104 protein-coding genes and 4 tRNA genes (1 of these 108 only partly in view) are annotated in these 108,924 nt (G+C 59.6%); 45 read left to right on the forward strand and 63 right to left on the reverse strand.

The window, feature by feature from the left end:
• Nucleotides 1–351 carry the 5' portion of a hypothetical protein gene (locus KYK83_RS04675; protein WP_248284254.1) on the reverse strand. 18 nt of this gene lie to the left of the window's left edge, so only the first 351 of its 369 coding nucleotides appear in the window; the start codon lies at nt 349–351; its stop codon lies off the left edge, out of view.
• Between the two features lie 141 nt (nt 352–492).
• Between KYK83_RS04675 and efp the strand changes: the two genes are divergently transcribed.
• The 6 genes from efp to KYK83_RS04705 all read left to right on the forward strand — a co-directional run bounded on the left by efp (nt 493) and on the right by KYK83_RS04705 (nt 5,844).
• Nucleotides 493–1,056, forward strand: a complete 564-nt coding sequence (gene efp / locus KYK83_RS04680) for an elongation factor P (RefSeq protein ID WP_103023344.1) — start codon at nt 493–495, stop codon at nt 1,054–1,056.
• A gap of 120 nt (nt 1,057–1,176) precedes the next feature.
• Nucleotides 1,177–1,998 carry an inositol monophosphatase family protein gene (locus KYK83_RS04685; RefSeq protein ID WP_103023345.1) on the forward strand — a complete coding sequence of 274 codons (822 nt, stop codon included), beginning with the start codon at nt 1,177–1,179 and terminating at the stop codon, nt 1,996–1,998.
• 215 nt (nt 1,999–2,213) lie between these two features.
• Entirely contained in the window at nt 2,214–2,408 is a 195-nt protein-coding gene (locus KYK83_RS04690; protein WP_222827362.1) for a hypothetical protein, read from the forward strand.
• Between the two features lie 68 nt (nt 2,409–2,476).
• Nucleotides 2,477–2,561, forward strand: a tRNA-Leu gene (locus KYK83_RS04695).
• A gap of 47 nt (nt 2,562–2,608) precedes the next feature.
• Nucleotides 2,609–4,408, forward strand: coding sequence for an SLC13 family permease (locus tag KYK83_RS04700; protein WP_173829987.1), 1,800 nt, complete (start codon nt 2,609–2,611; stop codon nt 4,406–4,408).
• A gap of 104 nt (nt 4,409–4,512) precedes the next feature.
• A complete protein-coding gene (locus tag KYK83_RS04705) occupies nt 4,513–5,844 on the forward strand; it encodes an amidohydrolase (RefSeq protein WP_222827363.1) in 1,332 nt (443 codons plus the stop codon).
• A gap of 81 nt (nt 5,845–5,925) precedes the next feature.
• Here KYK83_RS04705 and KYK83_RS04710 read toward each other — a convergent pair whose 3' ends face one another.
• Both KYK83_RS04710 and KYK83_RS04715 read right to left on the reverse strand, forming a co-directional pair.
• Nucleotides 5,926–6,117 (reverse strand): hypothetical protein, encoded by a 192-nt coding sequence (locus tag KYK83_RS04710; RefSeq protein ID WP_369828415.1) that lies wholly within the window; start codon nt 6,115–6,117, stop codon nt 5,926–5,928.
• Between the two features lie 11 nt (nt 6,118–6,128).
• A complete protein-coding gene (locus KYK83_RS04715) occupies nt 6,129–7,727 on the reverse strand; it encodes an isocitrate lyase (RefSeq protein ID WP_346729417.1) in 1,599 nt (532 codons plus the stop codon).
• Nucleotides 7,728–7,875: 148 nt separating this feature from the next.
• On the opposite strand from KYK83_RS04715, the gene KYK83_RS04720 reads away from it, so the two are divergent.
• The 7 genes from KYK83_RS04720 to KYK83_RS04750 all read left to right on the forward strand — a co-directional run bounded on the left by KYK83_RS04720 (nt 7,876) and on the right by KYK83_RS04750 (nt 17,384).
• The gene (locus KYK83_RS04720; RefSeq protein WP_222827365.1) at nt 7,876–9,264 is read left to right on the forward strand and encodes a helix-turn-helix domain-containing protein; all 1,389 of its coding nucleotides are present in this window, start codon (nt 7,876–7,878) and stop codon (nt 9,262–9,264) included.
• 75 nt (nt 9,265–9,339) lie between these two features.
• Nucleotides 9,340–9,633: a hypothetical protein gene (locus KYK83_RS04725; protein WP_196846267.1), complete on the forward strand. Its 294-nt coding sequence runs from the start codon at nt 9,340–9,342 to the stop codon at nt 9,631–9,633.
• 118 nt (nt 9,634–9,751) lie between these two features.
• Complete coding sequence (locus KYK83_RS04730) at nt 9,752–11,137, forward strand: TIGR03013 family XrtA/PEP-CTERM system glycosyltransferase (RefSeq protein WP_222827366.1); 1,386 nt, start codon at nt 9,752–9,754, stop codon at nt 11,135–11,137.
• A complete protein-coding gene (prsK, locus tag KYK83_RS04735; RefSeq protein WP_222827367.1) occupies nt 11,134–13,239 on the forward strand; it encodes an XrtA/PEP-CTERM system histidine kinase PrsK in 2,106 nt (701 codons plus the stop codon). The genes KYK83_RS04730 and prsK overlap by 4 nt, the downstream gene beginning before the upstream one ends.
• Nucleotides 13,239–14,606 carry a PEP-CTERM-box response regulator transcription factor gene (gene prsR / locus KYK83_RS04740; RefSeq protein ID WP_222827447.1) on the forward strand — a complete coding sequence of 456 codons (1,368 nt, stop codon included), beginning with the start codon at nt 13,239–13,241 and terminating at the stop codon, nt 14,604–14,606. Before prsK ends, prsR begins: the two co-directional genes overlap by 1 nt.
• A gap of 100 nt (nt 14,607–14,706) precedes the next feature.
• Nucleotides 14,707–16,338: a tetratricopeptide repeat protein gene (locus tag KYK83_RS04745; protein WP_222827368.1), complete on the forward strand. Its 1,632-nt coding sequence runs from the start codon at nt 14,707–14,709 to the stop codon at nt 16,336–16,338.
• A gap of 41 nt (nt 16,339–16,379) precedes the next feature.
• Nucleotides 16,380–17,384 (forward strand): bile acid:sodium symporter family protein, encoded by a 1,005-nt coding sequence (locus KYK83_RS04750; protein WP_222827369.1) that lies wholly within the window; start codon nt 16,380–16,382, stop codon nt 17,382–17,384.
• Here KYK83_RS04750 and KYK83_RS04755 read toward each other — a convergent pair.
• Together KYK83_RS04755 and panB are read right to left on the reverse strand one after the other, a co-directional pair.
• The gene (locus KYK83_RS04755; protein ID WP_222827370.1) at nt 17,314–18,384 is read right to left on the reverse strand and encodes a DUF475 domain-containing protein; all 1,071 of its coding nucleotides are present in this window, start codon (nt 18,382–18,384) and stop codon (nt 17,314–17,316) included. The genes KYK83_RS04750 and KYK83_RS04755 overlap by 71 nt on opposite strands.
• Nucleotides 18,385–18,401: 17 nt before the next feature.
• Nucleotides 18,402–19,274, reverse strand: a complete 873-nt coding sequence (gene panB, locus KYK83_RS04760; RefSeq protein WP_222827371.1) for a 3-methyl-2-oxobutanoate hydroxymethyltransferase — start codon at nt 19,272–19,274, stop codon at nt 18,402–18,404.
• Nucleotides 19,275–19,402: 128 nt separating this feature from the next.
• Between panB and KYK83_RS04765 the strand changes: the two genes are divergently transcribed.
• Together KYK83_RS04765 and KYK83_RS04770 are read left to right on the forward strand one after the other, a co-directional pair.
• A complete protein-coding gene (locus KYK83_RS04765; protein ID WP_103023355.1) occupies nt 19,403–20,833 on the forward strand; it encodes a sodium-dependent transporter in 1,431 nt (476 codons plus the stop codon).
• A 103-nt stretch (nt 20,834–20,936) separates the two neighbouring features.
• Nucleotides 20,937–22,517: an amino acid permease gene (locus KYK83_RS04770; RefSeq protein ID WP_196846262.1), complete on the forward strand. Its 1,581-nt coding sequence runs from the start codon at nt 20,937–20,939 to the stop codon at nt 22,515–22,517.
• Between the two features lie 54 nt (nt 22,518–22,571).
• Here the strand turns inward: KYK83_RS04770 and KYK83_RS04775 are convergent, their stop codons facing one another.
• On the reverse strand, nt 22,572–23,057 hold the full coding sequence (locus KYK83_RS04775) for a pyridoxamine 5'-phosphate oxidase family protein (protein ID WP_196846261.1): 486 nt from the start codon (nt 23,055–23,057) through the stop codon (nt 22,572–22,574).
• Between the two features lie 144 nt (nt 23,058–23,201).
• On the opposite strand from KYK83_RS04775, the gene KYK83_RS04780 reads away from it, so the two are divergent.
• The 3 genes from KYK83_RS04780 to KYK83_RS04790 all read left to right on the forward strand — a co-directional run bounded on the left by KYK83_RS04780 (nt 23,202) and on the right by KYK83_RS04790 (nt 26,744).
• Nucleotides 23,202–24,446: a putative DNA modification/repair radical SAM protein gene (locus KYK83_RS04780; RefSeq protein ID WP_222827372.1), complete on the forward strand. Its 1,245-nt coding sequence runs from the start codon at nt 23,202–23,204 to the stop codon at nt 24,444–24,446.
• Nucleotides 24,443–25,888 (forward strand): UdgX family uracil-DNA binding protein, encoded by a 1,446-nt coding sequence (locus tag KYK83_RS04785; protein ID WP_248284255.1) that lies wholly within the window; start codon nt 24,443–24,445, stop codon nt 25,886–25,888. Before KYK83_RS04780 ends, KYK83_RS04785 begins: the two co-directional genes overlap by 4 nt.
• 127 nt (nt 25,889–26,015) lie before the next feature.
• Nucleotides 26,016–26,744: an extensin-like domain-containing protein gene (locus KYK83_RS04790; RefSeq protein WP_222827373.1), complete on the forward strand. Its 729-nt coding sequence runs from the start codon at nt 26,016–26,018 to the stop codon at nt 26,742–26,744.
• Between the two features lie 4 nt (nt 26,745–26,748).
• Here KYK83_RS04790 and phoB read toward each other — a convergent pair whose 3' ends face one another.
• The 11 genes from phoB to recJ all read right to left on the reverse strand — a co-directional run bounded on the left by phoB (nt 26,749) and on the right by recJ (nt 37,410).
• Complete coding sequence (gene phoB / locus KYK83_RS04795; RefSeq protein WP_103023483.1) at nt 26,749–27,435, reverse strand: phosphate regulon transcriptional regulator PhoB; 687 nt, start codon at nt 27,433–27,435, stop codon at nt 26,749–26,751.
• A 70-nt stretch (nt 27,436–27,505) separates the two neighbouring features.
• Nucleotides 27,506–28,177: a phosphate signaling complex protein PhoU gene (gene phoU / locus KYK83_RS04800; RefSeq protein WP_103023361.1), complete on the reverse strand. Its 672-nt coding sequence runs from the start codon at nt 28,175–28,177 to the stop codon at nt 27,506–27,508.
• Between the two features lie 13 nt (nt 28,178–28,190).
• Nucleotides 28,191–28,937, reverse strand: coding sequence for a phosphate ABC transporter ATP-binding protein PstB (gene pstB, locus KYK83_RS04805; RefSeq protein ID WP_221598073.1), 747 nt, complete (start codon nt 28,935–28,937; stop codon nt 28,191–28,193).
• Between the two features lie 38 nt (nt 28,938–28,975).
• Nucleotides 28,976–30,226 carry a phosphate ABC transporter permease PstA gene (pstA, locus tag KYK83_RS04810; RefSeq protein WP_103023363.1) on the reverse strand — a complete coding sequence of 417 codons (1,251 nt, stop codon included), beginning with the start codon at nt 30,224–30,226 and terminating at the stop codon, nt 28,976–28,978.
• Nucleotides 30,219–31,604 (reverse strand): phosphate ABC transporter permease subunit PstC, encoded by a 1,386-nt coding sequence (gene pstC / locus KYK83_RS04815; protein WP_222827374.1) that lies wholly within the window; start codon nt 31,602–31,604, stop codon nt 30,219–30,221. The genes pstA and pstC overlap by 8 nt, the downstream gene beginning before the upstream one ends.
• Nucleotides 31,605–31,619: 15 nt before the next feature.
• The gene (locus tag KYK83_RS04820; RefSeq protein WP_222827375.1) at nt 31,620–32,660 is read right to left on the reverse strand and encodes a substrate-binding domain-containing protein; all 1,041 of its coding nucleotides are present in this window, start codon (nt 32,658–32,660) and stop codon (nt 31,620–31,622) included.
• A 92-nt stretch (nt 32,661–32,752) separates the two neighbouring features.
• Nucleotides 32,753–34,057, reverse strand: a complete 1,305-nt coding sequence (locus tag KYK83_RS04825) for an OprO/OprP family phosphate-selective porin (protein WP_222827376.1) — start codon at nt 34,055–34,057, stop codon at nt 32,753–32,755.
• A gap of 122 nt (nt 34,058–34,179) precedes the next feature.
• Nucleotides 34,180–35,367 (reverse strand): sensor histidine kinase, encoded by a 1,188-nt coding sequence (locus KYK83_RS04830; protein ID WP_222827377.1) that lies wholly within the window; start codon nt 35,365–35,367, stop codon nt 34,180–34,182.
• Between the two features lie 65 nt (nt 35,368–35,432).
• Nucleotides 35,433–35,507 (reverse strand) — tRNA-Glu (locus KYK83_RS04835).
• Between the two features lie 46 nt (nt 35,508–35,553).
• A tRNA-Glu gene (locus tag KYK83_RS04840) sits at nt 35,554–35,628 on the reverse strand.
• A gap of 81 nt (nt 35,629–35,709) precedes the next feature.
• Entirely contained in the window at nt 35,710–37,410 is a 1,701-nt protein-coding gene (gene recJ, locus KYK83_RS04845; RefSeq protein WP_430299022.1) for a single-stranded-DNA-specific exonuclease RecJ, read from the reverse strand.
• A 160-nt stretch (nt 37,411–37,570) separates the two neighbouring features.
• Here recJ and KYK83_RS04850 point away from each other — a divergent pair, with 160 nt between their 5' ends.
• Nucleotides 37,571–38,056, forward strand: a complete 486-nt coding sequence (locus tag KYK83_RS04850; protein ID WP_222827379.1) for a flavodoxin family protein — start codon at nt 37,571–37,573, stop codon at nt 38,054–38,056.
• A gap of 25 nt (nt 38,057–38,081) precedes the next feature.
• On the forward strand, nt 38,082–38,879 hold the full coding sequence (locus KYK83_RS04855) for a hypothetical protein (protein WP_222827380.1): 798 nt from the start codon (nt 38,082–38,084) through the stop codon (nt 38,877–38,879).
• On the opposite strand, the gene KYK83_RS04860 is transcribed toward KYK83_RS04855, so the two are convergent.
• Nucleotides 38,876–39,844: an NAD(P)H-dependent flavin oxidoreductase gene (locus tag KYK83_RS04860; protein ID WP_196846250.1), complete on the reverse strand. Its 969-nt coding sequence runs from the start codon at nt 39,842–39,844 to the stop codon at nt 38,876–38,878. The two genes, KYK83_RS04855 and KYK83_RS04860, sit on opposite strands and share 4 nt — an antisense overlap.
• Before the next feature lie 80 nt (nt 39,845–39,924).
• A complete protein-coding gene (locus tag KYK83_RS04865; protein ID WP_222827381.1) occupies nt 39,925–40,974 on the reverse strand; it encodes an amidohydrolase family protein in 1,050 nt (349 codons plus the stop codon).
• 216 nt (nt 40,975–41,190) lie between these two features.
• Here KYK83_RS04865 and KYK83_RS04870 point away from each other — a divergent pair, with 216 nt between their 5' ends.
• On the forward strand, nt 41,191–43,005 hold the full coding sequence (locus tag KYK83_RS04870) for a sensor domain-containing diguanylate cyclase (protein WP_222827382.1): 1,815 nt from the start codon (nt 41,191–41,193) through the stop codon (nt 43,003–43,005).
• Here the strand turns inward: KYK83_RS04870 and leuA are convergent.
• On the reverse strand, nt 43,002–44,684 hold the full coding sequence (gene leuA, locus KYK83_RS04875) for a 2-isopropylmalate synthase (RefSeq protein WP_222827383.1): 1,683 nt from the start codon (nt 44,682–44,684) through the stop codon (nt 43,002–43,004). The genes KYK83_RS04870 and leuA overlap by 4 nt on opposite strands.
• Before the next feature lie 228 nt (nt 44,685–44,912).
• Between leuA and KYK83_RS04880 the strand changes: the two genes are divergently transcribed.
• Nucleotides 44,913–45,335 (forward strand): PaaI family thioesterase, encoded by a 423-nt coding sequence (locus KYK83_RS04880; RefSeq protein WP_103023375.1) that lies wholly within the window; start codon nt 44,913–44,915, stop codon nt 45,333–45,335.
• On the opposite strand, the gene KYK83_RS04885 is transcribed toward KYK83_RS04880, so the two are convergent.
• The 7 genes from KYK83_RS04885 to miaA all read right to left on the reverse strand — a co-directional run bounded on the left by KYK83_RS04885 (nt 45,332) and on the right by miaA (nt 52,006).
• A complete protein-coding gene (locus KYK83_RS04885) occupies nt 45,332–46,480 on the reverse strand; it encodes an alpha-hydroxy acid oxidase (protein WP_222827384.1) in 1,149 nt (382 codons plus the stop codon). The genes KYK83_RS04880 and KYK83_RS04885 overlap by 4 nt on opposite strands.
• 76 nt (nt 46,481–46,556) lie before the next feature.
• Entirely contained in the window at nt 46,557–47,213 is a 657-nt protein-coding gene (locus tag KYK83_RS04890; protein ID WP_221598499.1) for a YceI family protein, read from the reverse strand.
• A 109-nt stretch (nt 47,214–47,322) separates the two neighbouring features.
• A complete protein-coding gene (gene ilvC, locus KYK83_RS04895) occupies nt 47,323–48,357 on the reverse strand; it encodes a ketol-acid reductoisomerase (RefSeq protein ID WP_222827385.1) in 1,035 nt (344 codons plus the stop codon).
• A gap of 25 nt (nt 48,358–48,382) precedes the next feature.
• Nucleotides 48,383–48,898, reverse strand: coding sequence for an acetolactate synthase small subunit (ilvN, locus tag KYK83_RS04900; RefSeq protein WP_103023379.1), 516 nt, complete (start codon nt 48,896–48,898; stop codon nt 48,383–48,385).
• On the reverse strand, nt 48,895–49,194 hold the full coding sequence (locus tag KYK83_RS04905; protein WP_103023380.1) for a hypothetical protein: 300 nt from the start codon (nt 49,192–49,194) through the stop codon (nt 48,895–48,897). Before KYK83_RS04905 ends, ilvN begins: the two co-directional genes overlap by 4 nt.
• Nucleotides 49,194–50,945, reverse strand: coding sequence for a biosynthetic-type acetolactate synthase large subunit (gene ilvB / locus KYK83_RS04910; RefSeq protein WP_222827386.1), 1,752 nt, complete (start codon nt 50,943–50,945; stop codon nt 49,194–49,196). The genes KYK83_RS04905 and ilvB overlap by 1 nt, the downstream gene beginning before the upstream one ends.
• Nucleotides 50,946–51,061: 116 nt before the next feature.
• On the reverse strand, nt 51,062–52,006 hold the full coding sequence (gene miaA / locus KYK83_RS04915; protein WP_222827387.1) for a tRNA (adenosine(37)-N6)-dimethylallyltransferase MiaA: 945 nt from the start codon (nt 52,004–52,006) through the stop codon (nt 51,062–51,064).
• Between miaA and serB the strand changes: the two genes are divergently transcribed.
• Entirely contained in the window at nt 51,999–52,895 is an 897-nt protein-coding gene (gene serB, locus KYK83_RS04920) for a phosphoserine phosphatase SerB (RefSeq protein WP_346729420.1), read from the forward strand. The two genes, miaA and serB, sit on opposite strands and share 8 nt — an antisense overlap.
• A 67-nt stretch (nt 52,896–52,962) precedes the next feature.
• Nucleotides 52,963–53,796, forward strand: coding sequence for a Coq4 family protein (locus KYK83_RS04925; RefSeq protein ID WP_222827388.1), 834 nt, complete (start codon nt 52,963–52,965; stop codon nt 53,794–53,796).
• A gap of 39 nt (nt 53,797–53,835) precedes the next feature.
• Here KYK83_RS04925 and KYK83_RS04930 read toward each other — a convergent pair whose 3' ends face one another.
• From KYK83_RS04930 to KYK83_RS04945, 4 genes are read right to left on the reverse strand one after another with little or no spacing between them, the layout of a single operon-like run.
• Nucleotides 53,836–54,585 carry a DUF72 domain-containing protein gene (locus KYK83_RS04930; RefSeq protein ID WP_222827389.1) on the reverse strand — a complete coding sequence of 250 codons (750 nt, stop codon included), beginning with the start codon at nt 54,583–54,585 and terminating at the stop codon, nt 53,836–53,838.
• The gene (purL, locus tag KYK83_RS04935; RefSeq protein WP_222827390.1) at nt 54,570–56,816 is read right to left on the reverse strand and encodes a phosphoribosylformylglycinamidine synthase subunit PurL; all 2,247 of its coding nucleotides are present in this window, start codon (nt 56,814–56,816) and stop codon (nt 54,570–54,572) included. Before purL ends, KYK83_RS04930 begins: the two co-directional genes overlap by 16 nt.
• Before the next feature lie 10 nt (nt 56,817–56,826).
• Complete coding sequence (locus tag KYK83_RS04940; protein ID WP_222827391.1) at nt 56,827–57,507, reverse strand: hypothetical protein; 681 nt, start codon at nt 57,505–57,507, stop codon at nt 56,827–56,829.
• A gap of 4 nt (nt 57,508–57,511) precedes the next feature.
• Nucleotides 57,512–57,907 carry a DUF2177 family protein gene (locus KYK83_RS04945; RefSeq protein ID WP_222827392.1) on the reverse strand — a complete coding sequence of 132 codons (396 nt, stop codon included), beginning with the start codon at nt 57,905–57,907 and terminating at the stop codon, nt 57,512–57,514.
• A 64-nt stretch (nt 57,908–57,971) separates the two neighbouring features.
• Here KYK83_RS04945 and KYK83_RS04950 point away from each other — a divergent pair, with 64 nt between their 5' ends.
• The 5 genes from KYK83_RS04950 to queA all read left to right on the forward strand — a co-directional run bounded on the left by KYK83_RS04950 (nt 57,972) and on the right by queA (nt 61,542).
• Complete coding sequence (locus KYK83_RS04950) at nt 57,972–58,229, forward strand: exodeoxyribonuclease VII small subunit (RefSeq protein ID WP_103023388.1); 258 nt, start codon at nt 57,972–57,974, stop codon at nt 58,227–58,229.
• On the forward strand, nt 58,226–59,134 hold the full coding sequence (locus KYK83_RS04955) for a polyprenyl synthetase family protein (protein ID WP_248284256.1): 909 nt from the start codon (nt 58,226–58,228) through the stop codon (nt 59,132–59,134). Before KYK83_RS04950 ends, KYK83_RS04955 begins: the two co-directional genes overlap by 4 nt.
• On the forward strand, nt 59,131–59,643 hold the full coding sequence (coaD, locus tag KYK83_RS04960; RefSeq protein WP_103023389.1) for a pantetheine-phosphate adenylyltransferase: 513 nt from the start codon (nt 59,131–59,133) through the stop codon (nt 59,641–59,643). Before KYK83_RS04955 ends, coaD begins: the two co-directional genes overlap by 4 nt.
• Before the next feature lie 83 nt (nt 59,644–59,726).
• Entirely contained in the window at nt 59,727–60,476 is a 750-nt protein-coding gene (locus KYK83_RS04965; RefSeq protein ID WP_222827393.1) for a peptidylprolyl isomerase, read from the forward strand.
• Nucleotides 60,477–60,513: 37 nt separating this feature from the next.
• Nucleotides 60,514–61,542 carry a tRNA preQ1(34) S-adenosylmethionine ribosyltransferase-isomerase QueA gene (queA, locus tag KYK83_RS04970; protein WP_222827394.1) on the forward strand — a complete coding sequence of 343 codons (1,029 nt, stop codon included), beginning with the start codon at nt 60,514–60,516 and terminating at the stop codon, nt 61,540–61,542.
• Here queA and KYK83_RS04975 read toward each other — a convergent pair.
• On the reverse strand, nt 61,512–62,108 hold the full coding sequence (locus tag KYK83_RS04975; protein WP_222827395.1) for a TetR/AcrR family transcriptional regulator: 597 nt from the start codon (nt 62,106–62,108) through the stop codon (nt 61,512–61,514). The genes queA and KYK83_RS04975 overlap by 31 nt on opposite strands.
• A gap of 45 nt (nt 62,109–62,153) precedes the next feature.
• On the opposite strand from KYK83_RS04975, the gene KYK83_RS04980 reads away from it, so the two are divergent.
• The 6 genes from KYK83_RS04980 (at nt 62,154) to KYK83_RS05005 (ending at nt 68,230) form a co-directional block, all read left to right on the forward strand.
• Complete coding sequence (locus tag KYK83_RS04980) at nt 62,154–63,584, forward strand: 8'-apo-carotenoid 13,14-cleaving dioxygenase (protein ID WP_222827396.1); 1,431 nt, start codon at nt 62,154–62,156, stop codon at nt 63,582–63,584.
• 6 nt (nt 63,585–63,590) lie between these two features.
• Nucleotides 63,591–64,532 carry an ABC transporter ATP-binding protein gene (locus KYK83_RS04985; protein WP_222827397.1) on the forward strand — a complete coding sequence of 314 codons (942 nt, stop codon included), beginning with the start codon at nt 63,591–63,593 and terminating at the stop codon, nt 64,530–64,532.
• A complete protein-coding gene (locus KYK83_RS04990) occupies nt 64,529–65,293 on the forward strand; it encodes an ABC transporter permease (RefSeq protein ID WP_103023394.1) in 765 nt (254 codons plus the stop codon). Before KYK83_RS04985 ends, KYK83_RS04990 begins: the two co-directional genes overlap by 4 nt.
• A 155-nt stretch (nt 65,294–65,448) precedes the next feature.
• Nucleotides 65,449–66,309 carry a DUF481 domain-containing protein gene (locus KYK83_RS04995; RefSeq protein ID WP_248284257.1) on the forward strand — a complete coding sequence of 287 codons (861 nt, stop codon included), beginning with the start codon at nt 65,449–65,451 and terminating at the stop codon, nt 66,307–66,309.
• Between the two features lie 9 nt (nt 66,310–66,318).
• Nucleotides 66,319–67,443 (forward strand): tRNA guanosine(34) transglycosylase Tgt, encoded by a 1,125-nt coding sequence (gene tgt / locus KYK83_RS05000; protein WP_222827399.1) that lies wholly within the window; start codon nt 66,319–66,321, stop codon nt 67,441–67,443.
• A 25-nt stretch (nt 67,444–67,468) separates the two neighbouring features.
• Entirely contained in the window at nt 67,469–68,230 is a 762-nt protein-coding gene (locus KYK83_RS05005) for a M50 family metallopeptidase (protein WP_222827400.1), read from the forward strand.
• A gap of 4 nt (nt 68,231–68,234) precedes the next feature.
• On the opposite strand, the gene KYK83_RS05010 is transcribed toward KYK83_RS05005, so the two are convergent.
• Nucleotides 68,235–68,405, reverse strand: a complete 171-nt coding sequence (locus KYK83_RS05010; protein WP_173829991.1) for a hypothetical protein — start codon at nt 68,403–68,405, stop codon at nt 68,235–68,237.
• A gap of 120 nt (nt 68,406–68,525) precedes the next feature.
• Nucleotides 68,526–69,140, reverse strand: coding sequence for a 30S ribosomal protein S4 (gene rpsD / locus KYK83_RS05015; protein WP_103023398.1), 615 nt, complete (start codon nt 69,138–69,140; stop codon nt 68,526–68,528).
• A 206-nt stretch (nt 69,141–69,346) separates the two neighbouring features.
• Here rpsD and KYK83_RS05020 point away from each other — a divergent pair, with 206 nt between their 5' ends.
• Nucleotides 69,347–69,658, forward strand: coding sequence for a chorismate mutase (locus tag KYK83_RS05020; RefSeq protein ID WP_103023399.1), 312 nt, complete (start codon nt 69,347–69,349; stop codon nt 69,656–69,658).
• Here KYK83_RS05020 and KYK83_RS05025 read toward each other — a convergent pair.
• From KYK83_RS05025 to KYK83_RS05075, 11 genes are all read right to left on the reverse strand, one after another.
• The gene (locus KYK83_RS05025; protein ID WP_222827401.1) at nt 69,648–70,376 is read right to left on the reverse strand and encodes an RNA methyltransferase; all 729 of its coding nucleotides are present in this window, start codon (nt 70,374–70,376) and stop codon (nt 69,648–69,650) included. The genes KYK83_RS05020 and KYK83_RS05025 overlap by 11 nt on opposite strands.
• A complete protein-coding gene (gene nrdR, locus KYK83_RS05030; RefSeq protein ID WP_222827402.1) occupies nt 70,363–70,833 on the reverse strand; it encodes a transcriptional regulator NrdR in 471 nt (156 codons plus the stop codon). Before nrdR ends, KYK83_RS05025 begins: the two co-directional genes overlap by 14 nt.
• The gene (locus tag KYK83_RS05035; RefSeq protein WP_173829994.1) at nt 70,834–71,058 is read right to left on the reverse strand and encodes a hypothetical protein; all 225 of its coding nucleotides are present in this window, start codon (nt 71,056–71,058) and stop codon (nt 70,834–70,836) included.
• 11 nt (nt 71,059–71,069) lie between these two features.
• A complete protein-coding gene (gene glyA, locus KYK83_RS05040) occupies nt 71,070–72,347 on the reverse strand; it encodes a serine hydroxymethyltransferase (RefSeq protein WP_222827450.1) in 1,278 nt (425 codons plus the stop codon).
• Nucleotides 72,348–72,384: 37 nt separating this feature from the next.
• The gene (gene rpiB / locus KYK83_RS05045) at nt 72,385–72,822 is read right to left on the reverse strand and encodes a ribose 5-phosphate isomerase B (RefSeq protein ID WP_222827403.1); all 438 of its coding nucleotides are present in this window, start codon (nt 72,820–72,822) and stop codon (nt 72,385–72,387) included.
• 100 nt (nt 72,823–72,922) lie between these two features.
• The gene (locus tag KYK83_RS05050; protein WP_222827404.1) at nt 72,923–73,288 is read right to left on the reverse strand and encodes a response regulator; all 366 of its coding nucleotides are present in this window, start codon (nt 73,286–73,288) and stop codon (nt 72,923–72,925) included.
• Entirely contained in the window at nt 73,285–74,700 is a 1,416-nt protein-coding gene (locus tag KYK83_RS05055) for a sensor histidine kinase (RefSeq protein ID WP_222827405.1), read from the reverse strand. The genes KYK83_RS05050 and KYK83_RS05055 overlap by 4 nt, the downstream gene beginning before the upstream one ends.
• 166 nt (nt 74,701–74,866) lie before the next feature.
• Complete coding sequence (rpoD, locus tag KYK83_RS05060) at nt 74,867–76,888, reverse strand: RNA polymerase sigma factor RpoD (RefSeq protein WP_103023406.1); 2,022 nt, start codon at nt 76,886–76,888, stop codon at nt 74,867–74,869.
• Between the two features lie 52 nt (nt 76,889–76,940).
• Nucleotides 76,941–78,797, reverse strand: a complete 1,857-nt coding sequence (dnaG, locus tag KYK83_RS05065; RefSeq protein WP_222827406.1) for a DNA primase — start codon at nt 78,795–78,797, stop codon at nt 76,941–76,943.
• A 36-nt stretch (nt 78,798–78,833) separates the two neighbouring features.
• A complete protein-coding gene (locus tag KYK83_RS05070; RefSeq protein ID WP_222827407.1) occupies nt 78,834–79,526 on the reverse strand; it encodes a hypothetical protein in 693 nt (230 codons plus the stop codon).
• The gene (locus KYK83_RS05075) at nt 79,523–79,975 is read right to left on the reverse strand and encodes a GatB/YqeY domain-containing protein (RefSeq protein WP_222827408.1); all 453 of its coding nucleotides are present in this window, start codon (nt 79,973–79,975) and stop codon (nt 79,523–79,525) included. The genes KYK83_RS05070 and KYK83_RS05075 overlap by 4 nt, the downstream gene beginning before the upstream one ends.
• A gap of 149 nt (nt 79,976–80,124) precedes the next feature.
• Here KYK83_RS05075 and carA point away from each other — a divergent pair, with 149 nt between their 5' ends.
• The 3 genes from carA to greA all read left to right on the forward strand — a co-directional run bounded on the left by carA (nt 80,125) and on the right by greA (nt 85,301).
• A complete protein-coding gene (gene carA, locus KYK83_RS05080) occupies nt 80,125–81,303 on the forward strand; it encodes a glutamine-hydrolyzing carbamoyl-phosphate synthase small subunit (protein WP_222827409.1) in 1,179 nt (392 codons plus the stop codon).
• Nucleotides 81,304–81,397: 94 nt separating this feature from the next.
• Nucleotides 81,398–84,721, forward strand: coding sequence for a carbamoyl-phosphate synthase large subunit (gene carB / locus KYK83_RS05085; protein ID WP_222827410.1), 3,324 nt, complete (start codon nt 81,398–81,400; stop codon nt 84,719–84,721).
• 112 nt (nt 84,722–84,833) lie between these two features.
• Nucleotides 84,834–85,301, forward strand: coding sequence for a transcription elongation factor GreA (gene greA, locus KYK83_RS05090; RefSeq protein WP_103023412.1), 468 nt, complete (start codon nt 84,834–84,836; stop codon nt 85,299–85,301).
• Nucleotides 85,302–85,439: 138 nt separating this feature from the next.
• Here greA and KYK83_RS05095 read toward each other — a convergent pair whose 3' ends face one another.
• The 5 genes from KYK83_RS05095 to KYK83_RS05115 all read right to left on the reverse strand — a co-directional run bounded on the left by KYK83_RS05095 (nt 85,440) and on the right by KYK83_RS05115 (nt 87,645).
• On the reverse strand, nt 85,440–85,670 hold the full coding sequence (locus KYK83_RS05095) for a DUF4170 domain-containing protein (protein WP_103023413.1): 231 nt from the start codon (nt 85,668–85,670) through the stop codon (nt 85,440–85,442).
• Between the two features lie 112 nt (nt 85,671–85,782).
• Nucleotides 85,783–86,313, reverse strand: coding sequence for a hypothetical protein (locus KYK83_RS05100; protein ID WP_221598474.1), 531 nt, complete (start codon nt 86,311–86,313; stop codon nt 85,783–85,785).
• 48 nt (nt 86,314–86,361) lie between these two features.
• Complete coding sequence (locus KYK83_RS05105; RefSeq protein WP_222827411.1) at nt 86,362–86,685, reverse strand: hypothetical protein; 324 nt, start codon at nt 86,683–86,685, stop codon at nt 86,362–86,364.
• Entirely contained in the window at nt 86,682–87,113 is a 432-nt protein-coding gene (locus KYK83_RS05110) for a phage holin family protein (RefSeq protein WP_222827412.1), read from the reverse strand. The genes KYK83_RS05105 and KYK83_RS05110 overlap by 4 nt, the downstream gene beginning before the upstream one ends.
• 22 nt (nt 87,114–87,135) lie before the next feature.
• Nucleotides 87,136–87,645, reverse strand: a complete 510-nt coding sequence (locus tag KYK83_RS05115) for a hypothetical protein (RefSeq protein WP_103023488.1) — start codon at nt 87,643–87,645, stop codon at nt 87,136–87,138.
• Nucleotides 87,646–87,658: 13 nt separating this feature from the next.
• On the opposite strand from KYK83_RS05115, the gene KYK83_RS17530 reads away from it, so the two are divergent.
• The 4 genes from KYK83_RS17530 (at nt 87,659) to KYK83_RS05130 (ending at nt 91,512) form a co-directional block, all read left to right on the forward strand.
• A complete protein-coding gene (locus KYK83_RS17530; protein ID WP_346729418.1) occupies nt 87,659–87,877 on the forward strand; it encodes a hypothetical protein in 219 nt (72 codons plus the stop codon).
• Nucleotides 87,878–87,947: 70 nt separating this feature from the next.
• Nucleotides 87,948–89,237, forward strand: coding sequence for a phosphopyruvate hydratase (gene eno, locus KYK83_RS05120; protein ID WP_222827414.1), 1,290 nt, complete (start codon nt 87,948–87,950; stop codon nt 89,235–89,237).
• Nucleotides 89,238–89,371: 134 nt separating this feature from the next.
• The gene (locus KYK83_RS05125) at nt 89,372–90,421 is read left to right on the forward strand and encodes a phosphotransferase family protein (RefSeq protein WP_222827415.1); all 1,050 of its coding nucleotides are present in this window, start codon (nt 89,372–89,374) and stop codon (nt 90,419–90,421) included.
• Nucleotides 90,421–91,512: an Rv3169 family protein gene (locus tag KYK83_RS05130; RefSeq protein ID WP_222827416.1), complete on the forward strand. Its 1,092-nt coding sequence runs from the start codon at nt 90,421–90,423 to the stop codon at nt 91,510–91,512. The genes KYK83_RS05125 and KYK83_RS05130 overlap by 1 nt, the downstream gene beginning before the upstream one ends.
• Here the strand turns inward: KYK83_RS05130 and ribH are convergent.
• The 3 genes from ribH to KYK83_RS05145 form a co-directional block, all read right to left on the reverse strand.
• Nucleotides 91,509–91,931, reverse strand: coding sequence for a 6,7-dimethyl-8-ribityllumazine synthase (gene ribH / locus KYK83_RS05135; RefSeq protein WP_222827417.1), 423 nt, complete (start codon nt 91,929–91,931; stop codon nt 91,509–91,511). The genes KYK83_RS05130 and ribH overlap by 4 nt on opposite strands.
• Nucleotides 91,932–91,936: 5 nt before the next feature.
• Entirely contained in the window at nt 91,937–93,178 is a 1,242-nt protein-coding gene (gene ribB / locus KYK83_RS05140; RefSeq protein WP_222827418.1) for a 3,4-dihydroxy-2-butanone-4-phosphate synthase, read from the reverse strand.
• A gap of 106 nt (nt 93,179–93,284) precedes the next feature.
• A tRNA-Ser gene (locus KYK83_RS05145) sits at nt 93,285–93,353 on the reverse strand.
• 134 nt (nt 93,354–93,487) lie between these two features.
• Between KYK83_RS05145 and KYK83_RS05150 the strand changes: the two genes are divergently transcribed.
• Complete coding sequence (locus KYK83_RS05150; RefSeq protein WP_222827419.1) at nt 93,488–94,711, forward strand: tyrosine-type recombinase/integrase; 1,224 nt, start codon at nt 93,488–93,490, stop codon at nt 94,709–94,711.
• Nucleotides 94,712–94,817: 106 nt separating this feature from the next.
• Here KYK83_RS05150 and KYK83_RS05155 read toward each other — a convergent pair whose 3' ends face one another.
• Both KYK83_RS05155 and KYK83_RS05160 read right to left on the reverse strand, forming a co-directional pair.
• On the reverse strand, nt 94,818–97,109 hold the full coding sequence (locus tag KYK83_RS05155) for a putative bifunctional diguanylate cyclase/phosphodiesterase (RefSeq protein ID WP_222827420.1): 2,292 nt from the start codon (nt 97,107–97,109) through the stop codon (nt 94,818–94,820).
• Nucleotides 97,110–97,426: 317 nt separating this feature from the next.
• Nucleotides 97,427–97,858 carry a Ros/MucR family transcriptional regulator gene (locus KYK83_RS05160; RefSeq protein WP_222827421.1) on the reverse strand — a complete coding sequence of 144 codons (432 nt, stop codon included), beginning with the start codon at nt 97,856–97,858 and terminating at the stop codon, nt 97,427–97,429.
• 731 nt (nt 97,859–98,589) lie between these two features.
• Here KYK83_RS05160 and eruA point away from each other — a divergent pair.
• Nucleotides 98,590–102,690, forward strand: coding sequence for an NACHT domain-containing antiphage protein EruA (gene eruA, locus KYK83_RS05165; protein WP_488153865.1), 4,101 nt, complete (start codon nt 98,590–98,592; stop codon nt 102,688–102,690).
• Between the two features lie 195 nt (nt 102,691–102,885).
• Here eruA and KYK83_RS05170 read toward each other — a convergent pair whose 3' ends face one another.
• The 8 genes from KYK83_RS05170 to KYK83_RS05205 form a co-directional block, all read right to left on the reverse strand.
• Nucleotides 102,886–103,506 (reverse strand): class I SAM-dependent methyltransferase, encoded by a 621-nt coding sequence (locus KYK83_RS05170; protein WP_170004126.1) that lies wholly within the window; start codon nt 103,504–103,506, stop codon nt 102,886–102,888.
• Entirely contained in the window at nt 103,499–104,851 is a 1,353-nt protein-coding gene (locus KYK83_RS05175) for an MBL fold metallo-hydrolase (RefSeq protein ID WP_222827423.1), read from the reverse strand. The genes KYK83_RS05170 and KYK83_RS05175 overlap by 8 nt, the downstream gene beginning before the upstream one ends.
• Before the next feature lie 77 nt (nt 104,852–104,928).
• Nucleotides 104,929–105,558: a peroxiredoxin gene (locus KYK83_RS05180; protein ID WP_119083556.1), complete on the reverse strand. Its 630-nt coding sequence runs from the start codon at nt 105,556–105,558 to the stop codon at nt 104,929–104,931.
• A gap of 197 nt (nt 105,559–105,755) precedes the next feature.
• Nucleotides 105,756–105,878 carry a DUF2474 domain-containing protein gene (locus tag KYK83_RS05185; protein WP_119083557.1) on the reverse strand — a complete coding sequence of 41 codons (123 nt, stop codon included), beginning with the start codon at nt 105,876–105,878 and terminating at the stop codon, nt 105,756–105,758.
• Nucleotides 105,878–106,885, reverse strand: a complete 1,008-nt coding sequence (gene cydB, locus KYK83_RS05190; protein ID WP_170004123.1) for a cytochrome d ubiquinol oxidase subunit II — start codon at nt 106,883–106,885, stop codon at nt 105,878–105,880. The genes KYK83_RS05185 and cydB overlap by 1 nt, the downstream gene beginning before the upstream one ends.
• Nucleotides 106,875–108,329, reverse strand: coding sequence for a cytochrome ubiquinol oxidase subunit I (locus tag KYK83_RS05195; RefSeq protein ID WP_222827424.1), 1,455 nt, complete (start codon nt 108,327–108,329; stop codon nt 106,875–106,877). The genes cydB and KYK83_RS05195 overlap by 11 nt, the downstream gene beginning before the upstream one ends.
• 4 nt (nt 108,330–108,333) lie before the next feature.
• Entirely contained in the window at nt 108,334–108,489 is a 156-nt protein-coding gene (locus KYK83_RS17610) for a helix-turn-helix domain-containing protein (RefSeq protein ID WP_119083560.1), read from the reverse strand.
• Nucleotides 108,489–108,924: STAS domain-containing protein (locus tag KYK83_RS05205; protein WP_222827425.1), on the reverse strand; the 436-nt coding region annotated here is incomplete at its 5' end. The genes KYK83_RS17610 and KYK83_RS05205, both read right to left, overlap by 1 nt.

Below are 108,924 nucleotides of genomic sequence, written 5' to 3' on the forward strand. Positions count from 1 at the left end.
CGAACGATGGCAGCGCAGGCGCCCGAGTTTTCCATCGCTTCCGACCTCTTGAAGAATGCCAGAACCTAGCCGCATGAATTTCATGCCGCGCATGGGGCCCCGCGTGAAGGTCACTTGCTTGCCCTCCATGAGATAGGTCCCGGCACTGTTGCCCGAGCGATAGCTTGAGCCGCCAATGATGGTAAAGTCGCGGGCATCCTGTTCGAGCCAGGCCGAACCGGCGGCATCGCCCGGCAAGGCGCAGATATATTCGCCTTGGTCTAGCAGAGCCAAGCGGCCTTGCGCGGAAGCCGGTGCAGTCGTTGCAGTTGCAAGCGCGGCGAGCAGGATGAATCTGTTGGTCTGTTTCATGTCCGGTATCCGAATAACGATATAGCGATGTTCGCCCCGTTTTTCCACTCGCTTGCCCGCACGGGTTTGCTCGGCTAAGGCGCGCGGCATAGTTCCGCCGGTGGGCGGGCATGCTCTTTTATAAGTTGAAGGTAGCTTCCCATGAAGATCAGCGGCGTGGACATTCGTCCGGGCAATATCATCGAATACGAAGGCGGCATCTGGAAAGTCGCCAAGATCCAGCACACGCAGCCTGGCAAGGGTGGCGCCTACATGCAGGTCGAAATGAAGAACCTGCAGGATGGCCGCAAGACCAATGTGCGCTTCCGCAGCGCCGACACGGTCGAAAAAGTCCGCCTCGATACCAAGGACTACCAGTTCCTCTATGAAGATGGCGACATGCTGGTGTTCATGGATCAGGAAAGCTACGAACAGATCAACCTGCCGAGCGACCTGTTGGGCGATGCGCGCCCCTTCCTGCAGGACGGCATGCAGGTGAAGCTCGAACTGTGGGAAGAAAAGCCCATCTCGGTCGAGCTGCCGGCGCAGATCGAAGCCGAAATCGTCGAGGCCGACGCCGTGGTGAAGGGGCAGACCGCTTCGTCGAGCTACAAGCCCGCCGTGCTGGACAACGGTGTCCGCATCATGGTCCCGCCGCATATCGAAAGCGGAACGCGGATCATCGTCGACGTTTATGAACAGAGCTACGTCGGCAAAGCCGGATAGGCGATATTTCGCCGTCCAGTCCCTGAATACCGAGGGCACAAAGTTCGACCGAAGTTGAGATCGGGCAAACCGATCACGTAGCCGGTTCCACCAAAGTGCTGACCGAATAAGAGAGTTCCCATGGCCGTTTTATCGGGTGTCATCCGCGTAATGGAAAAGGCAGCGCGCAAGGCGGGTGGCCGCCTGCGACGCGACTTCGGAGAGGTCGAGCACCTCCAGGTCAGCCATAAGGGGCCGGCAGACTTCGTATCGAAGGCGGACCGGATCGCCGAACGCACGATCTACGACGAACTTCTCGCCGCACGGCCGGATTGGGGATTCGTGATGGAAGAAGCCGGTGTGATCGAAGGGGACGAAAACAAGCCCCGATGGATCGTCGATCCGCTCGACGGCACCAGCAACTTCCTGCATGGCATTCCGCATTTCGCTATCAGCATCGCCGTCCAGGAACCGAAGCTCGGCGGTGGAGGCTGGGGCGATGTCACGGCAGCGGTCGTCTACAACCCCGTCACCGACGAGACCTTCTGGGCCGAAAAGAGCCGCGGCGCCTGGCTGCACGATGGACGGTTACGGGTGTCTGCACGTCGCAGTCTTTCCGAAGCCCTGATCGCGACCGGCATCCCCTTTCAGGGCCATGGCAATTTCGGCGAATGGACCAAGATCTTCGGCGCGATCGGTCCTCAGGTTGCAGGTATCCGGCGCTACGGCGCGGCATCGCTTGACCTCGCATGGCTCGCGGCCGGCCGCTTCGACGGCTTCTGGGAAAGCGATCTCAACGATTGGGATACTGCCGCTGGTTGCCTTATCGTTCGTGAAGCAGGCGGCTTCGTTTCCGATTTTCGTGGTCGGTCGGAGCCCATACATGCGGCTCAGGTTCTCGCCGCCAATGACACATTGCATTCCAAGCTGCACAAGCTCCTCGTAAACGCTCTCAAGGCTTAGAATTACAGGGCGAGCGAGGCGGGGAACCAACCCTGCTAGGCAACGTCTCTTGAGTAACGAAACTCAATAGGTCGCGCATGTTGAAAGTGTTGGGTGTTGCCATGGTTTTTGCAGCGTGTCCCGCACCTGCAATGGCGCAACCTGCTGCCTCGGGAATGCCACCCGGGCCTGCGTTGCATCCACACGATTTCAACTTGGCCGACGTGGCATCAGCCGTGTCCCTAAAGCAAGTCAAAGTCACGCCGATGCAGCCCGTTCTGCCTCGCAATGTGGATCTACGCGATTTCAATCCGCCAGTGGTGCAAGTTGAGCTGGCAGACCGCGGGCCGGTACTTTCCGTCGGGGCAATCGGAGCCAGGTTCAAAGATGCCCCGCGGCTTGCCCACATCGCCATCGGTATGGATTTCTGATCAGCAATTGCAACGCGGCGCTTGAACAGGCTGCAACTGCAAGCTATCCGCCGCGCTCCCGACCCAGTGCCCCTGTGGCGGAATTGGTAGACGCGCTCGACTCAAAATCGAGTTTCTTCTGAAGTGCCGGTTCGAGTCCGGCCAGGGGTACCAAACTATTCCTTGCTACTAAGAGGATAGTTTGGAAGGCAGGTTATTGGATGATCGGGGTTCCTTCCTACCACGCAATTGCTGCAATGGCCGTGACGACCGCGATGTTCGTGGCGTTCGCGCGTGGCCGGATGTCGGTCGAGATCATCTCTTTGCTCACGATCGCGGTAATCGCGGTTGGACTGTATTTCTTTCCTCTACCTGACACGCAACCTATCGATGGTCTCGGCTTGGCATTTTCCGGCTTCGGCCATTACGCTCTGATTACCATCTGTGCGCTCATGATCATGGGCAGAGGGCTGGTTGTTACCGGCGCTCTCGAACCGGCCGCCAGATTTCTGGAGCGGCTGTTCAAGGTCAATCTACAGCTCGGCCTGCTGTTCTCGCTCGTAGTCACATTCCTGCTGTCGATGGGCATCAATAACACTCCTGTGCTTGTGCTCTTGATGCCGATCTTCGTTCACCTCGCCATGCGTGGTGCGATGGCTGCGTCGAAAACGCTCATCCCGCTCAATGCAGCATCGCTTATAGGCGGAATGGCGACGACGATCGGTACATCGACCAACATCCTGGTCGTATCAATCGCGGTGGATCTCGGCATGCCGGAAATGGGTGTCTTCCATTTCACCCCGATCGTGCTGATCGCCGCTGTGGTTGCGCTGCCATTCATATGGATTGTTATGCCTCGCATGCTGGGCGACAACCGTATCGAGACGGTTCATGCCCAGCGCTTGTTCGAAGCCAGACTTCGTGTGACTGAAAATTCCGTGCTCAATGGCCGCGAGCTATCCGAACTGAGTACTCGCTTGCCGGCGGGGATCGAGTTCCACGACGTTCCAGTGGGCCTGCTTCGCCCCCAGCACCGCCTCCGCATGACCGGTACGCACGAAGCGATCGAAGAAGCGATGGCAACCTTGCGCGGAGATGCTGCGCCAAGCTGGGTGATCGATCGTATCCGCCGCAGGTCGGATGAAACCGGGACCGACATCGCCGTGGGCGAAATGATCGTCACGGCGGATTCGCGGCTCATCGGTCGGACGCTTCCGAGCTCGGGTATTGCCGATCTCTATGGAGTCGCGGTCATCGGCACTCATCGCCCTGATCGTCTGGTGGGTGAGAAGGAGCAGTTCTCAGAAGGCGGCGATCTTCGTTTTGCCGAAGGGGACGTGCTGCTGGTTATGGGGCTGGCCGACGACATGCAGCATTTCGCGCGGTCGGACAGTCTGCTCCAGCTCGAGGGGATGCGAGAACTGCCGCGTCGTTCGAAGGCAGTGCTCGCCGCGGGCATAATGGGTGGGTCGATCACGCTGGCGTCGATCGGGCTAGTTCCAATTGCCATTGCATCGCTCGCAGGCGCGATACTCATGTTTGTTACCGGCTGCGTGAAGTTCGATCGGGTGGGGCGCGGGCTATCAGGTAGCGTAATCGTTCTAGTGGCGGCCAGTATTGCTTTGGGCAGGATCATTCTCGAGAGTGGTGCAGCCGACTGGATCGGCGGGGTCATGGCGGCGGGGCTCGATTACCTTTCCCCGGGCGCGGCGCTGGCCGCCATTATGCTGGCCATGACGTTCCTGACCAATTTTGCGTCGAATGCCACGGCGGCCACCGTGGGCACTCCAATAGCTTTTGCTATCGCCAGCAAGCTGGATCTTCCGCCCGAGCCCTTGGTGCTGGCTGTGCTGTTCGGGTGCAATTTGTGTTATGCGACGCCTATCGCTTATCAGACCAATATGTTGATCATGGCCGAGGGATCTTATGAATTCAGAGATTACGTGCGCACGGGAGTGCCGCTCGTCCTGATCATGGTTACCGTATTGTCGCTCGCGCTTGTCGTGACCTACGGCTTGTAGAGCGCCGCTTACCGTTCGTCTTCGGTAATGGTCACTGGACCGGATTCATTGGACTTCAGCCCGCGAAACGCTCGCGAGCAAATCGATTGGGGAGAATAAAGGGTATGTCGAAATCAATTTCCACCGGCCTTGCTGCAATTGCAGTGATGCTCGCTTCACCAGTGAGCGCAAACGATTTGAGAGCAGATCTTGAAGGCGACATGCCCGAACTGATGGAGCTTTACCGAGATCTTCACGCCAACCCGGAATTGAGCTTCGAAGAGCATGAAACAGCGGCCAAGCTGGCCAAGCGTATGCGCGCACTGGGTTTCGAGGTTACAGAGAACGTCGGGAAAACGGGTGTCGTATCGGTAATGAAGAACGGCGAAGGCCCGACAGTCCTCTTGCGCGCAGATATGGATGGTCTTCCCGTGGTCGAACAGACGGGTCTGCCGTTTGCTTCCAAAGTAACCGCTACTCCGGCAAGTGGAGTGACCACTGGGGTGATGCATGCTTGTGGGCATGACACGCACATGGCGGGTTTTATCGGCGCTGCGCAGCTTCTGGTGAAGCATAAGGACGAGTGGCAGGGTACTCTCGTCATGGTCTTGCAGCCAGCCGAAGAGATCGGACTTGGTGCGCTCGCGATGATCGAAGACGGCCTGTACACGCGCTTTCCGAAACCTGATTATGCGCTGGCATTCCACGATGCCGCAGCACCCGCCCCTGCCGGCACGATCGGTTATACTCCCGGTTACGCCCTGGCCAATGTCGATAGTGTCGACATTGACGTTAAGGGCGTCGGGGGGCACGGCGCCTATCCGCATACAACGAAGGATCCGATTGTGCTGGCCAGCGCGATTGTCATGAAGTTGCAGACTGTGGTCAGCCGTGACTCTTCGCCGCTGGATCCGGCCGTGATCACGGTCGGAAGCTTCCATTCGGGCGCGAAGCACAACATCATAAGTGACGAAGCCAAATTGCAACTGACCGTGCGCAGTTATTCCGATGAAAGCCGTCAGTTGTTGCTGGACGGCATCCGCCGGGTCGCGCGAGGGGAGGCTATTGCAGCCGGTTTGCCTGAGGAACTGATGCCGGAAGTGACCGTGGAAGATCCCTACACCCCCTCCACTTTCAACGATCCCGAGTTCACTGCCGAAGTTGCAAGCACGTTCAAACAAAGGTTCGGCGAAGACCGCGTGATGGAATGGCCCGCCGTCATGGGAGGCGAAGATTTCAGCCAGTTTCGGCGCGCTGCCCCGGAAGATGTCGATTCGATGATCTTCTGGATTAGCGGAACGACCCAGCCGATGCTCGATGCGCTGGAGAGCGAGGGAAAACCGCTTCCTTCCTTGCATTCGCCGTTCTGGGCCCCTGACGCTGAGAAAGTGATCGAAACGGGGGCCGAGGCCTTGGCCAGCGCCGCCATCGAACTGATGCCGCGCGCAGGCGCCTGATTTACCCAAAAGTGTGGCCGCCGGAGCGTTGGGGCGCTCCGACGGCCGTATTCTCCTCCCCAGGAGAAAGCGTGTCAGTCTTTAGCCGTCTGAAGGAACATAGGTCCCCAGCCGGTGATGCAGGGCGTTGATCTTCGCCAATTCTTCCCGGTCTTCAGTCTGGCGGGCGTAATGCGTCAGGGCAGTACGCAGAAGGCGAAAGTCTGCGGTGGAGAACAGCGCGCGGGCGCGGCCGGGCTCGGTCTTGGGAGTGTCGTCTGTCATGGTCGTCATCCTCTCTCTCCTTACGCTGCAGCGAACTGGTTCATTGTGTTGTCTTCGCCGCCAGCCTTGAGGGCTGCTTCACCGGCAAAGTACTCCTTGTGATCGTCCCCGATGTCAGAGCCGGCCATGTTCTGGTGTTTCACACAAGCGATGCCCTGGCGGATCTCCTCACGTTGCACGTTCTTGACGTAACCGAGCATGGCCTGTTCACCGAAGTATTCGCGAGCGAGGTTATCAGTGCTGAGAGCCGCTGTGTGATAGGTCGGCAGTGTGATGAGGTGGTGGAAAATACCCGCACGCTTCGCGGCATCTGCCTGGAAGGTGCGAATCTTCTCATCAGCTTCAGCCGCAAGCTCGGTGCCGTCGTAATCTACACTCATCAGTTTGGCGCGATCGAACGCCGAAACGTCCTTTCCTGCTTCTGCCCACGCATCGTAGACCTGCTGACGGAAGTTCAGTGTCCAATTGAAGCTGGGTGAATTGTTGTAAACCAGCTTGGCGTTAGGAACGACCTCGCGCACACGATCCACCATACCGGCAATCTGCTCGACATGCGGTTTTTCCGTTTCGATCCATAACAGGTCGGCCCCGTTCTGAAGCGCCGTGATGCAATCGAGCACGCAGCGATCCTCACCCGTGCCGGACCGGAATTGATACAGGTTCGAGGGCAGGCGTTTGGGCGCCAATAGCTTGCCGTCGCGGCTGATGAAGACCTGGCCATTGGTAATGCTTGCCGGATCGACCTCGTCGCAATCGAGAAAGCTGTTGTACTGATCGCCAATGTCGCCGGGTTCGGTCGAATAGGCGATTTGCTTAGTCAGGCCGGCGCCGAGGCTGTCCGTACGGGCGACAATGATGCCATCGGGAACTCCGAGTTCCAGAAATGCGTAGCGAATGGCGCGGATTTTCTGGAGGAAATCCTCGTGTGGCACAGTGACCTTGCCATCCTGATGGCCACACTGTTTTTCATCCGAAACCTGATTTTCGATCTGGAGAGCGCAGGCACCGGCCTCGATCATCTTCTTCGCAAGAAGGTAGGTTGCCTCGGCATTGCCGAAACCAGCGTCGATATCGGCGATGATCGGGACGATATGCGTCTGATGGTCGTCGATCGCTTTCAGAAGGCGATGGGTGTTGACCGCATCTCCTGCTTCCTTCGCCGCGTCGAGTTCGCGGAACAGACCGCCGAGTTCGCGTGCATCCGCCTGTTTCAAGAAGGTGTAGAGTTCTTCAATCAGCGCAGGGACGCTGGTCTTCTCGTGCATCGATTGATCTGGAAGCGGCCCGAATTCGCTACGCAGCGCGGCGACCATCCATCCGGAAAGGTAGAGGTAACGGCGTTTGGTGCTGCCGAAGTGCTTTTTGATCGAAATCATCTTCTGCTGAGCGATGAAGCCGTGCCACGTGCCGAGCGACTGCGTGTAGTTCGCAGGATCCCGATCATACGCATCCATGTCTTCGCGCATGATCCGCGCAGTGTAGCGCGCAATGTCGAGCCCGGTACGGAAACGGTTTTGAACGATCATGCGCGCAGCGCTTTGAGCATCGATCGCACCCCATGGCGCACCGTTTGCTGCAATGGTTTCGTTCATTTCATTGATCCGGGCCGAGTAGGTCACGGGAGTGCTCCTTGTCGCTATAGGCTTGATCGCCTTTCGATGCTTCTGACTGGCCATAGCGGCGAACGATAGGGAAATTTACAGAATAACTTGTCATATCGTCCCGTTGATCGCTAATCTGCATGTAAATATGTCAAGAAAGTTACAGATGGTTGAAGCAGCACTTTTCGCCGGTCCCGCCCTTCGTAGGCTTCGTAAGCGGGAAAGCCTGACCCAAGCCGCAGCCGCCGCGCGCCTGGGCATTTCCCCTAGTTACCTGAACTTGATCGAGCGCAACCAGCGCCCGATCAGCGCGCGCGTTATGGTGCAACTGGTCGAGCAATTCGACTTCGACCCAAGGTCACTTCGCGAAGATGAAGCTATTGGCGGAATAGAAGGACTGGCTCGGCGCCTTGCCGATGAACGTTTCGCCGATTTGGGAATAGACCGGGAAGAGGCGCATGAATTCCTCGCCTCGGCCCCTCAAGTCGCTGCCGCTTTTGCTCGCCTGTACGACAGCGCAGGACCGATCGGATCAGTAGCAAACGACCCTTTGGGAGCATCGCGACGCGAGGTGGAGCGGTGGCGCAATCATTTTGCAGATCTGGATACGGCGGCAGAGGAACTGGCGGATGAACTGCGCTTGTCGCGAGGGGATATCGGCGTAGCTCTCACCGAACGTTTACGCGAGCGCCATCAGCTTTCTGTCAGGATCCTCCCCCGCGATGTGATGCCCGACAGTCTCCGCCGCCTCGATCTCCACGCACGGCAGGTTCAGCTGTCGGAAATGCTGAGTATTCCTTCGCGTAATTTTCAGCTCGCTCTGCAAATCGCCAATCTTGAATTTGCCGATTTGGTCGACTCGGTTGCCAAGGGTGCCAAGTTTGAAGAGGAAACCGCGCGAGCGTTGTTCGCGCGCCATCTCAACGGGTACTTCGCCGCAGCTTTGCTGATGCCCTACAGTCGGTTCCTGCGCGCTTGCGAGGCGACCGGATATGATCTTACTCTTCTTGAAAGGCGCTTTGGCGTCAGCTTCGAACAGCTCGCCCATCGGCTGACCACACTTCAGCGGGTTGGGCAACGTGGCCTGCCGTTTTTCATGGTGCGGCTCGACCGGGCTGGACAGTTTTCCAAGACCTTTGCGGGAGCCAGTACTGCGCGCTTCATTGATTCTGCCGTAAGCTGCCCGCTGTGGCATGCGCACCGGGCTTTCAATCGTGCGGGCGAATTGCAAGTCCAGCTGGTGGCTCCCGACAATACCGGTGACCGGGATGGTGGCTGGCTGACCATGGCCCGAACGGTCGAGGGAAGCGGATCGCCCGGCGATGCACAGTTTGTCATTGCGATCGGGGTGGAAGCTGTATTGGCCGAAGACTTGGCGCAAGCTCGCGGAGTTCCGCTGCGGTCCGATAATGCACAGCCCATCGGCCCAGGTTGCGCTGCATGCCATCGCATCCGCTGCACTCAGCGCTCGCTTCCTCCCGTTGGGCGCAAGCTTATCTTCGATAGATCGAGGCGAGGTATCACACCCTTCGAACTTGAAGACGTTAACCAATAATCGGTCGCCTCGGCGGAACTCAGGCCCGAGAGGGCGCGTTTTCGGTGCATAGATAGATCTCAGGGAAATATGGCTATGACCGAAGAACGCATTACGGAAACCACCGATTCAGCCGGCAATACCCATACCACGCATACAGTTGTATCCGACGGTGCCAATCGCAGCGGCGGCACGAATTGGGCCATTATCCTGTTGGTGCTAGTCGTGGCGATCGTCGGCATTTTCTTCCTGTCGCAAATGAATAACGCCGAGGTCGCAAAGGACAATGCGATTGCCGGTGCTGCCGATCAGGTCGGTAACGCCGCTGGGCAAGTGGGGGAAGCTGCGCAAAATGCCGGAAATGCGGTTGAGGACGCGGTGGCCAACTGAAGCCATTTCAGTGTGCTTGAAAGTGTAACGCTTATTGCCAGTGTAAAATTTACCGACGGTTCACTCTATGTTTGCTAGTCAGGAATTCCGACACTAGCCAATTGCGAGCCGGCCCCGGATGATCCGCCTGTTCAAACACTACATTTCATACAATGTGGTGTTGCTATCAGTAATAGATCTGGTTCTGCTCTTCATAGCAGGCGAAGGTGCATGGCGGCTGCGCGTAACGCAGATATCTGTCGACGCCGGGCCGTTCGCAGAGCGCATTCCGGAACTGGTCGGCTTTGCCGGCGTGGTATGGCTGGCCATGATTGCGGTCGGAACCTACGGCCCGGAAGCGCTCCGCTCCATCCGCTTTGCCACTGCACGTTTGCTAGTCGCCGTCAGCCTTGGCGTGCTCGCGATCGCATTGATGAACTTCGTTCTGCCAGGGTCGGCACTTTGGCGCTCGGTCCTGTTGTATGCCATGGGCATCGCTATCCTGCTGCTCGTTGCCAATCGCATATTGGCTGGCCGCATGTTGGGTGCCGACGCTTTCCGTCGAACGATCCTCGTGCTGGGTTCGGGCAAGCGAGCGGAACGGCTGCTGCGCCTCTCGCAGAGGCAGGACAGCGGGTTTGCCGTTGGTGCATTCGTGGCAATGGGCGATAGCGCCAGCACGATCGAAACCGCGGTCCCGCGTGAATCCATATCCGATCTCGGAAAATTCATTCTTCGGGTCGGTGCGACCGAAGTAGTGCTCGCGCTGGAAGAGCGGCGCAATTCCCTGCCGCTCAAGGACTTGTTGCGGGTCAAGACCAACGGTGTCTACGTGAACGATTTCTCGAGCTTTCTCGAACGAGAACTGGGCCGCGTCGACCTGGACACGCTTAATCCAAGTTGGCTGATTTTCTCGGATGGATTCTCCGCTGGCCAGAGGCTTTCCAGCATTGGGAAGCGCTTTTTCGACATCGTCGTCAGCCTGATGATACTTACGATCGGCGTTCCCTTGATCGCTATCTTCTCCGTTCTGGTAAAACTTGAAACGAAGGGGCCTGCGTTTTTTCGGCAGACCCGTGTCGGTCTTTACGGCCAGAATTTCACACTCGTTAAATTGCGTTCGATGCGTACCGATGCCGAAGCGGCAGGGGCGAAGTGGGCCGAGAAGGATGATCCACGCATAACCCGCATCGGACGTCTCATCCGCAAGGTTCGCATCGATGAACTGCCGCAGGTATGGAGTGTGCTCAAAGGGGAGATGAGCTTCGTCGGGCCTCGCCCCGAAGTGCCCGCATTCGTAAGCGATCTCGAACGCGAGCTTCCCTATTACGCCGAACGACATGTTGTAAAACCTGGCATAACCGGGTGGGCGCAGATCAATTATCCTTACGGTGCAAGCATCGAAGATGCGCGGCATAAGCTTGAATACGATCTCTACTACGCCAAGAACTACACGCCTTTTCTCGATCTCCTCATCCTCTTGCAGACAGCTCGTGTAATCCTGTGGCCGGATGGCGCCAGATGACCACCTGGATCGCAAGTCTGGCCTATGTCGGATATACGGTAGGTGCGATCAGTTGCGCTCTCGCGGCGCTGTGGATTGGGAGCAGGGGCGATGCACGCCGAACTGATCGCACACCCGCTGTCGTGGCCTTGGCGTTGACTGCCAACTGGTGCTTTGCAGCAGCAAGCTTTGGACCAACTCGGCCGATCGTGGAATTGAGCGAGGTCGCGCGTAATCTGGCGTGGCTGTTCATGTTGTACCGGCTTTTCGCAAATGATGGCCGCGATGAAACGCTGCGATTGGTGCGCCCGACAGCAATCGCGCTCGTACTCGTCGAAATTTTCCAAATAGCTTTGCTCTTGATCGCTCGACAGAATATGCCCGGCACTGACCTTGTTGCGATCTTCGACACCGCGTCCTTGTTTCGCATTCTGGTTTGCGTTGGCGCGCTGGTATTGCTCCATAATCTCTATGTTGGCGCCGCAATATCCTCCCGGCAAATCCTGCGCTGGAATGTGGCGTCACTCGCGTGGTTTTGGGTTTTCGATCTCAACTATTTCACGATCGCTTATGTGACGGGCGCTGTGCCACTCGAACTGGATGCACTCCGCGGATTGGCCGCTGCAATTTGTGCAGTTCCCTTTGCGATGGGGTTCAATCGCAATGCATCCGGCTTGGAATTCCGACCATCACGGGCAGTCACCTTCCGGTTTCTCTCTCTCATGGTGATCGCTGCCTATCTGATCGTGATGGTCGCGCTTGCACGATCTTTCGATATTTTTACGGGCGATCTCGCCCGTATGACGCAAGTGGGGCTCATTATAGCAGCCGGCGCACTCGCACTGATCTGGCTGCCGTCTGCCCGGCTGCGTGGATGGTTGAGAGTGACCGCGGTCAAGCATCTATTCAAGCATCGGTACGATTATCGCACAGAGTGGATCAGGTTCACGCATACGATTGGTGCGACCGGCGTCGATAATTCGACACTGCAAGAGCGTTTGATCAAGGCTCTTGCAGACATCACCGATAGTCAAGCCGGCATTCTGCTCACCCCGGATGATGACGGTACACTACAACTTGCCGCGAACTGGCAATGGTCCGAGATAAAGGTGCCGGCAAAGGCTGCTCCTGCCGAGCTTGGTGAACTTCTCGAACGAAATGAGCTGATTGTCGCGCTGGATGAGCTGCGCGAAAATGTCGACCATTGTGGCGAACAGGTTCTGATACCGGAGTGGTTGCGCGAGGATAGGCAAGCTTGGGCAATCGTCCCACTGCTCCATTTCGATCGCCTCGTTGGACTCGCGATATTGTCCCGACCATTGGTAGAGCGAAAGCTCGACTGGGAGGATTTCGATCTGCTCAAGGTCGTGGGCCGGCAGCTTGCCAGCTATCTTGCCGAACAATCCGGTCAGGCTGCATTGCTGGAGGCAGGGAGGTTCGACGAATTCAACCGACGCATTGCTTTCGTCATGCACGACATCAAGAATTTATCGAGCCAGATGTCGCTGCTTTTGCGAAACGCCGAAAAACACGCCGAAAATCCTGAATTCCGAAAAGATATGCTCGTCACCTTGCGGAGCAGTGCGGACAAACTCAATGCGTTGCTCGCCAGGTTGGGGAAATACACCCGACCCGAAACCGGCGCGAGCGAGGTTCTCGAACTTTACAAAACTGTAGAGCGGCTCGCCGATCAATTCGGGCAGATCCATCCCGTAACAGTACTTCGGTCGGAAACCGCTAGGGTCGAAGGTAATTCGAAGGCTCTGGAGCAGGCTCTCAACCACCTGATCCAGAATGCGATCGAGGCCAGTGATACCGATGCCCCGATCATGCTGGCTGCATACTCCGATGGAATCGCGGGCTTGATCCTTATTGCAGACAACGGTCACGGTATGTCGCCAAATTTTCTCCGCAGCGGCCTTTTCAAGCCGTTCGTTTCGTCAAAAGCCGGGGGCTTCGGAATTGGTGCCTTCGAAGCACGCGAACTTGTTCGTGCCATGGGAGGCCGATTGGATGTGGAATCCCGCGAGGGCCTAGGCACGCGCTTTACAATAAGTCTGCCGCTTCTTTCTGCGGCGAAATTATTGGATCGCGCCGATGTTCGCGAACGCGAGGTGGCATGATGGCGCAGTCCAAGCCCAAACTTCTGATCGTCGAGGACGATGAAGGACTTCAGGCCCAACTCAAATGGGCATACGAAGATTTCGATGTTGTCATTGTCGGTACGCGCGAAGCGGCGATCGACGCGCTGAGGACGGAAGAGCCAGCAGTAGTGACACTCGATCTCGGGTTGCCGCCGGATGCAGACGGCACAAGCGAGGGCTTTGCCGTCCTCGAGGCGATCATGGCGTTGAAGCCGGACACTAAAGTCATCGTTGCGTCGGGGCATGGGGCGCGGGAAAGCGCTCTGCGCGCTGTCGATCGAGGGGCTTATGACTTCTATCAGAAGCCCGTAGACATCGACACGCTGGGGCTGATCGTCCAGCGCGCATACCGCTTGTATCAGCTTGAGACCGAGAACCGGCTGCTGGCTCAACAGGTTGGGCAAGACCGGACGGTACTGGGGGCTATGGTTACGGCAGCCCCGGAGATGGCCAAAGTCGCACGAACGATTGAGCGGGTCGCACCCACCAATGTGTCGGTCATGCTCCTTGGCGCCAGTGGTACGGGCAAGGAGCTTCTGGCGAGAGGCGTGCATGATTGCAGCGAGCGCAGACGTGGTGCGTTCGTCGCAATCAATTGCGCCGCCATCCCGGAAACCCTTTTGGAAAGCGAGCTGTTCGGTCATGAAAAGGGCGCGTTCACCGGGGCAGTCAAGACCACTGAAGGCAAGATCGAGCTTGCTCACGGTGGCACGCTGTTCCTCGACGAGGTCGGCGATATCCCGCTACCTCTTCAGGTGAAGTTGTTGAGGTTCCTGCAGGAGCGGAACATCGAGCGTCTTGGTAGTCGAAAAACGATCCCCGTCGATACGAGGATCGTGTGTGCCACCCACCAGAACCTTGAAGCCATGATTTCGGATGGAACATTCCGAGAAGACTTGTTCTACCGCCTTGCGGAGATGGTGATCAAGGTGCCTACGCTTGCAGAGCGGACGGGCGATGCCATCTTGCTGGCCAAATATTTCCTGGCCCGGTTTTCCGACGAGATGAACCTCAAGGTGAAGGGCTTTGCGCCGGATGCACTTGCGGCAATCGACAATTGGAGCTGGCCTGGAAACGTCCGCGAGCTCGAGAACCGCGTCAAGCGGGCGGTGATCATGGCCGATGCCAAATTGGTATCAGTCGAGGATCTGGATCTGGAACAGGCCGATGATGATGGCGCAGACATCACCCTCAATATCAAAGCCGCGCGCGAGCAGGCGGATCGTCGGCTGATCCGGCAAGCGCTCGCGCGGAGCGAGGGGAATATTTCGAACACGGCAAAGTTGCTCGGTATCAGCCGCCCGACACTGTACGACCTGCTCAAGCAGTATGACCTTCAGACTTAGCCTCAGGGCTTACTCACTGTTGGCCTTGACCTGTCTGGTGCTGGGAGCTTGCGGGCAACCGCAGGATACCCAGTCAGAGGTGGATAAAGCGCGGTTGGAATTGGCCAACGGCAACCCTGGCATCGCCAGAATTCACCTCGACCATGCGCTCGCTGCCGGTGTTCCCCGGCGAGAGCTTTCGCTCGACTTTGCTCAAGCTGCATTGGGGGAAGGAGACTTCGCGGGCGCGCGAAACTGGCTTGAAGGGGAGGATTTTCCAGCAGGGGCCGCCGCAGAGCGCCATTTGCTGCTGGGACGCATCGAGATGGCCGAGGGCAATCTAGCGGCGGCAGCGCGAGCATTCGACAGGTCTTTCGAGGCAGACCCGGCGAATGCTGAACTTTGGGTCGAAATCGGGCGGCTGCGCTATCGTCGCGGCGAGCAGGTGCAGGCTTCACAGGCGGTAGAGCGCGCATTGGAACTGGATCCCGAGAACGGCGGAGCGCTGCGATTTCGTGGCCAGCTGATCCGCGATGCCCAAGGTATGCGATCGGGCGTTCGCTTCCTGCGCGATGCCGTCGAGCGGCAGCCTGACGACGTTTCCTTGCGCGTTGAACTTGCGGCTACTCTGGGGGATGCGGGGGAGGCGGCAGAGGCGCTTCGAGTTCTGCGCGGGGGCGACGGCAGCGCGGTTGGTACAGCGCAGGGGCTGTTCGTCCAGGCAGTCATCGCGGCGCGGGGTGGAAATTTCCGATTGGCGCGCGACCTGCTGGGGCGGTCCAACCTTGTCGAAAGAAGGGTCCCGTCAGCGCAAATCCTATCGGCCATCATCGATTTGCAGGAGGAGAACTATGCGAGTGCGGTGAGGGCTCTGGATCGGATTTATGGTGGGGGGCAGGCGGATAACCGGCGGGTTCGGGATTTGCTGGCTTACGCGCTGTCGCGCAGTGGCGGGGAGCAGGAACTGGTTTCGCGGTTTGCGCAGACTGCTGCTGGGACTGGCGGATCTGCGTATCTGCGCACTCTGGTCGGGCGGGCTTACGAAGCGCTGGGCGACCGGGATACGGCAGCCGAATTCCTTGATCTGGCGGCGGTATCACAAGGCGGCATGGTGGTACTTCCTGCTGTAAATACAAATAGTTCGGACAACGGAGGCGGGGTCGAGACGCGCAATTTCGTACGGATGGCGATTGCTCGTGGAGACCCGGCGGCGGGTGTGGCGAAGGCGCGGGATTTCGCGCGCCGGTTTCCCGGTTCGGCCGATGCGTTTTCGATCCTGGGCGACGCGGAGCTGGCCTCGGCTAACCGGGCGGCTGCGCGCACGGCCTATGAGCGATCTGCCGAAATCAGACGCGGATGGGTGCTGATCATACGTTTGATCGGGGTACAGAACACCCCGGCAGATGCTCGGCGTATGATCGAGACATATGTGCAGGGTAACCCGATGAACGGTGAGGCCGCCGCCATGCTGGCCGATGCCCTGGCAGCGGAAGGGAAATGGGCGAGGGCGGTGCCGCTGCTGGATCATGCCATGCAATCCGGGATGGAGCGCGTGCCCTGGGTGCTGGCCGCGCGAAGTGTGGCCGCGCGGGAACTGGGCGATCAGGAAGGGGCACTGTCCTTCGCCGTGGCAGCGCACGAACTGCAGCCGATGAACCCCTATGCAATTTCCGCGCTCATCGCGGTTCTGCCCGAGAACGACCCGAAGCGTATTGAACTTGAAGCGAAGTTGAGGTCTGTGACAGCGATCTGAACCTCTCGACACCCGCCCCGCAGCGCGGCAGAGGGCGGTCCATGAGTTTCAGAACAGTCCTGTCGGACCCCATGCTGCGCATGCTGGTCACCGCCATAGCGCTCGCCGCCCTGCTGCCTGCGACAGGCGACGCCCGGGGAGTAGCCCAGGCTGTGGCGAATGCCGCGATCTTCGTCCTGTTTCTGCTGAACGGAATGCGGATAGCGCGCGGCGACATCGTGGCCGGTGTCGCCAACTGGCGGTTCCTGCTGCCCCTGATCCTGTGGGTCTTCGGCGCGATGGCGGTGATCGGACTGGCACTGTCGTCACTTGCGAGTGCCTGGCTCGCGCCGTCCGTGGCGCTGGGTTTTCTGTATCTGGGCGTGCTGCCGTCCACCGTCCAGTCAGCGACATCCTATAGCTCGCTGGCAGGGGGCAATGTCGCGCTGTCGGTGGTAGCCGCGGCGCTGCTCAACATCCTTGGCGTGTTCGTGACGGTCCCGGTGTTTCTGGCGCTGGGCGGGAGCGGCAGCGGGGATGTGGGAATGGGGGCTTTCGTGAAGATCATGCTGCTGCTGGTGCTGCCCTTCGCAATCGGGCAGTTACTGCAAAGCCGGACGGTCGCGTTCACCAACAGGCACAAGGGAAAGATCGTGTGGGTCGATCGCTTCGTGATTTCGGCAGCGATCTACGTGGCGTTTTCGGGTGCGGTAGAGCAGGGTATCTGGACGCGGGTCGATGCGCTCGACTGGCTGGGTATCGCAGGGCTGGTCGTAACGTTTCTGTTCGTCGCGAACATCGGGGCATGGCTGACGGGTAAGGCTCTTGGCCTCGCCCGCCCGGATCGCATTTCTTTCCTGTTTGCCGGCGCGCAGAAGAGCGCTGCAGTGGGCGCGCCGCTGGCCACCATCCTGTTTCCGGCCGACCAGGCGGGGTTCATCGTGGTGGCGCTGCTGCTCTATCACCTGTTCCAGCTGGTGGTGGCAGCGCCGATCGCTAGTCGGCTGGCGGCGTCATCGCATCTTCGGGATGGCGGCGATTGTGCCGCACCGACCACGCGAAGCTGAGGCCGATAAGAACGGCGCCCAGCAGACCGGTGATCGTTTCCGGAATATGGTAGCGGGCCGACAGCAGCATGATGATCCCGAGCACGATGATCGCCCAGAACGCGCCGTGTTCAAGGTAGCGATATTGGGCCAGCGTGCCGGTGCGCACCAGATGGATCGTCATCGAACGGACGAACATTGCCCCGACAGACAGGCCCAGAGCGATGATGATCATGTTGTTCGACAGCGCGAAGGCGCCGATCACCCCGTCGAAGCTGAAGCTGGCGTCGAGGACTTCCAGATAGAGGAAACCGCCCAGGCCTGATTTGACGATTTCGCCGGTAGCCTTCTTGGCCGCTTCGCGTTCCTCGATCAGGGCCGCGATGGCGTGCACGGCAATGAAGGTCACGAGGCCGAGGATGGCAGCGGTGAGGAAGGTAATGGCATCGGCCGGCGCGAGCATGGTCGAAACCGTGTAGACCAGCACGAGCACGAGCCCGATTTCGATCGCGGGAACATTGGAGAATTTGTTGATCGTTTTTTCGACCGCCGCGATCCAGTGCACTTCCTTGTCGTTGTCGAAGAAGAAGGTCATCCCCACCATCGCCAGGAAGGCGCCGCCGAAACCGGCAATGCCGATGTGCGCATCGGACACGATGCGTTCGTATTCGGCGGGATTGTTGAGGGACAGGGAAACCGCCTCGAGAGGTCCGACCTTTGCCGCGATGGCGACGATCGCAATGGGAAAGACGATGCGCATGCCGAAGACCGCGATCAGGATCCCGATGGTCAGGAAGCGCTGCTGCCAGACCGGATCCATATCGCGCAGCACGGTGGCGTTGACCACCGCATTATCGAAGCTGAGCGAAACTTCGAGGATCGACAGGACAAGGACGATCCACAGAATGCCGAGTGTGGCGGTGATCGACCCGGTGCTCGCCCAGCCATACCATCCAGCCAGCGCAAAGCAGACCGCGGTAAAGGCGAAGGAGAACGCGTAGTATTTGCGCATGGTTTCCATGAGAGATGCTCGGTTGGTCAGCCCTTGGGCTGATAGGTTTGATCGGAGGTCGGGAAACTGCGCGCACGCACTTCTTCGGCGTATTTCACCACCGTGCGTTCGATGACGCCGGCGATGTCTTCATACTTCTTCACGAAGCGGGGGACGCGATCGAACATGCCCAGCATGTCTTCGGTCACGAGGACCTGCCCATCGCATTGGGCGGAAGCGCCGATGCCGATGGTAGGACAGGAGACCGTCTCCGTCGCTTCTATCGCGATCGGTTCGAGCACGCCTTCCAGGACGATGGCGAAGGCCCCAGCCTTGTCGAGCGCCTGGGCATCGCCCACGATCTTGGTCGCTTCCGCATCGTCGCGGCCGCGCGCGCCGTAGCCACCGAGCACATTGACCGCCTGTGGGGTGAGGCCGACATGGCCCATGACGGGAATGCCCCGCTGATTGAGGAAGGCCACGGTTTCGGCCATCTGTTCGCCGCCTTCGAGTTTGACCGCGGCTGCGCCGGACTGCTTGAGCAGGAAAGTGGCGCTTTCGAACGCCTGCTGGGGCGACTGTTCGTACGAGCCGAACGGCATGTCGACCACGACAACGGAATGATAGCTGCCCCGCACGACGGCCGCGGCGTGATTGGCCATCATGTCGAGCGTGACGGGGATGGTGGTGGGCAGGCCATAGATGACCTGCGCCAGAGAATCGCCCACCAGCAGGATATCGCAATGCGCATCAAGCAGTTGCGCCTGGCGCGCGGTGTAGGCCGTGAGCATCACCAGCGGTTCGCGCGTTTCACCATCCGCCTTGTGCGCCCGGATCTTGGGCACGGTAAGCCGCTTCATCGGCTGCGGTGTGGGATTGGCACGGCTGGTGCTGGTATCGAGCTGGAAGGTTGTAGACATGGTCGCTCCAGTAGCAATCGCGTGGACGATGGCAAAGCGAAGCTTGGAATTCCACGGTATTCCGTGTCTAAGGGCGCAAATTTCATGCGCGCGGCAGCAATAGTCGCGATCCGGGAGGTGTAAAAACGATGGTCGCAACCACCACTTCGACAAGCGAAGGCTGGTCCTCGCGTTCGGCATTCATCCTCGCTGCGGTAGGGGCTGCAGTGGGGTTGGGGAACATCTGGCGTTTCCCCACGCTTGCCGGGGAAAGTGGCGGCGGCGCCTTCGTAATCTTCTATATCGCCTGCGTGTTCCTGCTGGGCCTGCCGCTGGTCCTGTCCGAAGTGTTCATCGGCAAGGCGGGACAGACGGACGCCGTGGGATCGATCCGGCGCGTGGCCGCACAGTCCAAGGCATCGCCAAGCTGGGCGATTTTCGGCGGCGTGGGCGCGCTGGCGGCATTTCTGATCGTTTCGTTCTATTCCGTGGTGGCGGGCTGGGTGCTCTATTACGCGGGCATCATGGGCGGCGATCTGGTGCAGGCCATTCTGGCCGGTGATCCCTTCAGAGGCGCGCTGGCCGGTGAAAGCCAGGATCAGATCCAGCAGCGGCTGAGCGACATGTTCGCCAGCCCCGGTTTGCTGCTGGGCGTCCACTTCGTCTTCATGGGACTGACGCTCTATATCGTCGCGCGCGGTGTGAGTTCGGGTATCGAGAAGGCGGCGACCTATCTGATGCCCATGTTCTTCGTGCTGCTGGTCGGGCTGGTGCTGTATGGCGCCATCGAAGGCGACATCGGCCAGGCCGCTGCGTTCCTGTTCACGCCGGACTGGTCGAAGCTGACCCCGCAGGTCATGAATTCCGCCCTTGGGCAGGCCCTGTTCTCGCTGTCGCTGGGGGTTGCCGGGCTGATAACCTACGGATCCTATATCAAGGAAGGCAGCGGCCTTGGCCCGACATCGGCCCTGATCGCGGTTGCCGATACCTGCGTGGCCCTGCTGGCCGGCCTGATGATCTTCCCGATCGTGTTCGCCGTGGGCCTCGATCCCGCAGCGGGGCCGACGCTGGTGTTCCAGACATTGCCTTTCGCATTCCAGACCATGCCAGGCGGCGCCCTGTTCGGCTTCCTGTTCTTCGTCCTCATCCTGGTGGCCGCAGTGACCAGTTCGATTTCGCTGCTGGAAGTGCCGACGGCCTGGGGCATCGGAGAGCGTGGCTGGAGCCGCCCGAAATCGGCGCTGATCTTCGGCGGCGGTGCCTTCCTGATGGGGATAGCCTGCCTGCTGGGTTACAATGTGTGGGCCGATGTGCGCCCGTTGGGCTTCTGGAGCCTGTTCGCGGATACCGATATTCTGGACACGGTCGATGGATTTACCGGCAAGGTGATGCTGCCGGTCGGCGCGCTGCTGACATCGATCTTCATCGGGTGGAAAGCGGACAAGAACCTGCTGCTGACCACGACGGGACTGTCCCCGCTGGCCTTCGGCATATGGCGTTTCCTGATCGCGTGGCTGTGCCCGCTGGCGGTCGCCATCATCCTTGCAACCGGCCTGTTTCCCTCAATTCTGGGTACTTGATACGAATTCGGCTTTTCGGGCGAGGAATTAGCATTTAATTGCCGTAGTCCGGCTGGCGGAGCAGGGTAGTCCTGCGGCGGGCCTGTGGGGGGCCATAGGCCGCATGATTTTCGACAGAGTAAAACCGCTCGACGCCATTCTGGCCGCAGCGGAGAAGAAGTCGCTGAGCCGGTCGCTTGGCTGGTTCCAGCTCACCCTGATGGGCATCGGTTGCGTTATCGGCACGGGCATTTTCGTGCTGACCGCCGTCGGGGCACAAAAGGCCGGGCCCGGCCTGATGATCGCCTTCGCCATAGCCGGCGGCGTCTGCATCGTGGCTGCGCTCTGCTATGCCGAAATTGCCGCGATGATACCGGTCGCCGGATCGGCCTATACCTACAGTTACGCCACCATAGGCGAATTCTTCGCCTGGACGGTGGGCTGGGCACTGATCATGGAATACGCCATCGCTGCATCGGCGGTGTCGGTAGGCTGGTCGGGATATTTCTCGGGGACCGTGCTGGGCGGACTGGGTATTCATCTGCCCGCCTGGTTGAGCGCAGGGCCGCTGGCCCTGGGCGGGGCCGCAGGCGGGTTCATCAACCTTCCTGCGCTGGTGATCGCGCTGCTGGTGACCGGCCTGCTGGTCATCGGCACGAGTGAAAGCGCCAAGGTCAATGCCGTCCTCGTCATCGTGAAGGTTACGGCGCTGACCGCGTTCGTGGCGATCACGCTGACGAGTTCGGAGTTCGAAGCGTCGCATTTCAACCCGTTTCTGCCGGCCGGGGTCTTCGGTGGTTGGGGAACCGGGGTGGGTGCAGTCGGTGCCGCGGCGACCATGTTCTTCGCCTATGTCGGTTTCGATGCGGTTTCGACCGCGGCGGAGGAAACCAAGAACCCGCAACGCAACGTGCCCATCGGGCTGGTCGGATCGCTGCTGTTCTGCACGATCTTCTACATCCTTGTCGCAGGGGGTGCGATCGGGACCATCGGCGGGCAGCCGATCATGGATGCGATGGGCATTCCGCTGGAAGCGGGATCGCCCGAACTGGCGCGCCAGTGCGCGATGCCGCAATATGCCGATGCGCTGGTCTGTTCGAACGAACCGCTGGCCCATGTGCTCAAGATGCTGGGCTTTTCCGGCTTCGGCAATGCGATCGGGCTGGCAGCCTTCCTCGCGCTGCCTTCGGTTATCCTGGTGCTGATTTTCGGCCAGACGCGCATCTTCTTCGTGATGAGCCGCGATGGGCTGCTGCCCGAACGGCTGAGCCGGGTGCACCCACGGTTCAAGACGCCGCATGTCGTGACCATCATCACCGGTCTTGCCGTGGCCATTGGGGCGGCATTCTTCCCGGTCGGTCAGCTGGCGGATATCTCGAACGCGGGAACGCTCTATGCCTTCCTGATGGTGGCAGTGGCCGTCATGGTGCTCCGCGTGAGGGATCCGGGGCGCAAGCGCCACTTCAAGGTGCCCATGGTGTGGGTCGTCGCGCCGCTGACGATCATCGGCTGCGTACTGCTGTTCTTCAACCTGCCGAGTGCCGCCATGCTGTTCCTGCCGGGATGGGGGATCATCGGCGTGGTGATCTATGTGCTCTATTCGCGCAGGCGCAGCCATCTGGGGCAGGGCATTGTCGAAGTGGTCGACGATGTTGCCGGAGACGAGACGATGGTGCCGATCGAGCCTGGCAGGAAGAACGACTGATACAAGAAGGGGCGCCCGGTGAGGCGCCCCTTTTCGATTCGAGAGACGGTCGGGTCAGATATCGACCGTATCGACGTGGCGTTTTTCCGCTTCGTCGTGGACCGTCATGCCCAATGCCATCTTCGCGGTATTCAGGAGGCCGATGTCGCCGTCCCAGATTTCCGCATCGCCCAGATCCATGCGCAGGAACAGGATATCGGGATCGGTCTTGCCGCCATCGTACCAGGCTTCGATGAAATTATTCCAGAACTGGTCGAACCGCTCCTGACTGGTTTCCTTCACCAGCGTGCCATTGAAGCGGGCGAACATGTCGTGGCCCTTTCCTTCGAAGGTCGCGGTGGCGGAACCGAGCTTCGCAAAGTCGCTCTTGGTGTGGGTGAAGAACCAGATCGAACTGTTAGCATCCTTGTCGAGCTGCGGGCTCATCGGCACCGCAGTGGAGCTGTCGTTCGTAAGCTGGAGGAACAGAAATGGGCTGTCTGCCAGCGACTTCCAGAACTTCTTCTTGAGGTCTTCCGGATTTCCTTCGGCGTGTTTCATCAATCGACTCCTCGTGAGATTTGTCTTCATGCAATGATCGACACGTCTGTTCGGTCCCGCGGGTGGATGCAGCGAAAACGGCAAGGGGGGCGAATTATATCAAACGATATTTGCAACGCAGCGTGTTGAACATATATAGAACAAATGGCCTCTGCCTCCACCCTTCAGAAGCTCGAAATTCTCGCGGATGCGGCGAAATACGATGCATCCTGCGCGTCTTCGGGAACGTCGAAACGCAATTCGGTTGGCGGGAAGGGGATCGGGTCGACGGAAGGGATGGGCATTTGTCACGCCTATGCGCCCGACGGCCGCTGCATCAGTCTGCTGAAAATCCTGCTGACCAATTACTGCGTGTTCGATTGCCACTACTGTATCAATCGCAAGAGTTCGAACGTCGCCCGCGCCCGGTTCACGCCGCAGGAAGTGGTGGATCTGACACTGGCGTTCTATCGGCGTAATTATATCGAGGGGCTGTTCCTTTCGTCAGGCATTGTCAAAAGCTCCAATCACACGATGGAGCAACTGGTCGAAGTGGCGCGCATCCTTCGCGAAGAACATGACTTTCGCGGTTATATCCATCTCAAGACCATCCCCGAAGCGGATGCGGAAATCGTGCATCAGGCCGGGCTGTATGCCGACCGCGTTTCGATCAATGTGGAACTGCCGACCGATAGCGGCTTGACCCGCCTCGCGCCGGACAAGAACTCCGGTCAGATCGAAGGGGCGATGGGGAAGGTGACCAGCGACATCGCCGAGCTTAAAGATGCGCGCAAGAAGTTCAAACATGCGCCACGTTATGCTCCGGCGGGGCAATCCACGCAGATGATCGTTGGCGCGGACACAGCGACGGACAGCGATATCGTTGGCAAGGCGAGCCGACTCTACGACAGTTTCAAACTGCGGCGTGTATATTACAGCGCGTTTTCTCCCATTCCCGATGCGAGTGCGGTTCTCCCGTTGAAGCGGCCGCCATTGATTCGCGAACACAGGCTATACCAATCGGACTGGTTGATGCGGTTTTACGGCTACAAGCCGGCCGAGGTGATGCAGGCGACAGAAGCGGATGGAAATCTGCCGCTGGACATCGACCCCAAGCTTGCCTGGGCGCTCAAGTTTCGGGAGCAGTTCCCCGTGGATGTAAATCGCGCCACGAAGGAGCAATTGCTGCGCGTGCCTGGCCTGGGCGTAAAAGCGGTTCACAAGATCCTTGCCAGTCGCAGGCACCGGACGTTGCGGCTTGACGATGTGGCGCGGCTTACGCTGTCCATCACCAAGGTTCGACCGTTCATCTGCACCGTGGATTGGCGTCCTTTATTGCTGACGGACCGGGCAGATCTGCGCACGATGCTCGCGCCCAAGACTGAACAGCTGGAGCTGTTTTCGGCATGACCATGCTCCCGGCCGCGCACGCAGACAGTTTCCATGTGGTGCATCTGCCGGCAGCGGATGATTTCGATTTCTGGCGCGATTGTGCACGAGCGCTGATCCAGGCTCAGGTTCCGCCCGATCGTATTTCCTGGATCGAACCGGGAGGGAGCGGCGACCTTTTCGCGCAAGGTGACCATGGTGTTCCTGCGCTGACTTCAGGTGCGCCGCCTGTACGTGCCAACCGGCGGTTCGTGAACCTGGCAAGAAATGCCGCGCTTCATTCCGATCCGGAGCGGTTCGCGCTGTTGTACCGGCTGTTATGGCGGTTGCAGGAAAATCCCGGGATGATGGAGGACAAGGCTGACGACGATGTCCGCAAGATCGAGGAGCTCGACAAGAATGTTCGGCGCGACAGTCACAAGATGCATGCATTTGTGCGGTTTCGCCTAGTCGAAGCGGATGAGGCAGAAGGCGGTGATCGATACGTCGCCTGGTTCGAGCCAGACCATCATATTCTGCGCGCCAATGCGGGTTTCTTCATGCGCAGGTTTGCCAATATGCGCTGGTCGATCCTTACGCCTCGCGGAAGCCTTCACTGGGACGGCGAAACCATGGCCGAGGGGCCGGCAGCAGAGCGCTCCGATGCTCCGCAAGGCGATCCCATGGAGGATTTATGGCGCACTTATTACGCGTCCATCTTCAATCCGGCGCGTCTCAAGATCGGCGCGATGCTGAAAGAAATGCCGAAGAAATACTGGAAGAACATGCCTGAAGCGGCGCTAATTCCCGAGCTCGTCGCAGGGGCCCAATCCCGTGAGGCGAAAATGGTCGAGAAGGGAGCGCTGGAATTCGACGAGCGGCCGGAGACTTTGGCCGCGATCGACAAGGCTATATCAGCCTGTCGCAAATGCCCGATCGGATTGCTGGATAATCACGCCGTCATGGGTGAAGGGCCGCAGGACGCTGCCTTGATGATCGTGGGCGAACAGCCGGGCGATCAGGAGGATATCAAAGGCCGACCCTTCGTCGGCCCAGCGGGACAATTGCTCGACGATCATCTGCGGACGGCGGGGATCGATCGAAGCGCGGCTTACGTCACCAACGCCGTAAAACATTTCAAATATGTTCAACGCGGAAAACGGCGCATTCACCAGAGCCCGGCGGCAAAGGAAATCGATACGTGTCGGTGGTGGATGGAAAGCGAAAGAGCGATCGTTCAACCGAAACTGGTGCTGGCGATGGGGGCCAGTGCAGCACGGGGCATGCTCGGTAAAACAGTCAGTATTTCCAACGCTCGGGGCGCACCGATCCAGCTAGAGGACGGCAGTGAGTTGTGGGTGACAGCGCACCCATCCTATCTGCTGCGTCTGGATGGGGCCGCCAGGGATGAACAGGTGCGCTTGTTCGACAACGACCTGCGGGCGGTGCGGCAACGTCTCGACGAAATCGCTCAGCGAGCGTGACCCGCATCCACCACGCTGGTTCTGCGTAAGCATAGATGGTTGAGGAACAATTTGCCGCGGCCACAGCTACTTAGAAACATAGGTAGCAGCCGAGTACCATCGGGAAGGGCAAAGTGTTGGAATATCGATGGTAAAGGCGCATCTTTCCAAACGCATCGGCAAGTTCACCGGTGACCGCCGGGTTCTGGTATTACTGATCTTGGCCGGCCTGCTGATAGCTGGCCGCGTGTGGCTAGCCGAACATCCCGAGCATGATCCCTGGGCGCCACTGGACTTACGCGATCCTGTGGGGTGGGCCACGGAAGCCAAGTTGCAATCCCTGCGTGAGGATGTGGCCGAATGCCGGGGCGTTCTCGACCGAAGCGATGTGGTCCATGAAATACTCGAGCCGGCGGGCGAAGGTGCTTGCAGGCGGGAAGACCGTACCGTCCTTACCGGGCTCCCGTTGTCGCCGAATAGTCCGCCTGTGACATGTTCGGCATCGATTGCGCTGCTGTTGTGGGAACGCGAGGCAGTGGCACCGCTAGCCGAAGAAATCTTCGGTTCGGAAATTCAGCGTATAGAGCATCTTGGAGCGTATTCCTGCCGCCGTCTCTACGGGCGTGATTCCGGTCCTTGGAGTGAACACGCGACTGCCAACGCGATAGATATCGCGGGGTTCGTCCTTGCGGATGGCACGCGGATCAGCGTGCTGAACGACTGGTCGGGAGAAGGCGATAAAGCCCAATTCCTGCGAAGGGTGCGCGATGATGCCTGCGACAGTTTTTCGACTGTCCTGTCACCCGATTACAACGCGGCCCATGCCGATCATTTCCATCTCGACATGAGCCCTCGCTGGCGCAGCGTCTGCCGATAGGTCGCTACGCTTCCAGCGAGTAACCTGCGCTGCGGACGGTACGAACCGGATCCTTTGCGCCTTCGATCTCGATCGCCTTGCGCAAACGGCGAATATGTACGTCGACCGTTCGCAGTTCGATTTCGCTTTCGGTACCCCACACGCCGTCGAGCAATTGCCCACGGCTGAAGACCCGCCCCGGGCTTTCCATGAAGAATTTCAGCAGCCGGTATTCGGTCGGTCCGAGTTGCAGCGTGCGGCCGCGGCGGGTGACCTTGTGCGCTACGGGATCGAGCAGGATATCGCCGACTTCGATGCTTTCCCCTGCCAGGGCAGGGCGGATGCGCCGCATGACAGCGGCAACCCGCGCGAGCAGCTCGCGTGGCGAAAAGGGTTTGGTGAGGTAATCGTCCGCGCCGGTATCGAGGCCGCGGATACGATCATCCTCTGCCTCGCGCGCGGTAAGCATGATGATCGGAACATGCGCGGTATCCTTGTCCCGTCGCAAGCGGCGACAGACTTCGATCCCGCTGGTACCTTCGATCATCCAGTCCAGGATAACCAGGTCTGGCACGTCTTCCGATGCGAGAAGCAGGGCTTCATCGCCATCCGACGTCGTGCGGACGTTGTAGCCTTCATTGGTGAAGCGATATTCGAGCAGTTCGGAGAGGGCCGGATCGTCCTCTACCAACAATAGTTTGGCCGCGTGCAAATCCTTGCCTTTCCGGGAGTTTTCTATCTCGGTCGGCATGGCTTTATGACCTTTGAACTACAGTTTTGTGTCAACTGTCCTCGTCGGGCGGATAGTTTCCGGTTGCGGCGAAATGCACCATTTCAGCAACATTCGTTGCATGATCGCCCACACGTTCGAGATTGCGCGCGATGAAGAGCATCTGCGCCGCGCTCGAGATCGTGGAAGGGTTTTCCACCATGTGACTGACGAGGTTGCGGAAAATCGAGTTGTAGAAAGCGTCGACCTTCTCATCCGTCGCGATGACTTCGCGGGCAAGTTCGGCATCGCGTGCGGCATAGGCGGTCAACACATCGTGAACCATTTCCGCGGCGACTTCGGCCATCGCGGGAAGCAGCGTGAGCGGTTCGAACTGCTTGCGGTTCGGGCCGATCTGCTTGCTCGCCTTGGCGATGTTCTTCGAATAATCGCCGATCCGTTCGACGACGCCGGCAATCTTGAGAGCGGCGATCACTTCGCGCAGATCGTCGGCCATTGGCGCGCGGAGGGCGATGATACGGACCGCGAGCTTGTCGATCTCGGTTTCGAGCGCGTCGATCTTCTTGTCGCCCTTGATGACCAGGTCGGCAAGTTCGTCGTCGCCCTTGACCAAGGCTTCGAGCGAACGCTCGACAGCCGCTTCGGCGAGCCCGCCCATTTCGGCGATAAGGCCGCGCAGCCGCGTAATATCTTCGTCGAAGGCCTTTACAGTGTGTTCTTGCATCGAATTCATGGCCTTATCCGTAGCGTCCAGTGATGTAATCCTGGGTGCGCTGTTCGTGCGGATTGGTAAATATGTCAGAAGTACGACCATATTCCACCATTTTTCCCAAGTGGAAGAAAGCGGTACGCTGACTGACACGTGCGGCTTGCTGCATGGAATGGGTAACGATCACGATGGCATAACGGCCATTGAGTTCGGCAATCAGTTCCTCGATCTTGGCAGTCGCGATCGGGTCGAGGGCCGAGCATGGTTCGTCCATCAGGATCACTTCCGGATCGACCGCGATAGCGCGGGCGATACAAAGACGCTGTTGTTGCCCCCCTGACAGGGCGGTGCCGCTATCCTGAAGGCGATCCTTCACCTCTTCCCAAAGGCCCGCGCGCCTGAGCGATTTCTCCACGATCGCATCGAGTTCGTCCTTGCCCTCGGCCAGACCGTGGATCTTCGGGCCGTAGGCGATGTTTTCGTAAATCGATTTGGGGAATGGATTGGGTTTCTGGAAAACCATGCCCACCCGTGCGCGCAATTGCACCACATCCATGCCGGAGCGGTATATGTCCCGGCCATCCAGTTCGATCTCGCCTTCGACGCGGGCCGAAGGGATCGTGTCGTTCATACGGTTGAGCGTGCGCAGGAAGGTCGACTTGCCGCAACCGGATGGACCGATGAATGCCGTCACATACTGGGTCGGGATATCGATCGAGACCTCGTCGATAGCCTTCTTGTCGCCATAGAAGACTGAAACCGCCTTGGCGCTCATCTTGGCTTCGGTCTTCTCGAGGTTGTCGTGGACTACGGTCACCAGGTTTTCTCGAATTTGTTACGCAGGTAGATGGCGAGCCCGTTCATGACGAGCAGGAACAACAATAGTACGATGATTGCCGCACTCGTGCGTTCCACGAAGCCGCGGTCGATTTCATCCGACCAGAGGAAAATCTGCATCGGCAATACGGTTGCCGGCGATGTGAATCCGTCGGGCGGGGTGGCGACGAAAGCGCGCATGCCGATCATTAGCAGCGGCGCCGTTTCGCCCAGAGCGCGGGCCATGCCGATAATGGTACCGGTAAGTATGCCGGGAAGGGCGAGCGGCAGGACATGGTGGAAGACAACCTGTACGGGCGATGCGCCGACAGCCAGCGCCCCGTCGCGAATGCTGGGCGGTACGGCCTTGATCGCGTTGCGTCCGGCGATGACGATAACGGGCATCGTCATCAATGCCAGCGTCATGCCGCCGATGATCGGCGCGGATCGCAGGTTCGGGAAAAGGGTCAGAAATACGGCGAGGCCAAGCAGACCGAAAATGATCGAGGGAACCGCAGCCAGATTGTTGATCGACAGTTCGATCACGTCCGTCCACCGGTTCTTGGGTGCATACTCTTCCAAGTAGAGCGCAGCGAGGACACCGATCGGGAAGGCCAGCGCAAGGGTGATGAGCATGGTCAGGATCGAGCCTTTCAGCGCGCCCCAGATGCCCACCTGCTGCGGGTTGGTGGCGTCCGAACGGGTCAGGAACCCGGCATCGAACCGTTTGGCGATCTGACCGCGTTCGGAAAGCTGCGCAGCCAGCGCCCGCATCTCAGGCGAACCTTCGCCCTGATAACCAGAAGCGAGGCTTGCAGATGCGGGGAGCCAGAAACTTGCCTGGGTCTGCAGAACGGAAGGATTGCCGATGATTTCGTCGGCAACATCGCGCCAAGCCTGACCGCCAAGCTGAGAAGCCGCTTCTTCGCCGAGGTTTTCCTGCGCGAAATACTGAACGACGTCGCGCAGCCCTTGCGCTTCGAGGGTCTGGATCGCGCCCGGTTGATCCATGGTTGCGGGATCTGCCGCGATGCCGGCCTGTGTGAAGTCGATCGGAACTTCGAGCTCGACGCGCTGGAAACCGCCGATACCGTTGAGCGTCATCGTCCCGAGCAGGAACAGCAACACGGCGACCGAGAACAGGATCGCGCCAAGGCCAAATGCCTTGAAGCGACGTTCCGCAGCGTAGCGTTTCTTCAGACGGGCTTCGAAAGCGGCCTGGCGCGTGGGATCGAGACGCTCAGTCATAAGCTTCGCGGTACCTCTTGACGACGCGGAGTGCGATAAAGTTGAGGCCCAAGGTGACCATGAACAGGACAAACCCCAGCGCAAAGGCGCTCAGAGTGGCGGGATGATCGAAACTTCCTTCGCCTGTAAGCATGGCCACGATCTGCACAGTGACCGTGGTCATCGATTCGAGCGGGTTGGCAGTGAGATTGGCGGCAGTCGACGCGGCCATCACCACGATCATCGTTTCACCGATCGCGCGGCTGACAGCGAGCATGATGCCGGCAACGATGCCGGGCAGGGCTGCGGGCACAAGGACGCGGCGGATGGTTTCGTTCGTCGTCGCCCCCATCGCGAGACTTCCGTCACGCATGGATTGGGGCACGGCGGCAATGCTGTCGTCAGCCATGGACGAAACGAAGGGAATGATCATCACGCCCATCACCAGGCCTGCGGCAAGCGCACTTTCGCTGGACGGGTTCGTCGCGCCTAGAGAGATGGCGATATTGCGGATGGCCGGAGCAATGGTCAGCGCAGCGAAATAACCGTAGACCACGGTCGGCACACCGGCGAGGATTTCAAGCGCAGGCTTGATCCATTTACGCAGGGCCGGGTCGGCATATTGCGTCAGATAGATCGCGCTCATCAGGCCGAGGGGGATGGCCACGATCATCGCGATGATCGCGCCGATGAACAACGTCCCCCAGAAGAGGGGCACCGCGCCGTAGCGGCTGCTGTCGGGGTTGGCGGCATTGGCCATGGGGTCTGGGCCCCAGTGCGTACCGAACAGAAAATCGATCGGCGAAACCATCCCGAAGAAGCGGATCGTTTCGAAGATCAGGCTGGCGAGAATGCCGAGCGTGGTGAGGATCGCGACCAACGAAGCGCCCAACAGGATCGCCATCACGATTCTCTCGACCTTCGAACGGGCCGCAAAATCGGGCTTGAGGCGCAGGAATGCCCAGACGCCCCCCAGGAATGCGATCAGCAGCGTTACGACGACGCCGATCAGATTGTAGTGGGACAAGGCAGCGCGAAACGGTTCGACCAGACCGGCGGCCTGCGGATTGAAGACGCCGGGTGCTGCACCGGTAGCCACGGCCCGCGCTTCGTTAAGGATCGTCTGGCGCTGGAACCCGAAGGAAGGAAGCTCCGCCGCTGCGGGGCTGGCGAGCACGGACTGGCTGACCAGACCGGGCGCGATCGCGCTCCACAAGGCAACGAATGCCAGGACCGGCAGAACCACCCACAGGGCGACATACCAGGCATGATAGTTCGGGAGGCTGGCAATCCGGCCATCGGCGCTGGACCGGCGGAAGGTCCACGCACGCGCACGGGCCGCCAGCCATCCGGCAAGCCCGAGCCCGAGGGCCAGGAGAAGCAGAATGGCGGGCGACATAAGTGTATTCAGACCTTACTTGAGCTGCGCGCCGTCGAGCGTGGTGAACTCTGTGGCTGCTTTCTGGTTGGCCGCCATAACGTCGTCAGGCGAGGCGACAAGACCAATCTTGGCCAGATCGCCATCCTTTGCCCACATCTTCGTCCACTCGGCGAGATATTGCTTCAGGCCAGGAATCGCATCGAGATGCGCTTTCTTGACGTAGACATACAGCGGGCGGGCGCCCGGATATTCGAAGCTCGAGATGTTTTCGTACGTCGGGGCTACGCCGTTCATGTGGAGGCCCTGAACCTTGTTCGAATTTTCTTCGAGGTAGCTGTAGCCGAATATCCCGACGGCATTGGGATTGCCTTCGATCTTTTGGACGATCAGGTTGTCCTGCTCGCCCTGATCGACATATGCGCCGTCCGAGCGGACTTCCGTGCAGAGCTGGCCGAAACGATCCTTGTCGGTTTCCTTCAGCGCTTCCATGTTCGGATCGGTTTCACAGCCTGCTTCCAGAACCAGTTCTTTCAGCGCGTCGCGTGTGCCTGAGGTGGAAGGCGGGCCGTACACCAGGATCGGCAGGTCCGGCAGCGAGGGATCCACATCGGACCAGGTCTTGGCGGTTTGCGGTTTGCCATAGGGCGACGCCGCCAGAGCTTCGTAAACGATTTTCGGTGTCAGGTTCATGGTGATGCCGTTCTTCGCCGAAGCGAAGGCGATGCCGTCGAGGCCCACCTGAACTTCGATGATGTCGGTCACGCCATTAGCCTGGCAACCTGCGAATTCGCTGGCTTTCATGCGACGCGAAGCATGTGTCATGTCTGGGGTGCTGGCCCCCAGACCGGCGCAGAAGAGCTTCATGCCACCACCAGTACCGGTCGCTTCGATAATCGGCGAACGGAAATCGGGGTGCGTACGAACGAAGGATTCCGACACCGCCTTGGCGAAGGGGAAGACCGTCGAAGAACCGACTGCACGAATGGAATCGCGCGAGCCGCCATCGGCGCCGCCACAGGCAGCAAGAGCAGCGGCGGATACGGCAGCGAAGATGAAAGATTTTGTCTTGGTCATGGGATGCCCTCGGGGATTGATAGCTAGCTGCGCCAAAGCGCTTCTATATTACATGGTTGCGACAGATATTTGACTTCAGCCGTGCCGCACGATCAGAAATCGACCTGGGCACGCACGCCGAGGACGTCGACATCGTAATTGCTGTCACCGTCGGCCGCGGGAATAGCGGCATCGGTGTAGTGGAGACGTCCGTAGTTCACGAGCAAAAGGGTGTAGGCCGTCGGCTTCCAGATCAGCGATGCGAAATATCCGGCCTGCTTGCCCCCAAGTATGCCGGCATCGTTCAGATCCAGGTGGTCGTAGCGAACGTTGAACTGGACCGAGCCGATCCCGCCTTTGCCCAGCGGCGTGTTGGGTTTGACGCGGTCGAATTTGCCTTTTTTGTAGGTGCGCGAATCCTTCGTCAGGAACACACCCGCTTCGACGGAACCGCCGAAGAATCCGGGATCGTTCGCAGTGCTGGTGACATCGACGAATTGCCAGTATCCCTCTGCGGCGGCATGAAAGCGTCCCCGGACCACTGCTGTCTCCACACCCAAACTAGTCTCGCTCTGTGCAGTGATCCTGCGCGTGTCGAGGAAGCGCTTTTCCGTAAAATGGACAAGCGGGCGCTGACGGTATCTGACTGTCGCGTCGGGCTGGCCAAGATCGTTATAATGAAACGATCCGCCGATATGCCATTGGGTCGCACCTGTCTTGGGCATGTAGACCGCACGGATATCGACGCCGCGGTTATCGTCGGCCGTATCTTCGATGTTGTCTGTGAAGAACCCGCCTTGAATGAGCAGGGCGTCCTTCGAATAGGTGGCCGAAACGCCAAGCTTGCGCCGCAGATCGAAGGCGTCGGTGAAGGCGGCGCGTTCGATAAACGAGGTGTGCAGGCTGCTGGTCAGTTCTTCGAGAGACTGGAAGCTGTTGTGTTGACCGACGATAATTTCCACCGGGCCGGTCGTGTAAGAAAGGTCGGCGTCGAAGACTTCGCCTATCTTGTTCACAAAGCCCAGTTCCACCTTATAGCCGAACCCGCCGGGGATATCCCCCGCTGCACCCAAACGCGCACGACGGACCTCGTGAGCGAAACCGTCATCCACGCCGGTCGATGCGGGGGCATCTATGAACCCGCCGTCCAGCATCAGCCGTCCATGCGGTTCGAAGCTCCAGCCGTTATCCTTGCTCTTGCCGGTAGGGGCCGGTGCGCCCTGCGTTTCATACGCCGCGTTCTGCGTCACCTTGATCTTCCCGACCGACAGCTTGGCCCGAGACTTCGTGATCGCAAGTTGAGGACGAGCCGCCGCGACCTTGACGGTCGAAACGGAAGTGTCTTGCGCGTAAGCCGGGCTCGCCAGGAATAGGGCGAACAAGCTAGCCGGCAATATCACTCGGTTGAGAACAGCCATTGGTGCAGCTCTTTTTCGGACGGAAGATTACGATCTAGCGACGCCCCTATGACCGGGAAATTACACTTCTGTGACACACGCCAATCGAAATGAGTGTCCACTGAAAACGCACGATCAATCGATCACTCGGCCGTGTCATCTTTCTCAAGCGGCAGAACTACCGTAACCCGCGTACCTTCGCCAAGCGTGCTGTCGATATCCAGGCGGCCGCGATGCCGTTCGACGATGTGCTTTACGATCGCGAGACCAAGCCCTGTTCCCCCGGACGCACGGCTGCGGCCGGGATCGGTGCGATAGAACCGCCGGGTAAGGTGAGGGATATGTTCTGCAGCGATGCCTTCTCCGCGATCAGTGACGGTCAAGCGGACCCGATTTTCGCCCTGTGGATGCAGGCGGACGGCTAGAGGCTTATCCGATGCGCCGTATTTGAATCCATTGTCGACGAGATTGCGGACAAGCTGTTCGAGCTGTTGCCGGTCGCCGCGGACCGGGAACGCTCCGGTCGATTCGAAATCGAGCAGACCCGATCGTTCGCCATTGGCTGCATCGCTGGCCGCACGTTCGGCCAGTTTCGATAGATCGAGCGTATCGCTGGGCAGGTCGTGCTTCTCAGCCTCGATTCGCGACAGGGACATAAGGTCGCTGACGAGATCCTGCAGACGCTTCGCTTCCCGCTGGATCGTGCCGAGAAACTTGTCTGCCATGTTCGGTTCGAGGCTTTCGACGTCTTCGCGCAATGTTTCGACGTAACCGATAATCGACGCCAATGGCGTCCGCAGTTCATGGCTGGCATTGGCGACGAAATCCGTGTGCGCCCGCGAAATATCCGCTTCGGCCGTCTTGTTCACGAACTCGATAACGGCCAGCCCACCGGGCAGGGTCTTGCGATTGATCCGCCAGATATCGGTACGGCGATTGAGGCCGCGGACAACTGCCCCGCCTTCGCTATCGCGTGCAAGCAATCGGATTGCTTCGGGCTGGCGCAGAGCCATTCGTACATCCTGCCCGACGATATGGCTGCCGAGCAGGGTGCGCGCCGAAAGGTTTGCAATGATGACCCGGTCTCGTTCGGTGATGACCACCGGCGTTTCGGAATGTTCGAAGAGGTCTGCCATATTGTCGCGCGTAAAGGCCGGGCCGGCAGGGGCAGCCTTTGCTTCGGGGGGGCGGGCAGCCACGAGATAGAGAGAACCAACCCATACCAGCAGGACGAGCCCGACGTAGATCAGATCTACGCCGAGAGTCGCGAGAATGATGCAGGCGACGAACGCCAGCACAAATCCTGACCAGGGGAAGCTCGGCTCGCTCATCGCGGTCGCGGCTTAGCGGGCCGCGACGATGTGCGCCACCTGCTTTGTTTCCAAGATTGTGGAAGTGGTGACCCGTACGGGAATCGAACCCGTGTTTCAGCCGTGAAAGGGCCGCGTCCTAACCGCTAGACGAACGGGCCACAGGAGTGGCGCTTTTCGCGGATTGCAGAAGCAATACCACCACCGTGGTGACCCGTACGGGAATCGAACCCGTGTTTCAGCCGTGAAAGGGCCGCGTCCTAACCGCTAGACGAACGGGCCACGCCCGCTTGGCGGGTCGGTGGCGTGGCGGGGCAATTAGGCGCGGGGGTGCGGGTCGTCAACCCTGGAATGCACGCAATATTATCGATCCGCCCAGGCAGCGTCTTCAAGGTGAAGCTCCGCCTGGGGACGGCTGCCCCAATCGTCGATCTTCACACGCCCGGCGAGCCACAGTTTGCGCCCCTGCGAAGCGTGGAGCAGAGCCTGGCCCATTTCGCTCTCTGCTGCACGGAAGGCGATTCCCTTGAAGCTCTTTCCATCATCGCCAGCAGCGATCAGCCGGACGTGATCGGTGCCGACAATGTCGCATTTGACCAGCCGCACCGGCCCTACGGCAATGCGCGGACCGGGCCAGCCCACCCCGTAAGGGCCGGCTTCTTCGAGTGAATTGACAAGTTCCGGTGTCAGGCCGCCGGGAGCCACCGAAAGATCGAGCGCCATTTCGCGGCTCGCCGTGGCCCGTGCAACCTGTCCTTCCAGAGTGGAATCGAGCCAGTCTGCAAATCGTTCGATCTGGTCGCTATCGACAGTCAAGCCCGCCGCCATGGCATGCCCTCCGCCTGCAACGAGCATCCCTTCGCTTCGTGCGCGGATGATCGCTGCACCCAGATCCACTCCGGTAATCGAGCGTCCCGACCCTTTGCCGGTTTGCCCGTCGAGAGCGATGACAAGCGATGGCTTGCCGGTCTTTTCCTTGATGCGACCAGCCACGATACCGATAACGCCCGGATGCCACCCATCGCCCGCAACAAGATGGACGGCACGATTGTGCTGGGCGGCTAGCTGTTCTTCGGCAGCTTCCTGAACAGCCGCCTCGATCGCGCGGCGTTCATCGTTCAGGGCTGAAAGTTGTGCAGCAATTTCCCGCGCCTCGTCGGGATCGCGCGTCGTCAGCAGCCGAACGCCCAATGTCGATTCGCCGACCCGTCCGCCAGCATTGATTCTTGGGCCAAGTGCGAAGCCGAGATCGGAGCAGGCCGGGGCGCGCTTGAGCCGACTGGCATCGATCAACGCGGCCATGCCGATGTTGTCGCGCTTCGCCATGACTTTCAGGCCTTGCGCCACGAACGCGCGATTGAGGCCGTGCAGAGCCGCTACGTCTGCCACAGTGCCCAGCGCCACCACATCCAGCAGCGCCAGCAGGTCTGGCTCCTTGCGATTTTCGAAGTAGCTGCGGTTCCGCAATGTCCGCACCACGGCAATGGCGAGCAGAAACGCGACACCGACCGCGGCCAGATGGCCATGCGATGCAGCCTCGTCTTCCTCATCGAGCCGGTTCGGATTGACCAGCGCAACCGTTTTGGGGAGGTCGGGAGAGCATTTGTGATGATCGACGACGATTACATCGATGCCTGCATCATGCGCCATGCCCAGCGCCTCATGCGCCATCGCGCCGCAATCGACGGTGACGATCAGGCTCGAACCTTCCTCGCCCAGTTTGACCAGCGCCTCGCCCGATGGGCCGTATCCTTCGAGCAGTCGATCGGGAATATAATAGCCGGCCTCCACGCCGAGATCGCGCAACAGCCGGATCAGCAGCGCGGAACTGGTCGCGCCATCGACATCGTAATCGCCGTAGATGGTGATCTTTTCGCCGGAGAGGACAGCCTGTGCGATCCGGTCCGCCGCGGTGTCCATATCGCGAAAAAGCGACGGGTCGGGCAGGAAGTTGCGTAATGTGGGGGTCAGGTGGCGGTCGATATCGTGCGGTGCGACCCCGCGCGACAACAGGAGCTGGCGCACGATATTATCGCCGAGCGAAGGGGCGTTGCCGAGTTCCATATTGCCGCCTCGCCAGCACCAGGCGCGCCCCGTGAGCGAAGTGGATACACCAAATACGTTGGAAAGGGCCTGTGATGGCATGGCGGGGCAATACTCTGTCGGCCGACGATGCGAAAGGTGCATGCATTGACAATCTACAGGCGCTGGCGATGCTGTGTGAATGTCTACCGGATCCCTCCTCATCGTCTGGCACAGCCGGACCGGCACCAGCGAACAACTGGCCAGAGCGGCTGCCGATGGTGCGGGCGAGGGGGGCGTGCTGCTGCGCGCAGAAGATTGCGCCCCTGCCGACCTGCTGTCTGCCGGCGGATATCTGTTTTGTTGTCCTGAAAATCTCGCCAGCATGAGCGGCATGATGAAAGAGATGTTCGACCGCTGCTATTATCCCGTTTTGGGGCAGATCGAGGGGCGACCCTATGCAACCATCATCGCCGCCGGGTCGGATGGCGAAGGGGCGCAGCGCCAGATCGACCGAATCGCAACCGGATGGCGGCTGAAACGTGCGACCGAGGCCTGGATCGTGAATACCGACGCGCAGGAGCCAGAGGAAATTCTGGCCGAAAAGACTGTTGCCCAAAGCGACATCGAGCAGGCGAGGCAAATGGGCGAAGCGATGGCGGAAGGCCTTGCCCAGGGTATTTTCTGACAATCTATCGAACGGGGATCGAGCGGTGAATGAAGCGTCCTACAACGAAGCGGGAAAATCAAGCCTGCCGGGTCTCCTGCTGTTGCTCGAACCGGGCGGTCTGCCCGATCATGATGCCCTGCACAGGATGATAGCGGATATACCGCGTGCCGATGTCAGCATTCCCCGCATATTGAATGCCTCGGGGATTGTGGAAGTCATTGTCGATGGCCTGACATTCGATATCCATGGCCTCGCATCGGATGCTCCGATTTCTCCTCCGCCCATCCAATATGCATTCGATTGTCGCGTTGAAGATCTGTCGGGTTGCGATGCGATGGGCCTTTATCCGGCGCCGCATCTGGCAGGCGGCGCAAATGCCTTGCTCGTCATCCGCACGCTGCTGAGTCTCGGCGTAAAGCTTGCGGAACGCATCGACGGGGTGCGCGCCGTGTGCTGGACGCCCGCCAGAACAGCGATTGCAGCATCGACGTTCATTGATGCGGTCAATGCTTGGCTGGCCGGCGGGCAAATTCCTGCGCCCGGTCTGTTCGGCCTTTACAGCGAAGCGGACGGTACGTGGAGAACCGACGGACTGGCATTCCTGTTCGGCAGGGAGCTCGTCATCGACAAAGATCTTTGCAATGACGAAGCCGCTGCCATGCGTATGGCAGCGAGCATCGCCCACGATCTGGCAGGCTACGGCGCCCCCGATGTTGCGGAAGACCGCTGGCTGGAGGATGGCTGCCTAATCCGACTTGAACCGGATGATCGGACGGCCACCATTGGCGTCCGACCAGCACTCGAATCTGCCGAACTGGCAAATGCGGCGCGCGCCCGTTAGCCGATCGTTTTCGCCAGTTCTGTCTTGGCCGCCTGATACTCGCGTTCAAGCCGGGAGACGGTTTCTTCGACCGGCGCACTTTTCGTGACCGTTCCGATGCCCTGACCCGAACCCCATATGTCTTTCCAGGCCTTGGCCTTGGTATTGCCGCCGCTGCCGAAGTTCATCTTGCTCGGATCGCTGACCGGAAGGTTTTCCGGATCGAGACCCGCGCCTTCGATGCTCGAGCGCAGATAGTTTCCATGCACACCGGTAAACAGGTTCGTATAAACGATGCCGTCGGCACGCCCTTCCACGATCGCCTGCTTGTAGCGTTCGTCGGCATTGGCTTCGGTGGCAGCGATCCAGGGCGATCCGATATAAGCGAAATTCGCGCCCAGCGCCTGGGCCGCCAGGATCGAGCGCCCATGCGCGATCGAGCCAGACAGGGCCACCAGCCCGTCGAACCATTCGCGGATTTCCTGCATCAGCGCGAACGGGCTGAGGACACCTGCATGGCCGCCTGCGCCCGCTGCCACGGGGATGAGGCCGCTGGCACCCTTTTCGATAGCCTTGCGCGCAAACCGGTCGTTGATGACGTCGTGCATGGAAATGCCGCCCCAGCCTTTGACGGCACTGAACACCTCTTCGCGCGCGCCGAGCGAGGTGATGACCAAGGGCACCTGCCACTTGGCGCAAGTCGCCATGTCCGCTTCGAGCCGGTCGTTCGACTTGTGCACGATCTGGTTCACGGCATAGGGCGCCGCCGGACGATCGGGATTGTCGCGATTATGTGCGGCCAGTTCTTCGGTGATCTGATGCAGCCATTCGTCGACCTGGGTTTGCGGGCGGGCATTGAGCGCGGGGAAAGACCCGATGATCCCCGCCTTGCACTGCGCGATGACCAACTCCGGACCCGATACGATGAAGAGCGGCGAGCCGATGACCGGCAGGCGCAGCTTGTCGAAGGGGGCGGGTAGGGTCATGGCGGTAGGTCCTCTCTCGTGTGATCGAGGAGGGGTTATGGCGGCTTCGTCCCGTTGTCGAGGGTGACGTTACGTAAACGTCAAGCGGCGGGAAGGATGTGCTCGATGTCGTAAATGCGCGCGGCATTGCCAGCAAACAACGCACGCTTTTCCTCGGTGCTGTAGCCTTGAGCAAGCCGTTTGAATGCATTCCACAACACCGGATAACTCGCGCCCCACCGGTCGACGGGATAATTCGATTCGAACATCGCCCGGTCTGTACCGAAAGCTTCGATGCAGGTCTCGATATAGGGCTGCCACATTTTGGCGAGTTTTTCTGACCCATGGCCCGCTGCAGGTCCGTCTTCGGGCATGCCGCAAAACGCCATGGCAAGACCGCCCAGTTTTACCGCGACATTCGGGCATTCGCCGATCGCGTTAACCGATGCGCGCCACGTATCGAAGCGTTCGTCCAGCTTGCCGCGATAGCTGGCAATGTTGAGCGGCGTACCGCAATGGTCGAGAACGATCTGCTGATCGGGAAACGCTCTTGCGAGCTCCAGCACATCGCCGAGCTGCGGCTCGAGCAGCCAGGCGTCGAAAGTCAATCCGTGTTCGGCATAAGCGGCAAAGCCGGCGCGAAAGGCATCCGATCCGTAAAGACCTTCCGGAGCGTGAAACGGAGGTCCGAGGACCTCTGCATCGGCATCCCAGGCGCCTGCATGGCGGATCCCCTTGAACCTCCCGTTGCCGGCTGCAACCAGCGCTTCGATCACCGGATTGACTGCTTCGCCCAGTGTAAGGTCGGCATGGCCGATGATTGCGGCACAAGGCCGGTAATCGCCGTAGAGCCCGCTCGCGCCCTGTGCCGCCACGCCGTTCACGAATTCGACCTCGCCCACGGGTTTCATCGCGTCGCCGCGATTTGCGTCGTAAAAGGCACCGCATTCCATGAACACGGTGCCGATGATGTTCTGGCCGCTATGCGTGTCCGAATGCAGTTCGTCGAAGGTGTAGTAAGCTGCCCCGGCAATGGCATCGATGAAATCGTGTCGCGGTTCGGGGAAGGCCGGGATCAGGGGCCGCAAATCCCATAAATGGTGATGCGGATCGATGATCGGCAGATCGGGTTCAAGAATGTCTTCGGTCATCGTCAGCCTCTTCCCTTTTCTTCTTTGCAGCGATGTAAACCTGAAGTGGCACGGCCCTGACAAGCGAAATTGGCGGATCCGTCCATTTGGTTCGCCCATTGGTTCGACGCCGTGGTGAGGATCGCGGCCGACTACGTGATCTCACCAATATGCTTTCCTTCGCGCGATTAACTGCCGGACTGTACCCAGACGCTCATGGCGATTGCGGATCGAACTATGCGCGCCGCGATGCGTATCGTGGCCTACGGAACACTCTTTCTTGCCGTTACCTGCTGCACGATCTTCTGGACCCGCTTCACGGGTGGCCTGGCGTTCGTGTGGCTGGGAACGGCAATCGCCTCGGCGCTGTTCCTGGCCCTGCCGCGCGCCCAGCACTTCAGGGCCGCTGCCTTTCTGATTATGATGAGCACAGCTGCGACCAGCCTGTTCGGGTTCGGACCTGTCTGGGCCTTTCCTCTGGCGCTGATCAATGTGTTCGAAGCCTGGTTCATTGCCTGGCTGCTCGTGCGGATCCGGCCTGAACGCGACTATATCGAAAGCGAGCGCGGGATCGTATGGCTCGGCTTGCTGGCAGGTGTTGTGGGCCCGTTCGCGGCGGCCATTCCCGGTGGGCTGCTGGTCACGCAGATCGTGGGCGGAAGCGCACAATTTCACGCTTTCTCATGGCTGGTGGGTCATGGCCTCGGCACCCTGCTGGTAATGCCGCTTGCCCTGCTGCTGACGTCATACCGTGAACCCCTGGTCATGCGGGTCAGAGAAGTCGGGAAGGTGTTCTCCTTCTCCGCCGTCGTCATATTGACCTTGGCAATTTCAGCCTGTGCGCTTCTCCAGTCGACATTGCCGTCGCTGTTTTTGCCGATCGTACCGCTGGTACTGGCAAGCTACCACTTCGGCCGCTTCGGTGCATCGATCACCGTCCTGATCATAACGGCATTTTCGGCCGTGACGGTCGGGCTGGATGTCGGTGTCTTTGCCGAACTCCACCTCGCATTGTGGCAGAAAGTCCTGTTCGTTCAATTCTACCTCAGCGTGCTCCTGCTGATATCGTTTCCCCTGGCCGTGGCGCTCAAGCAGCGACAGCGGTTCATGCAGGAACTGGTCAACCGGGAAGCAATGCAACGGTTGATTGCCGACCATTCCGACGATGCTCTCCTCCATCTGGATGAAAGCGGAACGATCCGCTTCGCATCGCCGGCCTCGACGCGGCTGAGCGGGCACGACGCGGTCGAAGGTCGGCATCTCGCGGCGTTCTTCGGTACGTTCGACCGCAAAATTGTCGTCGATGCGCTCGCGTTGGCCGCCAGATGGCCAGGCCAGACCGAGATCATTGAACGCTCGGTCGAGCGGGGTGGACAGACACGCTGGCTCGAAGCGAAATTGCGGGCCATCGAACCTGCAAGGAAGCAGGCCCCGACCTTTGTCGTGACCATTCGCGACGTCACCGAGCGCAAGCTCGCTGAAATCCAGATATCACGGGAAGCGCGAACCGATGTGCTGACAGGCCTGCCCAATCGCCGGGCTCTTCTCGGCGTGCTTGAAGAGCAGCTCGAATTTGCCGACGAAAGGCCGTTCGGGTTTGCCCTGATCGACCTCGACCACTTCAAGGCGATCAACGATTCCCATGGACATGCGGTGGGAGACAAAGTGCTGCAGCAGGTCGCAGGGATCATGCGTGACAGTGCGAGCGACGATTGCTTTTTTGCTCGCATAGGCGGCGAAGAATTCGGGCTGGTCGCCGTCGGCTCGGCTGTTGATAACATGGCCATCATTTGCGAGCGCGTGCGCCTTGCCATTCTGCGCAACGTGATGACCGACAATGACGGCGGACATTTCAACGTCACTGCCAGCATAGGAATCGCGCGGATATCAGAACGGTGCAGTTCGTCGATGGCCATGCAGGCGGCCGACGGCCCGCTCTATTCGGCAAAGGCTGCCGGCCGCAATCGTCTGCGCTTTGCCCAGCACATGGGGCATTTCGTGCCAACGGGCACGAACGACATGCCCGCATCGCCTCTGCGCGCTATCCGCTAGGTCGGCAAAACCGCCGAATTGGCCGCGCTGAGCACGGCTCGAACACTGGCCGTTGCGATGTCCTCGTCGATCCCGCAGCCCCAGATCGTAAATCCCTCGGCAGTTCGGCATTCCAGATAGGCCGCCGCACGGCTGTCGCGCCCGGTCGTCAGCGCGTGCTCGGTATAATCGACGACTTCCAGGCTCAGTCCGAAAGCGTCCTCGATCGTGCTCACCACCGATGAAATAAGCCCGTTGCCGCGGCCCGATACCGTCTGTTCTTGTCCTTCCACAGCGATCGTGCCTGTGAAGAGGCGGGTTCCGTCGCTTGCCCGACGCTCTTCGTATTCGACCAGCTGGAAATGCTTGGGGCGGGTCTGGACATGGTAGGCCGTCCTGAAGGCCTCCCAGATGTCGGCGGCATTGAGTTCGCGCCCCAGACGGTCCGCCATGCGTTGCACATGCGGGCTGAAATCGGCCTGCATCTTCTTGGGCAGCTTGAGACCCTGATCCTGTTCCAGGACCCAGGCAAACCCGCCTTTGCCGGATTGCGAATTTACGCGGATCACGGCTTCGTAGCTGCGGCCCAGATCGGCGGGATCGATCGGCAGGTATGGTACGCGCCAATGCGGATCGTTTTGCGTTTCGAGCGCTGAGAACCCTTTCTTGATGGCGTCCTGATGACTGCCGGAAAAAGCGGTATAGACCAGTTCCCCGCCATAGGGATGGCGCTGATGGACGGGCAGTTCGTTGCAATACTCGACGGTCTCGATAACGCCGTCGATGTCTGAAAAGTCGAGCTTGGGATCGACGCCCTGCGTGTACATGTTCAGCGCCATTGTCACGAGGCAGCAATTGCCGGTGCGTTCTCCGTTACCGAACAGGCAACCTTCGACCCTGTCTGCGCCTGCCATCAGTGCCAGTTCGGCTGCCGCGACGCCGGTGCCGCGATCGTTATGCGTGTGAAGAGAGATCACCGCACTTTCGCGATTGGGCAGGTTGCGGATGAAATATTCGACCTGGTCGGCATAGATATTGGGGGTGGCCGCTTCGACCGTTGCAGGCAGGTTGAGGATGATGGGATGGTCCGGCGTCGGGGCCAGTACATCCATAACCGCTTCACAAACCTCGAGACTGAAATCGAGTTCGGCAGTCGAAAAAGTTTCCGGACTATACTGAAAATGCCAGTCCGTATTCGGTTGCCGACCTGCCTCGTCGCGCATCACTTTTGCGCCTTCAACCGCGATGTCCCGCACCTGATCGCGGGTCATGTTGAACACCACTTCGCGCCAAGCGGGGCTGACAGCATTGTACAGGTGGACAATCGCCGCCCGCGCGCCGGTCAGACTGGCAAAGCTGGTTCGGATCAGATCCTCCCGGCTTTGCGTCAGTACCTGGACCATCACGTCGTCGGGGATCCGGCCCGACTTCACGAGTCCGGAAATGAAATCGAACTCGGTCGCACCTGCGCTGGGGAACCCGACTTCGATTTCCTTCACGCCCACGTCGACGAGCAGATCGAAAAAGCGGGTTTTCTTGTGCGCGTCCATGGGGTCAACGATGGCCTGATTACCGTCGCGCAGATCGGTCGACAGCCACCGTGGCGGGGCCGTTATGGTGCGCGTCGGCCATTGCCGGTCGGTCAGAGGGACCTGCGGAAAAGGCGAATATTTGGTGCTCGGGTCGCGGAGCATGGACATCTGGAAAATCTCGGATCTTGCGGAAACTTGCGGGTGAAACTTCGTCCCTTGGGCGCTCAGCGCACCCGGGCAGGCACGCAAGCTGTCACGCCCAAGGGCGTGTAAGTCGCAGAATAAGGCCGAGTGCGCCGTTCATGCGCATCGCTATGCGAAAGGATGTATGGGTTGTAAAGAAAAACAGTCTTGGGCATCCCGAGAAATTATATTTCTCATCCACAAGGACAGACAATGGCCGAAGCGCATTCGCTATATGAAACGATGGGGCTGGTGCGCATCGTCGAAACCGATCCTGAAGGGCGGGCAACTCTCGAATACGAAGCGAAGCGGGAGCAATGCCATTCAGGCGGTGTAGTGCAGGGCGGCTTCATCAGCGGGTGGATCGATGCGGCCATGGCGCATGCCGCTATCGCGAAGAACGGGCCGGGGATCGTCCCGATGACGCTCGAACTCAAGGTCAGCTTCTTCGCGCCGACGCGGCCCGGGCTGGTCATTGCCGAGGCCTGGGTCGAGCGCCACGGCAAGCGCACAAGTTTCTACGAAGGGCATTTGAAGCAAGCGGATGGGACCGTGTTGGCCAAGGCTACCAGCACGATCCTTCTGGCGGATATGACCCGCGTGGTAGCGGCATCGAAGAAAGCGACGGAAGGTTAGCGCCAGCGCAGCCTGTCCGGCGTCAGTTGCGCGAGCGACGTGACGCCCATCAGCCGCATCCCCCGCTCGATCTCTTCCTTGAGGATGTTCACCGCACGCTCCACACCAGCCTGACCCGCGGCTGCCAAGGCGTAGAGATAGAGTCGCCCGCCAGATGCTGCGGTTGCGCCAGCAGCCACGCTTTTGAGAACGTGCGTCCCACGCCGGACCCCGCCATCGAGAATGATCTCGATCTCGCCGCCGACCGCGTCGACGATTTCGCGAAGCTGGTCGAACGGCGCGCGACTGCCGTCGAGCTGCCGACCGCCGTGATTGGAAATTATGATCGCATCGGCGCCGATTTCAACCGCCCGCCGCGCGTCGGCAACGCTCATGATACCCTTGAGCGCGAAAGGGCCGCCCCAATCCTGCCGGATGCGCGCGGCGGTATCCCAGTCCATGTTCGTATCGAGCATGGTGTTGAAATAATCCTGGATGCTGACCGGCCTGCCCGTACCCTCCTGCACATAACGGTCGAGATTGGGCAGGCGGAATTTCGGACCGAAGACGTAATCCATCGTCCAGCGCGGGCGCGTGGCGTAACTCCACAGTGCGCTCGGGGTGAAACGAGGCGGCGTGGTGAACCCTGATCGCAGGCACCGCTCGCGTTTGCCGGACACGATCGTATCGACGGTCAGCGCCAGCGCATCGAACTTCGCCGCCTGGCACCGTTCGATCATGCTGGCGTTCAGCCCCTTGTCCTTGTGCACGTAGAGCTGGAACAGCTTGGGCCCGCCCGTCAGCGCTGCAATCTCCTCGATCGAGTGAGTGGCAAGGCTGGATATGCCGAACCACACGCCGAATTTCTCCGCAGCCAATGCGACCGCGCGTTCTCCATCGCGGTGAAACGCGCGCTGCAGCGCGGTTGGGCTCAGCATGAGGGGAAGGGTACTCCTGCGCCCCATGATCGTGCAGGAGGTGTCGATTTCGCCCACGCCCGCCAGCACATCGGGCACCAGATCGACATCGTCGAAGGCGCTGGTGTTGCGCGCCTTGGTGATTTCATCGTCGGCCGCACCGTCGATATAATCGAACACCGGCCAGGGCAGACGCCGCTCGGCAAGCGCCCTGAAATCGCCGATATTATGACAATCGCGAAGCTTCATGACGACCGCTCGGCCCGGCTAGTGTGGCAGGCAAGCGGGCGCGTCCATGACCCGGTGCCATGGACGCGCCTGTCTTTCATTGTTTTTCGAACGCGGCGCTGATCGTTAGTTCGACCTCGTCCGATACCATCGGCACGAAGGTCGACAGGCCGAACTCGCTGCGGTTGATCGTCGTGGTCCCCTCGAAGCCGATCGTTTCCTTCTTGCTCATGGGGTTGGCGCCTGCGCCGGTGAATTCGGCAGCGATCGTGACGGGCCGCGTGACGCCGTTCATGGTCAGGTCGCCCACGATGGTGGCGCCCGTTTCGCCCGAGCGGGTGACCGATGTCGAAACGAAGCGCGCGGCATCGGGGTTGGGGCCGAAGAAATCGGGTTCGCCGCCGTCCTTGCCCGCTCTGAGCAGGTGGTCCTTGAGGCCGGCGGATGCGACGGTCACGTCCGCGATCGGGATGGTCACGTCGAGGCTGGCGGCTTCAGGGTTCGCCGGGTCCAGCTGCAGCGTCCCCTCGATGTCGCCGAACAGGCCGAAATAGTCGTTGAAGCCGAAGTGGTTGAGCCGCCAGCTTACCAGCGTGTGTCCGGGATCGGTCGCATAGGTGCCGGCCGTGACGCGCGAGACATCGACCTGGCCGGGGATGGCGGGGGCATCGTCGGCAAAACCCGGGGCCGCCAGAACGAGAGCAAGTCCGCCGGCAAGCGGCAATGCGTGGCGCAGTTTGATGGGGAAAGTCATTGATGCAGTCTCCTGTTGCAGATCCGGGCCGGAGTGTGCGCATCGCGTGGGAAGGGCGCAAGAAGGCACACGGGGGTAACCCCGCAGCGTCCCGCTTGCGCCCGATCCGTCAGTTCTTGTCCTTATCGACCAGCTTGTTCGCCCCGATCCACGGCATCATGGCGCGAAGCTGCGCCCCGGTCTGCTCGATCGGATGTGCTTCGGCGGCCTTGCGGCTTGCCTTGAGTTCGGGCTGGCCGGCCTGATTGTCGAGGACGAAATCCTTCACGAACCGGCCCGACTGGATATCCTTCAGCACCCGCTTCATCTCGGCCTTGGTCTCGTCCGTGATGATGCGCGGGCCGGTCTTGATGTCGCCGTATTCGGCCGTGTTGCTGATCGAATAGCGCATGTTGGCGATGCCGCCTTCGTACAGCAGATCGACGATCAGCTTGGTTTCGTGCAGGCATTCGAAATAGGCCATCTCGGGCGCATATCCCGCTTCCACCAGCGTTTCGAAACCCGCCTGGATCAGATGCGTGATACCGCCGCACAATACGGCCTGCTCACCGAACAGATCGGTCTCGCATTCTTCCTTAAAGTCGGTTTCGATGATGCCCGAACGCCCGCCGCCCACGGCACTGGCATAGGACAGGGCGAGCTGCTTGGCATAACCCTGGCCGCCCGACTGCTCGCTTTCCTGGTGCACCGCGATCAGGCAGGGCACGCCGCCGCCCTTGATGTATTCGCCGCGCACGGTGTGACCCGGGCCCTTGGGCGCGATCATGATCACGTCGACGTCGGCCGGAGGATCGATCAGGCCGAAATGGATGTTGAGCCCGTGGGCGAAGGCCAGCGCGCTGCCCGGCTTCATCTTGCCTGCAACCTCGTTGGCGTAGATCGCGGCCTGATGCTCGTCCGGGGCAAGGATCATCAGCACATCGGCCCATTCGGCGGCCTCGGATACCGTCTTCACCGTGAATCCTGCGCTCATCGCCTTTTTCACCGTCGCCGATCCTTCGCGCAGCGCGATGACGACTTCGCCGACACCGCTGTCACGCAGGTTCTGCGCATGGGCATGCCCCTGGCTGCCATAGCCCACAATGGCGACCTTCTTGTCCTTGATCAGGTTCGTGTCGCAATCGGTATCGTAATAAACTTGCATTGGATTCCTCTTGAAAACTTTGGCGTCAGTCCTGTGCGGGACCGCGCATCATGCCCACGATCCCAGAACGACCGACCTCGACGAGGCCGAGTTCGCGCATGAGAGCGATGAAGCTGTTGATCTTGTCGGGCGAACCCGTGAGTTCGAAGACGAAGCTGCTGGTCGTGGTATCGACCACATTGGCGCGGAACAGTTCGGCAATGCGCAGCGCTTCCACCCGGTTGTCGCCTTTCCCCGCCACCTTCACCAGCGCCAGTTCGCGTTCCACATGGGCGCCGCTTTCCGTCAGGTCGATCACCTTGTGCACCGGCACCAGCCGTTCGAGCTGGGCGCGGATCTGGTCGATCACCGGCTCGGGACCGTTGGTGACGATGGTGATCCGGCTGATCGCGTGGTCTTCCGAAATATCGGCCACGGTCAGGCTGTCGATATTGTACCCGCGCGCGGTGAACATGCCCGTGATCTTGGCCAGGATACCCGGCTCATTGTCGACGATGACATTGAGAACGTGCCGCTCGGCGGCTTGCATGGCGATCTTCATTGTTCGCGATCCTGCCACAGGGGTTCGAACATGCGCCCTTCGCCGTCGTAGTCGCGCAGGAAATCGCGGCCGCGCCGCACGGCTTCGAAATTATCCGTCTGGCGGCTGAGGTCGAGCGTGTCGGGCAGCAGGACCCAGGCTTCGTCGTCCTGTTTTTCCGCGACTTCCATGCCCAGGAAACGCTGGCCGTTATCCTCGATCCAGTTCAGCAACCGGTCGGCATCGTCACGGGTGAACCACACGCGCCGTTCTGCGCGATCCGCAAACTGCGGCGGTATTTTCTGCTGCATTCCCATCAGACCAGCGCCTTCGCTTCATCATCCATGGTGCCGCCCACTTCGTCTCCGTAAAGCAGCATTTCGGTGTGCGCCGCCCCGCTGGGGATCATCGGGAAACAGTTGGCTTCCTTGGCCACCTGACAATCGACCATCACCGGGCCATCATGCGCCAGCATGGCTTCGATGCCGGCATCCAGCTGGCTTTTATCCTCGATGCGGATGCCCTTCCAGCCATAGGCTTCCGCCAGTTTCACGAAATCGGGCAGGCTGTCGGAATAGCTGTTGGAATAGCGGCTCTCGTAGGTGAGCTCCTGCCATTGGCGGACCATGCCCATGTACTCGTTGTTGAGGATGAAGATCTTCACCGGCAGGCGATACTGGCTGGCCGTGCCCAGCTCCTGGATGTTCATCTGGATGCTGGCTTCACCGGCGATATCGATCACCAGGCTGTCGGGATTGCCCAGTTGCGCGCCGATCGCTGCGGGCAGCCCATAACCCATCGTGCCCAGACCTCCGCTGGTCAGCCACCTGTTCGGCTGCATGAAATGGAAATACTGTGCCGCCCACATCTGGTGCTGGCCCACTTCGGTGGTGATGATCGGATCGCGGTCCTTCGTCAGCGCGAACAGGCGCTCGATGCTCTTCTGCGGCATGATCTGGTCGCTTCCGCGCTCCGGATACGCCAGGCAGTCGCGCGCTTTCCAGCCCAGGATGCGCGCCTTCCATTCGGACAGGTCGCGGGGTTTGCGATTGCCCCAGGCTTCCACGATCTGTTCGAGCACATGGGCGCAGTCGCCGATGATGCCGAGATCGACGGGGACGATCTTGTTGATGCTCGCGCGGTCGATATCGATGTGAACCTTCTTCGCTTCGGGCGCGAAGGCATCCAGCCGTCCGGTCACGCGGTCGTCGAAGCGGGCCCCGATCGCAATGATCAGGTCGGCCCGGTTCATGGTCATGTTGGCTTCGTATGTGCCGTGCATGCCCAGCATGCCCAGCCAGTCCGGATGGTCGGCGGGGAACGCGCCCAGTCCCATCAGCGTGCTGGTAACCGGCGCGCCCGTCATGTCCTGCAGCTTGCGCAGCAACTGGGTCGCGCGCGGGCCGGCATTGATCACGCCGCCGCCGGTATAGAATACCGGGCGCTCTGCCCCGGCCAGCATCTCGACCGCTTCCGCGATCTCATCGGCGGCGCCCACCATGCGGGGCTGATAGCGGTGCGAGGGAAGGGGGCTTTCATCCTGACCGTCCCAGTTCGCCAAGGCGATCTGCACGTCTTTCGGAATATCGACGACCACGGGGCCGGGGCGGCCGGATGTGGCGATGCGGAACGCTTCCTCGATGGTCGCGCCCAGCCGCTCGGGGTCTTTCACGAGGTAATTGTGCTTGGTGCAATGCCGCGTCAGGCCGATTGTGTCCGCTTCCTGAAAGGCATCGGTCCCGATCAGCGCCGTGGGCACCTGTCCGGTGATCACTACCATGGGGATCGAATCCATATAGGCATCGGCGATACCGGTGACGGCATTGGTCGCGCCCGGCCCGCTGGTTACCAGCACCACCCCAGGCTTGCCGGTGGAACGGGCATATCCTTCCGCAGCATGCGCGGCGCCCGCTTCGTGACGTACCAGAATATGCCGAATGCCGTCGTCCGCGAATAGCTCGTCGTAGATCGGCAGCACCGCGCCGCCGGGGTATCCGAAAACGAATTCCACACCTTGCCGCTTGAGACATTCGATCAGGATTGCTGCGCCGCTGCGCTCGATACTCACGTCAACCTCCGACCCGTTCGGGTCTTCATAAGATACAAATCGGCCCGACGCTGGGGTCTGAAGCGCCGGGCCGACAACGCCTCAGATAGGCGGGCCGTATTTCACGGTCAACCGCCTTATTGAAATAAAGAAACAAAAAAATCGTGGTCGGCGATAGTTTTGTTATCCGCCCTCGGCCACGACTGGGGCAGCTGATTGCGGAACCATGTATATTGGCGCTTGGCATACTGGCGCGTGGCAAGCTGGCCAGCGGCGATAGCTTCAGCGCGCGATAGATCTCCTTCAAGCAATGCCTTGATCTCCGGAACGCCGATGGCCCGCATGACGGGCAGGGCAGGGTCGAGATCGCGCGCCAGCAGTGCCTCCACTTCCGCCAGCGCCCCCTTGTCGAGCATGCGTTCGAACCGCAGGTCGCAGCGGGCATTCAGCCATTCGCGCTCCGGCAGCAACACCAATGGGTGAAGCGCGATGTCGTTGGCGATCCCTCCAGACTGGCGGTCCTGCCAGTAGATCATCGGATGGCCGGTGGATCGCACCACCTCCAGCGCGCGGGCCATCCGCTGGCTGTCGCGCGGGCCAAGACGTCCGGCGGCCTCCGGGTCCTCCTCGACCAGGCGGGCGCGCAGGTCCTCGGTCGAAAGTTCGCGCACCGCCTCTCGCACATGCGGATCGATCGCGGGGATCGGGGATATGCCATCCAGCAATGTGCGCATGTACAGCCCGGTCCCGCCGCACAGGATCGGCACGCTGCCGGCGGCGTGCGCGTCCTCTATCGCGGTTTTGGCGGCATCGGCCCAGTTGGCGGCAGAGCAGGGCTCAGCACCGTCCCATGTTCCGAACAGCCGATGTTCGATCCCGCCCATCTCGTCGTCGTTCGGTCGCGCCGACAGAATGTGCAGGTCGCGATAGACCTGCTGGCTGTCGGCATTGATTATGACGCCATGGCGTCCCTCGCGGCCAAGGCGCTGTGCCAGCTTCACCGCGAGATCGCTCTTGCCGCTGGCGGTCGGCCCTGCGATGAGCGCGACCGGTTTCAAATCGGGAGAAATATTGGTGCTCATTGCCCGGCTGATAGCAGACATGGACGGCGTGGAAACACGCCTCGACGCGGCAATGAAAGCCTGCGCAGCGGCGGATATGCCGGTGGCCATGGCGGGCATGCTCGATTTCTGCAGCGACGTGCTCCAGCTTTCGCTCCCGCATGGCGACGGCAGGCAGCTGGCGGAAATCCTGACCGAATATTTCGGCGATTGCGATCTGCTCATCTCCGATCACGAAATCGAAGTGCCACGCCTCTTCGTATCCGACATGGATTCCACCATGATCGGGCAGGAATGTATCGATGAACTCGCAGACTTCGCCGGGCTGAAGGACAAGGTGGCCGCGATCACCGAACGGGCGATGCAGGGCGAACTCGATTTCGGCAGCGCTCTCAAGGAACGCGTCGGCTTGCTCGGAGGGCTGGAAGAAAGCGCGATCCACCGCTGTCTGACCGAACGCATCCGGCCGGTCGATGGCGCGCGCACGCTGGTCGCCACGCTACGCAGCAAGGGGTGCCGCACCGTTCTGGTCACCGGCGGCTTCCATCATTTCGCCGATCCCATCGCCGAAGATCTCGGTTTCGAACGGGTCGTGGGCAATCGTCTCGGTGTCGCGGGGGGCAAGCTGACCGGTCTGCTTGCAGGGCCCGTCAGCGATGCGTCGACCAAACTCGCAACGCTGGAAGAAGAACGCGCACAATTGGGCGAAGGCGCGCGGGTTCTGGCTACGGGCGATGGCGCCAACGACATTCCCATGATCGAGGCTGCGGATTACGGCATCGCCTATCGCGCCAAGCCCAGGGCCCGCGATGCGGCCAATGGACGGATCAACAGTGTACACCTCACCGCTATACTCCGGCTGTTCGGTATTCCGGAAAGCGAGTGGGTGGAGGATTTCGCTGCCGGCTAGCCGGTACGCGCCTTCCCCAGCAAAGGGGCTAGTTTCTTTTAAGGACCGATCGGCTATAACCGGCGGCATGACCGGAACGTCTCCCGCCGCAATCGATCTGGAAACTGCCTTTGACGGCACGCCCTTGCGCCATCCGACTCGCCCTCGGTCCCGCTATCGCCCGCTGGCAGCAGTGCGGCATTTTCGCGAGCTGCTGAAGGACAAGGAGAACACGGCGGAAGTCTTCAGGATTTACGATGCGCTGCCTTCCAGGCAGTTTGTCCCGCGTGTGCGCGCGCTGACGCTCAGCCCGCATGGCGATGCTCTACGGCGCAGCGAACCGTTTCTGCCTCCCATCCTCGACGATCACGATGCCCTGCGTAAAACTCCGGCCGGTTCGGTCGCGCGTGCCTATTGCGATTTCATGGAAAGCGAAGGTCTCTCGGCCGCCGGTCTCGTCGCGGAATTCGAAAAGGCGGGGCGGCCGGTCTATGACGATCTGGTCCAGTGGTTCGGTTTCCGCCAGCGCGACACCCACGATCTCATGCACGTTCTGACCGGCTACGGCCGCGATGCGCTCGGCGAGCAATGCGTGCTGCTGTTCACCCACGGCCAGAGCCCGAGCCAGGGCCATCTTCTGCTGGGCTATGCAGGCTCGTTGCATCTCAAGAAACTCGTGAAGAGCCGGGCGCCGGTAATGAAGGCCGTTCGCCAGGCTCATCGCACCGGCAAGGCCTGCCCGCCGCTTGTCGAACGTTCGATCCGGGAACTGCTGGTCAAGAATCTCGAGCAGGCAAGGGCCGAACTCCGCATCCCGGAACCGCATTGGTATCGCGAATGCCACCGCATCTGGCGCGAAGAAGGCATCGATCCCTACGATCTGCTCGCCCAGAAACAGGAACCGGAGCTCGTTTCTGCCTGATCGGCAGGCCATCACTCTGTATGGGCGGTTGTTCGGCCCTCAGATCATACGTTTGATCAGCATGCGTGCCGCTGTCGGATTGCGCACTTTCGCGCCGGCGATGAAGAACACATAGGCATCGCGCCCGCCCTTGGACCACCCGCGCGCCTTGTCGGCCCACGCGTCCAGAGCCTTGTCATCATAACCGGTTTCCACTGATTCTTCAGTGCGTTGCAGCCGGGCATAGGAAAAATCCGCCGTCGCCTCGTCGATGCAAGGATATTCATCGCTATCGGCAAAAACCACCGCCATGTTCCGCGTGCGCGCAAGCTCGAAGAATGTTGGATCTGCGAAACTTTCATGCCGAATTTCAAGGGCATGACGCAGCGCAACGCCATCTTGGCTATCGGGAATTAGGTCCAGAAACCGGGCGAAATCGTCTCGCTCGAAATGCTTGGTCGGCGCGAATTGCCACAGGATCGGTCCCAGCTTGTCGCCCAGTTCGGTAAACCCCTGATTGAGAAACTTCTCAATCGAATCAGCGCCTTCTGCCAGAACCTTGCGCGCAGTCGAATAGCGGGAGGCCTTGACGGTGAACTGGAAACCTTCCGGTACGGCCTCGCCCCATTTGCGCCAGCTGGCCGGCTTCTGCCGGCCATAGAAGGTGGCATTTATCTCGATCGCAGTAAGATGCTGCGCGGCGTATTCCAACTCCCGCCGCTGGACCAGCCCGTCGGGATAGAAGACGCCGCGCCAGGGCTCGTACGTCCAGCCCCCTATGCCGATGCGGACCGTCAGCCTTCCATCCACTCTGTAAAGAACGAGGTATGGGCCGCCTTCAGTTCGGCGATCGTCTTGCCAAACAGCGTATCGCCGCCCGTCTTCCCGATCCGCCTGAACCCGATCGACGCCGTGTCCTCGTTCTCCGTTCCCTTGGCGAGCGCTTCATTCAGCGCCTGCGTATCCGGCACGGTAACGATGTAGCGGCCCTGATCTTCGCCGAACCACCACTGCGCCTGCGTATAATCGCGGTGCCATTCGACGTCGGCACCGATCCCGCCAGCCATGGCCATTTCCGCCAGAGCGACGGCAAGGCCGCCGTCGGAAATATCGTGCACCGCGCTGACGAGGCCATCTGCGATCAGCTGGAGGATGATCTTGCCGGCGTTCTTCTCGACCGTGAGGTCGGTCGGCGGTGTGCGCCCTTCGTCGCGTCGGTGGATTTCGCTGAGCCAGAGCGACTTGCCCAGATGCGAACGCTCCGGATCGGGCGTTGCCCAATGTTCTGCGCGGATGAGATAGATGGCTTCGCCTTCGGCCTTGAAGGGCATGGTCATCATCTTGTCGTAGTCGTCGATCAGGCCGACCCCACCGATAGCGGGCGTGGGCAGGATGGCGCTACCGCCACCGGTCGCCTTGCTTTCGTTATACAGGCTGACGTTGCCGGACACGATCGGGAAATCGAGTACGCGGCAGGCGCGGCCCATACCTTCGAGGGCATGGACGAACTGGCTCATGATTTCCGGGCGCTGCGGGTTGCCGAAGTTGAGGCAGTTCGTCACCGCCAATGGACGTGCCCCGACCGCGCAGAGGTTGCGATAGGCTTCCGCAATCGCCTGTTTACCGCCTTCATAGGGATCGGCGAAGACATAGCGCGGCGTGCAGTCGGTGCTGATGGCCAGCGCCTTTTTCGTGCCGTGGACCCGCACCACGCCCGCATCGCCGCCGGTCTGCAGCGTGTCCGCGCCAACCTGGCTGTCGTACTGTTCGGAAATCCACCGGCGCGACGAGAGGTTGGGCGATGCGAGCAGCTTGATCAGATCGCCCCCGACATCGTCGGTGTCGGGCCGCTCGGTCATCGGCTTGATGCCGGCCCAATCCGTGTATTCGTCCTTCGAGATATAGGGACGGTCGTATTCCGGCGCATCCGCGGCGAGGGGGCCAAGCGGGATATCGCATACGACTTCGCCGCCGAATTCGAGCACCATGTGCCGTGTATCGGTCACTTCCCCGATGACGGCGAAATCCAGTTCCCACTTCTTGAAGATGGCCGCAGCCATTTCTTCCTTGCCGGGCTTCAGCACCATGAGCATGCGCTCCTGGCTTTCGCTCAGCATCATCTCATAGGGCGTCATGCCCTCTTCGCGGCAAGGAACCATGTCCATGTCGAGCCGGATGCCGGCCTTTCCATTGGTCGCCATCTCCACGCTGGACGAGGTCAGACCCGCGGCGCCCATGTCCTGAATGGCAACGATGGCGTCGGTGGCCATCAGCTCCAGGCAGGCTTCGATCAGCAGCTTCTCGGTGAAGGGATCGCCGACCTGCACGGTCGGGCGCTTGGCCTCCGCGTCCTCTTCGAAATCGGCGGAAGCCATGGTCGCGCCGTGAATGCCGTCACGCCCGGTCTTGGAGCCGACATAGACGATCGGATTGCCCACGCCGGTCGCTGCGCTGTAGAAAATCTTGTCCGCATCGGCGACGCCCACCGTCATCGCATTGACGAGGATATTGCCGTCATAGGCCGGGTGGAAGTTGGTTTCGCCGGCAACGGTCGGAACACCGACGCAATTGCCGTACCCGCCGATCCCCGAAACCACGCCCTTCACGAGGTGCTTCATCTTGGGGTGATCGGGACGCCCGAAGCGCAATGCGTTGGCATTCGCCACCGGGCGAGCGCCCATGGTGAACACGTCGCGCAATATGCCGCCGACACCGGTCGCCGCGCCCTGATAGGGTTCGATGTAACTGGGGTGGTTGTGGCTTTCCATCTTGAAGATGGCGGCCTGCCCGTCGCCGATATCGATCACGCCGGCATTTTCGCCCGGGCCGCAGATAACCCAAGGAGCCTCGGTCGGCAGCTTCTTCAGATGCAGCCGGCTGCTCTTGTAGGAACAATGTTCCGACCACATGACCGAGAAGATGCCCAGTTCCACGAGATTGGGCTCCCGGCCCAGGGCGTTCAGAACGCGTTCGTATTCTTCGGAGCTGAGGCCGTGCTGTTCGACGACTTCGGGGGTGATCGCGGATTCGACATTTGCCATGCGCGCGCGCTTAGCGCCGCACGCCCGACACTGCCAGTCCCACGAGACTTTTATGCCATCTTGTCGACTGCACCCAGAAGGCGAGGGTGGTCAGAATGCCGAAGGATAGCAGGGCGGTCACATATATCCCTGTGCCTGCTTCCTGCGGCTGCGGGCCGAACCAATTGATCGCCTGGAATACCAGCATCGTCCCCAGCAAAATGAGCGGCGGGACCACTGGGCCTTTCGTGCGCCTGATATAAAAGCAGAAGGCGGCCAGCGTTATCCCGATCTCCAGCGGCATCTCGATCCAGGGCGAATTCCACAGCCCCAGCCCGAATTTCTCTTCCCCGCCCGCAAGGGTAAGATCCGGCCCGTGCGCGAGCAGATCGAGCAGCCAGTGGCTCAATACCACGATGGCTCCCCATGTCGCGGCGATGGCGTTTCGCGAGACGAGCCAGATCACGATTGCGAAGCCCAACGCCCATGCCGCAGTGCCGGAAAGGCTGTGGGTGTACGGCATGTGATAGAGATCGAGCGGGTTCATCGCTGTCATTCCGGGCACGATCCGCAGTTTCTCGATCCCGACGATCGCGAAGGTGAAGAACGCCCAGTCGACCAGCTGCGCTGCGATGAACAGCGTGCCCAGCTTGGGCGCTTCTTCCGTTATGCCGCGAGCGAGGAAGGCGGGGGCGAAGTGACCGATGAACATCGGCTCAGCCGAACCTGTCGGCGGCGAAAGTAGCCGCACCGGCCGCCACGGCAGTCGCAAATGCGCCCCAGCAGATGTCGACCAATGTGACGATTGTCGACCAGTTGCGCATGGTCGCCTGGTTCGTCAGGTCGTAGGTTGCATAACAGATCGCGCCGAGCAGTGCGCCGTTGAGGGCAGCTGCCCCTGTGCCGCCTGCCAATCCCGGACGGACGGCAAACCACACGATCGCGCAGATATAGGCACAGTAGAAAAGCAGCGCGGGGACCATGCGGAAGGTTTCCGCCAGCAGACCGCCAAGCTGGGGGCGGTAGAAGTTGGGGCCGGCCCAACCCAGCCACGCCGCGTCGAGGATCCCGAAAACCAAAGCAGCTGTGACGGCGGCGACAATCCACGTCATATTCGCTCCCCCTCTTTTCGCCTTACTTGACCGCGCGCAGGTGGGCCGTCAATGCTTCCCGCCGATGGCAGAGGAACAGTTACAGATTTCGGATTTGAATTTCGAGCAGGCTCTACGCGAGCTCGAAAGCGTCGTGCGACGGCTCGAGAGCGGTGACGTGCCGCTCGACGAGAGCATCGACCTGTACGAACGCGGCGAGCAATTGCGCAAGGCGTGCCAGTCGCGACTCGATTCGGCGCAGGCGCGGATCGAAAAGATCGTCGCCGGAGCCGATGGGAAGCCTACCGGGACCGAGCCTTTCGATGCGGATGGCGGTGCATGAGTGTGATGACGACCATGCCTCCTCGTCTGGGCGAGGCGTTCGAGCGGGTACAGAGCGACATAGACAGCGCCTTCGATGCGTTTCTTCCCGTTCCCGACGATAGCCGGGCCCGTCTGGTCGAAGCGATGCGCTATGCCGCGATCGGCGCGGGCAAGCGCATGCGACCCCTGCTGCTAGTCGCGACTTCGGAACTCTTCGGCGTAAACCGCAATGCTGCAATCAACGCAGGGTGCGCGGTGGAGGCGATCCACGCCTATTCGCTTATCCATGACGATCTTCCCTGCATGGACGACGATGCCATGCGGCACGGAAAACCTTCGGTGCACAAGGCGTTCGACGATGCAACGGCAGTCCTTGCAGGCGATTGCCTGCACGCGCTGGCCTTCGACATCCTGACGCAGCTCGACACCAGTGCGGATCCGTTCGTCCGCTCGGAACTCGTCGCCACCCTGGCCCGGGCCAGCGGCCACGATGGCATGGCTGGTGGGCAAATGATGGATATCGTCTCTCAGGAAGAGAATTACGATCTTCGCCAGATCACCAGGCTGCAACAACTCAAGACGGGGGCATTGCTTGCAGCCAGCGTCGAAATGGGCGCAGTGCTCGGCCGTGTGCCGCCCGAAGGGCGCGCGCATCTTCGTGCCTATGCCCGCGATATCGGCCTCGCCTTCCAGATCGCGGACGATCTGCTGGACGTGGAAGGTGACGAAGCGAAAGCCGGCAAGGCGCTGCGCAAGGATGAAGAGCAGGGCAAGCAGACCTTCGTGACGCTGATGGGTGTTGAACAGGCCCGCGCGCAGGCGACGATGCTGGTCGAACAGGCGGGTCGGCACCTCTCAAGCTACGGCGAAGACGCCCGGCTTCTTGTCGAACTCGCCGACTTCGTCGTGAAAAGAGATCATTGATGGCCAAACGTATCGGCATTTATCCCGGAACATTCGACCCCATCACGCTGGGGCACATGGACATCATCGAACGGGGCGCCAAGCTGGTCGACGAACTGATCATCGGGGTGACGACCAATATCGCTAAATCGCCCATGTTCGACGACGACGAGCGTATCGCCATGGTCGAACGCGAAGTTGCCGAAATCGCCTGCGACACCATTCGCGTGGTCGGGTTCAACTCGCTGTTGATGGACTTTGCCGAACAGATGAATGCAGGGATTGTCGTTCGCGGAATTCGCGGGGTGACGGACTTCGAATACGAATATCAGCTCACCGGCATGAACCGCCAGCTCAACGACCGGATCGAAACGGTCTTTCTCATGGCCGATGTCGAACTGCAGCCGATTGCCAGCAGGCTGGTGAAGGAAATCGCCTTTTACGGCGGCCCGATCGAAAAGTTCGTCACCCCTGCGGTACGGGCCGATGTGGAAGCGCGGGTCCAGAAGATGGGGCCGCGCGGCGGCTGACGGATGATTTCCACCTATTCATTGAACGGACAGACGCCTCGCGCTAGTGGGTCGGCAATCCATGACATTGCTACGGAATGACGATGCTCAAGACTTCGCTAGCCATTGCTGCCGCGCTGACAATCGGTGCCGCGCCTCTAGCCGCACAGGTGGCGGAAGATCCTGCTCCGACCGAAAGTGAAGCGACTGCCCCTGCAGCTACGACTCCTGACGGTGATGCAGTGGACGCTGCGGCTTCGACCGAAGCTGAGGACACGCGGACATTCTCGCCTGTCAACTTCAACGTCAATGAAGATCTCGAGAACATTCTTCTGCTGGATCTGTCGAACGGCCAGCGGGTTGCCATCCGCCTCAAGCCTGACTGGGCGCCCCACCACGTGGAGCGTATCAAGACCCTCACCCGGCAGGGCTTCTACGACGGGGTGATCTTCCACCGCGTCATCGATGGATTCATGGCACAGACGGGCGATCCGACCGGTACGGGTACCGGTGGTTCGCAGCTTCCCGACATCGCCGAGGAATTCAACCGCATGCCCCATGTGCGCGGCACGGTTTCGATGGCTCGCGCGGCGAGTGAAGACAGTGCGAACAGTCAGTTCTTCATCGTCTTTTATCCGCGCCTGAACCTCGACAACAATTACACCAATTTCGGGCGGGTCATTTCCAACATGGCTGCGGTGGATGCGATCCAGCGCGGCGAACCGCCTGCCAATCCCACCCGCGTGCTTCAGGCGTCGATCGCAGCCGACAACAAGCCGGTCCCGGCGATGCCGGCGCCGCAGGTGCAGCAGGATATTTCGATCGACGATCTGAACGCGCCGATCGGCAACTGACTTTTCATTGCGCTGACCCCGCACTAGGGGCGGCGCAATGAAAGTTGATCTCTTCGATTTCGAACTGCCGGTAGAACGCATCGCGCTTCGCCCGGCGCGGCCGCGTGATGCTGCGCGCATGCTGATCGTGCGCGAAAGCGGCCCGTTCGAAGATCGCGGCGTGCGGGACCTGCCTCAGATGCTGCGGGCTGGCGATGTTCTCGTTTTCAACGATACGCGCGTTATTCCCGCACAACTCGAAGGTCGGCGTGGCGAGGCTAAAATCGGCGCCACGCTGCACAAGCGCATCGACCTTCGTCGCTGGCAGGCCTTCGTCCGGAATGCCAAGCGGCTCAGGCCGGGCGATGTTGCCGAATTTGGTGGCGGCGTCACCGCCGTGGCTGAAGAGCGTCTGGCCGATGGAAGCTTCGTGCTGTTCTTCGAAGGGGAGGAGCCGGTCGAGGTCCTGCTCGAACGTGCCGGGCGGATGCCCCTGCCTCCCTATATCGCAGGAAAGCGCGACACGGACGAACAGGATCGCCTGGATTACCAGACCATGTTCGCGGCAGAGGATGGCGCGGTAGCTGCCCCGACTGCGGCGCTTCATTTCACGCCGGAACTGATTGCCGCTCTGGATGCAGCCGGCATCGGGCGCGAAACGCTGACTCTTCACGTCGGGGCAGGCACGTTCCTGCCGGTCAAGGCCGATGATACCGCCGACCACGCGATGCATTCCGAATGGGGTAGGGTGGACCGCGACGTTGCAGACCGCCTGAATGCCGCGCGAAAGGCAGGCGGGCGATTGATCGCGGTCGGGACCACCAGCTTGCGGCTATTGGAAAGCGCAACCAGGGACGATGGCATGATCGGCGAATTTTCGGATGATACCGACATCTTCATCACCCCCGGTTACCAGTTCCGGGCAGTCGATGGATTGATGACCAACTTCCATCTTCCAAAATCGACCCTCGTCATGCTCGTCAGTGCGCTGATGGGACGCGAACGGATGCTGTCGGCCTATCGGTACGCGATCGAAAACGAATATCGGTTCTACAGCTACGGCGATTCCTCGCTCTTGCTGCCCTGATCGGGGAACAGGCTTTTCGTATCGAGCATCCGGTCGATAAGCGCGTCGTCGACGGGAATTCGACCGTCCAGCATGAGCATGGCGATCCCGTGAGCGATTGACCACGCCTGTAAGGCAAGCGTCTCGGCCCGCTCGGAGTTGCTGGCGAGCGCCCGCGTATTGGCGATCAGCAAGGTACGTGCCTCGTCTACGGGTTCCTCCTTGTCGACCGGTTTGCCCTGCGTGAACATCAGCCTGAAAAGTACGGGGTGGGCGAGGGCGAAGCGGACATAGGCCCGGCCCGTTTCGGCAAAACCGGCAGCACCTCCGCCGGCCTTTTGGGCGGCGGCGGCCTGTTCGCTGCCGAGCATTTTCAACCCTTCCCGGGCAAGCGCCTGGTCCAGAGCCTGTTTGTCGGGAAAATGCCGGTAGACGGCCGTCGGCGAAACCCCCACCTTGCGAGACAATTCGCGCAGCGAAGGCGCCTTTCCGTCGGGACCTTCGAGAGCCCGCAGACCTTCGAGGACAAGCGCCTCGCGCAGATTGCCGTGATGATAGGCTTCACTCGAAGTTGACACTGTTACCATAGACCCTATGTTTACACCGTTCACTTTAACCAATGTGAGTCGGTCATGGCAAGCGTCATAGAAAAAACAATCCGTAAAGCTGTCACTCCCGCCATTCAGGCCCTGGCGGGTGTCAACCGGAACAGGTTACCAGATGCCCGGACCAACCCGTTCCTGAACGGCGTCCACACCCCGCTGCGTGAAGAATTCACGCTGGACGATCTGCACGTCACGGGCAGCATTCCCACAGAACTCGACGGTCGCTACGTTCGGATCGGCCCCAATCCGTATGGCAAGGGAGATAAGGGGCATCACTGGTTCCTGGGCGATGGCATGGTTCACGGTGTGCGCCTGAAGAACGGCGACGCTATATGGTATCGCAACCGGTTTATCCGATCGCGCGATCTCGAAGGGAAGGGCGGGCCCAAGTCAGTCGATGGACCGCGTCGCGGCTTCGGGGATACGGTGAACACCAATGTTCTGGCAATCGGCGACAAGATCATGGCGCTTGTCGAAGCCAGCAGCTTCCCTGTCCAGCTCGATGACGATCTCGAGAGCGTCGCTTACTCGGATTTCGGTGGGGGTCTGACGGGATCATTCACCGCGCATCCCCATGAATGCTCGGCAACCGGCGAATTCCACGCAATCTGCTACGATGGCATGTCGGCCGATACCATCCGCCACGTCGTTCTGGCGCGGAATGGAACGGTCTTGCGGGAAACGGAGATTGCCGTCCGCCATGGCCCGTCGATCCACGACTGCGCGCTGACGGAGAATTTCGTGGTCGTGCTGGATCTGCCGGTCACCTTCTCGATGCCGGCGCTCATTTCAGGGCACAGGTTTCCCTACCGCTGGAACCGCGCTCACAAGGCCCGTGTCGGTCTCCTGCCGCGCGGCGGCACGGGCGATCAGATCGTGTGGCACGAAGTTGAGCCTTGCTACGCTTTTCACGTCGGCAACAGCTTCGAAGACGATAGGGGGCAGGTTGTAATCGACCTGTGCGCGTATGAAACCATCTTCGATGGGGACATGCCGGGACCGTATGGCAAGCCTCTCGGTCTCGAACGCTGGACAGTCGATGGCAAGGGCGGGCAGGTACAGCGCGATGTCCTGGACTCGTCGCCGCAGGAATTTCCCCGGCCGGACGAGCGTTTCTTCACCACCGACTATCGCTATCTCTGGAGCATGGGGCTGCCGGATGATGGCGACCTCGAGTTCGTCGCGCCCATGCCGCTTTATCGCCACGACCTCGTCACCGGGGAGCGTATCCAGCACGACTTCGGCGACGGCCGCATACCGGGGGAATTCGTGTTCGTGCCGCGCGATGCTGGCGCGCCCGAAGGTGACGGTTGGGTCATGGGATATGTCATCGATCGAAATCGCGGGACGAGCGCGCTGGAAATCCTCGATGCCCACAGCCTCGAGACAGTTGCGTCCGTACACATCCCGCATCTTATCCCGCCGGGCTTCCACGGGAATTGGATCGCAGCTAACTAGGGGTCTGTGGATCCGATTCTCGAACTCAATGGCCTGTCCAAGGTCTACCGCGGCGGGCTGAAGGCGCTCGACAATGTCGATCTCAGCGTACGGAAGGGCGAGATATTCGCGCTGCTCGGGCCCAACGGCGCGGGCAAGACCACGCTTATCGGTGCGGTCTGCGGTCTCGTCCGACCCAGTTCGGGTACAATCCACGCCTTCGGCCACGATCTGGCAACCGACTGGCGCAAGGCGCGCAGCCGCATAGGGCTGGTCCCGCAGGAACTGAGCACGGACATGTTCGAACCGGTCGAACATGCCGTCAGCTATTCACGCGGCCTGTTCGGTCTCGCACCCGACAGGCAGCGGATCGAAGAGATCTTGCGCAGCCTCAGCCTCTGGGAAAAGCGGGGCGAGCGGATCATGGCCCTGTCGGGCGGAATGAAGCGCCGCGTGCTCATCGCCAAGGCTCTCGCACACGAACCCGACCTCCTGTTCCTCGACGAACCCACCGCCGGCGTCGACGTGGAACTGCGCAAGGGCATGTGGGCGATCATAGATAAGATGCGCGCGCGTGGCACCACCATCATCCTGACCACGCATTACATCGAAGAGGCCGAGATGATGGCCGACCGCGTCGGTGTCATCAATCGCGGCAAGCTGCTCATGGTTGACGAGAAAGACGCCATGATGGCCCGTCTCGGCCGAACCGAGGCACATATTACGCTTGCACAACCCCTCGCCACACTGCCTCCGGAAATAGGCCGGTTCCCGGTCGAATTGGAAGCGGGCGGAACGGTGCTCCGCTACCGAGGGGGCGATGGGACAGGAAAGGGTAAGGCCGAAGTCGCCGAATTGACCAAGGCGCTCATCGGCGCGGGGATCGATTACGTTGGCATCGACACCCGTGAGAGCAGTCTCGAGGATATCTTCGTATCCCTGCTTGGCGAAGGCGAGGTACCGCAATGATTTCCTGGCGCTCAACCTGGTCGATATACACCCGGGAGCTTGTTCGCTTTCTTCGCACGGCATTCCAGTCGGTGCTGGCACCCGTTCTCACGACCTCGCTCTATTTCATCGTGTTCGGAGCGGCGATCGGCGGGCGTATGCCCGATCTGGATGGGGTGCAATATGGCGCATTCATCATCCCGGGACTGCTGATGCTCACCCTGCTGGGAGAGACCACCAGCAATTCAAGCTTCGGCATTTATATGCCTCGCTTTACCGGAACGATTTACGAATTGCTCAGCGCCCCTGTCGGCGTGACCGAAACGCTTATCGGGTTCGTAGGGGCGGCGATGACGAAAAGCCTTATCCTCGCGACGATCATATTGGTTACTGCCCGACTGTTCGTCGATTATTCGATCGCTTACCCGGTCTTGGCGGTATTCTACATCATGCTCGTCGCAGCCGCCTTCAGTCTCTTTGGGTTCATTCTTGGCATTTGGGCCGATAACTTCGAAAAACTCGGCATAATCCCGATGCTGTTCCTTACCCCGCTGACGTTTCTGGGAGGCACGTTCTATTCGATCGATATGCTGCCGAAGCCATGGGACACTATCGCTCTAGCCAATCCGATCGTTTATCTTGTCAGTGGATTGCGCTGGACATTCTATGGGACGAGCGACGTCAATATCTGGGTCAGCTTCGGTATCACCTTGGGCTTTCTCGCCCTGTGCGTTTCGGTGATCGCGTACATTTTCAAAACAGGTTGGCGGCTACGCGCCTGAATACGAACGCGCTTTGTCGATCAAGGGTGGCGAGCGCCGAAGAGCCGCGCTAGGCTTCTGGCATGTTTGTGAGAACCGCCTTATTTACGTTTGCGGCTAGCACAGCCGCATTTGCATCACCGGCAAATGCCGAGCTCCCCGAAGCTGCCCGTCAGATGATCGACACAGCACTGGCTAGTGGCGATAACACCAAGATTGCGACCGTACTGGACTTGGCCCGCAAGACATGGCCGGACGATGGGGAGGAAATCGCCGCGATCGAAGGCGCGTGGGGAAAAACTAAAGCCGAAAAAGCCGCTTTGGCCGCGAAGGAGAAGGAAGAGGCCATTCGGACTGCTGGTCTGCTCGACCGCTGGACAGGGCAAGGTGAATTGGGCGGATTCCATTCTACAGGGAATAGCGACACGACCGGCATTACCGCTGCGCTCCATCTCAAGCGACAGGGCATCGACTGGTCGCATCACTTGAGAGCGCGTTTCGATTATCAACGCCAGAATGGTATCACCAGTCGTGAGAAATACTTCGCGTCCTATGAGCCTCGGTGGGAATTCGATGAGGGCATCTTTGCTTATGGACTGGCACAGTATGATCGCGATGCCTTTCAAGGAATCGACGGCCGGTATGCTGTTTCCGGGGGATTGGGATATCAGGTGATCGACGGCAACAGTCTCAGCCTGTCGTTGAAGGCAGGACCGGCTTACCGCGTTACCGATTACACCGATGGGCGCGTCGAAAACCGCGTGGCCGGCCTCGCAGGCCTCGATTTCGACTGGCGGATTCTCGACCGGGTGACCCTGACGCAGGATGCAAATGCTGTCGCCGAGACCGGCGGGCAGGCGGTCGTCATCGTGGACAGTTCCAATACTACGCTCAATCTGGTCACCGGCCTCGATTTCAAGGCTACCGAAAAACTTCGGGCGAGGATGAGCTATGCGATTGATTATGACAGCAACCCTGCAGTAGGCGCTGTTTCGACCGACACGGTAACCCGTGCATCGATCGTTTACGACTTTTGAGATTTGACATTGACCAATCGTTTTACGTTTGCCGTTGAGGCGGTCGATGGTGCTGCGCGGACGGGTGCGATTTCCATGTACCGCGGCCAGATCCGTACGCCGGCTTTCATGCCGGTCGGCACCGCGGCAACCGTAAAGGCCATGAAGCCTGAAACGGTGCGCAAGACGGGCGCGGACATAATCCTTGGCAATACTTACCACCTGATGCTGCGCCCGGGAGCGGAGCGTGTGGCAAAGCTCGGCGGTCTTCACAAATTCACGAACTGGAACCGGCCGATCCTTACAGACAGCGGCGGTTATCAGGTTATGAGCCTGTCGGACCTGCGGAAGCTGACTGAGAAGGGCGTGGAATTCCGCAGCCACATCGATGGGTCGAAGCATATGCTGACGCCGGAACGCAGCATGGAAATCCAGCGGCTTCTGGGCAGCGACATCGTGATGGCTTTTGACGAATGCCCCCGCGCCGACCGTCCGCGCGACGAAATTGCCGCGAGCATGGAAATGAGCATGCGTTGGGCGCAGCGGAGTCGAGAGGGCTTCAACGCAGGCGGCGAACATGCAGAACGGTCTGCCTTGTTCGGTATTCAGCAAGGCGCGCTCGACGAAGATCTACGCAAGATCAGTGCGGATAAGCTGGCCGATATCGGCTTCGATGGATATGCCATTGGCGGTCTGGCCGTGGGCGAGGGGCAGGAGGCCATGTTCGCCACACTGGACTTTGCCCCAGCGCAGCTCCCACAGGATCGCCCTCGTTATCTCATGGGCGTGGGTAAGCCGGACGACCTGGTGGGTGCGGTTGAACGCGGTGTCGACATGTTCGACTGCGTGTTGCCAAGCCGATCCGGACGCAATGGACAAGCGTTTACCTGGAACGGCCCGATGAACCTTCGCAATGCGCGGTTCGCGGAAGATACCGATCCTTTGGATAATCGCTGCACTTGCGACACGTGTAACACCTACTCGCGCGCCTATCTCCACCACCTCGTGAAATCACAGGAAATTCTCGGTGCAATGCTGATGACCGAGCATAATATCGCTTTCTACCAGCAGTTGATGCAGGCAATGCGCGATGCGATTGGGGAGAGGAGATTTGCTACCTTTGCCAAGGATTTCCGCCGGGATTACTTGCGCTGAAGCGGGACTGGCCTAATTTGTAAAGATGGCCACGCCTCCTCAAACCCGCCCTACCTCTGCTCAATGGGGGCTTCCGTATGCGGATGGCGCGAGTGGTCCCGCCGTTAAACGCGAGCAGACGTATATCATCGCCTTTGCAGTCTTGACGATCGTTGCGTGGCAAACGGCTATCGGTACGTTGGCGCTCATGCCGTTTACGCTGCTTTCCACCTGGTGGCATGAGATGGCGCATGGTCTCATGGCGGCTGCACTTGGAGCTGAATTCGAGCGATTGGTCATCTTTGCGAACGGGTCGGGATTTGCAGAAAGCTCTGGCGACCTTGGGCGTATCGGCCAGGCCATCGTTGCTGCCTCCGGATTGCTCGGCCCCACCATCGCGGGCTGCGTCTTGATCATTGCTTCGCGCTCACCCCGTGCAACAAAGGTGATGTTGTTCGTCCTGGCGATTGCATTGATCGCGAGCACCCTGATTTGGGTCAGATCTATGGCCGGCTGGATCGTGCTGCCGCTCTTTGCAGCAGGTGCATTCTTGATTGCATCCAGAGCAACGAGGAAATGTCAGAGGATCACTATCGAGTTCCTTGGCGTGCAAGGAGCGGTCAGCGTTTACCAGGACATCGATTATCTGTTCAGTCCAGGCGCCGCAGTAGATGGACAAGTTACCCTATCCGATACGGGACGCATCGCGGAAGCGTTGATCTTTCCCTACTGGTTCTGGGGCGGGGCTATCACCATCGCAATTGCGGCAATGGTCTGGAAGTCCTTGCAGATTGCCGGCCGGACGTAGGTAGCTAGACCCGCTCTTTTTCGCGCATTTCCAGTATCGTCCCGCGATACGGGACGAACGTGCCGGCACTGTCCAAAAAGCCTGCACCAATAACATTCGCACGCGCCTGCGCATCGTTGAGGCTATCGTACCATTTGCCGCGACGATTGGGCGTGATGAAGCGGTATTGAGTCATAGTAAAAACTGAACCGCCAATCACCTTCCGCGTTCCTGCCAAGGCTTTGAAAATGCGGTGAATTGATACAAAAAAGGCGGCCCTGAGGCCGCCCTTTCCGTATATCGATGAACCAAAGGATCAGCGCGAGTAGAACTCGACGACCAGGTTCGGTTCCATGGTCACCGGATAGGGCACTTCATCAAGCTTCGGTACGCGAGTGAAAGTCACCTTGTCGTTACCATCGGGCGCGACATAATCGGGAATTTCACGCTCGGGAAGGCTCTGTGCTTCGATGACCAAAGCCATTTCCTTGGCTTTGCTGCCGAGGCTGACCACGTCGCCAACCTTCACACGCGCCGAAGCGATGTTGGTCTTCACGCCGTTGAGGTAGATGTGGCCGTGGCTAACGATCTGGCGGGCGGCGAAGATGGTCGGTGCGAACTTGGCGCGGTAAACGACCATGTCGAGGCGCTGTTCGAGCAGGCCGATCAGGTTCTGACCGGTGTCGCCCTTCATGGCCGACGCTTCCTTGTAGGTGCGCTTGAACTGCTTTTCCGTTACGTCGCCGTAGTAGCCCTTGAGCTTCTGCTTGGCGCGAAGCTGCAGACCGAAGTCGCTCATCTTGCTCTTGCGACGCTGGCCATGCTGGCCGGGGCCGTACGAACGCTTGTTGACCGGGGAATTCGGACGACCCCAGATGTTTTCACCCATCCGGCGGTCGAGTTTGTACTTGGCGCTTGTGCGCTTCGTCATAAATAGTTCCTTCAATTTGCTGGACCGCCCCAGTGGCGGCCATTTAACCCGGCATCACACCGTCAACCTCGAGGTTGACGCGGCTTCCGCTTCACCGGGGTGCAGAGCCAATTTGTGAAGGCGCGCTCGTAGCAAAATTGTGCAGCGCGTCAAGCAGCAAGATAGGCGCTCGACAAGTCGGTTCAAGCGCGGCACTGCGCAGCACCATGAAGGACGATTTCAAACTGCCGGAAGATTGCACCGACATGCGCGAGGTGCGAATTGGAGTGGACACGACTGACCGCGAACTGATGGAACTGCTCGATCGCCGGTTTGGTTACATGCGAGCTGCTGCACGGATCAAGACGGATCGCAATGTCGTTCGCGACGAAGGGCGTAAGGCCGAGGTGATCGAGAACGCCCGCGCTGATGCAGAAAACCGCGCGCTTCCGGCTGATGAGCTCGCGCGGATGTGGGACGATCTGGTCGAAACCTCCATTGCCTACGAAATGGAGGAATGGGACAGGATCAGGGCTTAGGTTCGCGTTGAAGTGACGACAGTACACCTCTCAGGGTACGGACTTCGAGGTGGTTCCAGGCAGGCTTCGTCAACACGCCACGTAATGTGCGCTGGGTAGCTTCGGCGCGGGCTTCCGGACGAAAATACCCTTTTGGCTCCAGCATGCTTTCCAAATGTGCGATCAGGCCATCAAGCTCTTCCTGTGGGGCAGGGGGCAAGAGCTCTTCCTGGGTCGGTTGTACCAAGGTTTCATGCTTGGACCATTCGTAGGCACACAGGATCACCGCCTGCGCGAGGTTGAGCGACCCGAACTCTGGATTGATCGGCACCGTCAAGATAGCACGCGCGAGCGCTACATCCTCGGTTTCCAGCCCGGACCGCTCTGGTCCGAACAGGATTGCACTGCGGCCTTGCGCGACGGCAATTTCCTGACTGGCTTGCTCGGGCGTGACGACAGGTTTCGTAACGCCCCGTTTGCGAACGGTGGTGGCGTAGACATGCGCGCAATCCGCCACCGCATCGGCAGTCGATCCAAAAACCCTTGCACCTTCCAGCACGATGTCCGCGCCCGACGCGGACGGACCAGCCGACGGGTTGGGCCAGCCATCGCGCGGCTCGACCAAGCGCATTTCCGTGAGGCCGAAGTTGAGCATGGCACGCGCGGCCTTGCCGATATTCTCGCCGAGTTGCGGGCGCACGAGGACGATGATCGGCTTTCTGGCGTCAGCCCCGTTCATTGGCTGCCGCTTCCTGCACGGTACTTGCGAATTCTTCAAAATCCCGGGCTTCGCTGAAATCGCGATAGACCGAGGCGAACCGGATATATGCGACGCTGTCCAGTCCGCGCAGTCCATCCATAACCATCTCGCCGATACGTTTGGATGGGATTTCTGGTTCGCCGGCAGTTTCGACCTGCCGCTGGATGCCGCTGACGAGCTGGTCGATCCGTTCTTGCGGAACATCGCGCTTGCGGCAGGCCAGCGAAATCGATTGTTCTAGCTTGCTGCGTTCGAAGGGCTGGCGACGGTCGCCGCTTTTGACCACCGTCACTTCGCGTAATTGCACGCGTTCGAAAGTGGTAAACCGCGCGCCGCAGCTGGAGCACTGGCGACGCCGCCGGATCGAGGTCGAATCCTCGGTCGGACGACTGTCCTTTACCTGGCTGTCGTCATGCGCACAAAATGGGCAACGCATTTACGGCCGGAGGCGTTTGTAGAGCATGAAGCCGGCGCCCGCGACCAGACCGAGGGGCCAAGTCACCACCGGCAATATACCCGCCGCGATCGCGCCGACTGCCGCGCCGGTCAGCACTGGTTTAGTCGACGGATGGTTCAGCCCCTGCTTCGCCATTCCCTTGATCTCTGCGCCGGCATCCGAAACAAGATCGTGGTCTTGATGCTGCGGTTCTTTGTTATCCATCATTCGTCTCCTTAGCGGCCGGGGTAGACGGGGAAGTCAGCGCAGAGTTCGGCAACCTTGCCACGCACCTGCTCTTCGACCTGCCCGTCGCCTTCCGGACCATTGCGCGAGAGCCCTTCGACTACCTGACAGATAAGAGCCCCAATCTGGCGGAACTCGTCGGGGCCAAATCCGCGCGTCGTGCCCGCCGGAGTGCCGAGGCGGATGCCGCTCGTAACAAAAGGGCTGCGCGTATCGTATGGAATGCCGTTCTTGTTGCAGGTCAGCCATGCTCGATCGAGGCCGGCTTCTGCAGATTTTCCGGTCACGTCCATGGCCGTTAGGTCAACGAGCATGGAGTGATTGTCCGTACCCCCGGAAACGACACGCAGGCCGTTGGCTTCGATCCCTTCGGCCAGGGCGCGGGCGTTCTCGACAACGCGCTTGGCATAGTCTTTGAAATCCGGACGCAGAGCTTCGCCGAACGCGACGGCCTTCGCCGCAACCACATGCATCAGCGGCCCACCCTGCATACCGGGGAAGACCGCCATGTTGAATGGCTTGGTCAGGTCGTCGTCATCCCAAAGGATCACGCCGGAGCGCGGACCACGCAAGCTCTTGTGAGTGGTTGTCGTGACGACATGGGCATGGGGGAAGGGGGAGGGATGCGCGCCGCCAGCGACCAGTCCGGAAATGTGGCTCATATCTACCATGAGATACGCGCCGACCTCGTCGGCCACCTTGCGGAAAGCCTTCCAGTCCCAGACGCGGGAATAGGCCGTTCCGCCTGCAATGATGAGCTTCGGCTTGTTGGCTTTGGCAATCGCCATAACCTCATCCATGTCGATCAGTTCATCGTCCTTCCGAACACCGTAGCTGACAGGATTGAACCACTTGCCGCTCATGTTGACCGGAGAACCATGGGTCAGGTGGCCGCCCGAATTTAGGTCGAGCCCCATGAACGTATCGCCAGGCTGGAGCAGCGCAAGAAATACCGCCTGGTTCATCTGGCTGCCTGAATTGGGCTGAACATTGGCGAAACCACAGCCGAACAGCTTCTTGGCGCGCTCGATGGCGAGTGTTTCGATTACATCGGCATAATCGCAGCCGCCGTAATAGCGCTTGCCGGGATAGCCTTCAGCATATTTGTTCGTGAATACTGATCCGGTTGCTTCGAGAACGGCGCTCGAGGCGATGTTTTCGGACGCTATAAGCTCGATCTTGTCCTGCTGACGCGCCAGTTCATTGCGGATTGCATCATGAATTTCTGGATCTGCCTCGGCAAGGGTGTCGTGCCAGAAACGATCCATAGGGTCGCGGTCGGTATTGGCGGGCTTGGTAGCCAAATCAGATCTCCGGTTTGGAAAGCTTGTCGACGCGGCGCTGGTGGCGACCGCCGGCGAATTCGGTTTCGAGAAATGCAGTAAGGCAAGCCTTTGCCATGTCGCTTCCGGTCAGGCGGGCGCCCATCGCAATACAGTTTGCGTCATTGTGTTCGCGTGAAAGTGCAGCCGAGAGTGGTTCCGAGACAAGCGCACAGCGAACCGATGGATTGCGATTGACGCTCATGGAAATACCAATGCCGGAGCCGCAGAGCGCCACGCCACGTTCCGCAGTGCCGTCAGCAAGCACATTAGCAAGCTTGTAGCCGTAGTCAGGGTAATCGACGCTATCGCCGGTGTCTGGCCCGAGATCCGCCACTTCGTGGCCCTGTTCGATCAACCATTCGCGCAATTCTGTCTTTAGGTCGATTGCAGCGTGGTCGGAGGCTATAGCTATACGCATGGGGGAGCACATAGGCATTGCCTTCGATTCGCGCGACCCCCTTGATCCCATTATCGATCGAGCGGATGCGTAGGGATTACTTTGGCATGCAACCGGAAACTTATCGGTCGCTGGCGCTTTCCAGACTTTCGATTGCCGCTCTTATTTGGACGATCGAATATGGCTTTGTGATCGTCACAGAATTCACAAGCTCCTTTGGGTGCTCTGCATCTCCGTACCCCGTTGCAAATGCGAAAGGGATGTCATCAGCCTTCAGCTCGTAAGCCAGCGGATAACTCTTTGAGCCATGCAGGTTCACATCGAGGATTGCATAATCGAACGTTTCGTTTGCTCGGCCCTCGCGCGCCTGCTCGATCGAACTGAAAACCGAAACCGTGGCGCCTTCCTCGATCAGCATGTCTTCCAGAGCGAATGCGATGATCGGCTCGTCTTCGAGCACCAGGATATGTTTCCCGTTCAAGCTCATACTTTGCCCTCAATCCGGCAATAGAGGCCGCTGGCTCGATATTCCAAGGTCGTGCGACTGTCCGGGCTTCCAAGACCTCGCTTGACCAGTCGTGATCCAAAACCGCTGGTTTGGGGCTCCACTACGACCGGTCCGTCATGTTCACTCCATTCGAATATGAGCAAGGTGCCATCTGTCTCAGTAGGTTGCGTCCGCCAAGTGATCTCGACGAAGCCGGCTGGCTCGCTCAACGCACCGTATTTCAAGGCGTTCGTGCATAGTTCGTGCACTACCATCGAAAGCGTAACCGCAGTTTGAGGAGCCAGAACAACTTTCGGTCCTGTGAGCGAGTATCGCGACGAATCTGAGCCTACGGTGGCTGCCAGCGATCCTATGACGATCGATTCCAGATCGGCAGCTTCCCAACTTCGCTCGGTCAGAAGATTATGCGCGCTCGCCAAAGCTGCGAGACGATTGGAGAATGCGTCTATTCCAGTCGAACCCGGCTCCGAGCGAAAAGACTGTTTTGCGAGTCCTTGGACGACCGCAAGGGTGTTCTTGACCCTGTGGTTGAGCTCATTGATCAAAATGCGCTGGTGTTCTTCAAAGGCCACTTCTTCTGTTACATCGTGGCCTTGAACCAGAATGCCTTCGAAGTCGTCTCCACCGTGGATCGGTTGGTAGATGAACTCGAGAAACCGGGCCTCAAGTTCTCCGTCCTTGCCCGAATTCAGGAGGATCCTTTCTTTCTTGCCGAAGTATGGTTCGTTCTTGTCGAGCACGTCGTCGAGCAACTGGATGAACCCCTGATCGACAACTTCCGGCAGCGCTTCCGGCACCGTTTTGCCAACCAGCTTGCGCTGACCGACAAGCTGACGATACGCAGCATTCGCCATTACAAATCGATGCTCACGTCCACTCAGCACCGCTACGAACCCTGGTGCTTGTTCGAGCAGGGAACGGAATCGATCCAGTTCCTTGCTGGCCCCCCGATAACGTTCCTCTACCGCTTCGGCGCGCCGGGCGACGCTGGCAGCGTCGCGCTCCGAGCCCGATTGCTCCAATCCCGTGATGCGAACCGTATGCTGGAGAATGTATTCGACATCGCCATTGTCGTCGAGAAAAGGCGTGTGAGTGGCGCTCCATATATGGGTGTCAAAGCCGCCTTGGGCGTTTGGAATATTATAAGGGATTCGAGCGATTTCGTCAGCTTCGCCGGTCTCGAGGACTCGATCGAAAGACGACTTCAACTGGCGATAACTTTCACCTTCGCTCGGGAAGGCTTCGAACATTCCCCGCTGCTTGATCTCATCCCATCGGCTTTCCGTGGCGCTCAGATAGGCTGCATTTGCCCACTGAATGACCAGAGATGCATCGAGAATAACATAAGGGTTGGGAGAGCGCGCAAGCACACTCTCGAAATCTAAGTTCATGCGTGCCCCGGAATAGCAGCTTTTCTAACTGGATCGGGAACCTGGATTTGGCTCACCTATCCAACTGAGTAAGGAAAAGCTTGGAAAGAAAGTCCGTTCCGGGGGACAGGCAGCGGATTCCGCTATGTGACATTTCGGTCACTCCGCTGCCTGACGCGGATATGTATTACTGGTCGAGGAAAGAGCGCATCTTTCTGCTCCGGCTGGGATGCTTGAGTTTGCGGAGCGCCTTGGCTTCAATCTGACGAATACGTTCACGCGTGACCGAGAATTGCTGGCCCACTTCCTCGAGCGTGTGGTCCGTATTCATACCGATCCCGAAGCGCATGCGCAGAACGCGCTCTTCACGCGGCGTAAGGCTGGCAAGAACGCGGGTGACCGTTTCCTTGAGGTTGGCCTGGATCGCCGCGTCGACCGGAATAATCGCGTTCTTGTCCTCGATGAAATCGCCGAGATGCGAATCTTCCTCGTCACCGATCGGTGTTTCGAGACTGATCGGCTCTTTCGCGATCTTCATGACCTTGCGCACCTTTTCAAGTGGCATGGAAAGCTTCTCGGCCATCTCTTCAGGTGTCGGCTCGCGTCCCTGATCGTGCAGGAACTGACGGCTGCAGCGGACCAGCTTGTTGATCGTCTCGATCATGTGGACCGGGATACGGATGGTCCGCGCCTGATCGGCAATCGAACGCGTGATTGCCTGGCGAATCCACCAGGTTGCGTAAGTGCTGAACTTGTATCCGCGGCGGTATTCGAACTTGTCGACCGCCTTCATCAGGCCGATGTTGCCTTCCTGGATAAGGTCGAGGAATTGCAGACCGCGATTGGTGTATTTCTTGGCAATCGAGATCACAAGGCGCAGGTTCGCCTCAACCATTTCCTTCTTGGCGATACGCGCCTCGCGCTCGCCTTTCTGGACCATGTTAACGATCCGGCGGAATTCCTCGAGTGCCATGCCAGTCTGGCCGGCAATGTCGGAAATCTCGGCGCGGATTCGCTCGACCGCATCGGCTTCCTTCTCGGCGAAGGCTGCCCATTTCTTGTCCTTCTTAGCGCGATCGGTGAGCCAGTTATCGTCCAGTTCATTGCCGATGTAGGCATCGAGAAAATCGATACGCTTCACTTTGTGGCGTTCGGCAAGGCGAAGCATCTGCCCACCCAAAGCGGTCAGGCGGCGATTGAAGGCGTAAAGATTATCGACCAGAAATTCGATCTTGGTCGCGTGGAACTGAACGCTCTCGACTTCAGCCGTAAGCTGCTCGGAAAGCGCCTCGTATTTCTTCTCCTTGGCAGGCGTGAACGCCTCGCCGCGGGCCATCACATCGACGCGTTCCTTCTGGAGCTTCTCGAACTTTCCGAACAGATCGGTGATCCGAGCAAAGCGCTCGATGGCGTCCGGCTTGAGCGCGGCTTCCATCTGAGCAAGGGACATGGTGTTGTCCTCTTCCTCGTCATCGTCGCTCTTGGACGAACCTTCTTCGCCATCTTCGTCGTCGGAATTGGAATCGTCGTCCTCATCCTCGTCATCATCACGGATGGTCGGACCGGCGGTCTCTTCGGAGATTTCACCGTCATCGTCATCGTCTTCGGCGTCGTCGTTCAGCTTGTCGGCCGGGGGTTCCTTCGACAGCATGGCATCGAGATCGAGAATCTCGCGTAGCTGCATTTCCTCGGCATTCAGGGCTTCCGACCATTGGATGATCGCGTGGAAGGTGATCGGAGACTGGCACAAGCCCATGATCATCATGTCGCGCCCGGCTTCGATCCGCTTGGCGATGGCGATTTCACCTTCACGGCTGAGCAGTTCGACCGCACCCATTTCGCGCAGATACATGCGCACCGGATCGTCCGTGCGTTCTCCGGTTGCGGTCTTTTTGGCAGCAGGCTTGGCCGCAGCCTTGCTGTCCTTTTTAGTGTCAGTCGTGATTTCCTCGACCTCGTCCGCTTCTTCAGCGGCAGCCTCGGCATCTTCGTCGCTTTCGACGATCTGCACACCCATGTCTGACAGAGCGGACTGGATGTCTTCGATCTGATCGGAGCTCATCTCACCCTGCGGCAAAGCGTCGTTGAGCTCGTCATAAGTGACGTAGCCCTTCTTCTTCGCCTTCGCGATGAGCTTCTTCACCGATGCCTCATTGAGGTCGATCAGGGGAGCATCGCCATCGTCCTTGGTCTTCGACTTGGTGGCCATAAGGTAATTCAGTCCAGTCTACTCTTGCCCGCGGGTCGCGTAACCGCGGGGATCATGAATCCGATTCGCCGTCTGCAGCTGCCTTCTTGCGACCGAAACGCTTCAACCGCTCGTTAAGGGCCAGTAATCGCTCACGCAATCGGGCCTGTTCGGCGATGGAGCCTTCCGGGTCACGTTCGAAACGCGCAGTGGCTGCGGAAAGCGCAGCCTCAAGCGCAGGTCTTTCGACCAGCAAAGACACGGCCTCGGCCAGATCCTCGCGCGCATCAACCGGGTCGGTGCCTTCATGAAGGAAGGCGAATGATGTTTTTTCCGGTGGGGCGGGAAGGCCTCGTTCCAGCGATATGGTCGATCGTGCGGACAAATCAAGCGTTTCGGCGGCTTCTACCAATGAATCGAGCGCGGGACCGACATTTTGATCACGTCTGGCCAGATCGGACAAGGCTTCCTCGTGTCGCAGTATCTGATCCGGGAACTTCACCAGGCCGGCAATCACAGCCCGGGTCAAGGCATCGCGGGCACCTCCGGTCATCGCTCGGGTAAGGCGATCGCGGGCATTCGGCGAAAGCGTTGGCGCGGGCTGTTTGAACTGCCCCTTCTTCCAGTCGCTGCGTTGACGAAATTCGCGCTGCGGGCGAGGTGGGAAGGCAAATGTAGAGAAGCGTTCGAGCAGTTCGCGCTTGTAGAGTGCACGAATGTCGGGGTGCTGGATGTTCTCAACGTGCTCAAGGAGGCGCGCCTTGAAGCCCGCCTTGTCTTCCGGTGAATTGAGCGGTGAAGCGGCTTTTTCGAAGTCCCAGAGGGTGTCGAGCAGACTGGAAGGCTGACCCAGAAGCTCCTCGAGCGCCGCGACGCCTTTCTCCCGTATCAGATCGTCGGGATCCAAACCGGCAGGCATGCGAACGATGGAAAGGGAGTGGGCGGGGCGAAGCATGGGAAGAGCCCGTGCCACTGCTCGCATGGCGGCGCGTTGTCCGGCATTATCCCCATCGAAACACAGGATCGGCTGCTCCACCTGTCGCCAGAGCAGTTCGATCTGGTTCTCGGTCAGTGCGGTGCCCAGCGGGGCAACCGCCTCCTGAATTCCTGCATTGGCTAACGCAATCGCATCCATATAACCCTCGACTACGATCAGGCGGCCGCTTTGGCGTGCGGCAGGCGCTGCGCGGTGAAGGTTGTAGAGCGTGCGACCCTTGTCGAAGAGCGGCGTGTCGGGACTGTTCAGATATTTCGGAGCATTCGGATTGGCTTCGCTGTCGAGAATGCGTCCCCCGAAGGCAATCACTCGTCCGCGCGTATCGTGAATCGGCAGCATCAAACGACCGCGAAACCGGTCGTAAGGTTCCTTGCCCTCGACGGTGATCCGCATTCCGGCCTCTATGAGCATAGGCTCGTCGAACCGGGCGAGAGCACTCTTTAGGGCCTGCCGATCTTCCGGGGCGTAACCGAATCCGAATTCCCGGATGATGGCATCTGTAAATCCTCGGCGTCCAAGATAGCTGCGCGCCTGCATCCCGTCGCTACCGCGCAACTTGTCTTCAAACCATTCTTGAGCGGCGCCGGTCACATCGTGGAGGCTGGCGCGCTTCTCCGCTTGCTGGGCTGCTCGGGGGTCGGGGGCGGGGACTTCCATCCCCGCTTCGGCCGCCAGCTCTTTCACTGCGTCCATGAAGGGCATGCCCCTCTGATCGGTCATCCAGCGAATGGCATCGCCATGCGCCTCGCAGCCAAAGCAGTGGTAGAAGCCCTTATCGTCATTGACGTAGAAGCTGGGCGTTTTCTCGTTGTGGAACGGGCAGCACGCCTTGAACTCACGCCCAGCCTTGGTCAGCCGAAGGGTACGACCGACCACTGCGGACAGCGTGGTCCGCATGCGCAATTCGTCAAGCCATTGGGGAGACAGGGCCATGAGGTCTCCGACCTTACCCGCGCCCTGCCCAGACCGCTAGCGCGGGCGGGCGCCCTCCACAGGCTTTTCTTCTGGCGGGAAGGGGCCGGTAGCAATGGCCTGATTGCCATCGACCTCAAGGAGATACGCTTCGGCGGGGCCTTGAGGTGGCGTAGTGGACTGCCACCAGAACGTCATTGTGCCGCCCGGTTTCCAACCTGAACCGCGCGATACTCGCCAGATCAGGCTGCCGCTATCGTTGGTAATCGAGATGGCGTCAGGATCGCCAAGCGTCGCTTCCGCTTCCGCAGTGGAATAACCGACCGATTGGTTGAACCCTGAAACTTTGCGGATCGTGCGGAACAAGGTCGGAGCGCTTTCCATCACCTCAGGACCGTCCGTTTCGGCCATCTGCGTCCCATCGTCTGCATCGGTAAGGGTCACGCTGTGCACGTATGTGTACACTGTCCCCTCAGGCATTCCGCCTAGTTTGCATTCAGCCGTATCGGCGGGGCACGCAACATAGCTGACGAGGCGACCGATCTCGCGATTACCTGCGCTAAGCACGGTGCGAACCTCAGGGCCTTGCGGGCCGACGATTTTCGCGCCGAGTGTGGACAGATCGAGATCGGCTCCGACGAGGGTGCGCGGTGCGGCAACGGTTGGTGTGGGGGTAGGCGCGGGCTCTGGTTCAGAAGACCCGCAGGCTGCCAGCATGCCAATCGATAGGAGGGCGAGGGCGTTCTTCATGAAAGTGCTTCCTTCACCAGACTGCTTGCCTTGCTCATGTCCAGCGTTGCGCCGTGACGGCTTTTGAGTTCTGCCATAACCCGGCCCATATCTTTCATGCCTTCGGCCGAAAGATCGGTTTTGATCTCGGCGATAGCAGCGCGGGTTTCTTCCTCGCTCATCTGCGTGGGGAGAAACTCTTCGATCACTGCGAGTTCGCTTTTCTCCTTGTCGGCGAGCTCCTGCCGTCCTCCGTCCTCATACATCTCGATCGATTCGCGACGCTGCTTGGCCATTTTCAGCAGGACGTCCGTGACGAGTTCGTCATCCTCGGGCTTCTTGTCGGCCGTACGCAATTCGATATCGCGATCCTTGATCTTTGCCCCGATCAGGCGGAGCGCAGCGGTGCGATCCTTGTCCTTTGCCTTCATGGCGGTGACGGTTTCGGCCTGGATATTTTCGCGCAGCATGGGAATTCCCGGTGTTTGGAGGTGGTTTCGGCCACTCATTTAGAACAGTGCACCGATATGCCAAGTGTTCCGCTTGACGGGAATCGTCCCGGTCCCTAGCGGCTGGGACTTAGCACACATCGCTGGAAACCTTTTTACCCGGAGCGCCCATGGCCCTGTCCGCATCTTCGCACGCGCAACCCAAAGGCGCGACCGGAGTCCTCGTCCTTGGCGACGGCACCGTAATCTGGGGCAAGGGCTTCGGCGCCAGCGGTCACGCAGTGGGCGAAGTCTGCTTCAACACCGCGATGACCGGGTATCAGGAAGTGATGACCGATCCTTCCTACGACAGCCAGATCGTGACGTTCACCTTCCCGCATATCGGCAATGTCGGCGCGAACGAGGAAGATCACGAGAGCCGTGGGCTGGGCGCGGTAGGGCTGGTGGTGCGGCAGGAGATCACGCCGCATTCAAGCTTCCGCGCGCAGAACGAGTTTGTGGAATGGTGCGTAACCCACGGAAAGATCGGGCTTTCCGGCGTCGATACGCGCGCTTTGACGCGGCGGATCCGGATGAGCGGGGCGCCGAATGCGGTTATCGCTCATAATCCGCACGGAGAATTCGACCTCAAAGCCTTGAAAAAGCAGGCGGAAGAGTGGGGCGGGCTGGAAGGGCTCGACCTTGTTCCGGGTGTGACGCGGGATGGGCAGGAAAACTGGACCGGCGGGCACTGGCAGCTTGGTTTCGGCTATGGCGAAGGCAATGCCGACAAGCCCCACGTGGTCGCGATCGATTACGGCGCGAAGGATAACATCTTCAGAAACCTCGTGAAAGCGGGCGCCAAAGTGACCGTCGTGCCTGCAAAGACCTCGTTCGACGAGATCATGGCGCTGGAGCCCGATGGCGTTTTTCTGTCGAACGGGCCGGGCGATCCGGCAGCCACCGGACAGTACGCAGTCCCGTCAATCATACGTATGATCGAGGCCGATATACCGTTGTTCGGTATCTGTTTGGGGCATCAAATGCTCGGCATTGCGGCTGGCGCGAAGACGGCAAAGATGTTCCAGGGTCATCGCGGCGCCAACCACCCCGTCCAGCGGGTCGGGAGCGAATGGGGCGAGAGCGAAGGCCTCGTCGAGATCACCAGCATGAACCACGGCTTCGCCATCGACGGTGAAACCCTGCCGGACAATGTCGAGCAGACCCATGTCTCGCTGTTCGACGGCACCAATTGCGGGATCAGCATCAAGGGCAAGAAGGCATTTGGTGTCCAATACCATCCCGAGGCCAGCCCCGGCCCACAGGACAGTTTCTATCTGTTCGAGAAGTTCGTGGGGATGCTGGGATGAGGCGCCGATACGAAACCCTCATCCCCGGATCTGCTCCTGAAACAGCAGGAGCAATCACTGCGCATGTCTCCTTTTACGATATGGCTAAAATCTAATGCCCAAACGCACTGACATCTCCTCGATCCTCGTCATTGGCGCAGGTCCCATTATTATCGGCCAGGCGTGCGAGTTCGACTATTCGGGCACGCAGGCGATCAAGGCGCTCAAGGAAGAGGGCTACCGGGTCATCCTGGTGAACTCCAACCCTGCGACCATCATGACCGATCCTGAAATGGCCGACGCGACCTATGTCGAGCCGATCACGCCGGAAATCGTCGCGAAAATCATCGAGAAGGAGCGGCCCGACGCAGTGCTGCCGACGATGGGTGGGCAGACGGCGCTGAATTGCGCTCTCGACCTTGCGAACCAGGGCGTTCTGGAGAAATTCGGCGTCACCATGATCGGCGCCAATGCCGATGCCATCGACAAGGCCGAGAACCGCCAGCGCTTCCGTGAGGCGATGGACAAGATCGGTCTGGAAAGCGCGCGCAGCGGCGTCGCCAATACGGTCGACGAGGCGTTCGCGGTGCTGGAAACCACCGGCCTGCCCGCCATCATCCGCCCCAGCTTCACCCTTGGCGGAACGGGCGGCGGCATCGCCTATAACAAGGCCGAATTCGACCGTATCGTGCGCGAAGGTCTGGATGCGTCACCCACAACCGAAGTCCTGATCGAGGAATCGCTCCTTGGCTGGAAAGAGTACGAAATGGAGGTGGTGCGCGACCGCAAGGACAATTGCATCATCATCTGTTCGATCGAGAATGTCGATCCGATGGGCGTGCATACGGGCGATTCCATCACTGTCGCACCGGCGCTGACGCTGACCGACAAGGAATACCAGATCATGCGCACCGCCAGCATCGAAGTGCTGCGCGAAATCGGTGTGGAAACAGGCGGTTCGAACGTACAGTTCGCAGTCAATCCGCAGGATGGCCGCCTGATCGTGATCGAGATGAACCCGCGCGTATCGCGCAGTTCGGCGCTGGCTTCGAAGGCCACCGGCTTTCCGATCGCGCGCGTCGCAGCCAAGCTGGCTGTCGGTTACACGCTGGACGAGATCCAGAACGAGATCACCGGCGCAACGCCGGCAAGCTTCGAGCCGACGATCGACTACGTCGTGACGAAGATTCCGCGCTTTGCCTTCGAAAAGTTCAAGGGCTCTAAGAACGAGCTGTCGACCGCGATGAAGTCGGTCGGCGAAGTCATGGCGATCGGGCGGTGCTTTGCCGAGAGCATGCAGAAGGCGCTGCGCGGTCTGGAAACCGGGCTGGACGGGTTCAACCGGATCACCGAGTTCGAAGGGCTGAGCCGCGAGATCGTGATCGCATCGCTTTCCAAGCGCACGCCGGACCGCATTCTCAAGATCGCCCAGGCTTTCCGTGAGGATTTCACGGTCGAGGAGATCGCCAAGATCACCGGTTTCGATCCATGGTTCCTGCGCCAGATCGAGGCAATCATCTATGAAGAAAAGATGATCGGCCACAATGGCTTGCCCAATGATGCGGCCGAAATGCGCCGCCTGAAGGCGATGGGCTTTTCCGACAAGCGGCTTGCCACGCTGGCCGTACGGTCGGTGGGCGTCGCAGGTGGGCTCGGCGAAACGCAGGCGAAGCGTTCCGGCCTGCTGCATGACGCGCTGCGCGCCATGGCGGGCGCGACGAGCGAGGAAGAAGTTCGCAAGCTACGTCGCAAGCTGGGCGTCTATCCCGTGTTCAAGCGGATCGACAGCTGTGCTGCCGAATTCGAGGCGATCACGCCCTACATGTATTCGACCTACGAAGCCCCGAGCTTTGGCGAGGCGGAAGACGAGGCCGATCCGAGCGACCGCAAGAAGATCGTCATTCTGGGCGGCGGGCCGAACCGCATCGGGCAGGGTATCGAATTCGATTACTGCTGCGTCCACGCGTGTTTCGCGCTGGCAGAAGCCGGGTTCGAGACCATCATGGTCAACTGCAACCCGGAAACGGTTTCGACCGATTACGATACGTCCGACCGGCTCTATTTCGAGCCGCTGACCGAAGAAGACGTGCTGGAAATCATGCGCGTCGAAATGTCCAAGGGTGAAGTCGTGGGCGTGATCGTCCAGTTCGGCGGTCAGACCCCGCTGAAACTGGCCGCCGCGCTGGAACGCGAAGGCATCCCGATCCTGGGGACATCACCGGACGCGATCGATCTTGCCGAGGACCGCGAGCGCTTTGCCAAGCTGGTCAACAATCTGAAGCTGAAGCAGCCGATGAACGGCATCGCCAAGAGCCGTGATGAGGCGGCAGCCGTTGCCGCGCGCATCGGCTATCCGGTGCTGCTGCGCCCCAGTTACGTATTGGGGGGAAGGGCGATGGAAATCGTCGACAGCGAAGCGCAGCTGGACGATTACATCAACACCGCCGTCAATGTGTCGGGCGACAGCCCGGTGCTGGTCGACCAGTATCTGCGCGACGCCATCGAATGCGATGTCGACGTGGTGTCGGACGGCGAAGAGGTCCGCATTGCGGGCGTGATGCAGCATATCGAGGAAGCAGGCGTGCATTCCGGCGACAGTGCCTGCACCCTCCCGCCTTATAGCCTTTCCGGCGACATCATCGCCGAAATGGAACGTCAGGCGATCGACCTAGCCAGGGCGTTGCAGGTCCGCGGTCTGATGAACGTGCAGTTCGCGGTAAAGGAGGGCGAGGTCTATCTGATCGAGGTGAACCCGCGCGCCAGCCGTACCGTGCCATTCGTGGCCAAGGCCATCGGTCGCCCAATCGCCAAAGTGGCGGCACTGGTCATGGCAGGCCAGCCACTGACCAGTTTCGAGCCGTTCGACCTCAACCCCAATCACATGGCAGTGAAAGAGGCGGTATTCCCGTTCGCACGTTTCCCCGGTGCCGATCCGGTACTGTCACCGGAAATGAAATCGACCGGCGAAGTTATGGGGATCGACCGCAGTTTCGCGGCTGCTTTCCTTAAATCGCAGCTGGGGGCGGGAATGAAGCCGCCGCAGTCGGGGACGCTGTTCGTATCGGTGAAGGACAGCGACAAGGCGTTTATCGTGCCGGCGGTGCAGACCTTGCTGGACAAGGGTTTCCGCGTCATCGCAACCGGCGGGACCGAGCGCTACCTCGCCGACCAGGGGCTTAAGGTCGAGCTGGTCAACAAGGTGGCCGAGGGACGCCCCCACATTGTGGATGCGATCATCGATGGCGAAGTCCAGTTGATCTTCAACACCACCGAAGGCTGGCAGTCGCTGCTGGACAGCAAATCCATCCGCGAGGCGGCGCTGGAAAAGAAGCTGCCATACTATACGACGGCCGCTGCCTCGCTCGCCGTTGCGCAGGCGATAGCAGAGGTTTCGCCGGACCAGCTTGAAGTGCGTTCATTGCAAGACTATTATAGCTGACGAAGAATACGCCTGCTCCTCCACACATTCGAACCGCCTGGGTTCCGCAAATCGGCGGACCGGGTTTGAATTGTCCCGAGGGTGAGCATGAACAGGAAGGGCAAGGGGTCCTATGGAAAAAGTGCCGATGCTGGCCGAGGGTTATGAAAAGCTCACGGCAGATCTCAAAGCCCTGCGGGCGGAACGACCGCTGATCGTCGACGCGATCGAGGAAGCTCGGGCGCATGGCGACCTGTCGGAAAACGCCGAGTACCACGCTGCCAAGGAGCGCCAGGGTCAGGTCGAGGCCATGATCGGCGACCTTGAAGACAAGATCAGCCGCGCGCAGATCATCGATCCGACGACGCTGTCGGGCGACAAGGTTATCTTCGGGGCGACCGTCACCCTGCTGGACGAGAACGACAAGCCGGTGCGGTACCAGATCGTCGGCCAGACAGAAGCCGACGCCGCAAAGGGCCGGATCAGCTACAATTCACCGATCGGCCGTGCGCTGATCGGCAAGCAGCTCGAAGAAGAGGTCGAAGTGACCGTACCTTCCGGCGACAAGTTCTACCTGATCGACAAGATCGAGTTCATCTGACGAGATTTTCCGTCGCCCAACTGCAAATCGGGGAAGCCCGATGCAGGTGGGCGATGGTGAACTCTCGATATTCGACTGTAACCGTCCCGCCCGCTCGCGAGCTGGGCGGGATTGGGTTCTTACGGCCCGTCTGCCTGATCAGGCTTCCGGATCGAGCAGTTTGTGAAGGTGGACGATGACGTATTTCATTTCCGCATCGTCGACCGTGCGCTGGGCGTTCGAGCGCCACGCTTCCACGGCATTTTCATAGCTGCTGAACACGCCGGCAACGTGAATGCTTTCCGGATCGCTGAAGGTTACGTTGCGGGGATCGGTGACCCGGCCGCCCATGACCAGATAGAGCGCCTGTTTGCTCTCTTTTTCTTCCATGTTCTGACTTTCTCGATGGGGAGGGAGGATGGTTGCGCCACATAGCGAAAGCGGCGCCACAGGCAAGCCTGTCGCGCCGCTCGGTCATCCTGCGATGCAGGATCGCTGTTGTTCAGTATTTCAGACGCGTGCGTAGCGAACGATAGGCCCGGCTGCCCTTGCGGCCTGCCTTGCGGCGCGAACTGCGCAGGGCATCGCCTGCAACGTCCAGCTTGTAGGAGGTGTCACGACGAAGACCGCGAGCTGCAGTGGCTGCATTATCGCCGAAATCTTCGAAACGATCGCCTGCGTACTGTGCGCCGCTGGCCACGCTGTCCATCATGCGGGCGCCGTAGGCCATGACTGCATCGGCAGCCAGGCCGGCAAACATACCGCCGCGGCGGCCGAGATTGCGGCCGCGCCGCGTCATTGCACCGATGGCGAGACCTGCGACAAGCACGCCGCCAACGACGGCGAACGGGTGGCGCTTGGTGAATTCAAGCGCACTGTCGGCAGCATCGCGCGCCTGATCGGCAAGCGAGCGTTCCTGGATGCGCTGTTCGCCAGCATCGATGCGCGCACGAAGTTCTTCACGCTTCTGTTCGTCGCTCAGATTGCTGTCGGCGCTGATGGGGGTGACATTGTTCTTGGCTGCTTTGGCCATGATTAATCTCCGGATTTCGCGTTCGTCAGACCAACGGCCCTGGAAGGGTTAATGTTCCGACCTGGGGTAATATCCGTCATCTTCATCGTCGGCGTCGGTATCGATGCCGAACAATTCCAGGATGGGGTGACGGGCGAACCAGACCACTATCGCAGCGATCAGCGCGGCGAGCGCGCCCTTGTTGTCTTCGGCGACATCGAGGGCTTCGTCGTAGAGGTCCGTCGCGCCTTCGCGCACGCGGTCGAGCGCGCGTTCACCCAAGCCTTTGTGCGCAAAGTTGGATTTGAGCGTCTTGATATCGGCATCGATCAACGCGCGCGCGGAATCGCGCAGATGCTTGTCTTCCAGCATTCGCATTCGGCGAGAAGTCATTCATCGTCCCCTTCGAAAGCGTCGCGGATATCGTCGATCCGGCCTTTGAGAAGGCGCAGCATGATCAAGCCGATTACGACAAGGCTGATAGTGACGATCAGCGTGGCACCCAGCGGCCCGGTAATGGGTATGAGAGCCAGAACGAGACCAACCGTCGCCGCGATCAGGGCGAGATGGAACATGCCGAACGCGGCGAAAATGTAGATCAGCGCGCTCCTGACGCGATTACCCACAAACCCCGCGCGGCTTTTCTGGAAGCGCAATTCGGCTTCGGCATAGGTCTTGCCGTCTTCGAACAGTGCCAGCACATCGTCCGTCAATGAGAACTGGCGCGCCTCCGGTTCCTCCGGACCAGGTGCGCCGTGTCCGTCAGGTAAATCGAGCGGGCCGGGATAACCCTCGGCCCGCTCGTTATTATCGTCCCGCATTTCTGCCCCCGACGCCACTCGCTTAGCGCGAGCCGCGGAAGAGACGCGAAAGCATGAAGCCGACGACCGCTGCAATTCCCAGCGCCTTGCCGGGGCTCTTGCGAACGAATTCGCGGCCATCTTCTACCAGGTCGTCGACGCTCTTTTCGTCGAGCTTGCTGGCGTAACCGTCGATCGATTTGGACGCGCTGCGGGCATAATCGCCATATTTGGCGCCGAGCCGTTCATCAACCTGATGCGCGTTTTCATTGACCAGCTTGCTGAGCGAACGAAGGCCTTCGCCAGCCTTCACCTTACCTTCGGTAGCGAGTTCGCGGCCCTTGACCTTGGCGTCTTCACCATAGGCCTTGGCTTCGCTGACCCAGTCGTCGCCCTTGTGGCGAGCCTGGTCGCGATAGGCTGCTGCGCGGTCCTTGCCTTCGGCCTTAAGCGCTGCGGCGCCGGCCTTGGCTTCTTCCAGTGCTGCGTTGAAGCGCGACTTGGCTTCGGTGCGGTTGCTCGAGGCGGTGGTGTTGGTGGCGGTATTGGTCACGGGAGCAGTCTCCTTGGCTACGCCTTTCTTCGCCACGGTCTTGCGCGGCTTGCTGGCGGTTGTTGTTTTGCTTGATGCTGTTTTCTTTGCGGCAGAGGCTTTGCGCTTGGTTGGTATGCCGTCTGGTGTGGTTTCAGCCATAGTACTCGTCCTTGCCCTCAATTCGTATTCGTCCGGCGAATTCGCCTTCGATGGTGCAACGCAACTTGCGCGCCAATGTTCCGGCGAATAGAGCGCTGCCGACTCCCCATCTGGGGGTGTTATAGCCCATTACAACACCTTTGCCCGGAGCGCTTTGACCCATGACCGCGATTATCGACATCCATGCCCGCGAAATTCTCGATTCGAGGGGCAATCCCACCGTCGAAGTCGATGTGCTGCTGGACGACGGCAGTTTCGGCCGCGCCGCCGTTCCCAGCGGAGCGTCCACCGGCGCCCACGAAGCGGTCGAACTGCGTGACGGGGACAAGGATCGCTATCTCGGCAAGGGCGTGACCCAAGCCGTCGGCGCCGTGAATACCGAACTCAGGGATTTGCTCGTCGGTGCATTCGATGCCGAAGACCAGCGCGACATCGATCTGTCCATGATCGCCCTCGATGGAACGCCGAACAAGGGCCGCATCGGGGCGAACGCGATCCTCGGTACGAGCATGGCCGTGGCGAAGGCTGCAGCGAATGCCCGCGGTCTTCCGCTCTACAGCTATATCGGCGGCGTATCGGCGCATGTTCTTCCCGTGCCGATGATGAACATCATCAATGGCGGCGAGCACGCCGACAACCCGATCGATATCCAGGAATTCATGGTAATGCCGATCGGTGCGGACAGCCTGACCGAGGCCGTCCGCTGGGGCGCTGAGGTGTTCCACACTCTGAAGAAGAAGCTGCATGAAAAGGGCTTGGCCACAGCCGTCGGCGACGAAGGTGGTTTCGCCCCCGATCTGGCCAGCACGCGCGATGCACTCGATTTCATCATGGCGTCTATCGAGCAGGCCGGGTTCAAACCAGGTGAGGATATCGCACTGGCGCTCGACTGCGCGTCGACCGAATTCTTCAAGGACGGCAAGTACGAAATTTCCGGCGAGAGCCTGTCGCTCGACGGTCATGAGCTGGCCGAATATCTCGACAAGCTGTGCCGGGATTATCCCATCCGTTCGATAGAAGACGGAATGGCGGAAGACGATTTCGAGGGCTGGAAGGCCTTGACCGACCGGATCGGCAACACCGTGCAACTGGTCGGCGACGATCTGTTCGTCACGAACCCCCAGCGCCTTCGCGAAGGGATCGATCAGGGTCTTGCGAATTCTCTGCTGGTGAAGGTCAACCAGATCGGCACGCTCTCGGAAACGCTCGACGCAGTCAGCATTGCAAACCGTGCCGGTTATACAGCGGTCATGTCGCACCGATCGGGTGAAACCGAAGATGCGACGATCGCCGATCTGGCGGTTGCGACGAACTGCGGTCAGATCAAGACCGGCTCGCTCGCACGCTCTGACCGGCTTGCGAAATACAATCAGTTGATCCGCATCGAGGAAGAACTGGGCGACAGCGCATTTTACGCCGGGCGTGAATGTTTCGGCCGTATTGGCAGCTAGCTGTTGGCGGCCACCCGGATCTGAGGGCAGAAGAGCTACTCCCATTCGCGTGAGCAGAAGGGCATGTTCTGATTAATTGTCAGGACGCTCAGCGCTCGCTAGCGTTGCGCCATTGCTCGTTGTGGGAGAGGGGCGTGGCAGGATTTCCGGTACATCCGGATGGGGTGACGGCCGAGTGGCTTGGCAATGTACTGGGCAGGCCGGTGGATGCCGTCCGCTGGGAACCCATCGGCACGGGTCAGGTAGGTGACAGCGTCCGCTTTCATTTCGCGAGCGAAGGGGCCGAGAGGACCCTTGCGGGGAAGTTTCCTGCTGCAGACACTGCCAGCAGAAATACCGCCGCGATGCTGGGCCTTTATCGCAAGGAGGTCGAATTTTACCGATCTGCGGCGGCTCTACTCGAAGTCCGTGTCCCCCAGATATTCTTCGCCGAAGTCGATGAGACTGGCAGCGATTTCTTCCTGTTGTTCGAAGATGTCGGCCCGGCAAGGCAGGGCGACCAGATCAGCAGTTGCAGCATAGCTGATGCTCGCGCTGCCATCAGCCAGGCAGCCGCAATTCACGGGCCTAGCTGGGGCCGACAGGATTTGCTCGAGGCATCCTGGGTCGCGCCGCCACCCGATCTTCGTGCGAAGTTGAGGGTGATGTATCCCCAGGCGCAGGCAGTATTCCGGGATCGTTACGCCGAAACCCTAGAACCCGAATATATGCGGATATGCGACGATCTGGCAGATGCGAGTACGGAATGGTTCGAGCGGGAGGCACCAACGCAATGTCTGGTTCACGGCGACTTCCGTCTTGATAACATGCTCTTCGACATCAGGGGTGGACGGGAACGTATCGCTATCCTCGACTGGCAGACCGTCACTGCCGGCAGACCGATGACGGACGTGGGTTACCTCCTGGGGTGCGGACTGGGGCAGGCTGTTTGGCAGGAACACGAGAGGGACTTGCTGGATCTCTGGCGCGCAGAAATGCACCAGCGGGGAATCGTGTTTAGCCACGACGACATCGAAATGGATTACCGGCTCGGCATCCTGCACGGCGTGTCGACAGCCGTGTTCAGTGCAGCATTCGTCGAACGGACCGCGCGCGGCGACGCGAATTTTCTGTCTATGGCGCGCGGCGCGTGTTCGCTGGCACTTGCCCGCGATAGTATCGCTGCGTTGAAGGAGGCGTTGTAATGGTTCTAAGCCGCGGTGACGATTACCCCATTCACCAGATGCCCGAACCCGTCGCGTATGCCGGGACGGATCGGAATTTCTATGATCGGTATTTTTTCAACGGCTACGCGCCTGATGGCAGCGGCTTTTTTGCCGTTGCGCTCGGTGTATATCCGCATCTCGATGTCATCGATGCGCATTTCAACGTGGTGCACGAAGGAATACAACACTGCGTCCACGCAAGCGCTGAGCTAAGCATGGAACGTATGGTCATGGCGGTCGGTCCGATTTCCATCGAAATCATAGAGCCGCTGAGCATGCTGCGCATCCGGCTCGAGCCCTTCGATGGGATTTCCGCAGACATTACCTTTACTGGCCGCGCCTTCCCCATCGAGGAGCCACGGTTCACTCACCGTATCGGTCCGCGCGCCTTCATGGATTACACACGTCTCACCCAGAACGGTCGCTACACCGGATGGATCGAGGTGGACGGGACAAAGCGCGACCTTGCCGCAGGCACGATGGGCACCCGCGATCGCAGCTGGGGCGTGCGGCCCATCGGTACCCGCGATGCGCAGCCGATTCCCGGATCACCGGGCCCGGCGTTCTTTTGGCAATGGACGCCGATCAACTTTCCTAATGGCAGCCTGTTCTTTCACGTGAATAATGATCAGCACGGCAATGCGTGGAACACCCGCGCTGCGTGGGCAGGAGAGGGCGCTTCGGTAACCGAAATAGAGGAGGGCCACGGCGGCATGCGAACGCGCCTTCGCTCCGGAACTCGCTGGCCATCCGGAGGGACGCTGTCCCTGGCGCTACGCGGAGCACCTGAAGAGGTCACGTTCGAACCGCTAGGGCGCTTTCAGATGCGCGGCCTTGGCTATACCCATCCAGAATGGGGTCACGGCCTCTATCACGGCAGACTGAAGGTCGAGCGGGAGGATATCGACCTCGCAGCTATCGATCCTCTCGCGCCTGAGAACCTTCATGTCCAATTGCCCGTCCACGTCGTTGCCAATGACGGGGCGGAGGGAATCGGGGTGTTCGAGCAGCTGATCATTGGGCCCTTTTCCCCTCTGGGCCTCGATCAATTTCTCGACGGCGCCGCTTAGGCCACGAACCTTCCCTGCAGATCGTAAAGCGCCAAGGCCGCCTTGGCAGCTTCGCCGCCCTTGTCCTTTTGTTGCGGATCGGCGCGGACCAGCGCCTGTTCCTCATTCTCGACCGTGAGGATCCCGTTGCCGATGGCCATACCGTCCATCGTCAAAGCCATGATCCCTCGCGCGCTTTCGCCTGCGACGATTTCAAAATGATAGGTTTCGCCGCGAATAACCACGCCAATCCCGACATAGCCATCATAGTGGCCGCTCTCCGAAGCTAGTGCGATTGCGCCCGGAACTTCGAGCGCGCCGGGAACAGTCAGCACTTCACACGCGTGTCCAGCGGCTTCGATAGCCGACCGAGCGCCGGAAATGAGCATGTCGTTGAGGTGGTCGTAGAAACGGGCTTCGACGATCAGGAAACGGGCCATAAATGTTACTCCGGGATTGGCATGTGATCGACGATATCGAGGCCGTAGCCCTCGATCGCCACGACGTTCGGTTGCGAGTTGCTGAGCAGAATCATTTGTTCGATACCCAGATCCGCAAGTATTTGTGATCCGATCCCGACATTGCGCTGTTCGTCGCGCCCCTGATCGCCCCAATCGGCGCGCCGGCCTGTCAGCAGGACGATGACGCCAGAACCATGATCGCCGACAACCTGCATCGCGCGCTGAAGAGTGCGTTTGCGCGGCCCGGGCTTGCCCAGCAAATCATCGAAAATGGAGATGGGGTGCACGCGGGCCAAAGTTGGCTCACCTTCGACGACCTGGCCTTTCTGCAACACGTAACTCTCGCTTCCGTCGATGGTGTTGCGATAGGTCATCAGTTTCCAGTCGCCGCCATAGTCGGATTGAAACTGGCTCTCGGATATACGCTCGACGAGGTGATCATACCGCATCCGATATTCGATAAGATCGCGGATGGTGCCGATCTTCATATCATGCTTGCGCGCGAAGCTTATCAAATCGTCGAGGCGGGCCATGGTCCCGTCTTCGTTCATGATCTCGCAGATCACGCCCGATGGATTGAGGCCGGCGAGGCGGGAGATGTCGACTGCGGCCTCGGTGTGTCCTGCGCGGACAAGCACGCCGCCATCGCGGGCAGCGAGCGGGAATACGTGGCCCGGGGTGACGATATCGTCCGGGCCCTTGCTGGAATCGATCGCAACGGTAACCGTGCGTGCCCGGTCGGCAGCGCTGATCCCGGTGGTGACGCCCTCCTTTGCCTCGATCGAGGTCGTGAAAGCTGTCTGCATGCTTTCGCGATTGTCGCGGCTCATCGGCTGCAAGCCGAGCGCTTCCACCCGTTTGCGGTCCAATGACAGACAGATCAGTCCGCGCCCGTGGGTGGCCATGAAATTGATGGCGCTGGGCGTGGCCATCTGGGCCGGAATGATGAGATCGCCTTCGTTCTCGCGATCCTCATCGTCTACGAGAATGTACATCCGGCCGTTGCGGGCTTCGTTGATGATTTCCTCGGCACCGACGATCACCGGCGTCTCGTCGTTGGCTTCCAGAAAGGCTTCGAGCTTGGCAAGCGTTTCTGTGGTTGGGTTCCAGCCATCGTCGCCGCAGTCACGTAGCGTGTTGGCGTGAAGGCCGGCGGCGCGAGCGAGACCAGCGCGGGTCATCAGGCCCTGCGATACCAGCGTACGAACTTTTTCAATCGTGTTCATGCGCTGATTAGTATCACATTTCGATGTGATGTCCAGTATCTCGACCACATTGAATGTGATGCGACAATACTCTCGGGCGATAAGAAAAGCACTGAAGGGGGGGGGGTGGTGGACGCACTAGGGCTCGAACCTAGGACCCGCTGATTAAGAGCGCAGCTTTGTACTCTTTTCGTTCCTTCGAAATGTTGCGCTAAACTACTCTCAAAGGCTTGAACCGGTTGGAGTTTTTCCGCCGCGGATTATTTTAGCCTACGCCACGACTTTCTGACAACTGATTACGTGGCGATTACGTGGAGAGAGCGTCTCACCATGCCAAATCAGTCGATCACGGTCCGCACCATACGTTCTATCAGTCCCGATCCGAAGCGCGACATTTACGTGTGGGATACCCGTTTGAAGGGCTTCGGACTCCGGACCACTCCGAGAGGAGCACAGTCCTTCGTTTTCCAATATCGTGTCGATGGCGGCCCAGCTCGTCGCACGACAATCGGACCGGTCGGAAGTCCTTGGACCCCGGTCACTGCACGCAAGGAAGCTGAACGGCTTCTCATCAAGGTTTACCAAGGAATCGATCCTGTCCAAGCCGAGCGTGAAGCCAAGCGACGAAAAGCAACGCTCAACTTTCGTGCCTATAGCGAGAAATTCGTCGAACTCTATCTGCAAGAGAACTGGCGGGGCACGTGGAAAGCAGCAGAGCACACCCTAAAGAACGTAGTCATTCCTCGCTGGGGAAACCGTCCTATCGATGAAATCACTCGGGCCGATATTGTAAAAGTGATGGATGAATATTCCAACCGGCCCGCCCGCCGCAAAGAAATCCACTCCGTTTTGCGCAAGCTCTTTAACTGGGCAACCGACCGGCAGGATATCGAAGTTTCTCCGCTGGCTGGAATGAAGGCGCCTAAACCAGTTCCAGCGCGTCGCCGGGTGCTGAACGATGAGGAAATCTTCGCTTTGTGGAAAGCGAGCGAACAGGTGGGCTGGCCTTGGGGACCCTATGTTCGCATGCTGATTCTTACTATGCAGCGACGGCAAGAAGTTGCCGAAATGGACTGGTCGGAGGTCGATGTGGATGGTCGCAAATGGACGCTTCCAGCCGCTCGCGCGAAGAACGACGAGGAGCACATCATCCCTCTTTCAGACCTTGCCGTCCAAGAACTCCGGAACCTTATACCCAAGCGCAGAGGACTGATCTTCACTACCACAGGCGAAACACCGATTTCCGGCTTCTTCAAGGCGAAGAAGTCCCTCACTGAGGGCATGCTTGACGTTATGAAATCGATCCAGATCGAGAATGGCGGCGACCCGGACCAGGTCGAACTTCCAAATTGGCGGTTGCATGATATCCGCCGGACTGGTGCAACCAACCTCCAGTCGCTCGGAGTTCCAGTCGAGGTCACGGAAAGTGTGCTGAATCACATCAGCGGCACGCGGGCTGGGGTTGCTGGCATCTACAACCGCTACAAGTACGATGCAGAAAAGCGCACCGCACTCGAAGCGTGGGATGCCAAGCTCCGGTCGCTTACGAAATAGGTGCTCACACTCTCTTCTTCCGCCCGCGCTGCTAGCCCGGCCCGCGTCCAAGGCTGATCTTTCCAGCAAGATCGATTATCTCAGGCGAGATTACCAGAAACACGCTTCAAGCCGCTTCAACACCGTCTCGCGGAAGGGCCTCTGTGAGTAACCGGGTAGCGCTTACCGCGCACATGGGTCTTCCAACATAGTACCCTTGCACCTCGGAACATCCTTCCTTTTGGATCTGTTCGAGCTGCGCTGCTGTCTCAACCCCCTCAGCTGTGGTTGTCATGCCCAGATTCCGCCCGAGGTCAGTGACCGCCCTGATTATGGACAACGCCTCCGATCCGGAAAAAAGATCCTGCACAAAGGATTGGTCGATCTTGATCTTGTCGAATGGGAAGGATCGCAAATAACTCAGACTTGAATACCCCGTCCCGAAATCGTCCATGGCAATCCGGACACCAAGATTGCGCAAGCTATGCAAGATTTTGAGTGTCTCATCGGTATGCTCTAGCAGCACCCCTTCTGTGATCTCCAGATGCAGTCGGGACGGCTCGATGCCGGAGACTGCAAGTGCGGTTGTGACGGTGCGGACTAGATCGCCCGTTCTGAATTGAGCCGGAGATAAATTAACGGATACGCCGATGTGGGTCGGCCAGGTTGCAGCCAGTGAGCACGCCTGGCGCAGGACCCATTCGCCTATGGGAACGATGAGGCCGATGTCTTCTGCCGAGGGAATGAACTGATCCGGCAGGATCAGGCCCTCACTCGGATGGTTCCAGCGCAGTAGCGCTTCAAATCCCGAAATCTGGCCGTCGGAAGTGTCTACCAGCGGCTGATAGTACATCTCGAATTCGCCATCAACGACTGCCCTGCGGAGATCCAGCTCAAGCGAGCGCCTGGACTGCATCCGCCTGTCCATTTCGGGAACGAAGAACCTGTGGTTGCCGCGTCCTTCCGCCTTTGCCTGATAGAGTGCCAGGTCCGCGTTCTTCAGGAGCTGGTTCGGCTCGAGGCTGTCTACCGGTGCGACCGAGATACCGATGCTGGCACCGATGCTGATCTGGTGCGTGCCCACGTAGAAAGGGCGTCCGAGATCAGAGACAATTCGTTCGGCGAGAGTGACCGCGCTTTCGGGCTGGCTGGCCGGGGCCTGGATAACCGCGAATTCGTCGCCTCCGATCCGCGAGACCCAATCATTTTCCCGAACGCTCGCTTTCAGCCTTTCTGCGACTTGCTGCAGAAGTGCGTCGCCGACAGGGTGCCCCAGTGTGTCATTCACCGATTTGAACCGATCGAGATCCAGGCAGAGAACGGCAACTTGCTTGTGCACGGGAATGCGGATCAGCGCCTCGGTGAGCCTCTCATGGAAAGAAACGCGGTTGGGAAGATCGGTAAGCACGTCGTAGCGGGCCATGTAAGCTATCTTTGCCTCGGCCTGTCTCCGCTCGGTAATATCCTCGTGCGTAGTGACCCACCCACCGGACGCCATGCGTTCGTGCGAGAGGGCAATGGTTCGGCCGTCCTCCAGCTCGTTCCAGATCGTCGAGAAGTCTTCCGAATTGATCTTCTCGAGAAAGCCATCATGAAGTTCTTCGACTTTCACGCCGACGTGGTTTCCGATGTCGATGCTGTGTTGAAGCAGATCGATGAGACCGATGCCCGGTCTAACTATTTCGGCTGAGAACCCGTAAATTGACAAGTACTTCTGGTTGCAGACGAGCAGTTGCCCGTCAGCGTTAAACATGCAGAGCCCCTGTGCCATATTGTTCAGGGCAGCATCGAAGCGCTTGTTCTGCTCGCTCAGTTCCTGGTCCTTGATAACGCTTCGCTGTGCGTTGGAACACAGGGCAAATGCTGTGCGGCCTATCATGAGTGACAGGACGATAGCTCCGACACCCAAAACGCCGTACTCGACCCCGCCGTGCGACACTAACGCGAAGGCGCCGGGAAGGGCCACCGATGCAAGCTGCATGGCCACCAGGCGGGGCCTGCAATAATTGCGCTGGGCGATCGCCATCGTTGCCATCGCCAGGGCAAGGACCAGAATATGGACAACCGGGGTGTTACTTACAATCAAGGCCCGTGCACTGAGCGCACCCACCGCGGACGAAGACCCTAGCGCAGAAATCCAGTACAGCGTCTCAAACTGAAGTGCCTCTTCAAAAGATAGCTCCTCAAAGACTGGTGACCGGCGAAACAGGCCCATGACCACGAACAGCAGAGCGAGTAGGGTTAGCGCCCCTATCCAGAAATCGCCGGTGCGAAAGGCAGCCAAGCCGCCAAGAGATGCAATGCAGCAACCTGATCCGACCATTACAGTGCGCGGCGTCTGATACAGGCGGCTCAAGAGCTGGCGATAGATCGGCAGGGAGAGCTTCTTGTCGCCCTCACCTAGCAACAGCCATTCCAAAGTTTGATCCCCCGATACGACACTGAATTGCTTAATCTGCAGGCAGAACCATGTCTAACCTATTAAAAGAAAACAAACGCATAATATCGAGAATAGGATGATCCCGACCAGGTCGATATTCCGAACTGGTGCCTGCATAATATCCGCCGGACAGTCACTCGGAGTTCCAGTGGAAGTGACGGAAAGCGTACTGAATCACATCAGCGGCAAGCGGGCAAGGTTTGTTGGTATCTACAATCGCTACAAGTACGATGCAGACAAGCGCACTGCACTCGAATCGTGGGATGCCAAGCTCAGGTCAATAACGGAATAGACGCTCAGGCCTTCTTCTTCCGCCCGCGCTTCTGGCCCGGCTTGCGACCGAGGCCTATCTTCATGGCAAGATCACGGCGGGTTTCAGCATATTCTGGAGCGACCATCGGGTAGTCGGAGGACAGATCCCAACGCTGGCGATACTCGTCTGGCGTAAGATCATGCTCGGTCGATAAATGGCGCTTCAGCATCTTCATTTTCTGGCCGCAGTCCAGACAGACAAGATGATCTTTCTTCACCGAAGCCCGCAAAGACACTGCTGGCTCCGGCCGGGCTTCGGCCGCCGAGTCTCCGGCGAGACTGGAAAGCGCGGCATGCACGTTCGAGATGAGGCCAGAGACTTCGTCTACACTCACATTATTGTTACTGACATGTGCTGACACAATATCGGCAGTCAATGTGATCAGTGTCTCGTTATCCAGGACAGTATCTTCCATTAAGGCCTCTTGATTGTAGCGATCGCGCGATTGCAATTTAATTGAAGTCCAATTCAGCTATGCCGCGCCCTGCACATTATCAAGGCGAACTGCTTGCCAATTCAGGATTGGGACGCTTCCGATAAACTCTCACAGCGCTGCGGCTGCGGCGATGAGTAGCATCTCATCTTGGTACTACTTAATCTCCGACGCGCATGGCTCAAGCCATGCCGCCTTGCCTTCCGGCGAGGATGGGAGGGGGAGGGGAAACCGCAAACCGATGCCCTGGCGCGGGCCAGCAGGCGTCAGCCCGCCACCCGGGGGCGTCTGTTTGCGGTTTCGGGAACGAGAGGGCGAAGCCCTTGGCGTTCCCGCGCAAGGATTGCGCTAGCGATCCGCATAAACGAGGCAGCCGTGCGATGGCGCGAATCCGCCGGACGTCCTGCGCGCGCGATCAGTGCGCCAGCGGGAGTCCGGAAATGAAAGAGGCAAGAGTGCCTGCGGGTTAGCTCAGGAACACCGCGCCCTCAGGAGCACATCGCCAGATGTGAGGGACAGAGCGCGTCCTCCAGAAACTCCCGCTCATTCGATAACCGCTCCTGATCGTCATCCGGATGGGCCTGGACTACAGGCCCGGTCCGCGACAGCGGATAGAGCAGGTTGCCCGTAGGTCAGCCCTTTCCGAGATTCCCCCAAAAATTGAGGTGCAAGCCTAGCTTCTGGCGTTTCAATCTGTTGAACTCTTCATCGCGATGGAAAGCCTATCAACCTCTCCGGAATTTCGAGACTACATCCCACGGCGGCTTTCTTGGACCGACAGGGACCTCAAAAGACAGTCTGTCGAAGAGAAGAATTTGTTCAAATGCTTCGCCGGACCGGTAGTAATCCTCGGCGATCCGGGCATGGGCAAGACGTGGCTGATGGAAAGGTATGGAGAGCATCCAGGCTGTCGTTTCATCAGGGCAACGAGCTTGTTGCGGCGCCCAGATGGCACTGATTTTGGAGATTATCGCCTCATCATTGACGGGTTGGACGAAGTCTCAGCGTTGGGCGAGGATGATCCGCTAAACGAGGTCCTGACAAAGCTCTTGGCCTGCAGCACGCCTTCGTTCGCAATTTCGTGTCGGGCGGCCGAATGGAGAGGCAAGAGCGCGGAAATCGACATATCGGAAGATTATGGTCAGACGCCCGCCATCGTTGATCTGGAACTGCTTACTTCTGATGAGGCAATTGAAGCGCTGTCCCGCCGGGTAGACCAGGAAAAGGCATACCTTGCTGTCGGGGCTTTGCAGGCGGCAGGATTGGAGAACTTCTTCCAGAATCCCCTCTATCTGGACTTTGTGGCTGCGATCGTGTCGACTGACGACGAGGTGCCTCAGACACGCGCCGGTCTCTATGAGAAAGCGATCGACCAACTCTGCATAGAACGGAATCCTTACCATGAAAGCAGGGGGTTCTCCGCGCTTTCCGGAGATGAGGCGCTCAACGCGGCGGGAGCGATCTGCGCTACAATTCTCATAACAGGAAATTCAACGGTACTTCGCGAAGGGAAATCTTCCGAGGGAATCCCGATTAGCGAACTCAGCGAACTAGCGTCCACCGAGCAGATGCGCGCGGTCCTCGGCAGTAATCTATTTCGCGCTGTCCAAGGTGCCACAGGGGAGTTTAAACCGCTGCACCGCACAGTCGCCGAGTTTTTGGGAGCACGTTGGCTAGCCCGATACGTGGATTACGAGATCGACGCCAGGAATGGACCTCGCTTTGTAGCGAACAGATTGATCTCGATTATGAGCGGCGACGGAGGCGTACCGGCCTCGCTCCGCGGCCTTCACGCCTGGCTTCCCAAATTCAGTCCGACCCGCTTGGGTCCTGATGCAATAGATCGGGACCCATACGGTATCCTCCGATATGGCGACGGAGATGGCTTGGCACCGGACCAGGCACGCGCGCTAATCGCTGCGCTCCGGCAGCAGGCAAACTTTGACCCACACTTTCGCGATGGCTGGGGCCGTTCTGAAGCACTGAGCGGCCTGGGTCAGCCCGCACTGGCAGACGACCTTCGCAAGATCATCACCGACAAATCCGAAAGCGTCACTTTTCGGCTCGTCGTTCTCGAAGCGATTGTTGGAAGCCCTGCTGCACCGTTGTTGAAGAAAGAGCTATCCAGCATTTTTTTTGACAAGGAGAGAGCATATCGCGAGCGACGCGATGCTGGAGTAGCATTGACTGCCATTGATCGAACTGACTTCGACTGGCCGGTCGCTCTCAGGCGATTAATCGCACTAGCAGACCCGGACTCTACAAGGGTGGGCGCGGAACTTCTCGACGATATTGGCTACGAAGCGCTTAAACCGGAACTTGTTGCGCAGGTGATCCTTGCCGATTGCCGTCTCACACAGGGCGAGAAAGGCTCAAGGCAGCGAACCTTCGGGTCCTTCTATCGCTTGCGAAAAGACTATCCCCAGGACCTGATACCGGCTCTGCTCGACGCCTTTGCTGATGCTGTTATTCCACAACTCGACCCCAAGAAATGGTGGGGCGATGGTCTTCATGAAGGTTGGAGTGAATTTGGAGATCTGGTGCAAAGTTTATCTGCTCAGCAACTGAGTGAGAACCCGGATTCAGTTTCATCTGAACAGCTTTGGAACTGGCTGCGCATGGTTGAGCGCCGTTACCGCCACAGAGACACTGATCGAGCAAAAATCGCGTCAGTTCTAGCCGGCGATGGTCGTCTGCGGAGAGGTGTGCAGCGAATGGCGCTGTTTGACGATAGCGATGAGGATCGCTTTTTCGCTGCGAATGTGAGGCTCAGTCGCATGTCCAGCGGCTTACGCCTGACACCGGGAGACGCTGAATACTTTCTGCGAGATGTGGTTCAACGCAAAGACCCCCACGACCGGCAGCGATGGATGGGACTCGTGGCAAGCTTTCGGACCGATGGAATCATCCCTGTCCCGATCCGAAAGATCGCCAGGCCTTACGCCAAGGGCGACACGGAACTGATGGAATTCCTCGTCCAGAAGCCGAAACGGCAAAAAATGGACGATTTGGAGCGGAAGTTCAGGAGACGGGAGCGCGACCGCACGCGCCGCGCGGAAAAGAACCGCGCGAAACAGCAAAGCGAGTATTTCGATAACATTGATAAAATGCGGTCAGGAGAACTCAAGTGGATAGTGGGCCCAGCTAGGGCGTATCTCAACATGTATTACGATCTCGACCGGGATGCATCGCCCGAAGAGCGCCTTGAAGAGTGGCTTAGGACTGATTTGTGCGAAGCTGCTTTGAAAGGCTTCGAAGCAACGCTGCATCGGGAAGATTTGCCCTCAGCGGATCAGATAGCACAGAGCTATGCCAAGTCTAACGTTTGGAACTTCGTATTCCCGATGTTGGCAGGAGCTGGACAGCGGTTGCAAAACGCCACCGGATTTAATGATTTGCCGTCTGATATTCTGTCCGCGCTTCTCATCGCGAGCGATCATGAACTCATCTCGAGCCGCGAAACCTTCGATGGATTGGACGAAGCGTTGCGTGAATTGCTTCGGCAAAACGAGGCTGACTACAAGGCTCATCTCCGCCGCATGTTCGAGCCTATGTTCGATGCCCGTCGCGAGCATATTCATGACCTCTATCGATTTACTCGTGTTCCCGCTGACAAGCCATTATCGAGCCATTTGTCGGTCGAATGGCTTGAACGCTTCTCAGATCTTCCGCTCCAGATCGAACGATCCCTAGCGGAAGGCGTTCTCCATTCTTCTGCCAATACCCGGAATGAGTTGATGCCAAGGCTTGTCGAGGTTGCAAGACAGCGCGTCGATCTGAATGAACCCGAGGGCGATCGGCGCTCCTATTGGCTAGGCATTCAGTTCTGTATCGATTTCGATCGAGCAAGGAAGAGCTTGCCAAAATTCACGCAAGACAATCGCGGTTGGCTCTGGTCGCTTACACATCTGCTGAATGATCGCAACCAGGACTACGAACATTACGTCAAGCCGTCGCTTTCTCAACTGGATTGGCTCTTTCGTACATTCAGGACGCTATGGCCATTCACACCGAGACCAAGCGGAACGACCAGTGGAGATCGGAATCCTTGGGATGCAACGCAGCTGCTTGAGTGGGCAGTCTACCAAATCGGAAAGAACCCTTCAGCTGAAGCGTCGGAGATTCTCTGCAACCTGCGCGACGCGCCCGAAGATGGTTACACGACGACAATTCAGGCCAATATCGCTGCGCAGCGCCAAGCGCTTATCGAAACGAGCTTCCGTCCACCTAGCTTAGCTGAGTACAAAGCGGTTTTGACCACTGCAGGTCAACCACAGGGCGCGGGGGATGTTAAGGCGATTATCCTTGCTGAACTCGAAGCGTTGCAGAAGAGATTACGTGGAGACCCACTCAATCCGGTTGACAATTTTTACCGCGATGACGGTACCCCAAAAGCCGAAAACGAGTGCCGCGACCAGATGCTTTTGTTGCTAGGAAACAATTTGCCATTCGGCATCCAGGCGCCGGCCGAGGTGTCTATGCCGCGCGGGAGAAGAAGTGATGGAGCATTCACGTTCGGCAAGCTTCTGGTTCCGCTGGAATGCAAAGGGCAGTGGCACAAGGAAGTCTGGACAGCCGCGTCAAGTCAGCTCGAAAATTACTACTCAATCCACCACCAAGCTGCCGAGAAAGGCATCTACGTAGTATTTTGGTTCGGGCCCCATGTTCCGAAAGGCAAGAAACTCAAAGCACCGCCGAAGCACTTTGCGAGACCAAGCACATCGAACGACATGAAACTAGCTTTGCAGGCAGCATTGTTGGGCAGCAAGCGTAATGAGGTCTCCATAGTAGTCTTGGATTTGGCCAAGCTGTGAACGCCAAGAAATCACTTTTCCAGTATTTCGGCAGGCCAGCAGCTACGCCCTAGCGGACCTTCTGCATCGGGCCGTAAGCGGACCGGCAGCTATTGGTGTTTGAGTCGCGATAATCCGACATTTGGAAATCGGCTCTGGATCCGCTCGAGCGCAGAACAAATCTAGTTATGGGGCCCGGGCTTAGCCGGGCATTCGTCAACCACGCTTCCGCGCGACCAGGTCGATCAACGCCGACTTGCCCGAATGGGCGGTCCCCTCCTGGATCTCGGCATCGTAGGCATCGAGCAATTCAATCTCCCAAGCCGAGAAGGCGCGGCGCAAACCTTCCTCCGTATAGAGATTTTCGATATTTGGCGGACCACCTGTCCCATAGGCCAGTTGCTCCTCGCGATAGCCTTCGAGCAGAAGCAGGCCACACGGCTTCAGCGAGCGATGGACACCATCGAAGATATCCCAACGCAGTTCGGGACCAGCAAACTGGACAAAAATGCCGACCACCGCGTCAAAAGCTTCCGCTGGCCATTCCCATTCGGCCAGATCTGCCTGCCGATATTCGACTTGGACCCCTCGCCGCTCTGCAAGAGCTCTCGCTTTGTCGAGCGCCCTTTCTGAAACGTCGGTAGCGACGACGCGATGGCCATGCTGGGCCAGAAATACACTGTTGCGCCCCTCGCCATCGGCGACAGCCAAGACTTTCGATCCGGGAGTCAGGCGGTACGCCTCGCGCGCCAGAAAAGCGTTGGGCGCGGTCCCGAACAGATACTCGTCCGCTGCGTAACGCTCGTTCCAGAACTCCGCCTGGCTCGGTTCAGTCATGGGCCGCTTTCCATGCACCCATGGAGCCGAGATAGACATCCAGCTTTTCGAAGCCGCGGCTCGCTAACCACCCGGCAGCAACCGTGGCACGCATCCCGCTGGCACACATCAACGTGTAATGCTGCGCCGGATCGAGTTTGCGATAGCGCTCGTTAAGTTCGCCCACGTAGATATGCTCGGAACCCTCGATCGCGTTTTGCGCGCGTTCGTCCGCATCCCTCACATCAAGCAGCGTCCAGTCACGTTCGTCGCTCTCCAGTCGCCGTTCAACTTCGTCGGTCCCGATCATCGGGATAGTCCGCATCGCCTTGCCTTGGGCAGCGGCAGGCACGACGCCGACATAACCGCCTTCGATATTGTCGAGTGCGATCCGCACGAGATGCGTCATAGCAGCTTCGAGCTGGTCTTCATCGGAAGCGACAAGAGCGACATTGTCGCCTTCACGGATGAACCATCCGGCGAATGCCGAGATCATGCCGACCGGCAGATTCATCGAACCGGGAAGATGGCCTGACGCAAAGGCAAGCGGTTCGCGCACATCCACCCGGTGATCGACGTCGATGTCGCCCAATTCGGACAGCGACAGGCGTTTGGGCCGCATCACGCGAGGCGCAGGATCGCCGCCCTCCAGATTAAGGCGCTCCATCAACCGGAAATAGGGCGGCTGGTAATGGTTTTCCTCCACCTTGAAGTCGATGAAGGCATCCCGGCTTTCGAACTGCAGGCGCGGATTGTTCGCGCGCTCGTGGCCGAGGGTCGAGAACTCGCGTTCGGCCATTCCCGATCCGCAGACAGATCCCGCTCCATGTGCCGGGTAGAGAATGACTTGGTCCCCAAGCGCCATAATCTTCTGCAGCGAGTCGTAAAGGAGGCCAGCGACCTCGCGCTTGCGATCGGGATAGAAATCGGTGCGACCGACGTCGCCGACGAACAGCGCGTCTCCAGTGAACACGCCGACTGGCCCATCGGGATAGGCAGTGTCGTGAAGAACGAAAGCAAGATGATCGTCCGTGTGCCCCGGTGTCTCCAGCACCCGAATTTTCAGCTGTCCGATCTCAAACTCATCACCTTGGAGAGCCGTCTCGGCATATTCGACCGTGCCCACAGAATTGGGACCGTGCAGGACGCGCGCGCCGGTCAAATCTCTCAGGATGGGCGCCCCCGAAACCAGATCCTCGTTGCGATGGGTTTCGAAGATATGAGTGATCTCCAGCCCCTCGGCGCGCGCCATTTCGACATAGCATTCGCAGTCGCGGCGCGGATCGATGATGGCCGCCTTCCCGCCCGAACCAATCAGGTAGGATAGGTGGGACAGTCCGGATGTCTTAATTTTCTCGAGCAGCATGGTGCCTCCTTCATAAGGAAAAAGCGGGACCGGCGCGAACCGATCCCGCTTTCAAAAGATTCGATGGCGCGTCACGCTCAATCGATTTTTACCGTGCGCAGATAGGGGCGCAGCGTGGTGAAGCCCTGCGGGAAGCGGGCTTTTGCATCCTCGTCGGAAACCGATGGTGGAATGATCGCATCCTTGCCTTCGCGCCAATCGGCGGGAGTGGCCACGCCATGCTTGTCGCTGAACTGGAGCGCATCGATCGCGCGCAGGATCTCGTCGAAGTTCCGTCCTACGCTCATGGGATAGGTCATGGTGAGCCGAATCTTCTTGTCCGGATCGATGATGAATACCGACCGCACAGCCGCCGTTTCGCTCTGATCCGGATGGATCATGTCATAGAGCTTGGCGATCTTGAGATCGGCATCAGCGACGATCGGGAACACGAGATTCGTGTTCTGGGTGTCGTTCACGTCTTCGATCCATTTGGCGTGTTCTTCGGCAGTGTCGGTCGAGAGGCCGAGTGGCTTTACATTGCGCTTGTCGAACTCGCTGGCGAGCTGCGCAGTGCGGCCCATCTCCGTAGTGCAGACGGGGGTGAAGTCGGCCGGGTGGCTGAAGAAGAATACCCAGCTATCGCCAGCCCAATCGTGCAGGCTGATTTCGCCATTCTGGGTGTCGACGGTAAAGTCGGGGGCGGTGTCACCGATGTGAAGGCTCATTTCAATTTTCCTTGTTCCGTGTCGATGCATCCTTTGTAGAGAGACCCAGGCACGCTGCCCAATTCAAATTATCGATTGCGATAAGTGATAAACCAAACAGAAGGGTAGAGAGGCCGGAGAGGCACACCTTTTCCTTTAGATGATGACCTCATAACTTAACCAATACCTATAACTGTGTTGAGCATTGATAACGTCAATTACGCTTTCAGCCAGAACCTGATGACCGAGGCTACGAGACCCAGCACGGTTATGCTGGCGAGCCAGATCACGAACATCCAGCCGAGCCGCTGCCAAAGTGGGCGATCCTGAGGCTCGTCCATCAGTGATATCCCTCATCCGCCACCTTGCCGCGGAACACCCAGTAAGCCCAAGCGGTGTATGCGATGATGAGCGGCATGGTGATCGCGACGCCAACCAGCATGAAGATCTGGCTGCGTTCGGGCGCGGCGGCGTCCCATATCGTGAGGCCCGGTGGAACGACATAGGGCCACATCGTGACGCCCAGACCGGCCATGCCGAAGAAGAACAGCGCAAGGCTCAGCCAGAACGGCTTGCTGTGCCGGTCCACTGAAAGAGCCCTCAGCAGCATGACGGCAATCACCGCTGTGAGGATCGGGACCGGCGCGGCGAAGTAGATCTCCGGCGCAGTCAACCAGCGCTCGGCATATTCGGCGTTCAGGAACACATTGTAGAGGCTGACGCCTCCCATCAAGACCAACGTTGCCCATGCCGCCCGCTTGCCCAACTTTCGGGCATGATGCTGACTCTCCCCATCCAGTTTCCACACCAGCCAGGTCGCGCCAAGCAGAGCGTAGCCGGCGACTGTGCCTAGGCCGGTCAACAGCGTGTAGGGCGTGAGCCAGTCGAACCAGCTGCCCGCATAGGATCGATCCACGACCTCGATCCCCTGGAGAAGCGCACCCAATGTCATGCCCTGCGCCATCGCCGCGACCAGCGAGCCGCCAGTGAAGGCCGCGTCCCAGTATCGGCGGTGCCCGGGGTCGCGCCAGCGATACTCGAACGCGACACCGCGGAACACCAGTCCCAACAGCATGGCGATGATGAGCGGGTAAGTGGCGGGCAGGATCACCGCGTAAGCCAATGGGAAGGCTGCGAACAATCCGCCGCCGCCCAAGACCAGCCAAGTCTCGTTGCCATCCCAGACCGGCGCTATCGAATTCATCGCACGATCGCGCTCCGGCCCGACCTCGAAGGTAGGGAAAAGAATGCCGATGCCGAGGTCGAACCCGTCCATCACCACATAGGCGAAGACGGCGAAGGCGATGATGAAAGCCCAGATCGTCGTCAGGTCCACGTTAACGTCCATCGGTCGCCTCCTCGTGATCGCGCGGAAGTGTGTCGGGATCGTCCGGATTCTGGGATGGGCCAGGCGTAATGCCAGCAGTCCGGATCGGCCCGGTGTCCCCGCGCTTGACGCCATGTTCGCCTGCGTGCGGTGGCTTGTGCATCAGGTGCAGGATATACCAGACACCCGCGCCGAAAACTGCGAAATAGACCACGACGAATGCAAGCAATGACGCGGCGACGGCGGGGGCATCCAGCGGACTCGCAGCATCTGCCGTGCGCAAGAGATTGTAGATCACATACGGTTGCCGGCCGACCTCCGTCGTGATCCAGCCAGCGATGACCGCCACGAAACCGCTGGGAGCCATGACCAAGGCTGCGCGATGGAGCATGGGCCATTCGTAGAGCCTCTTGCGGAAGCGAGCGAACAGGCTCCACGCTCCGATACCGAGCATGGCAAAGCCGATCCCGACCATGATCCGGAATGACCAGAAAACGATGCCGACCGGCGGTTCCTCGTCGTCCGGGATCGTGTCCAGACCGGCGAGCGGCGCGTCGAGATCATGCTTTAGGATCAGCGAAGATGCCTTGGGTATCTCAATTGCGTAGTCGACCCGCTTTTCCTCGCTGTTCGGAATGCCGAACAGGATCAGCGGTGCACCATCCGGATGGCTCTCGAAGTGGCCTTCCATCGCCATGACCTTCTGCGGCTGATGTTCGAGGGTGTTGAGCCCGTGCATGTCGCCTGCGAAGATCTGGATCGGCGCAACGATGGCCGCCATCCACATCGCCATCGAGAACATCTTGCGCGCGTGCAGGTTTGTCCGGTCCTTGAGAAGGTGCCAGGCCCCGACCCCGCCGACCACGAAGGCGGTCGTGAGGTAAGCTGCGATGACGGTATGGACCAGGCGATAGGGGAAGCTGGGGTTGAAGACGATGTCCCACCAGCTTTCACCCGGCAGGTATTGCCCGTTCGCCCCGATTTCATATCCTACGGGGGTCTGCATCCAGCTGTTAACCGACAGGATCCAGAAGGCGCTGATGAAGGTGCCAACAGCGACCATGAGCGTGGCGGCGAAGTGCAGCTTCTTGCCGACCTTGTTCATGCCGAAGAGCATGACGCCAAGGAAGCCAGCTTCGAGGAAGAACGCGGTCAGCACCTCGTAGGCCATCAGCGGGCCGATAACCGGCCCCGCAATATCAGAGAAAACCGACCAATTCGTGCCGAACTGGTAGGACATCACGATGCCCGAAACGACGCCCATTGCGAAGGCGATGGCGAAGATCTTCAGCCAATATTTGAAGAGATCGAGATAGATCGCCTTGCCTGTCTTGAGCCACAGACCCTCGAGCACTGCCAGATAGCTTGCGAGACCGATGGAAAAGGCCGGGAAGATGAAGTGAAAGCTTACCGTGAAGGCGAACTGGATGCGGGCCAGCAGCAGGGCATCGAGCTGTTCGAACATGTCTTTATCCGTGTTGCTTTTCGGCGCGTGCCTTGCGCCAGCGATAGTAGGTCTTTTCGGAAATCCCGATTTCGCGGCAGCTCTCGCAAACGCCTTTTCCCGACGCGATCAAAGCTGCAATCTCCCTGCAACGGGCATCTTTGTCAGGAATGGTGGGCATCAGATCATACCTCTCGCAGCATCGGGGATTGGTTCAGCTGGCGGTCCGCCGTTCGTTGCCAATTCCCGGAATGCGCGGTTCTGCGACAGGAAGACCTGCCCGTTGAGTTCGTCAACGAAGTGGGTCCGCTTCAGCCGGTCCATGACGGGGCCCTTCACTTCGGAAAGATGCAGCCCGATCCCGGCGTCGGTCATGCGGTGATTGATCGCCTCAAGGCTTTCTAGGCCGGAAGCGTCGATTTCGTTGACCGCGCTGCACATCAGGATGACGTGGCGCACCTCTGGGCGGTCGGCGACCTCTTCCAACACGTATTCCTCGAGCCATCGCGCATTGAGGTAGGTCAGGCTCTCGTCGATCCGGACCGAGAGGACGTGCGGCACGGTAAAGACCTTGTGGCGGTCGACATTACGGAAGTGCTCGGTCTCGGGGACGCGG

Origin of the sequence: Qipengyuania pacifica (assembly GCF_019857205.1) — a bacterium.
GTDB classification, from domain to species: domain Bacteria; phylum Pseudomonadota; class Alphaproteobacteria; order Sphingomonadales; family Sphingomonadaceae; genus Qipengyuania; species Qipengyuania pacifica.

Bases quoted from the DNA above. Each gene is read 5' to 3' on its own strand.
- KYK83_RS04705 (WP_222827363.1), top strand. From the start codon at position 4,513: ATGTCGAAATCAATTTCCACCGGCCTTGCTGCAATTGCAGTGATGCTC.
- KYK83_RS05195 (WP_222827424.1), bottom strand. From the start codon at position 108,329: ATGTTCGAACAGCTCGATGCCCTGCTGCTGGCCCGCATCCAGTTCGCC.
- ribB (WP_222827418.1), bottom strand. From the start codon at position 93,178: ATGAACACGATTGAAAAAGTTCGTACGCTGGTATCGCAGGGCCTGATG.
- KYK83_RS04775 (WP_196846261.1), bottom strand. From the start codon at position 23,057: ATGAAACACGCCGAAGGAAATCCGGAAGACCTCAAGAAGAAGTTCTGG.
- panB (WP_222827371.1), bottom strand. From the start codon at position 19,274: ATGTCTACAACCTTCCAGCTCGATACCAGCACCAGCCGTGCCAATCCC.
- KYK83_RS05180 (WP_119083556.1), bottom strand. From the start codon at position 105,558: ATGAGCCTTCACATCGGTGACACCGCCCCCGACTTTACCGTCGACACC.
- rpoD (WP_103023406.1), bottom strand. From the start codon at position 76,888: ATGGCCACCAAGTCGAAGACCAAGGACGATGGCGATGCTCCCCTGATC.
- KYK83_RS04890 (WP_221598499.1), bottom strand. From the start codon at position 47,213: ATGACTTTCCCCATCAAACTGCGCCACGCATTGCCGCTTGCCGGCGGA.
- KYK83_RS05010 (WP_173829991.1), bottom strand. From the start codon at position 68,405: ATGACTCAATACCGCTTCATCACGCCCAATCGTCGCGGCAAATGGTAC.
- phoU (WP_103023361.1), bottom strand. From the start codon at position 28,177: ATGCAAGAACACACTGTAAAGGCCTTCGACGAAGATATTACGCGGCTG.
- KYK83_RS04710 (WP_369828415.1), bottom strand. From the start codon at position 6,117: ATGACGACCATGACAGACGACACTCCCAAGACCGAGCCCGGCCGCGCC.
- ribH (WP_222827417.1), bottom strand. From the start codon at position 91,931: ATGGCCCGTTTCCTGATCGTCGAAGCCCGTTTCTACGACCACCTCAAC.
- KYK83_RS04755 (WP_222827370.1), bottom strand. From the start codon at position 18,384: ATGGAAACCATGCGCAAATACTACGCGTTCTCCTTCGCCTTTACCGCG.
- KYK83_RS05020 (WP_103023399.1), top strand. From the start codon at position 69,347: ATGAAGGACGATTTCAAACTGCCGGAAGATTGCACCGACATGCGCGAG.
- KYK83_RS05070 (WP_222827407.1), bottom strand. From the start codon at position 79,526: ATGAAGAACGCCCTCGCCCTCCTATCGATTGGCATGCTGGCAGCCTGC.
- KYK83_RS04790 (WP_222827373.1), top strand. From the start codon at position 26,016: ATGGTAAAGGCGCATCTTTCCAAACGCATCGGCAAGTTCACCGGTGAC.
- KYK83_RS05035 (WP_173829994.1), bottom strand. From the start codon at position 71,058: ATGGATAACAAAGAACCGCAGCATCAAGACCACGATCTTGTTTCGGAT.
- greA (WP_103023412.1), top strand. From the start codon at position 84,834: ATGGAAAAAGTGCCGATGCTGGCCGAGGGTTATGAAAAGCTCACGGCA.
- KYK83_RS04785 (WP_248284255.1), top strand. From the start codon at position 24,443: ATGACCATGCTCCCGGCCGCGCACGCAGACAGTTTCCATGTGGTGCAT.
- KYK83_RS04725 (WP_196846267.1), top strand. From the start codon at position 9,340: ATGACCGAAGAACGCATTACGGAAACCACCGATTCAGCCGGCAATACC.
- purL (WP_222827390.1), bottom strand. From the start codon at position 56,816: ATGGCAAATGTCGAATCCGCGATCACCCCCGAAGTCGTCGAACAGCAC.
- pstC (WP_222827374.1), bottom strand. From the start codon at position 31,604: ATGTCGCCCGCCATTCTGCTTCTCCTGGCCCTCGGGCTCGGGCTTGCC.
- KYK83_RS17610 (WP_119083560.1), bottom strand. From the start codon at position 108,489: ATGCCCACCATTCCTGACAAAGATGCCCGTTGCAGGGAGATTGCAGCT.
- prsR (WP_222827447.1), top strand. From the start codon at position 13,239: ATGGCGCAGTCCAAGCCCAAACTTCTGATCGTCGAGGACGATGAAGGA.
- queA (WP_222827394.1), top strand. From the start codon at position 60,514: ATGAAAGTTGATCTCTTCGATTTCGAACTGCCGGTAGAACGCATCGCG.
- KYK83_RS04990 (WP_103023394.1), top strand. From the start codon at position 64,529: ATGATTTCCTGGCGCTCAACCTGGTCGATATACACCCGGGAGCTTGTT.
- recJ (WP_430299022.1), bottom strand. From the start codon at position 37,410: ATGGAACTCGGCAACGCCCCTTCGCTCGGCGATAATATCGTGCGCCAG.
- KYK83_RS04955 (WP_248284256.1), top strand. From the start codon at position 58,226: ATGAGTGTGATGACGACCATGCCTCCTCGTCTGGGCGAGGCGTTCGAG.
- dnaG (WP_222827406.1), bottom strand. From the start codon at position 78,797: ATGGCCCTGTCTCCCCAATGGCTTGACGAATTGCGCATGCGGACCACG.
- efp (WP_103023344.1), top strand. From the start codon at position 493: ATGAAGATCAGCGGCGTGGACATTCGTCCGGGCAATATCATCGAATAC.
- KYK83_RS04940 (WP_222827391.1), bottom strand. From the start codon at position 57,507: ATGTTCATCGGTCACTTCGCCCCCGCCTTCCTCGCTCGCGGCATAACG.
- KYK83_RS04995 (WP_248284257.1), top strand. From the start codon at position 65,449: ATGATCGACACAGCACTGGCTAGTGGCGATAACACCAAGATTGCGACC.
- KYK83_RS04750 (WP_222827369.1), top strand. From the start codon at position 16,380: ATGAGTTTCAGAACAGTCCTGTCGGACCCCATGCTGCGCATGCTGGTC.
- KYK83_RS04730 (WP_222827366.1), top strand. From the start codon at position 9,752: ATGATCCGCCTGTTCAAACACTACATTTCATACAATGTGGTGTTGCTA.
- eno (WP_222827414.1), top strand. From the start codon at position 87,948: ATGACCGCGATTATCGACATCCATGCCCGCGAAATTCTCGATTCGAGG.
- KYK83_RS05175 (WP_222827423.1), bottom strand. From the start codon at position 104,851: ATGCTGCTCGAGAAAATTAAGACATCCGGACTGTCCCACCTATCCTAC.
- KYK83_RS05095 (WP_103023413.1), bottom strand. From the start codon at position 85,670: ATGGAAGAAAAAGAGAGCAAACAGGCGCTCTATCTGGTCATGGGCGGC.
- KYK83_RS05130 (WP_222827416.1), top strand. From the start codon at position 90,421: ATGGTTCTAAGCCGCGGTGACGATTACCCCATTCACCAGATGCCCGAA.
- KYK83_RS05170 (WP_170004126.1), bottom strand. From the start codon at position 103,506: ATGACTGAACCGAGCCAGGCGGAGTTCTGGAACGAGCGTTACGCAGCG.
- ilvN (WP_103023379.1), bottom strand. From the start codon at position 48,898: ATGAAGATCGCCATGCAAGCCGCCGAGCGGCACGTTCTCAATGTCATC.
- KYK83_RS05050 (WP_222827404.1), bottom strand. From the start codon at position 73,288: ATGAGCTTGAACGGGAAACATATCCTGGTGCTCGAAGACGAGCCGATC.
- miaA (WP_222827387.1), bottom strand. From the start codon at position 52,006: ATGAGCACCAATATTTCTCCCGATTTGAAACCGGTCGCGCTCATCGCA.
- rpiB (WP_222827403.1), bottom strand. From the start codon at position 72,822: ATGCGTATAGCTATAGCCTCCGACCACGCTGCAATCGACCTAAAGACA.
- KYK83_RS04975 (WP_222827395.1), bottom strand. From the start codon at position 62,108: ATGGTAACAGTGTCAACTTCGAGTGAAGCCTATCATCACGGCAATCTG.
- KYK83_RS05160 (WP_222827421.1), bottom strand. From the start codon at position 97,858: ATGGAAGATACTGTCCTGGATAACGAGACACTGATCACATTGACTGCC.
- KYK83_RS04780 (WP_222827372.1), top strand. From the start codon at position 23,202: ATGGCCTCTGCCTCCACCCTTCAGAAGCTCGAAATTCTCGCGGATGCG.
- KYK83_RS04925 (WP_222827388.1), top strand. From the start codon at position 52,963: ATGACCGGAACGTCTCCCGCCGCAATCGATCTGGAAACTGCCTTTGAC.
- leuA (WP_222827383.1), bottom strand. From the start codon at position 44,684: ATGTCCATGCTCCGCGACCCGAGCACCAAATATTCGCCTTTTCCGCAG.
- KYK83_RS05075 (WP_222827408.1), bottom strand. From the start codon at position 79,975: ATGCTGCGCGAAAATATCCAGGCCGAAACCGTCACCGCCATGAAGGCA.
- KYK83_RS04865 (WP_222827381.1), bottom strand. From the start codon at position 40,974: ATGACCGAAGACATTCTTGAACCCGATCTGCCGATCATCGATCCGCAT.
- KYK83_RS04980 (WP_222827396.1), top strand. From the start codon at position 62,154: ATGGCAAGCGTCATAGAAAAAACAATCCGTAAAGCTGTCACTCCCGCC.
- KYK83_RS05150 (WP_222827419.1), top strand. From the start codon at position 93,488: ATGCCAAATCAGTCGATCACGGTCCGCACCATACGTTCTATCAGTCCC.
- rpsD (WP_103023398.1), bottom strand. From the start codon at position 69,140: ATGACGAAGCGCACAAGCGCCAAGTACAAACTCGACCGCCGGATGGGT.
- KYK83_RS05100 (WP_221598474.1), bottom strand. From the start codon at position 86,313: ATGGCCAAAGCAGCCAAGAACAATGTCACCCCCATCAGCGCCGACAGC.
- KYK83_RS04685 (WP_103023345.1), top strand. From the start codon at position 1,177: ATGGCCGTTTTATCGGGTGTCATCCGCGTAATGGAAAAGGCAGCGCGC.
- KYK83_RS04825 (WP_222827376.1), bottom strand. From the start codon at position 34,057: ATGGCTGTTCTCAACCGAGTGATATTGCCGGCTAGCTTGTTCGCCCTA.
- KYK83_RS05025 (WP_222827401.1), bottom strand. From the start codon at position 70,376: ATGAACGGGGCTGACGCCAGAAAGCCGATCATCGTCCTCGTGCGCCCG.
- carA (WP_222827409.1), top strand. From the start codon at position 80,125: ATGGCCCTGTCCGCATCTTCGCACGCGCAACCCAAAGGCGCGACCGGA.
- ilvC (WP_222827385.1), bottom strand. From the start codon at position 48,357: ATGCAAGTTTATTACGATACCGATTGCGACACGAACCTGATCAAGGAC.
- KYK83_RS04830 (WP_222827377.1), bottom strand. From the start codon at position 35,367: ATGAGCGAGCCGAGCTTCCCCTGGTCAGGATTTGTGCTGGCGTTCGTC.
- KYK83_RS05110 (WP_222827412.1), bottom strand. From the start codon at position 87,113: ATGCGGGACGATAATAACGAGCGGGCCGAGGGTTATCCCGGCCCGCTC.
- KYK83_RS04720 (WP_222827365.1), top strand. From the start codon at position 7,876: ATGGTTGAAGCAGCACTTTTCGCCGGTCCCGCCCTTCGTAGGCTTCGT.
- KYK83_RS04820 (WP_222827375.1), bottom strand. From the start codon at position 32,660: ATGACCAAGACAAAATCTTTCATCTTCGCTGCCGTATCCGCCGCTGCT.
- KYK83_RS04885 (WP_222827384.1), bottom strand. From the start codon at position 46,480: ATGAAGCTTCGCGATTGTCATAATATCGGCGATTTCAGGGCGCTTGCC.
- KYK83_RS04870 (WP_222827382.1), top strand. From the start codon at position 41,191: ATGCGCGCCGCGATGCGTATCGTGGCCTACGGAACACTCTTTCTTGCC.
- KYK83_RS04945 (WP_222827392.1), bottom strand. From the start codon at position 57,907: ATGACGTGGATTGTCGCCGCCGTCACAGCTGCTTTGGTTTTCGGGATC.
- KYK83_RS04965 (WP_222827393.1), top strand. From the start codon at position 59,727: ATGCTCAAGACTTCGCTAGCCATTGCTGCCGCGCTGACAATCGGTGCC.
- KYK83_RS04700 (WP_173829987.1), top strand. From the start codon at position 2,609: ATGATCGGGGTTCCTTCCTACCACGCAATTGCTGCAATGGCCGTGACG.
- KYK83_RS05055 (WP_222827405.1), bottom strand. From the start codon at position 74,700: ATGAACTTAGATTTCGAGAGTGTGCTTGCGCGCTCTCCCAACCCTTAT.
- KYK83_RS04850 (WP_222827379.1), top strand. From the start codon at position 37,571: ATGTCTACCGGATCCCTCCTCATCGTCTGGCACAGCCGGACCGGCACC.
- KYK83_RS05105 (WP_222827411.1), bottom strand. From the start codon at position 86,685: ATGACTTCTCGCCGAATGCGAATGCTGGAAGACAAGCATCTGCGCGAT.
- nrdR (WP_222827402.1), bottom strand. From the start codon at position 70,833: ATGCGTTGCCCATTTTGTGCGCATGACGACAGCCAGGTAAAGGACAGT.
- KYK83_RS04905 (WP_103023380.1), bottom strand. From the start codon at position 49,194: ATGGGAATGCAGCAGAAAATACCGCCGCAGTTTGCGGATCGCGCAGAA.
- glyA (WP_222827450.1), bottom strand. From the start codon at position 72,347: ATGGATCGTTTCTGGCACGACACCCTTGCCGAGGCAGATCCAGAAATT.
- prsK (WP_222827367.1), top strand. From the start codon at position 11,134: ATGACCACCTGGATCGCAAGTCTGGCCTATGTCGGATATACGGTAGGT.
- eruA (WP_488153865.1), top strand. From the start codon at position 98,590: ATGGAAAGCCTATCAACCTCTCCGGAATTTCGAGACTACATCCCACGG.
- KYK83_RS04765 (WP_103023355.1), top strand. From the start codon at position 19,403: ATGGTCGCAACCACCACTTCGACAAGCGAAGGCTGGTCCTCGCGTTCG.
- pstB (WP_221598073.1), bottom strand. From the start codon at position 28,937: ATGAGCGCCAAGGCGGTTTCAGTCTTCTATGGCGACAAGAAGGCTATC.
- KYK83_RS04770 (WP_196846262.1), top strand. From the start codon at position 20,937: ATGATTTTCGACAGAGTAAAACCGCTCGACGCCATTCTGGCCGCAGCG.
- pstA (WP_103023363.1), bottom strand. From the start codon at position 30,226: ATGACTGAGCGTCTCGATCCCACGCGCCAGGCCGCTTTCGAAGCCCGT.
- KYK83_RS05185 (WP_119083557.1), bottom strand. From the start codon at position 105,878: ATGGACGAGCCTCAGGATCGCCCACTTTGGCAGCGGCTCGGCTGGATG.
- KYK83_RS05005 (WP_222827400.1), top strand. From the start codon at position 67,469: ATGGCCACGCCTCCTCAAACCCGCCCTACCTCTGCTCAATGGGGGCTT.
- KYK83_RS04880 (WP_103023375.1), top strand. From the start codon at position 44,913: ATGGCCGAAGCGCATTCGCTATATGAAACGATGGGGCTGGTGCGCATC.
- carB (WP_222827410.1), top strand. From the start codon at position 81,398: ATGCCCAAACGCACTGACATCTCCTCGATCCTCGTCATTGGCGCAGGT.
- cydB (WP_170004123.1), bottom strand. From the start codon at position 106,885: ATGGACGTTAACGTGGACCTGACGACGATCTGGGCTTTCATCATCGCC.
- KYK83_RS04950 (WP_103023388.1), top strand. From the start codon at position 57,972: ATGGCAGAGGAACAGTTACAGATTTCGGATTTGAATTTCGAGCAGGCT.
- KYK83_RS04860 (WP_196846250.1), bottom strand. From the start codon at position 39,844: ATGACCCTACCCGCCCCCTTCGACAAGCTGCGCCTGCCGGTCATCGGC.